This is a genomic window from Microbacterium sp. STRO-2N, from assembly GCF_057747775.1.
Genome location: NZ_CM173223.1, coordinates 1,919,467 through 2,032,436 on the forward strand (window position 1 = coordinate 1,919,467; position 112,970 = coordinate 2,032,436).

The 112,970-nt window shown below is 70.4% G+C and carries 108 protein-coding genes and 5 tRNA genes (2 of these 113 only partly in view); 33 read left to right on the plus strand and 80 right to left on the minus strand.

Going from position 1 to position 112,970, the window contains the following annotated elements:
* Positions 1 to 1,301, minus strand: partial view of an aminodeoxychorismate synthase component I gene (gene pabB / locus AC3ANN_RS08935; RefSeq protein WP_488340621.1) — the 5' portion only. 1 nt of this gene lie to the left of the window's left edge; the window shows 1,301 of its 1,302 coding nt (coding positions 1-1,301); it begins with the start codon at positions 1,299 to 1,301; the stop codon is cut by the window's left edge — 2 of its three bases fall inside, at positions 1 to 2.
* A gap of 41 nt (positions 1,302 to 1,342) precedes the next feature.
* Here pabB and AC3ANN_RS08940 point away from each other — a divergent pair, with 41 nt between their 5' ends.
* Genes AC3ANN_RS08940 through AC3ANN_RS08955 form a run of 4 tightly spaced genes read left to right on the plus strand, consistent with a single transcriptional unit; the run spans position 1,343 to position 4,710 of the window.
* Positions 1,343 to 2,020 (plus strand): DedA family protein, encoded by a 678-nt coding sequence (locus tag AC3ANN_RS08940; protein WP_488340622.1) that lies wholly within the window; start codon positions 1,343 to 1,345, stop codon positions 2,018 to 2,020.
* 5 nt (positions 2,021 to 2,025) lie between these two features.
* Positions 2,026 to 3,066 carry an App1 family protein phosphatidate phosphatase gene (locus AC3ANN_RS08945; protein ID WP_488340623.1) on the plus strand — a complete coding sequence of 347 codons (1,041 nt, stop codon included), beginning with the start codon at positions 2,026 to 2,028 and terminating at the stop codon, positions 3,064 to 3,066.
* A 38-nt stretch (positions 3,067 to 3,104) separates the two neighbouring features.
* The gene (locus AC3ANN_RS08950) at positions 3,105 to 3,818 is read left to right on the plus strand and encodes an SOS response-associated peptidase (protein WP_488340624.1); all 714 of its coding nucleotides are present in this window, start codon (positions 3,105 to 3,107) and stop codon (positions 3,816 to 3,818) included.
* Positions 3,819 to 3,840: 22 nt separating this feature from the next.
* Entirely contained in the window at positions 3,841 to 4,710 is an 870-nt protein-coding gene (locus AC3ANN_RS08955; protein WP_488340625.1) for a 3-methyladenine DNA glycosylase, read from the plus strand.
* A gap of 1 nt (position 4,711) precedes the next feature.
* On the opposite strand, the gene AC3ANN_RS08960 is transcribed toward AC3ANN_RS08955, so the two are convergent.
* The 15 genes from AC3ANN_RS08960 to rplU form a co-directional block, all read right to left on the minus strand.
* Positions 4,712 to 5,908, minus strand: coding sequence for a glycoside hydrolase family 3 N-terminal domain-containing protein (locus tag AC3ANN_RS08960; RefSeq protein WP_488340626.1), 1,197 nt, complete (start codon positions 5,906 to 5,908; stop codon positions 4,712 to 4,714).
* A 31-nt stretch (positions 5,909 to 5,939) separates the two neighbouring features.
* The gene (locus tag AC3ANN_RS08965) at positions 5,940 to 7,619 is read right to left on the minus strand and encodes an acyl-CoA dehydrogenase family protein (RefSeq protein WP_488340627.1); all 1,680 of its coding nucleotides are present in this window, start codon (positions 7,617 to 7,619) and stop codon (positions 5,940 to 5,942) included.
* A gap of 16 nt (positions 7,620 to 7,635) precedes the next feature.
* A complete protein-coding gene (locus AC3ANN_RS08970; RefSeq protein WP_488340628.1) occupies positions 7,636 to 8,748 on the minus strand; it encodes a PQQ-dependent sugar dehydrogenase in 1,113 nt (370 codons plus the stop codon).
* A 41-nt stretch (positions 8,749 to 8,789) separates the two neighbouring features.
* A complete protein-coding gene (locus AC3ANN_RS08975; protein WP_488340629.1) occupies positions 8,790 to 9,266 on the minus strand; it encodes a VOC family protein in 477 nt (158 codons plus the stop codon).
* A gap of 62 nt (positions 9,267 to 9,328) precedes the next feature.
* Entirely contained in the window at positions 9,329 to 10,105 is a 777-nt protein-coding gene (locus AC3ANN_RS08980; protein WP_488340630.1) for a hypothetical protein, read from the minus strand.
* Between the two features lie 119 nt (positions 10,106 to 10,224).
* A tRNA-Ala gene (locus AC3ANN_RS08985) sits at positions 10,225 to 10,300 on the minus strand.
* Positions 10,301 to 10,371: 71 nt separating this feature from the next.
* Positions 10,372 to 10,749: a ribosome silencing factor gene (gene rsfS / locus AC3ANN_RS08990; RefSeq protein ID WP_488340631.1), complete on the minus strand. Its 378-nt coding sequence runs from the start codon at positions 10,747 to 10,749 to the stop codon at positions 10,372 to 10,374.
* Positions 10,749 to 11,969, minus strand: coding sequence for a hypothetical protein (locus tag AC3ANN_RS08995; RefSeq protein WP_488340632.1), 1,221 nt, complete (start codon positions 11,967 to 11,969; stop codon positions 10,749 to 10,751). Before AC3ANN_RS08995 ends, rsfS begins: the two co-directional genes overlap by 1 nt.
* A complete protein-coding gene (gene nadD / locus AC3ANN_RS09000) occupies positions 11,966 to 12,562 on the minus strand; it encodes a nicotinate-nucleotide adenylyltransferase (protein ID WP_488340633.1) in 597 nt (198 codons plus the stop codon). The genes AC3ANN_RS08995 and nadD overlap by 4 nt, the downstream gene beginning before the upstream one ends.
* A 9-nt stretch (positions 12,563 to 12,571) precedes the next feature.
* Positions 12,572 to 12,796 (minus strand): hypothetical protein, encoded by a 225-nt coding sequence (locus AC3ANN_RS09005; protein WP_488340634.1) that lies wholly within the window; start codon positions 12,794 to 12,796, stop codon positions 12,572 to 12,574.
* A 54-nt stretch (positions 12,797 to 12,850) separates the two neighbouring features.
* The gene (locus tag AC3ANN_RS09010; protein WP_488340635.1) at positions 12,851 to 14,110 is read right to left on the minus strand and encodes a glutamate-5-semialdehyde dehydrogenase; all 1,260 of its coding nucleotides are present in this window, start codon (positions 14,108 to 14,110) and stop codon (positions 12,851 to 12,853) included.
* Positions 14,110 to 14,949, minus strand: a complete 840-nt coding sequence (gene proB / locus AC3ANN_RS09015) for a glutamate 5-kinase (protein WP_488340636.1) — start codon at positions 14,947 to 14,949, stop codon at positions 14,110 to 14,112. The genes AC3ANN_RS09010 and proB overlap by 1 nt, the downstream gene beginning before the upstream one ends.
* Complete coding sequence (gene obgE / locus AC3ANN_RS09020) at positions 14,946 to 16,451, minus strand: GTPase ObgE (protein ID WP_488340637.1); 1,506 nt, start codon at positions 16,449 to 16,451, stop codon at positions 14,946 to 14,948. Before obgE ends, proB begins: the two co-directional genes overlap by 4 nt.
* Positions 16,452 to 16,551: 100 nt before the next feature.
* Positions 16,552 to 16,809 (minus strand): 50S ribosomal protein L27, encoded by a 258-nt coding sequence (rpmA, locus tag AC3ANN_RS09025; RefSeq protein WP_488340638.1) that lies wholly within the window; start codon positions 16,807 to 16,809, stop codon positions 16,552 to 16,554.
* Between the two features lie 33 nt (positions 16,810 to 16,842).
* Positions 16,843 to 17,151 carry a 50S ribosomal protein L21 gene (gene rplU, locus AC3ANN_RS09030; RefSeq protein ID WP_109211193.1) on the minus strand — a complete coding sequence of 103 codons (309 nt, stop codon included), beginning with the start codon at positions 17,149 to 17,151 and terminating at the stop codon, positions 16,843 to 16,845.
* Between the two features lie 155 nt (positions 17,152 to 17,306).
* On the opposite strand from rplU, the gene AC3ANN_RS09035 reads away from it, so the two are divergent.
* Positions 17,307 to 17,579 carry a DUF4031 domain-containing protein gene (locus AC3ANN_RS09035; RefSeq protein ID WP_488340639.1) on the plus strand — a complete coding sequence of 91 codons (273 nt, stop codon included), beginning with the start codon at positions 17,307 to 17,309 and terminating at the stop codon, positions 17,577 to 17,579.
* 22 nt (positions 17,580 to 17,601) lie between these two features.
* Here AC3ANN_RS09035 and AC3ANN_RS09040 read toward each other — a convergent pair whose 3' ends face one another.
* Positions 17,602 to 19,977 carry an Rne/Rng family ribonuclease gene (locus AC3ANN_RS09040; RefSeq protein ID WP_488340640.1) on the minus strand — a complete coding sequence of 792 codons (2,376 nt, stop codon included), beginning with the start codon at positions 19,975 to 19,977 and terminating at the stop codon, positions 17,602 to 17,604.
* Positions 19,978 to 20,303: 326 nt separating this feature from the next.
* Here AC3ANN_RS09040 and AC3ANN_RS09045 point away from each other — a divergent pair, with 326 nt between their 5' ends.
* Entirely contained in the window at positions 20,304 to 20,927 is a 624-nt protein-coding gene (locus tag AC3ANN_RS09045; RefSeq protein WP_488340641.1) for a vitamin K epoxide reductase family protein, read from the plus strand.
* A gap of 15 nt (positions 20,928 to 20,942) precedes the next feature.
* Here the strand turns inward: AC3ANN_RS09045 and ndk are convergent, their stop codons facing one another.
* The 4 genes from ndk to ileS are packed head-to-tail and all read right to left on the minus strand — an operon-like array spanning position 20,943 to position 26,520.
* Positions 20,943 to 21,359, minus strand: coding sequence for a nucleoside-diphosphate kinase (gene ndk / locus AC3ANN_RS09050; RefSeq protein ID WP_488340642.1), 417 nt, complete (start codon positions 21,357 to 21,359; stop codon positions 20,943 to 20,945).
* A 21-nt stretch (positions 21,360 to 21,380) separates the two neighbouring features.
* Complete coding sequence (locus AC3ANN_RS09055; protein WP_488340643.1) at positions 21,381 to 21,791, minus strand: DUF4233 domain-containing protein; 411 nt, start codon at positions 21,789 to 21,791, stop codon at positions 21,381 to 21,383.
* On the minus strand, positions 21,779 to 23,137 hold the full coding sequence (locus AC3ANN_RS09060; RefSeq protein WP_488340644.1) for a bifunctional folylpolyglutamate synthase/dihydrofolate synthase: 1,359 nt from the start codon (positions 23,135 to 23,137) through the stop codon (positions 21,779 to 21,781). Before AC3ANN_RS09060 ends, AC3ANN_RS09055 begins: the two co-directional genes overlap by 13 nt.
* A complete protein-coding gene (gene ileS, locus AC3ANN_RS09065) occupies positions 23,134 to 26,520 on the minus strand; it encodes an isoleucine--tRNA ligase (RefSeq protein ID WP_488340645.1) in 3,387 nt (1,128 codons plus the stop codon). Before ileS ends, AC3ANN_RS09060 begins: the two co-directional genes overlap by 4 nt.
* A gap of 308 nt (positions 26,521 to 26,828) precedes the next feature.
* Here ileS and AC3ANN_RS09070 point away from each other — a divergent pair, with 308 nt between their 5' ends.
* Positions 26,829 to 28,169: an MFS transporter gene (locus AC3ANN_RS09070; RefSeq protein ID WP_488340646.1), complete on the plus strand. Its 1,341-nt coding sequence runs from the start codon at positions 26,829 to 26,831 to the stop codon at positions 28,167 to 28,169.
* Between the two features lie 242 nt (positions 28,170 to 28,411).
* Positions 28,412 to 28,954: a GNAT family N-acetyltransferase gene (locus AC3ANN_RS09075; protein ID WP_488340647.1), complete on the plus strand. Its 543-nt coding sequence runs from the start codon at positions 28,412 to 28,414 to the stop codon at positions 28,952 to 28,954.
* A 3-nt stretch (positions 28,955 to 28,957) separates the two neighbouring features.
* Here AC3ANN_RS09075 and AC3ANN_RS09080 read toward each other — a convergent pair whose 3' ends face one another.
* Positions 28,958 to 29,788, minus strand: a complete 831-nt coding sequence (locus AC3ANN_RS09080) for an endonuclease domain-containing protein (protein ID WP_488340648.1) — start codon at positions 29,786 to 29,788, stop codon at positions 28,958 to 28,960.
* Positions 29,789 to 30,173: 385 nt separating this feature from the next.
* Between AC3ANN_RS09080 and valS the strand changes: the two genes are divergently transcribed.
* Together valS and AC3ANN_RS09090 are read left to right on the plus strand one after the other, a co-directional pair.
* Positions 30,174 to 32,756 (plus strand): valine--tRNA ligase, encoded by a 2,583-nt coding sequence (gene valS / locus AC3ANN_RS09085; RefSeq protein ID WP_488340649.1) that lies wholly within the window; start codon positions 30,174 to 30,176, stop codon positions 32,754 to 32,756.
* A gap of 1 nt (position 32,757) precedes the next feature.
* Positions 32,758 to 33,012, plus strand: a complete 255-nt coding sequence (locus AC3ANN_RS09090; RefSeq protein WP_488340650.1) for a hypothetical protein — start codon at positions 32,758 to 32,760, stop codon at positions 33,010 to 33,012.
* A gap of 24 nt (positions 33,013 to 33,036) precedes the next feature.
* On the opposite strand, the gene AC3ANN_RS09095 is transcribed toward AC3ANN_RS09090, so the two are convergent.
* Genes AC3ANN_RS09095 through AC3ANN_RS09105 form a run of 3 tightly spaced genes read right to left on the minus strand, consistent with a single transcriptional unit; the run spans position 33,037 to position 35,242 of the window.
* Entirely contained in the window at positions 33,037 to 34,383 is a 1,347-nt protein-coding gene (locus AC3ANN_RS09095; RefSeq protein WP_488340651.1) for an MFS transporter, read from the minus strand.
* Positions 34,380 to 34,619 carry a hypothetical protein gene (locus tag AC3ANN_RS09100; protein WP_488340652.1) on the minus strand — a complete coding sequence of 80 codons (240 nt, stop codon included), beginning with the start codon at positions 34,617 to 34,619 and terminating at the stop codon, positions 34,380 to 34,382. Before AC3ANN_RS09100 ends, AC3ANN_RS09095 begins: the two co-directional genes overlap by 4 nt.
* Entirely contained in the window at positions 34,616 to 35,242 is a 627-nt protein-coding gene (locus AC3ANN_RS09105; protein ID WP_488340653.1) for an ArsR/SmtB family transcription factor, read from the minus strand. The genes AC3ANN_RS09100 and AC3ANN_RS09105 overlap by 4 nt, the downstream gene beginning before the upstream one ends.
* A gap of 107 nt (positions 35,243 to 35,349) precedes the next feature.
* Between AC3ANN_RS09105 and AC3ANN_RS09110 the strand changes: the two genes are divergently transcribed.
* Entirely contained in the window at positions 35,350 to 37,401 is a 2,052-nt protein-coding gene (locus AC3ANN_RS09110) for a M3 family metallopeptidase (protein WP_488340654.1), read from the plus strand.
* Positions 37,402 to 37,404: 3 nt separating this feature from the next.
* Here the strand turns inward: AC3ANN_RS09110 and AC3ANN_RS09115 are convergent, their stop codons facing one another.
* From AC3ANN_RS09115 to AC3ANN_RS09160, 10 genes are all read right to left on the minus strand, one after another.
* On the minus strand, positions 37,405 to 38,478 hold the full coding sequence (locus AC3ANN_RS09115; protein ID WP_488340655.1) for an alpha/beta fold hydrolase: 1,074 nt from the start codon (positions 38,476 to 38,478) through the stop codon (positions 37,405 to 37,407).
* An 80-nt stretch (positions 38,479 to 38,558) separates the two neighbouring features.
* The gene (locus AC3ANN_RS09120) at positions 38,559 to 39,683 is read right to left on the minus strand and encodes a class I SAM-dependent methyltransferase (RefSeq protein WP_488340656.1); all 1,125 of its coding nucleotides are present in this window, start codon (positions 39,681 to 39,683) and stop codon (positions 38,559 to 38,561) included.
* A 135-nt stretch (positions 39,684 to 39,818) separates the two neighbouring features.
* Entirely contained in the window at positions 39,819 to 40,631 is an 813-nt protein-coding gene (locus AC3ANN_RS09125; RefSeq protein ID WP_488340657.1) for a hypothetical protein, read from the minus strand.
* A gap of 85 nt (positions 40,632 to 40,716) precedes the next feature.
* The gene (locus AC3ANN_RS09130) at positions 40,717 to 41,835 is read right to left on the minus strand and encodes an epoxide hydrolase family protein (protein ID WP_488340658.1); all 1,119 of its coding nucleotides are present in this window, start codon (positions 41,833 to 41,835) and stop codon (positions 40,717 to 40,719) included.
* A gap of 37 nt (positions 41,836 to 41,872) precedes the next feature.
* Complete coding sequence (clpX, locus tag AC3ANN_RS09135; protein WP_488340659.1) at positions 41,873 to 43,141, minus strand: ATP-dependent Clp protease ATP-binding subunit ClpX; 1,269 nt, start codon at positions 43,139 to 43,141, stop codon at positions 41,873 to 41,875.
* A gap of 210 nt (positions 43,142 to 43,351) precedes the next feature.
* Positions 43,352 to 44,026, minus strand: coding sequence for an ATP-dependent Clp protease proteolytic subunit (locus AC3ANN_RS09140; RefSeq protein ID WP_488340660.1), 675 nt, complete (start codon positions 44,024 to 44,026; stop codon positions 43,352 to 43,354).
* A gap of 32 nt (positions 44,027 to 44,058) precedes the next feature.
* The gene (locus AC3ANN_RS09145) at positions 44,059 to 44,643 is read right to left on the minus strand and encodes an ATP-dependent Clp protease proteolytic subunit (RefSeq protein ID WP_488340661.1); all 585 of its coding nucleotides are present in this window, start codon (positions 44,641 to 44,643) and stop codon (positions 44,059 to 44,061) included.
* Positions 44,644 to 44,722: 79 nt separating this feature from the next.
* Positions 44,723 to 45,211, minus strand: coding sequence for a tetratricopeptide repeat protein (locus AC3ANN_RS09150; RefSeq protein WP_488340662.1), 489 nt, complete (start codon positions 45,209 to 45,211; stop codon positions 44,723 to 44,725).
* 73 nt (positions 45,212 to 45,284) lie between these two features.
* On the minus strand, positions 45,285 to 46,733 hold the full coding sequence (gene tig / locus AC3ANN_RS09155) for a trigger factor (RefSeq protein ID WP_488340663.1): 1,449 nt from the start codon (positions 46,731 to 46,733) through the stop codon (positions 45,285 to 45,287).
* Positions 46,734 to 46,814: 81 nt separating this feature from the next.
* A tRNA-Pro gene (locus tag AC3ANN_RS09160) sits at positions 46,815 to 46,888 on the minus strand.
* Between the two features lie 153 nt (positions 46,889 to 47,041).
* On the opposite strand from AC3ANN_RS09160, the gene AC3ANN_RS09165 reads away from it, so the two are divergent.
* Positions 47,042 to 47,115: transfer RNA gene (locus AC3ANN_RS09165), tRNA-Gly, on the plus strand.
* 128 nt (positions 47,116 to 47,243) lie between these two features.
* The gene (locus AC3ANN_RS09170) at positions 47,244 to 48,146 is read left to right on the plus strand and encodes an alpha/beta fold hydrolase (RefSeq protein WP_488340664.1); all 903 of its coding nucleotides are present in this window, start codon (positions 47,244 to 47,246) and stop codon (positions 48,144 to 48,146) included.
* A 24-nt stretch (positions 48,147 to 48,170) separates the two neighbouring features.
* On the opposite strand, the gene AC3ANN_RS09175 is transcribed toward AC3ANN_RS09170, so the two are convergent.
* The 3 genes from AC3ANN_RS09175 to AC3ANN_RS09185 are packed head-to-tail and all read right to left on the minus strand — an operon-like array spanning position 48,171 to position 51,222.
* Positions 48,171 to 48,533, minus strand: a complete 363-nt coding sequence (locus AC3ANN_RS09175) for an A1S_2505 family phage non-structural protein (protein ID WP_488340665.1) — start codon at positions 48,531 to 48,533, stop codon at positions 48,171 to 48,173.
* 5 nt (positions 48,534 to 48,538) lie between these two features.
* A complete protein-coding gene (locus AC3ANN_RS09180) occupies positions 48,539 to 49,078 on the minus strand; it encodes a gamma carbonic anhydrase family protein (RefSeq protein WP_488340666.1) in 540 nt (179 codons plus the stop codon).
* On the minus strand, positions 49,075 to 51,222 hold the full coding sequence (locus tag AC3ANN_RS09185) for an acyltransferase family protein (RefSeq protein WP_488340667.1): 2,148 nt from the start codon (positions 51,220 to 51,222) through the stop codon (positions 49,075 to 49,077). Before AC3ANN_RS09185 ends, AC3ANN_RS09180 begins: the two co-directional genes overlap by 4 nt.
* Before the next feature lie 167 nt (positions 51,223 to 51,389).
* Between AC3ANN_RS09185 and AC3ANN_RS09190 the strand changes: the two genes are divergently transcribed.
* Positions 51,390 to 51,875 carry a Dps family protein gene (locus AC3ANN_RS09190; RefSeq protein WP_488340668.1) on the plus strand — a complete coding sequence of 162 codons (486 nt, stop codon included), beginning with the start codon at positions 51,390 to 51,392 and terminating at the stop codon, positions 51,873 to 51,875.
* A 56-nt stretch (positions 51,876 to 51,931) separates the two neighbouring features.
* Here AC3ANN_RS09190 and AC3ANN_RS09195 read toward each other — a convergent pair whose 3' ends face one another.
* The 8 genes from AC3ANN_RS09195 to AC3ANN_RS09230 all read right to left on the minus strand — a co-directional run bounded on the left by AC3ANN_RS09195 (position 51,932) and on the right by AC3ANN_RS09230 (position 60,750).
* Positions 51,932 to 52,600, minus strand: coding sequence for a response regulator transcription factor (locus AC3ANN_RS09195; RefSeq protein WP_488340669.1), 669 nt, complete (start codon positions 52,598 to 52,600; stop codon positions 51,932 to 51,934).
* Positions 52,601 to 52,620: 20 nt separating this feature from the next.
* Positions 52,621 to 54,033: a sensor histidine kinase gene (locus AC3ANN_RS09200; RefSeq protein WP_488340670.1), complete on the minus strand. Its 1,413-nt coding sequence runs from the start codon at positions 54,031 to 54,033 to the stop codon at positions 52,621 to 52,623.
* Positions 54,014 to 55,582, minus strand: a complete 1,569-nt coding sequence (locus tag AC3ANN_RS09205) for a multicopper oxidase family protein (protein ID WP_488340671.1) — start codon at positions 55,580 to 55,582, stop codon at positions 54,014 to 54,016. The genes AC3ANN_RS09200 and AC3ANN_RS09205 overlap by 20 nt, the downstream gene beginning before the upstream one ends.
* 87 nt (positions 55,583 to 55,669) lie before the next feature.
* A complete protein-coding gene (locus AC3ANN_RS09210; RefSeq protein WP_488340672.1) occupies positions 55,670 to 57,175 on the minus strand; it encodes an amidohydrolase in 1,506 nt (501 codons plus the stop codon).
* The gene (locus AC3ANN_RS09215; protein ID WP_488340673.1) at positions 57,172 to 57,813 is read right to left on the minus strand and encodes an FMN-binding negative transcriptional regulator; all 642 of its coding nucleotides are present in this window, start codon (positions 57,811 to 57,813) and stop codon (positions 57,172 to 57,174) included. Before AC3ANN_RS09215 ends, AC3ANN_RS09210 begins: the two co-directional genes overlap by 4 nt.
* A gap of 121 nt (positions 57,814 to 57,934) precedes the next feature.
* On the minus strand, positions 57,935 to 58,933 hold the full coding sequence (locus tag AC3ANN_RS09220) for an Fpg/Nei family DNA glycosylase (RefSeq protein WP_488340674.1): 999 nt from the start codon (positions 58,931 to 58,933) through the stop codon (positions 57,935 to 57,937).
* A 2-nt stretch (positions 58,934 to 58,935) separates the two neighbouring features.
* Entirely contained in the window at positions 58,936 to 59,484 is a 549-nt protein-coding gene (locus tag AC3ANN_RS09225; protein ID WP_488340675.1) for a ribose-5-phosphate isomerase, read from the minus strand.
* 66 nt (positions 59,485 to 59,550) lie between these two features.
* On the minus strand, positions 59,551 to 60,750 hold the full coding sequence (locus AC3ANN_RS09230; protein ID WP_488340676.1) for a ferrochelatase: 1,200 nt from the start codon (positions 60,748 to 60,750) through the stop codon (positions 59,551 to 59,553).
* A 184-nt stretch (positions 60,751 to 60,934) separates the two neighbouring features.
* Here AC3ANN_RS09230 and pepN point away from each other — a divergent pair, with 184 nt between their 5' ends.
* The 4 genes from pepN (at position 60,935) to AC3ANN_RS09250 (ending at position 66,913) form a co-directional block, all read left to right on the plus strand.
* The gene (gene pepN / locus AC3ANN_RS09235; RefSeq protein WP_488340807.1) at positions 60,935 to 63,481 is read left to right on the plus strand and encodes an aminopeptidase N; all 2,547 of its coding nucleotides are present in this window, start codon (positions 60,935 to 60,937) and stop codon (positions 63,479 to 63,481) included.
* 66 nt (positions 63,482 to 63,547) lie between these two features.
* Positions 63,548 to 64,660: a mechanosensitive ion channel family protein gene (locus AC3ANN_RS09240; protein ID WP_488340677.1), complete on the plus strand. Its 1,113-nt coding sequence runs from the start codon at positions 63,548 to 63,550 to the stop codon at positions 64,658 to 64,660.
* 50 nt (positions 64,661 to 64,710) lie between these two features.
* Positions 64,711 to 65,205: a globin gene (locus tag AC3ANN_RS09245; RefSeq protein WP_488340808.1), complete on the plus strand. Its 495-nt coding sequence runs from the start codon at positions 64,711 to 64,713 to the stop codon at positions 65,203 to 65,205.
* A gap of 43 nt (positions 65,206 to 65,248) precedes the next feature.
* Positions 65,249 to 66,913, plus strand: a complete 1,665-nt coding sequence (locus AC3ANN_RS09250; RefSeq protein ID WP_488340678.1) for an FAD-binding dehydrogenase — start codon at positions 65,249 to 65,251, stop codon at positions 66,911 to 66,913.
* A gap of 112 nt (positions 66,914 to 67,025) precedes the next feature.
* Here AC3ANN_RS09250 and AC3ANN_RS09255 read toward each other — a convergent pair whose 3' ends face one another.
* On the minus strand, positions 67,026 to 67,703 hold the full coding sequence (locus tag AC3ANN_RS09255; RefSeq protein ID WP_488340679.1) for a DUF8185 domain-containing protein: 678 nt from the start codon (positions 67,701 to 67,703) through the stop codon (positions 67,026 to 67,028).
* 102 nt (positions 67,704 to 67,805) lie between these two features.
* On the opposite strand from AC3ANN_RS09255, the gene AC3ANN_RS09260 reads away from it, so the two are divergent.
* Entirely contained in the window at positions 67,806 to 68,666 is an 861-nt protein-coding gene (locus AC3ANN_RS09260) for an acyl-CoA thioesterase (RefSeq protein WP_488340809.1), read from the plus strand.
* A 6-nt stretch (positions 68,667 to 68,672) separates the two neighbouring features.
* Here AC3ANN_RS09260 and AC3ANN_RS09265 read toward each other — a convergent pair whose 3' ends face one another.
* The 4 genes from AC3ANN_RS09265 to AC3ANN_RS09280 all read right to left on the minus strand — a co-directional run bounded on the left by AC3ANN_RS09265 (position 68,673) and on the right by AC3ANN_RS09280 (position 72,093).
* The gene (locus AC3ANN_RS09265; protein ID WP_488340680.1) at positions 68,673 to 69,194 is read right to left on the minus strand and encodes an acyl-CoA thioesterase; all 522 of its coding nucleotides are present in this window, start codon (positions 69,192 to 69,194) and stop codon (positions 68,673 to 68,675) included.
* Complete coding sequence (ettA, locus tag AC3ANN_RS09270) at positions 69,187 to 70,866, minus strand: energy-dependent translational throttle protein EttA (RefSeq protein ID WP_488340681.1); 1,680 nt, start codon at positions 70,864 to 70,866, stop codon at positions 69,187 to 69,189. The genes AC3ANN_RS09265 and ettA overlap by 8 nt, the downstream gene beginning before the upstream one ends.
* A gap of 109 nt (positions 70,867 to 70,975) precedes the next feature.
* Entirely contained in the window at positions 70,976 to 71,506 is a 531-nt protein-coding gene (locus AC3ANN_RS09275; RefSeq protein ID WP_488340682.1) for a DUF6993 domain-containing protein, read from the minus strand.
* Between the two features lie 44 nt (positions 71,507 to 71,550).
* The gene (locus AC3ANN_RS09280) at positions 71,551 to 72,093 is read right to left on the minus strand and encodes a single-stranded DNA-binding protein (RefSeq protein ID WP_488340683.1); all 543 of its coding nucleotides are present in this window, start codon (positions 72,091 to 72,093) and stop codon (positions 71,551 to 71,553) included.
* A 224-nt stretch (positions 72,094 to 72,317) separates the two neighbouring features.
* Here AC3ANN_RS09280 and AC3ANN_RS09285 point away from each other — a divergent pair, with 224 nt between their 5' ends.
* Positions 72,318 to 72,581 (plus strand): hypothetical protein, encoded by a 264-nt coding sequence (locus tag AC3ANN_RS09285; protein WP_488340684.1) that lies wholly within the window; start codon positions 72,318 to 72,320, stop codon positions 72,579 to 72,581.
* 7 nt (positions 72,582 to 72,588) lie between these two features.
* Here the strand turns inward: AC3ANN_RS09285 and yczR are convergent, their stop codons facing one another.
* On the minus strand, positions 72,589 to 74,013 hold the full coding sequence (yczR, locus tag AC3ANN_RS09290) for a MocR-like transcription factor YczR (protein ID WP_488340685.1): 1,425 nt from the start codon (positions 74,011 to 74,013) through the stop codon (positions 72,589 to 72,591).
* A 62-nt stretch (positions 74,014 to 74,075) separates the two neighbouring features.
* Between yczR and yczE the strand changes: the two genes are divergently transcribed.
* Complete coding sequence (gene yczE, locus AC3ANN_RS09295) at positions 74,076 to 74,705, plus strand: membrane protein YczE (RefSeq protein ID WP_488340686.1); 630 nt, start codon at positions 74,076 to 74,078, stop codon at positions 74,703 to 74,705.
* Between the two features lie 69 nt (positions 74,706 to 74,774).
* On the opposite strand, the gene AC3ANN_RS09300 is transcribed toward yczE, so the two are convergent.
* The gene (locus tag AC3ANN_RS09300) at positions 74,775 to 74,987 is read right to left on the minus strand and encodes a methyltransferase (RefSeq protein WP_488340687.1); all 213 of its coding nucleotides are present in this window, start codon (positions 74,985 to 74,987) and stop codon (positions 74,775 to 74,777) included.
* A 107-nt stretch (positions 74,988 to 75,094) separates the two neighbouring features.
* Here AC3ANN_RS09300 and AC3ANN_RS09305 point away from each other — a divergent pair.
* The 6 genes from AC3ANN_RS09305 (at position 75,095) to AC3ANN_RS09330 (ending at position 77,159) form a co-directional block, all read left to right on the plus strand.
* Positions 75,095 to 75,167, plus strand: a tRNA-Arg gene (locus tag AC3ANN_RS09305).
* 59 nt (positions 75,168 to 75,226) lie between these two features.
* Positions 75,227 to 75,853: an oligoribonuclease gene (orn, locus tag AC3ANN_RS09310; protein ID WP_488340688.1), complete on the plus strand. Its 627-nt coding sequence runs from the start codon at positions 75,227 to 75,229 to the stop codon at positions 75,851 to 75,853.
* A 37-nt stretch (positions 75,854 to 75,890) separates the two neighbouring features.
* Positions 75,891 to 75,966: transfer RNA gene (locus AC3ANN_RS09315), tRNA-His, on the plus strand.
* A gap of 64 nt (positions 75,967 to 76,030) precedes the next feature.
* A complete protein-coding gene (locus tag AC3ANN_RS09320; protein WP_488340689.1) occupies positions 76,031 to 76,372 on the plus strand; it encodes a metallopeptidase family protein in 342 nt (113 codons plus the stop codon).
* Positions 76,372 to 76,671, plus strand: coding sequence for an ATP-dependent Clp protease adapter ClpS (gene clpS, locus AC3ANN_RS09325; RefSeq protein ID WP_488340690.1), 300 nt, complete (start codon positions 76,372 to 76,374; stop codon positions 76,669 to 76,671). The genes AC3ANN_RS09320 and clpS overlap by 1 nt, the downstream gene beginning before the upstream one ends.
* The gene (locus tag AC3ANN_RS09330) at positions 76,668 to 77,159 is read left to right on the plus strand and encodes a DUF2017 family protein (RefSeq protein WP_488340691.1); all 492 of its coding nucleotides are present in this window, start codon (positions 76,668 to 76,670) and stop codon (positions 77,157 to 77,159) included. Before clpS ends, AC3ANN_RS09330 begins: the two co-directional genes overlap by 4 nt.
* Before the next feature lie 40 nt (positions 77,160 to 77,199).
* On the opposite strand, the gene AC3ANN_RS09335 is transcribed toward AC3ANN_RS09330, so the two are convergent.
* The 6 genes from AC3ANN_RS09335 to gatC are packed head-to-tail and all read right to left on the minus strand — an operon-like array spanning position 77,200 to position 82,830.
* A complete protein-coding gene (locus AC3ANN_RS09335) occupies positions 77,200 to 77,793 on the minus strand; it encodes a nucleoside/nucleotide kinase family protein (protein ID WP_488340692.1) in 594 nt (197 codons plus the stop codon).
* Positions 77,768 to 78,088 carry a hypothetical protein gene (locus AC3ANN_RS09340; RefSeq protein ID WP_488340693.1) on the minus strand — a complete coding sequence of 107 codons (321 nt, stop codon included), beginning with the start codon at positions 78,086 to 78,088 and terminating at the stop codon, positions 77,768 to 77,770. Before AC3ANN_RS09340 ends, AC3ANN_RS09335 begins: the two co-directional genes overlap by 26 nt.
* A gap of 53 nt (positions 78,089 to 78,141) precedes the next feature.
* A complete protein-coding gene (dinB, locus tag AC3ANN_RS09345; RefSeq protein WP_488340694.1) occupies positions 78,142 to 79,407 on the minus strand; it encodes a DNA polymerase IV in 1,266 nt (421 codons plus the stop codon).
* Positions 79,408 to 79,456: 49 nt separating this feature from the next.
* Entirely contained in the window at positions 79,457 to 80,986 is a 1,530-nt protein-coding gene (gene gatB / locus AC3ANN_RS09350) for an Asp-tRNA(Asn)/Glu-tRNA(Gln) amidotransferase subunit GatB (RefSeq protein ID WP_488340695.1), read from the minus strand.
* Positions 80,986 to 82,521: an Asp-tRNA(Asn)/Glu-tRNA(Gln) amidotransferase subunit GatA gene (gene gatA, locus AC3ANN_RS09355; RefSeq protein ID WP_488340696.1), complete on the minus strand. Its 1,536-nt coding sequence runs from the start codon at positions 82,519 to 82,521 to the stop codon at positions 80,986 to 80,988. Before gatA ends, gatB begins: the two co-directional genes overlap by 1 nt.
* Positions 82,522 to 82,530: 9 nt before the next feature.
* Complete coding sequence (gene gatC, locus AC3ANN_RS09360) at positions 82,531 to 82,830, minus strand: Asp-tRNA(Asn)/Glu-tRNA(Gln) amidotransferase subunit GatC (RefSeq protein ID WP_488340697.1); 300 nt, start codon at positions 82,828 to 82,830, stop codon at positions 82,531 to 82,533.
* Positions 82,831 to 82,889: 59 nt separating this feature from the next.
* Here gatC and AC3ANN_RS09365 point away from each other — a divergent pair, with 59 nt between their 5' ends.
* Entirely contained in the window at positions 82,890 to 84,590 is a 1,701-nt protein-coding gene (locus AC3ANN_RS09365; protein WP_488340698.1) for a long-chain-fatty-acid--CoA ligase, read from the plus strand.
* Positions 84,591 to 84,597: 7 nt separating this feature from the next.
* Here AC3ANN_RS09365 and AC3ANN_RS09370 read toward each other — a convergent pair whose 3' ends face one another.
* Genes AC3ANN_RS09370 through AC3ANN_RS09385 form a run of 4 tightly spaced genes read right to left on the minus strand, consistent with a single transcriptional unit; the run spans position 84,598 to position 89,589 of the window.
* Positions 84,598 to 84,906 (minus strand): YciI family protein, encoded by a 309-nt coding sequence (locus AC3ANN_RS09370; RefSeq protein WP_488340699.1) that lies wholly within the window; start codon positions 84,904 to 84,906, stop codon positions 84,598 to 84,600.
* A 7-nt stretch (positions 84,907 to 84,913) separates the two neighbouring features.
* Positions 84,914 to 87,256, minus strand: a complete 2,343-nt coding sequence (ligA, locus tag AC3ANN_RS09375; RefSeq protein ID WP_488340700.1) for an NAD-dependent DNA ligase LigA — start codon at positions 87,254 to 87,256, stop codon at positions 84,914 to 84,916.
* A gap of 41 nt (positions 87,257 to 87,297) precedes the next feature.
* On the minus strand, positions 87,298 to 88,395 hold the full coding sequence (mnmA, locus tag AC3ANN_RS09380; RefSeq protein ID WP_488340701.1) for a tRNA 2-thiouridine(34) synthase MnmA: 1,098 nt from the start codon (positions 88,393 to 88,395) through the stop codon (positions 87,298 to 87,300).
* Between the two features lie 9 nt (positions 88,396 to 88,404).
* Positions 88,405 to 89,589, minus strand: coding sequence for a cysteine desulfurase family protein (locus AC3ANN_RS09385; protein ID WP_488340702.1), 1,185 nt, complete (start codon positions 89,587 to 89,589; stop codon positions 88,405 to 88,407).
* Positions 89,590 to 89,693: 104 nt separating this feature from the next.
* On the opposite strand from AC3ANN_RS09385, the gene glgX reads away from it, so the two are divergent.
* Genes glgX through glgB form a run of 3 tightly spaced genes read left to right on the plus strand, consistent with a single transcriptional unit; the run spans position 89,694 to position 96,098 of the window.
* Positions 89,694 to 91,781, plus strand: a complete 2,088-nt coding sequence (gene glgX, locus AC3ANN_RS09390; RefSeq protein ID WP_488340703.1) for a glycogen debranching protein GlgX — start codon at positions 89,694 to 89,696, stop codon at positions 91,779 to 91,781.
* Positions 91,782 to 91,839: 58 nt separating this feature from the next.
* Positions 91,840 to 93,924 (plus strand): maltotransferase domain-containing protein, encoded by a 2,085-nt coding sequence (locus tag AC3ANN_RS09395; RefSeq protein WP_488340704.1) that lies wholly within the window; start codon positions 91,840 to 91,842, stop codon positions 93,922 to 93,924.
* Positions 93,921 to 96,098 carry a 1,4-alpha-glucan branching protein GlgB gene (gene glgB / locus AC3ANN_RS09400; protein WP_488340705.1) on the plus strand — a complete coding sequence of 726 codons (2,178 nt, stop codon included), beginning with the start codon at positions 93,921 to 93,923 and terminating at the stop codon, positions 96,096 to 96,098. The genes AC3ANN_RS09395 and glgB overlap by 4 nt, the downstream gene beginning before the upstream one ends.
* 25 nt (positions 96,099 to 96,123) lie before the next feature.
* Here the strand turns inward: glgB and AC3ANN_RS09405 are convergent, their stop codons facing one another.
* The gene (locus AC3ANN_RS09405) at positions 96,124 to 97,065 is read right to left on the minus strand and encodes a tetratricopeptide repeat protein (protein WP_488340706.1); all 942 of its coding nucleotides are present in this window, start codon (positions 97,063 to 97,065) and stop codon (positions 96,124 to 96,126) included.
* Complete coding sequence (locus AC3ANN_RS09410; RefSeq protein ID WP_488340707.1) at positions 97,062 to 98,927, minus strand: DUF8094 domain-containing protein; 1,866 nt, start codon at positions 98,925 to 98,927, stop codon at positions 97,062 to 97,064. Before AC3ANN_RS09410 ends, AC3ANN_RS09405 begins: the two co-directional genes overlap by 4 nt.
* 177 nt (positions 98,928 to 99,104) lie before the next feature.
* Here AC3ANN_RS09410 and AC3ANN_RS09415 point away from each other — a divergent pair, with 177 nt between their 5' ends.
* Positions 99,105 to 100,178, plus strand: a complete 1,074-nt coding sequence (locus AC3ANN_RS09415) for an AI-2E family transporter (RefSeq protein ID WP_488340708.1) — start codon at positions 99,105 to 99,107, stop codon at positions 100,176 to 100,178.
* Between the two features lies 1 nt (position 100,179).
* On the opposite strand, the gene AC3ANN_RS09420 is transcribed toward AC3ANN_RS09415, so the two are convergent.
* The 9 genes from AC3ANN_RS09420 to rpsB all read right to left on the minus strand — a co-directional run bounded on the left by AC3ANN_RS09420 (position 100,180) and on the right by rpsB (position 106,950).
* Complete coding sequence (locus AC3ANN_RS09420; RefSeq protein ID WP_488340709.1) at positions 100,180 to 100,908, minus strand: alpha/beta hydrolase; 729 nt, start codon at positions 100,906 to 100,908, stop codon at positions 100,180 to 100,182.
* Position 100,909: 1 nt separating this feature from the next.
* On the minus strand, positions 100,910 to 101,194 hold the full coding sequence (locus tag AC3ANN_RS09425) for a hypothetical protein (protein WP_488340710.1): 285 nt from the start codon (positions 101,192 to 101,194) through the stop codon (positions 100,910 to 100,912).
* 3 nt (positions 101,195 to 101,197) lie between these two features.
* The gene (locus AC3ANN_RS09430; RefSeq protein WP_488340711.1) at positions 101,198 to 101,947 is read right to left on the minus strand and encodes an aggregation-promoting factor C-terminal-like domain-containing protein; all 750 of its coding nucleotides are present in this window, start codon (positions 101,945 to 101,947) and stop codon (positions 101,198 to 101,200) included.
* A gap of 57 nt (positions 101,948 to 102,004) precedes the next feature.
* Positions 102,005 to 102,568 carry a DivIVA domain-containing protein gene (locus AC3ANN_RS09435; RefSeq protein ID WP_488340712.1) on the minus strand — a complete coding sequence of 188 codons (564 nt, stop codon included), beginning with the start codon at positions 102,566 to 102,568 and terminating at the stop codon, positions 102,005 to 102,007.
* Complete coding sequence (locus AC3ANN_RS09440) at positions 102,565 to 103,611, minus strand: phosphatidate cytidylyltransferase (protein ID WP_488340713.1); 1,047 nt, start codon at positions 103,609 to 103,611, stop codon at positions 102,565 to 102,567. Before AC3ANN_RS09440 ends, AC3ANN_RS09435 begins: the two co-directional genes overlap by 4 nt.
* Positions 103,612 to 103,620: 9 nt before the next feature.
* The gene (gene frr, locus AC3ANN_RS09445) at positions 103,621 to 104,175 is read right to left on the minus strand and encodes a ribosome recycling factor (protein WP_488340714.1); all 555 of its coding nucleotides are present in this window, start codon (positions 104,173 to 104,175) and stop codon (positions 103,621 to 103,623) included.
* Between the two features lie 51 nt (positions 104,176 to 104,226).
* Positions 104,227 to 104,946 (minus strand): UMP kinase, encoded by a 720-nt coding sequence (pyrH, locus tag AC3ANN_RS09450; RefSeq protein ID WP_488340715.1) that lies wholly within the window; start codon positions 104,944 to 104,946, stop codon positions 104,227 to 104,229.
* 82 nt (positions 104,947 to 105,028) lie between these two features.
* Positions 105,029 to 105,856: a translation elongation factor Ts gene (gene tsf / locus AC3ANN_RS09455; protein WP_488340716.1), complete on the minus strand. Its 828-nt coding sequence runs from the start codon at positions 105,854 to 105,856 to the stop codon at positions 105,029 to 105,031.
* Positions 105,857 to 105,948: 92 nt separating this feature from the next.
* Entirely contained in the window at positions 105,949 to 106,950 is a 1,002-nt protein-coding gene (rpsB, locus tag AC3ANN_RS09460; RefSeq protein ID WP_488340717.1) for a 30S ribosomal protein S2, read from the minus strand.
* Between the two features lie 299 nt (positions 106,951 to 107,249).
* Here rpsB and AC3ANN_RS09465 point away from each other — a divergent pair, with 299 nt between their 5' ends.
* Entirely contained in the window at positions 107,250 to 107,804 is a 555-nt protein-coding gene (locus tag AC3ANN_RS09465) for a murein hydrolase activator EnvC family protein (protein ID WP_488340718.1), read from the plus strand.
* A gap of 6 nt (positions 107,805 to 107,810) precedes the next feature.
* Here the strand turns inward: AC3ANN_RS09465 and AC3ANN_RS09470 are convergent, their stop codons facing one another.
* The 6 genes from AC3ANN_RS09470 to rnhB all read right to left on the minus strand — a co-directional run.
* The gene (locus AC3ANN_RS09470; protein ID WP_488340719.1) at positions 107,811 to 108,716 is read right to left on the minus strand and encodes a tyrosine recombinase XerC; all 906 of its coding nucleotides are present in this window, start codon (positions 108,714 to 108,716) and stop codon (positions 107,811 to 107,813) included.
* Positions 108,717 to 108,791: 75 nt separating this feature from the next.
* A complete protein-coding gene (dprA, locus tag AC3ANN_RS09475) occupies positions 108,792 to 109,988 on the minus strand; it encodes a DNA-processing protein DprA (RefSeq protein ID WP_488340720.1) in 1,197 nt (398 codons plus the stop codon).
* On the minus strand, positions 109,985 to 111,508 hold the full coding sequence (locus tag AC3ANN_RS09480) for a YifB family Mg chelatase-like AAA ATPase (protein ID WP_488340721.1): 1,524 nt from the start codon (positions 111,506 to 111,508) through the stop codon (positions 109,985 to 109,987). The genes dprA and AC3ANN_RS09480 overlap by 4 nt, the downstream gene beginning before the upstream one ends.
* Entirely contained in the window at positions 111,505 to 111,873 is a 369-nt protein-coding gene (locus AC3ANN_RS09485; protein WP_488340722.1) for a YraN family protein, read from the minus strand. Before AC3ANN_RS09485 ends, AC3ANN_RS09480 begins: the two co-directional genes overlap by 4 nt.
* 123 nt (positions 111,874 to 111,996) lie before the next feature.
* Positions 111,997 to 112,320 carry a DUF2469 family protein gene (locus AC3ANN_RS09490; RefSeq protein WP_488340723.1) on the minus strand — a complete coding sequence of 108 codons (324 nt, stop codon included), beginning with the start codon at positions 112,318 to 112,320 and terminating at the stop codon, positions 111,997 to 111,999.
* 66 nt (positions 112,321 to 112,386) lie between these two features.
* Positions 112,387 to 112,970 carry the 3' portion of a ribonuclease HII gene (gene rnhB, locus AC3ANN_RS09495; RefSeq protein WP_488340724.1) on the minus strand. 76 nt of this gene lie beyond the right edge of the window, so 584 of the gene's 660 nt are visible here — the last part of the coding sequence; the start codon falls outside the window, past its right edge; its stop codon occupies positions 112,387 to 112,389.

Below are 112,970 nucleotides of genomic sequence, written 5' to 3' on the forward strand. Positions count from 1 at the left end.
CACCAACCCGGCGGCAGCGCGGCGCCGAGGGCGGCCAGCGGTCCGCGCGCCTTGACGCCCACTTCGGCGACCTCGGCGGCGGCATCCGATCGCCAGGTGATGCCTCCGCCGGCGCCGACGTACGCGCCGTCGGGGTTCGTGACGATCGAGCGGATCACCATCGCGAGGTCGAGTGCGCCATCGTCGCCGACCCAGCCGAAGCAGCCCGAGAACACGCCTCGCGGGGCGCGTTCGAGCGTGTGGAGGATCGTCATGGCCGACAGCTTCGGAGCGCCCGTCATCGACCCGGCGGGGAACGCCGCTCCGAGCAGGTCGTCGAGGGGCGTGCCGGGCAGCAGGTCGCCCGAGACGGTGCTCACGAGCTGGTGCACCGCGGGGTACGACTCGACCTCGAGCAGCGCATCCACTCCGACCGAGCCGGGAACGCACACGCGCGACAGATCGTTGCGCATCAGGTCGACGATCATGACGTTCTCGGCGCGCTCCTTCTCGCTGGAGCGCAGCTCGGCGGCCAGCGCGGCATCCGTCGCCGCATCGACGCCGCGCGGCCGCGTCCCCTTGATCGGCCTGGTGCACACGACCTGATCGGCGACCTCGAGGAACCGCTCGGGGCTCGCGCTGATCAACGCGGCCGCGCCCGACCGGACGAAACCGCCGTGATGGGCGGGGGTGGCGTTCCGCAGCCGGTGATACGCCTCGAGGGGCTCGACGGCCCCGTCGACCTCGAAGCGCGTCGTGAGGCACAGCTGGTATGCGTCGCCCTCGCGGATCGCGTCCCGGCACCGCTCGATGAGCGCCGCGTACGCCTCCGGCGAGTGGCGCGCCCGCGCGCGTCGTGCGGCCGGTGCCGCAGGGGGGACGGATGCCGCAGCATCCGCCGCCGACACCTCGGCCGCGAGGCGCTCGGCGTCGCCGCCCGGCGCCAGCGCCCAGACCCGCTGCCTCGCGTGGTCGAACGCGACGAGCCGGCCCACGCGCAGCCACAGCTCGCGCGGAACGTCGTCGGTGTCGCGCTCGGACGGCGCTCCCGCCCGCGCGGCGGCGTCGTCGTAGCCGATCCATCCGACCCAGCCGCCCCGGAAGCGGCCCCCCTCATCGTCCACCGCGGCGCCGGCGCACACCGTCGCGCGCACGCGCGCCGGATCGTCGGGCACTCCCGCGCCGACCCAGCTCCAGCCGTCGTTCGCGCGGGGCCCCGCATCCAGCCAGAACGAATGGTCCTCGTCCGCGAACGACGACGCGAAGACGGATGCCGGATCCGTCCACCGCGGGATCTCCACGGCGATGAACGGCTCCGACATGTTCTCAGGCTAGACGGCGCACCGCCCTCTAGGCTCGTGGCGTGAACGAGTTCCTGACGTGGCTGCTCGACGCCGTCCAGAGCGTCGACCCGGTCATCAGGACCCTTCTCGCCGGGCTCGCCATCCTGCTCGAGACGAGCGTGCTCGTCGGGCTCGTCGTCCCGGGCGACACCGTGGTGATCGTCGCGGGCACCGCCGTCTCGTCGCCGTTGGAGGGCGTGCTGCTCGGCGTCGTCGTGGTGATCGGCGCCCTCGTGGGCGAGAGCATCGGGTTCTGGCTCGGCCACCTCATCGGCCCGCGCATCCAGCACTCACGGCTCGGACGCCGCATCGGCGAGGAGAACTGGCAGCGCTCGGAGCGGTATCTGCGGCGCCGCGGGGGCCCTGCGATCTTCATCTCCCGCTTCCTCCCCGTGCTGCACTCGCTGGTGCCGCTCACGGTGGGCATGAGCGGCTACCCGTACCGCCGCTTCCTGGCGTGGACGATCCCGGCGTGCATCGTGTGGTCGACGCTGTACATCACCGTGGCGGCCGTCGCCGCGGGCACCTACCGCGAGCTCGCCGACCAGCTGCACTACGCCGGCTACGTCTTCGTGGGCGTGATCGTGCTCTTCCTCGTCCTCGTGTTCGTCGGCAAGAAGATCATCGAGCGCGTGGAGCGCAAGCACCTCGACCACGAGCGCCCCGGCGAGGCTCCGGTGGTCGACGTGGAAGACTGAGAAGGATGCCCGAAACACCCCTCCCCTCCGCGCGCGCCAAGGTCCTCTGGCTCGCACGTCTGGAGTACCGGTTCCACTCCTGGCGCGAACGCCGCGCCCGTCGGCGCGGTCAGAAGCCGACGGTGACGCCGTTCCCCGGGTACGCGGGGCCGGACTGGGTACGCGTGCTCGGACGCGTCATGATCGTGCCGCCGGTCAAGCGCACAGAGACGGGCGAATACGCCAGTGTGCGCGGCTGGCGCAGCTTCGTCGCGGTGCCGATCGGGTACGCGCAGGTGACGGTGACGATCGCCGGCATCGAGCACGAGGTGGTCGCGGACCGCGGTGGTGTCATCGACACGCGCCTGCCGGCTCGGCTGGAGCCCGGCTGGCAGACCTTCACGATGTCGGTCGAGGGCGGGGAACCCATCGAGACACGAGCGTTCGTGGTCGGCCCCGACGTCGAGTTCGGCATCGTGTCCGACGTCGACGACACCGTGATGGTGACCTCGCTCCCGCGTCCGCTGCTGGCGGCGTGGAACTCCTTCGTGGTCGACGAGCACGCGCGCCAGCCGGTGCCCGGCATGGCGGTGCTGCTGGAGCGCGTGGTGCGGGATCACCCCGGCGCACCGCTGATCTACCTGTCGACAGGGGCGTGGAACATCGCGCCGACCCTCATGCGATTCCTGCGACGGCACGTGTTCCCGCCGGGAGCGCTGCTCCTCACCGACTGGGGACCCACGCACGACCGCTGGTTCCGCAGCGGCAAGACGCACAAGCTGTCGAACCTCCGCCGGCTCGCGCAGGAGTTCCCGCACGTGCGGTGGCTGCTCATCGGCGACGACGGCCAGCACGATGACGAGATCTACACCAGGTTCACCGACGAGCATCCGCAGAACGTCGTGGCCGTCGCGATCCGGCGCCTGTCCCCCACCGAGGCGGTGCTCGCCGGCGGCCGGACGGCGGTCAACGACCATGCCGCCGCTGCCGTGCCGTGGGTGAGCGACATCGACGGCGCCGGCCTGCTCGAGCGGCTCGAGGACGTGGGGGTCCTGTCGGCCGGCTGATCGCAGCCGACGTCGGCGCCCACGCGTAGGCTGGCCGCATGTGCGGACGATTCGTCGTGGCCAGTGCCGGATCCGACCTCGTGGGCGTGCTCCGCGTCGACGTCGAGGGCGACGACCTGCCCGAGCCCTCGTACAACGTCGCGCCGACCGATCGAGCGGCGATCGTGATCGACTCTGCCAAGACGGAGCCTCCCACGCGGCGCCTCGAGGCGGCACGATGGGGTCTGATCCCGGGGTGGGCCAAGGATCCCAAGATCGGTGCGCGCGCCTTCAACGCGCGCGCCGAGGAGCTCGAGGACAAGCCGATGTTCCGCACGGCGCTCGAGAAGCGGCGGGCCGTGGTGCCGACATCCGGGTACTACGAATGGAAGACGGAGGGCGGCGTCAAGGTTCCGCACTACATCCACCCGGCCGACGGCGAGCCGCTGTTCCTCGCGGGCCTCTACGAGTGGTGGCGTGACAAGACCAAGGGCGACGACGATCCCGAGCGGTGGCTGCTGAGCTTCACGATCCTCACGCGCGACGCGATCGGCAACCTCGGCTCGATCCACGACCGTATGCCGCTCTTCCTCGACGCGGATCACGCCGATGCGTGGCTCGACCCCACGACCGACAACGTCAGGGACGTCCTCGACGCCGCGATCGACGCGGCGCCGGCGCTCGCCGACACGCTCGAGAACCATGTCGTGTCGAAGGCGGTCGGCAATGTGCGCAACAACTCCCCCGAGCTCATCGAGCCTGCCGAGGACTGATCGTCGCGCGTATCCTCGTACGGTGACGCTCACCGCCGCCCCCGTCGTGCTCTCACGGGACGAGTGGCGCGCGCGCGAATCGGCCCACGCCGACCGGGCCGACGCGCTCACACGCGCACACCGGGAGCGGGCTTCCCGGCGCGAGGCGCATCCGGTCGAGGACTTCCTCTTCACGTACTACTCGTACAAGCCGGCCGTCCTCAGGCGCTGGCACCCGGGCGAGAGCATCGAGTTGACGGATGCCGCGACCGCTCCTCGCGCGCAGTGGCGGTGGTACCGCTCCGGCGCGACAGCGGGGTCGATCGTCGTCGACGGCGACGCGTTCCGCGCGGAGCGCGGGGCGCTCCTGGCGAACATCGCGACGATCCTGCGCGCGACCCACGGACGGGCACCGGGATTCGGATGCTTCGGCCTGCACGAGTGGGCGATGGTGTACCGCCGGCGCGAGCACCGGCATCCGGTCCCGCTCCGGCTCGGACAGGCCGGCACCGACGCCGTGGTCGAAGCGCACGAGCTGCGGTGCACCCACTACGACGCGTTCCGCTTCTTCACGCCCGAGGCAGCGCCGCGCAACCGCGTCGCACCGACTCGCGACGATCAGCACCTGCGCGAGCAGCCGGGCTGCCTCCACGCAGGCATGGACCTGTACAAGTGGGCAGTCAAGCTCGGTCCGCTCGTCCCGGGCGAGGTTCTCCTCGAGACGTTCGAACTTGCCCGCGACGTGCGCGAGCTCGATATGCGCGCGTCGCCGTACGATCTCTCGGCATGGGGGTATGCGCCGGTGCGGATCGAGGAGCCGGACGGCAAGGCCGAGTACGTGCGGGCGCAGCGCGCGTTCACGGCACGCGGCCAACAGCTGCGCGCTCGGCTTCTCGCCACGATCGCCGGCTGACTCAGCCGGCGGGCTCGCACGTCGCGCATGGCACGAGGCCGCGTCCCTCCGCTGCCAGGGCGAGGCGCAGCGCCATGACCCGTTCGGCGGCCTCCTGCAGGCGTTCGGGCGGAAGCGAGCCCGCTGTGGCGGCCGCGGCGATGCCATCCGCGGTGCGCGGCGCCGTCTCGGGGGTGGATCCCACGACCGTGAGCACCATGTCGTTGCCGGCGGCGACGGATGCCACGGCATTCGCCACCGGGTCGGCATACTGCGGGAGTCGTGAGCCCTGCAGCATGCCGAGATCGTCGGTGATCGCCACCCCGTCGAATCCGAGGTCGTCACGCGCGATGCGATGCCACTCGACCGACAGGCTCGCAGGCGCCGCGTCCACGGCGGTATAGGCGAGGTGCCCGAACATGAGCAATGGCGCCCCGGCCTCGATTCCCGCGGCGAAGGGCATCGCGTCGGCCGAGCGCCACTCATCGAGAGACATCGCCGTCGCCGGGATCGACGAATGCGAGTCGCCCGGCGCCGCACCGTGGCCGGGAAAGTGCTTGAGCGTGGACGCAGCGGTGAGCCCCTCGCCGCGGACGGCGGCAGCGACGCGCTCCGCGGCCGAAGCCGGAGTGGTCCCGAGCGCGCGGCGGTAGATGAACGACGACGAGTCGGAGGTCTCGTCCGCGACGACGCCGAAGTTCACCCCGATGCCCGCGCGGCGCACGAGGGCTGCGCGTCCGGCGAACGCGTCTTCGGACGCCTCGGGCGGCGCGTCCTTGAGGGTGCGCGCGGACGGGAACCCGTCCCATGGCAGGCGTGACACATCGCCGCCCTCCTGATCGATCGCGATGAGCGGCGGGCGGGCGGGGTCGATCGTGAGGGCCGCCGTCAGCGCGCGAAGACTCGCCTCGTCGCCCGGGATGTTCGCCCCCATCAGGATGAAGCCGCCGATCCCGGTGGCCTCCATGTACGAGCGCAGGGCCGCGGCATCCGTCGTCGGAATGTGGCCCATGACGATGCTGGCTGCCTGCTCCTGCACCGACATCGCCGACACGGCCTCTCGGGCTGCGACTGCGAGCCCGTCCGCTTCCGCGGGCTGCACCACGATCTCGGGCGCCGGGGCGTCGGAGTCCGTCGCCTGCGCTGCCGGATGCGCCGCGACGCCGATCGCGAAAGCCACGCCGGCCGCGGCGCCGGCGATCCGCAGTGCCGTCCTCACGCCGCCAGCCTACGCGGGCATGATCGCCGCGTCAGTGGCGCGCGACGATCGCCGCGGCATCCGTACCGGCCGGGAGCACGCCGTACTGCGCACCGCGGTCCTCGCCGAGGCGGGCGGCGATGAACGCCTCGGCATCGCGCGCGGGCGCATGACGCAGCATGAGGGATGCCTGGAACGCGAGTGCCAGGCTCTCGCTGAGCCGTCGGGCCTCGGACTGAGCGTCGGCGGCCTCGGCGCCTGCGAGCCTGCGCAGCAGCCCGAGGGTGCGCTCGACGTGAGAGTCCAGCACGGGCGAGGCGCCGCGCGTCGTGAGGAGCTCGTCGGCGAAGGCCTCACCGGACTCGGCGTCGCGGGTCAGCGCACGCAGCACGTCGAGGGCGATGACGTTGCCCGAGCCCTCCCAGATCGCCATCACGGGCTGCTCGCGGTACCGCCGTGCGAGGGGGAACGCCTCGGTGTAGCCGTTGCCGCCGAGGCACTCCATCGCCTCGTACGCGTGGTGAGGGCCGCGCTTGCACACCCAGTACTTCGACACTGGGGTCGCGAGCCGCCGCAGTGCCACATCGCGGTCGGAAGGGTCGGCCTCGAACAGCTGCGCGAGCCGGAGTCCCGCGAGCATCGCCGCTTCGTACTCCAGCGCGAGATCGGCGAGCACAGCGGTCATCGCCGGCTGATCGACGAGGAGCGCGCCGAACGCCTGACGGCCGCGCGCGTGCCACAGCGCCTCCGCGAGCGACTGCCGCATGCCCGCGGCGGTGCCCAGGACGCAGTCGAGGCGGGTGCGCTGCACCATCTCGATGATCGTCCGCACCCCGCGTCCGGGCTCGCCGAGCACGAAGCCGACGGTGCCGTCGAACTCGACCTCTGCCGACGCGTTCGACCGGTTGCCGAGCTTGTCCTTCAGCCGCTGGATGCGGAACACGTTGCGCACGCCGTGCGGCAGCACGCGAGGCACGAACAGGCACGACAGTCCCTCGTCGGTTGATCCGCGGCGGGTGTGGGCGAGCACGAGGAACGCGTCCGACATCGGGGCCGAGCAGAACCACTTGTGTCCGGTGATCTGGTATGCGTGGCCACCCATCGACTCGCCGACGGTGGTCCCGGCGCGCACGTCCGATCCGCCCTGCTTCTCGGTCATGGCCATGCCGACCAGCGCGCTGCGCTTCTCATCGCCCGGAAGCAGGCGCGGGTCGTAGTCGCGCGAGAACAGGCGGGGCAGCCACTCACCGGCGACCCACGGCGAGCCCTCGATCGACGCCACCGCCGCGTGCGTCATCGAGATCGGGCACGCGTGACCCGGCTCCACCTGGGCGAACAGCATGAACATCGCGGCCCGTGCGGTGTGCGCGCCATCGCGGGGCTCCGCCCACGCCGACGTGTGCGCGCCGCGTGCGATCGCCTCGCCGATGACACGGTGGTACGACGGGTCGTACTCGACCTCATCGAGCCGGAAGCCCCAGCGATCGTGGGCGTGCGCGACCGGTGTGTTCACGTTGGCGAGGTGCGCGTCGCGCTGGAACGACGCGGAGCCCACGAGTCCGCCCGCTTCGCGCAGGCCTTCGTCCGCCCAACCCGCCCCGAAGGAGCCGACCGCCGACCGCAGGACGCCGTTCCCGGAGTATTCGTCGACATCCACGCGCCACGGCGGCTGGTTCTCGACGTAGTGCGTCGCGGCGCCGATGACGCGCTGACCACGTGCGAATGCCGTCATGCGTCTCACCGTAGCGTCAGCCGGCAGGCACGACCGCCACCCGCAACAGCAGGTCGTCCTCAGGGCGGGGGCTGCCCCGACCGTCGGTGTTGTTGGTGAGCACCCACAGCGATCCGTCGCCGACCGCGACGACATCCCTCAACCGGCCCTGTTCGCCGGTGAGCGACGCGACGGGCACCCCCACGAGGGCGCCGTCGCGGGTGTCCACCGCCCACAGCCGCTCGCCGCGCAGCCCGGCGAGGAAGACGGTGCCGCCGAGCGCGGCGATGCCACTCGGGCTCGCCTCATCAGTCGTCCACGCGACGATCGGATCGACGAGCCCTTCGGCGCCGGCGACGCCTTCCACCACCGGCCAGCCGTAGTTCGCACCCGGTTCGATGAGGTTGAGCTCGTCCCACGCGTCCTGCCCGAATTCGCTCGCCCACATCCGGCCGTCCGAGGTCCACGCGATCCCCTGCACGTTGCGGTGCCCCATCGACCAGACCGCGTTGTCCCACGGATTCCCCGGTGCCGGCTCGCCCGTCGGCGTGAGCCGGAGGATCTTGCCGCCGAGCGCGCCCACATCCTGCGCGGCGTCGCGCCGCTGGGCGTCGCCCGTCGTCACGTAGAGGAAGCCGTCGGGGCCGAACGCGAGACGGCCGCCGTCGTGAGTGCTCGCACGCGGGATGCCGTCGATCACGACCTCGGGAGCGCCGAGCTCGAACGATCCGGGTGCGCCGAGCAGCGGCATCCGCACGACGCGGTTGTCGTCCTGAGCGCCGAAGTACGCGTAGAGCAGCGTCTGGCCCCCGCTCGTGTGCAGCGCGAGCCCGTGGAGGCCCGACTCGCCTCCCGCCACGACGCCGTCCACGACGCCGACGTCGCGGAGCGCCCCGTCGGGGCCGAGTTCGCGGATGAGGCCGTCGTCGCGCTGCGAGATGAGCGCCCCTCCCCCCTCGAGCGGCACGATCGACCACGGTGCGGCGAGCCCCGTCGCGAGTGTCGTGACCTGTCCCGCGCGCCACCAGCCGTCCGCGTCGGCGGATGAGGACGGCGCGGCGGATCCCTGCCCGACCGTCGGGTCCGCGGCGGAGGGCACGGGACCGGGCGAGGGCGGACTGCATGCGGATGCCGCGAGCAGCGTCGCCACCAGGCACACCGCCGCGACGACACGGAGCGCGCCGCGCCGCATCATCCGCCCGCGGCCGCGGCCTCGAGAGCCGCGATGTCGATGCGGCGCATGCGCAGCATCGCCTGCACGGACCGGTGTGCGACCTCCTGGTCGGGGTGGCGGATGAGCTCCATGAGCCGATCCGGGATGATCTGCCACGACAGGCCCCAGCGGTCCTTGAGCCACCCGCAGGGCTGCTCCTCGCCGCCGTCGGCTGTCAACGCGTCCCAGTATCTGTCGACTTCCGCCTGGTCGCTGCACGAGACGTACAGCGAGACCGCCTCGGTGAACGGGAACTGCGGGCCCGCGTCCATGCCGAAGAAGTCTCGCCCACCGAGACGGAAGTGCACGTGCATGACCTTTCCGCCCATTCCCGGCACTTCGTCGGGATAGCGCCGCAGCGAGACGATCCGAGAGTCGGGGATGAGCTCCGTGTAGAACGCGACGGCTTGCTCGGCCGCGTCGTCGAACCAGAGGAACGGGGTCACGGCTGTCATGCGTTCACCCTGTCTCACGGCATCCGTCGACGCAATGGGCTGCCGCCGATGCGGCCGGTGGCTCAGACGGCTGGCGGGCGGAAGTAGTCCGAGCCGACCTCGGGCGCCATCGTGAGCGCCAGCCACCCGGGTCGCGTCGCACGAGCCCGCTCCGCGGTCGCCGCGTCGACCTTGTCGCGTTCGAGGAGACGCTGGATGGCCACGTTGCGCTGGGCGAGGATCCGTTCCAGCACCTGCGGGTCTACTTCGCTGATGCTCTGGTCCACGTTGTCGTGCGGGTTCTGCGGCCCGCCCTTGATGACGTTTCCGCGGAGGAACAGCACTGTGGAGACGAGCACGTCGACGAAGATGACGGTGAGCCAGATCCACGACTCCGCCGTGAGCAGCGGGGCCCCGACGGTGAGCGCGATGAGCGCGGTCGAGACCCCCGGAATCACATGCATCAGCGTGTTCGTCCGCTGCGCCGACCGGGCGACGGCGCGCGGACGTCGATGCGCCTGGAACCGGCTCCACGCCACGACGGGTAGGCCGAGGAGGGTGAGGATGCCGACGAACGCGAGGGGAAAGTCGAAGGCGCTGCCGCCGATCGCCCATCGGAGCATCGCCACTGCGCCGATGAGGGGCCCGGCGAGGAGGAACAGGTAGGCGAGCCCTTGCAGGCAGCTGCCGGCAGTGATGCGGGGGCGTTCCGCCGACACAGCCTCTTTCGGAGCGAGCCGCGCGAGAGCGCTCTGGACGTAGGGAGCGTCAGCGAAACCGCGCAGCTCCAAACGCCACCAGTCGACAGCTCCCCATGCGGTCGATCCGTCGACCAAGGGGCTCAAGTCCTTCTCGGGCACGGGATCCATCCTCTGGTGACGCGCATGCGCCTCCACGACACGAGGCGCGTGATCCGCGCGCACCCAAGCTATTGGGTCGGCCGGAGAAAACGAAAACCCCCGGAAGACGGGGGTTCCATTGGTGGACCTGAGGGGACTCGAACCCCTGACCCCCTGCATGCCATGCAGGTGCGCTACCAGCTGCGCCACAGGCCCGGATGCCGTCCCGCGAAGCGCGGGGCAACTCGTCTAGCTTACAACATCTCGCGCGATGCTCCGAACCACGGTCACTCTTCCGCGGCGTGCGCGGGAAGGCTGATCGGCACGACCGGGCAGTCCTTCCAGAGGCGCTCGAGGCCGTAGTACACGCGCTCCTGCTCATGGAAGACGTGGACGACCAGGTCGCCGAAGTCGATCAGCACCCAGCGCGACTCCTCGCGGCCTTCGCGCCGCAGGCGCTTGTGACCGGCTTCGAGCAGCTTGTCCTCGATCTCGTCCGCGATGGCGGCGACGTTGCGCTCGCTGCGACCCGTCACGAGCAGGAAGATGTCGACGAGCGGGAGGGGTCCCGACACGTCGAGGGCGACGAGATCCTCGCCGCCCTTCGCGTCCGCCGCGATCGCGGCGATCTGAAGCATGTCGTGGGACTCCGCGGTCGCGGTCATCAAAGCGCTCCTGTCGCGAACGCGAGGATCAGCACGCCCACGAGCGCGATCGCGAGGACGCCGGCGGTGATCGCGAGCGACATCATGAGCCGACTGCCCTTCTCGGGAGTCGGGGGCTTGATGACCTCGCCGGGCATCTTGACCGTGCTCACCGCGGCGCTCGCGGCGATCGGCGTCGGCGACGAGTGCGACGGCAGCTCGCCGTCGACCAGGGTCGCGTCGATCTCCTTGCCGTCGGCCGTGCCCTTCGCGTGGCCGGTGGAGCCGAGGCCCTCGGGGAGGTTGAACGTCCCCGTCACCAGCACCTCGCCGGTGGCGGTGACGGGACCGACGAGCGGCGACACCTCAGGGGCCTGCGACACAATGAGCGCGTTCGGCACCGAGATGGCCCCGGTGGAGCGCGACAGCAGCTGATCGAAGGAAGCCGGCAGTTCGGGCGCCGCGACAGGAGCGGAGGGTGCCGGGTCGCTGCCGAGCAGGCCTGCGCCGAGCAGCGGGCTGACGACCGCCTTGGGCTGGTCACGCTTCTCCTCCGCGGGTGTGCCGGCGACGCCTGTGCCGAACACGTCTCGGATCGAGGCGTCGTCGGTCTGCTCCGGGGTTCCGGCTGCGGCCGGCTGCGGAACGGGCGTCGCCCCGGCCTCGGTGGGCGCGGGCTGAGGGGCGGCCTCGACGGGGCTAGCCCAGATCGAAGAGTCGGCCGGTTCCCCCGCTTCAGGCGCCTCGCCCTGCGTGCGCGGCAGGCCGAAGAGGCTGTCCACGCCGCTGTCGGTGCTCACAGGGGCGTCCGCGTCCTCGGAGACCGCGAACGGCGAACGCTGCGGCTCGGCGGCCGGCGCCGGGGCTGCCGGCGCGGCGAATGACGGGACGGAGCCGGACGCCGCGGCGTGTGCCGCGACGACCTCGGGGGTGATGACCGGAACGGATGCGGTCCGGATCTTCTCCTGCTGACGCGCCTGGCGACGGGTCAGCGGGGAGACGCCGAGGTCGACGGCGGAGTCCGCCACGGGCGGCGGCGGGATCACGGGCGGCTCCGCAGGGCGCGGGAGCGGCGCCGCGCTCGCCGGCACCGAGGGTGCAGGCTCGTCTGGCGCAGGGGCGGGCGCCGCGTCCTCCGACGGCGGCGTGGCCGTGATGACCGGCGTGGCGCCGGTGTTGCGGATCTCGCGCATCTGCTTGCGCGTGAGGGGTGGCGTTGCCGGGTGCTCGGGTGTACTCATTCCTTGCTCCGGTAGAGGTGATGCTTCGCAATGTATTGGACGACCCCGTCGGGAACGAGGTACCACACCGGGTGTCCTCGTCTCACCCGGTCACGGCAATCCGTGGACGAGATGGCGAGGGCGGGGATCTCGAGCTGGCTGACGTCGTCGCTGGGCAGTCCGTCGGTGTTCAGGACATGCCCGGGGCGTGACACCGCGACGAAGTGGGCGAGGTCCCATAACTCATCATGGTCTCTCCAACTGAGAATTTGCGCTATGGCGTCGGCGCCGGTGATGAAGAACAGCTCCGCATCAGGGCGCAGCGCCTTCAGATCGCGGAGCGTGTCGATGGTGTAGGTCGGTCCTGACCGGTCGATGTCGACGCGGCTCACTGTGAAGCGGGGGTTGGATGCCGTGGCGATCACGGTCATCAGATAGCGGTGCTCGCTCGGCGAGACCTCCTCCTTCTGCCACGGCCGTCCGGTGGGGACGAACACGACTTCGTCGAGCTCGAACCACTGCGCCACCTCACTGGCGGCGACCAGGTGACCGTGATGGATGGGATCGAACGTCCCACCCATGACCCCGATTCGCGGGGCTGCCGTCACCGACATGCAGTCGGCCTAGTGGCCGTGCCCCGCTCGCTGGACGTCGTTCGCGTGCGCCTTGGCGTAGGCGTCGGCCTTGCGCGAGTGGCGGTTGGCGACGTTGCGGTACGACAGCGTCACGAGCGCCAGGCCTGCGAACACCACCATCGCCACGATGCCGTACCCCACGGTCTCGAGTGCGACGTTGCCGTGGTGCTCGGTCTCTTCGGCAGCGAGGGCGATGATCGTGGCGAGTGTCATTCGGGCTCCGTTCGGGTCCGCCTCAAGAGGCGCAGGACTGATCCAGTTTATGCCTCATGCGCGGACTTGTCCGGCACCGCGCGCGAGCCACTTCGAGCTCGTGAGCTCGGCGAGGCCCATCGGACCGCGCGCGTGCAGCTTCTGCGTCGAGATGCCGACCTCGGCGCCGAACCCGAACTCGCCGCCGTCGGTGAAGCGAGTCGACGTGTTGGCCATCACCACCGCCGAGTCCACCTCGGCGAGGAAGCGCGCTTCGCTGGCGGCATCCTGCGTCACGATCGACTCGGTGTGGTGGGTGGAATAGCGGCGGATGTGCGCGAGGGCGTCATCGAGGTCGTCGACCACCCGCATGGCGAGGTCCAGGCTGAGGTACTCGGTCGCCCAGTCGTCATCGGTCGCCGCGGCGACGTCCACCGCGAGCTCCTGCACCGTCGCGTCGCCGTGGACGGTGACGCCCTTCTCCTGCAGCGCCGCGACGACCGGTCCGACGAGCCGCTTGGCGGCGCCGCGGTGGACGAGGACGGTCTCGACGGCGTTGCACACGCTGGGACGCTGCACCTTGGCGTTGACGACGATGTCGCGGGCCCACTCGAGGGGGGCGGTCTCATCGAGCACGATGTGGACGACGCCGGCACCGGTCTCGATGACGGGCACCGAGGACTCCGTCACGACCGTCTCGATGAGCTGGGCGCTGCCGCGCGGAACGAGCACATCCACGATGCCGCGCGCGTGCATCAGCTCGCGCGCGCCCTCGCGGCCGAACTCGTCGACCGTCTGGATCGCCTCGGGGTCGATGCCGCGCGCGGCGAGGGCGTCGCGCATCGCGCCCACGAGGGCGGCGTTGGTGTGCTCGGCGGCGGTTCCGCCGCGGAGCACCACCGCGTTGCCGGACCGCAGCGCGAGGGCCGCGATGTCGACGGTCACGTTCGGACGTGCCTCGTAGATCGAGCCGACCAGGCCGAACGGCACCGCGACCTTGGTCAGCGACACGCCGTTGGCGAGCGTGCGCTCGTCGAGGACGCGCCCCACCGGGTCGGGCAGGGCGGCGATCTCGCGCACCGCGGCCGCCAGCGCCGCGACGCGCGGCTCGTCCAGGCGCAGCCGATCCTGAAGCGCCTCCGACAGGCCGGTCTCGCGTCCGCGCTGCAGGTCCTCCGCGTTCGCCGCGACGATCTCGGGCGCGGCGGCCTCGATGGCGTCGGCGATGGCCAGTAGCGCGTCGCGCTTGGCCTCGTCGCCGAGGAGACCGATCGTGCGCGCCGCCTCCTTGGCGAGCAGCATCCGTTCCCGTGCCGTCGTGGCGGTCATCGTCATCAGCCCAGCCTATCGACGGCGGTGCGCACGGGCCCCGTCGCGGGCGCAGCGGCGGGCTCGGGGTTCGGCTGGAACCACGTGCCGATCTCGGCTCCCGTCAGGGCGTCGCCCACGCGGTCGGCGCTCGTGACGAGGACGCCGATACCGGATGCCGCGGCCAGGCGCGCCGCCGACACCTTGGTCGCTGCTCCCCCGGTGCCGACGCTGTTGACGACGACCGAGCCGAATTCGAACCCGTGCAGGTCGTCGCCGTACCCGACACGCGGGATCGGGAGCGCGCCGGGCTCGTCCGGCGGACGCGTGTAGAGGCACTCGATGTCGCTCAGCAGCACCAGTGCGTCGGCTCCGATCAACTGCGCGACGAGGGCCGCGAGGCGGTCGTTGTCACCGAAGCGGATCTCATGAGTGGCGACCGTGTCGTTCTCGTTGACGATCGGCAGGATGCGAAGCCCCAGCAGCCGCTCCATGGCGCGGCGCGCGTTCGAGCGGTGCGTCGCGTTCTCGAGGTCCCCCGCGGTCAGGAGCACCTGACCCGCGACGATCCGGAATGGTCGCAGCGCCTGCTGGTAGCGGTAGATCAGGACGTTCTGGCCCACCGCCGCGGCCGCCTGCTGCGTCGCGAGGTCGCTCGGGCGCTCGTCGAGCAGGAGGAACGGCATGCCCGTCGCGATCGCACCCGACGACACGAGCACGACCTCGGTCCCGCGTGCGTGGGCCGCCGCCAGGGCGTCGACGAGCGGGCCGATCTTGTGCGCGTTGTCGCCGCTGATCGAGGACGATCCGACCTTGACGACGACGCGACGCGCGTTCGGGATGTCGGCGCGTTCGGCTGCGCTCACTCGCCCTCCTCGTCCTGCGAGACCCTCGCGATCCGCTCGGCCTCGAGCTGTGCGCGGGCCTCGGCCTTGGCATCCATCCGCTCGTGGTACTGCTCGCGGCGCTCATTGCTCGTGCGCCGTCCGCCCTCGTACAGACGCGGGTCGGTGCCGCGCGGCGCGGTCATGAGCTCCGCGGCGGACGAGATCGCGGGCTGCCAGTCGAACACGACGCCGTCGCCCTCGCCGATGACGACGGTCGCGCCCGGCGTCGCGCCGGCGCGGTACAGCTCGGTCTCGACGCCGAGGCGCTCGAGGCGATCGGCGAGGTAGCCGACGGCCTCGTCGTTCTGGAAGTCGGTCTGATGCACCCAGCGCACCGGCTTGTCGCCCAGGATGCGGTAGATGTTCCCGTACGTCCCGCCCTCGACCCGCACCGAGAACTCCTTGTCGGAGCCCTTGGGCCGGATCACGATGCGCTCGGGCGCGGGCGCTGCGGCCAGCTCCGCACGATGCGCAGCGACGATCTCGCCGAGCGCGAACGTCAGCTGGCGGAGACCCTCGTGGCTCACGGTGGAGATCTCGAAGACGCGGTAGCCGCGCGCCTCCAGATCCGGCCGCACGAGGTCGGCGAGATCCTTCGCCTCGGGAACGTCGACCTTGTTGAGTGCGATGACCTGCGGACGCTCCAACAGTGGCGTCTGCCCCTCGGGGACCGGGTAGGCGGCGAGCTCGGCGAGGATCACGTCGAGGTCGCTCAGCGGGTCGCGGCCAGGCTCGAGGGTCGCGCAGTCGAGCACGTGCACGAGCGCCGTGCAGCGCTCGACGTGACGGAGGAACTCGAGGCCGAGTCCCTTGCCTTCGCTCGCACCCTCGATGAGCCCCGGCACATCGGCGATCGTGTAGCGCACGTCCCCGGCCTGGACGACCCCGAGGTTCGGGTGCAGCGTGGTGAAGGGGTAGTCCGCGATCTTCGGACGCGCAGCCGACACGGCCGCGATCAGGCTGGACTTGCCCGCTGACGGGAAGCCCACGAGCGCGACATCCGCGACCGTCTTGAGCTCGAGGACGACATCGCCCTCCCACCCCGGGACGCCGAGCAGCGCGAAGCCGGGCGCCTTGCGCTTGGGATTGGCGAGGGCCGCATTGCCGAGACCACCCTGCCCGCCCGGCGCGACGACGAAGCGCATGCCGGGCTCGATCATGTCGACGAGCGTCTCGCCCGAGGCATCCTTCACCACGGTGCCGACGGGCACCGGGAGCTCGAGCGACTCCCCCGCGGCGCCGGAGCGGTTGTCGCCCATCCCGAAGCCGCCGTTGCCCGCGGAGCGGTGCGGCGAGTGGTGGTACGACAGCAGCGTGGTGACCTGCGGATCGGCGACCAGCACGACGTCGCCGCCGTGCCCGCCGTTGCCGCCGTCAGGGCCTGCGAGGGGCTTGAACTTCTCCCGGCGCACCGAGACGCAGCCGTTGCCGCCCTTCCCCGCGCGCAGGTGCAGCGTCACGCGATCGACGAACGTGACCATGCGTCCCCCTCAGGTGTGGTGTCTCCCCGGTTCGGGGAGGGATAAAGGGAAAGGGCGAGCCGAAGCCCGCCCCCTCCTGGAAGTCTGCGTCCTGCGTGGATTACTCCGCCGCCGCCACGATGTTGACGACCTTGCGGCCGCCCTTCTGACCGAACTGGACCGCACCGGCGGCCAGCGCGAACAGCGTGTCGTCGCCACCGCGGCCGACGTTGGCGCCGGGGTGGAAGTGGGTGCCGCGCTGACGGACGAGGATCTCGCCGGCGTTGACAGCCTGACCGCCGAAGCGCTTCACGCCGAGGCGCTGCGCGTTGGAGTCACGACCGTTGCGGGTGGAGCTTGCGCCCTTCTTGTGTGCCATCTCTGCGTCTCTTCTCTGCCTGCTCGGGCGGACTTACTTGATGCCGGTGACCTTGACGCGCGTGAGGTCCTGACGGTGCCCCTGGCGCTTCTTGTAGCCGGTCTTGTTCTTGAACTTCTGGATCACGATCTTCGGGCCGCGCTCCTCGCCGAGGACCTCGGCCGTGACCGTGACCTTCGCGAGCTTGTCGGCGTCGGTGGTGACGGTGTCGCCGTCCACGAAGAGCACCGCCGGGAGCTCGATCTTGTCGCCGACCTTGGCCGCCTGACGATCGAGGACGACGATCGTGCCGACCTCGACCTTCTCCTGCCGGCCACCGGCGCGCACAACTGCGTAAACCACTTCACACCTGTTTCTTCTGGGAGCGCACGCGCTCGGGATGTCACGAAAGACGTGGCGCGGATTTCTCGACGCACCAAAGGACAACTTTACCAGATGCGCGAACCGACCGCGAAAGCGGACGACCGGTGTCGCGGCATCCTGCGTAGGATCGGCACGTGGCGATCCTGATCGACGACGCGTTGTGGCCCGCCCATGGCCGCCGGTGGGCGCACCTGGTGAGCGATTCCGATCTCGCGGAGCTCCACGAGTTCGCCGCGGCCAACGGCATCCCGCGCCGCGGATTCGACCTCGACCACTACGACGTCCCCGAGGACGCGCACGCGCGCCTCGTCGCCGCGGGCGCGCAGCACGTCAGCGGTCACGAGCTGGTGCGCCGGCTCATCGCGTCGGGCCTTCGCGTGACCGCACGCGAGCGCCGCGGGCGGTGAGGCAACCCGCGGCGCTGCCGCGTCAGTCCTCGGTCGGAGCGTGCGGAACGGGCGTGCCCGTCAGCGCCGCCGTCGTCACGCGTCGGCGCGACCGCCCCTGGCCGGGAGCCTTCGGCTCGGGAAGCGCCTGGAGCACCGAGTCGAGCAGCATGTCCTTCTCGGTCTTGGGTGCCTTGGCGGACGCGTCCTGGCGCTTCTTGCGCTTCTTCGGACGCTCCGCCGCGCGCGCCTCCTCGACGGCGGCGGTCGCCGCGGGGGCGGGCGCCTCGTCGTTGTGATGGATGGTGGATGCCGCGATCTGCGCGAGCGCGGACTTCACGCCCTCGGTGATCACGTGCGTGCCGTTGGAGCCGCCGTTCTGCGCCTGCGGGGCGCCGCCGCGCGAACGGCGACCGGACGACGGCGCCGGAGCAGCGCTGCGGTGCTTGACGACGGGGTCGTGGTGCACGATGAGCCCACGCCCAGCGCACACCTCGCACGGCTCGCTGAAGGTCTCGAGAAGGCCCAGGCCCAGCTTCTTGCGGGTCATCTGCACGAGTCCGAGCGAGGTCACCTCGGCGACCTGGTGCTTGGTCCGGTCGCGGCTCAGGCACTCCACCAGGCGGCGCAGGACGAGGTCGCGGTTGGACTCGAGAACCATGTCGATGAAGTCGACCACGATGATCCCGCCGATGTCGCGCAGGCGCAGCTGGCGCACGATCTCCTCGGCGGCCTCGAGGTTGTTCTTCGTCACCGTCTCCTCGAGGTTGCCGCCCGAGCCCACGAACTTGCCGGTGTTGACGTCGACGACGGTCATCGCCTCGGTGCGGTCGATCACGAGCGAGCCACCGGAGGGCAGCCAGACCTTGCGGTCGAGCGCCTTCTCGATCTGCTCGGTCACGCGGAACTCGTCGAAGGGGTCGTGCTCGCCCTCGAAGCGCTCGACGCGCTCCAGCAGATCGGGAGCCACCGATTCGAGGTACTTCGTGATCGTGTGGTGTGCGTCATCGCCCTGGATGAGCATCTTCGAGAAGTCCTCGTTGAAGACGTCGCGCACGATCTTGACGAGAAGGTCGGGCTCGGAGTGCAGGAGCGCCGGCGCCTGGATCGACTCGATCTGCTTGCTGATGTGCTCCCACTGGTTCGTGAGGCGCTGCACGTCGCGCGTCAGCTGGTCCTCGGTGGCGCCCTCGGCGGCGGTGCGTACGATGACGCCCGACGACTCGGGGAGGACTTCCTTGAGGATCTTCTTGAGGCGCGCACGTTCGGTGTCGGGCAGCTTGCGCGAGATGCCGTTCATGGCGCCGCCCGGCACGTACACGAGGTAACGGCCAGGGAGCGAGATCTGGCTCGTGAGACGGGCGCCCTTGTGCCCGACGGGATCCTTCGTGACCTGCACGAGCACGCGGTCGCCGGTCTTGAGCGCGAGCTCGATGCGGCGCGGCTGGTTGCCGGTCTCGACGGCGTCCCAGTCCACCTCGCCCGAGTAGAGAACGGCGTTGCGGCCGCGCCCGATGTCGACGAAGGCGGCCTCCATGCTCGGCAGCACGTTCTGCACGCGGCCGAGGTACACGTTGCCGATCAGCGAGGCGTCCTGGCTGCGGGCGACGTAGTGCTCGACGAGCACGTTGTCTTCGAGCACCGCGATCTGGATGCGGCCGTTGCGCGATCGCACGATCATGACGCGGTCGACGGCCTCACGCCGTGCGAGGAACTCCGCCTCGGTGACGACGGCTCGACGGCGGCCGGCCTCTCGGCCGTCACGGCGGCGCTGCTTCTTCGCCTCGAGGCGCGTGGAGCCCTTGATGCGCTGCGGCTCGGTGATGAGCTCGACGGCGCGCTGGCGCGGCTGCGCCGGCTCGGAACCGGATGCCTCGTCCTTGGCATCGCCGCCGCGTCGGCGGTTGCGGCGGCGCGAGGTCGACGACGGCGCCGGCTCTGCCTCGGGCTCGCGCTCCGGGCGGTCGGGCAGAGGTGCGATCTCGGGCGCGTAGAAGTGCAGCTGCGTCGACACGGCCGACACGAACACCTCTGGCAGCAGCCCCAGGCTGACGGCGGTCACGGGTCCGGACTCGGTCGCCGGCTCCTCCGCGGGTGCGGCGCTGTCCGCCGCCTCCAGGTCCGCCGCGTCCTCAGCCGGAGCATCCGACGCCGGGCTCTCGACAGCAGCCTCCGCCGGAGCATCCGACGGGACCGGCTCAGCGGTGTCCGTCTCGACATCCGGCGCCGCCGGTGCCGGTGCATCGGACTCGGTCACCTGCGTCGAGGCGATCGTGTCGTCCAGCTCGACCGCCGGTGCCTCGGAGGCGTCGACGCCGTCCTGCTCCCCGGCGGATTCCGTGGGGTCGGCGGGCTCGAAGGCTAGCGGAGCCTCCGGTTCGGTCTGCGGGTCGAATTCTGCATCGTTTCCATCTGCCATCACTGGCGTACTCCCTGCCGGAGCGACACCGCGCGTCGCCCGGCGAAATCTCGTGCGGCGCCGCACCTGCGGTGCCGCGAACTCACTCGGTCTGCAGCGCCATCCAGCTCTCAGCGGATGCCTGCGCTGTCAAGGGCGTTCGTCGCCCTGAAGTCTTCGGTGATGCTCGTCGCGGCGCGGCCGCGCGTCATCGACCCCCATTATCGCACTTCCCCGGCCCGATTGCCCATTCACGGCGCGCCCGCGCGCCCACACGTCCGCGCAAGGCGTCACCGCAGGCTCAGTCAGAGGCATCCGTTCAGCGCTCGGATGCCATAATCCGAGGCATGCCCGAGCAGCAGACCCACACCCGTCCGACGGCACTCGCCGTGTGGCTCGTCATCGCTGGAGTCATCGGATGGTGGGCGGCGTTCTCGCTCACGCTGGAGAAGTTCGAGGCTCTCGCAGATCCGGATGCCATCGCCTCCTGCGACTTCAGCGTGCTCGTCCAGTGCAGCGCGAACCTCGACTCGTGGCAGGGCAGTGTGTTCGGCTTCCCGAACCCGCTCCTCGGTATCGCCGGGTGGATCGTGCCGATCGTGGTCGGCATGGCCATCCTCGCTCGCGCACGATTCGCCCGCTGGTTCTGGTGGGGCTTCTGGGCGGGGATCGCCTTCGCGTTCGGCTTCGTGGTGTGGCTCATCGGGCAGAGCATCTACGCGCCGAATCTCCACACGCTGTGCCCCTGGTGCATGACGACCTGGGCCGTCACGATCCCCACCTTCTACGCGGTGTCGCTCCACGTGGTGCGCGCCGGGCTGATCCCCGCTGGCGCCGGCGTCCGACGAGCGGCGGACAGGCTGATGTCGTGGGTCCCGCTCGCGGCGATCGTGAGCTACGCGATCATCCTTCTGCTGGCGCAGCTGGAGCTGAACGCGATCGTGAACATCTGGCAGACCCTGTTCGGGTGACCCGACCGCTGCGGGTCAGCCGAACCAGATCTCGAGCTCGCGCGCCGCGGATTCCGGGCTGTCGGATCCGTGCACGAGGTTCTGCTGGACCTTCAGACCCCAGTCGCGACCGAAGTCGCCGCGGATCGTGCCGGGCGCAGCGGTGGTCGGATCCGTCGTGCCCGCGAGCGAGCGGAATCCCTCGATCACGCGGTTGCCGGCAAGACGGATCGCGACGGACGGACCGGACATCATGAACTCGAGCAGCGGCTCGTAGAAGGGCTTGCCCTCGTGCTCGGCGTAGTGGCGCTCGAGCGTCGCGCGGTCGGGCTCCGCGAGACGGATGTCGACGAGCGCGTAGCCCTTCGCCTCGATGCGCGCGAGGATCGCGCCCGTCAGTCCGCGGGCGACGCCGTCGGGCTTGACGAGGACGAGGGTCTCTTCGGTGGCCATGCAGATTCTCCGTTCGCCGGTTCAGGCAGGTTCGGGGGGATCGGCCGCGAGCTGCGCGTTGCGACGGTCGATCGCGGCCCCCTTGATGGTCGCATACGCGTACATGCCGCCGAAAATGAGAGCGACGAGCGCGAACGTCGGGACGAGGAATGCACCCAGCGCCACGACGGCCTGCAGCGCCCAGCCGAGCGCGATCCCCCACCGGTAGCGCGTGAAGCGCGTGGTGACGATCATCAGGACCGCCAGGGTCGATCCCGCGACGATCCCCCACCACGGAGCGATCGGCTCGGGCAGCGCCTTGAGTCCGTACACGACGAGGCCGCCGAGGAACGCGACGAGGGACTCGAAGCCGAGCACGATGGTGGCGAGCGACTCCGCCGCACCTCGACGACGACGCACGGGCGACGACGACTCCTCGGTCACGACCGCCACCCGCTCTTCCATTCCTCGTCCGCCGACAGCACGAGTGCCTCACCGGCGAGCACGACCGAACCCGCGATCACGACGGCGCGTCGATCGGATGCCGCAGCCCACGCGCGCGCGGCGTCGGCGGCATCCGCGAGACCTTCATGCACCGTGACCGGCACACCTCGAGCTTCCGCGAGGTCGGCCAGCGCGTCGGCCTCGTTCGCCCGATCGGACTCGGGCGCGGTCGCGAACACGTGCGCGGCGATCGGTGCGAGCGCCGACACGATCCCGTCGGCGTCCTTGTCGGAGAGGATGCCGAGCACGACGCCCCACTCGTCGAAGTCGAACGACTCCCGCAGCGCCGAGACGAGCGCCTGAGCCCCGTGGGGGTTGTGCGCGGCGTCCACGACGACGGTGGGACTCGCGCCCACGAGCTGCAGGCGCCCGGGCGACGTCGCGGCCCCGAGTCCTTCGGCGAGCACGTCGCCCGCGATGGGCTGTGACCCGCCGCCCACCAGGGACTCCACGGCAGCGATCGCGAGGGCGGCGTTGAAGCCCTGGTGCGCCCCGTACAGCGGGAGGTATTCCTCCTCGTAAGTGCCGGCGAGGCCGCGCACCGTGATCTGCTGGCCGCCGACAGCCAGGCGCTGCTCCGCCAGCGCGAAGCCCTCGCCTTCGAACGCGATGGTCGCCCCATGCGCCGCGGCGGCCTCTCGCAGCACCGCCTCGACGGCGGCATCCTGCCGTGCCGACACCACGGCGGCGCCGTCCTTGATGATGCCCGCCTTCACCGACGCGATCTCGGCGACCGTGTCGCCGAGCCGGTCGGCGTGGTCGAGCGCCACAGGCGCGAACACGGCGACATCGCCGTCGGCGGTGTTGGTCGAATCCCACGAGCCGCCCATGCCGACCTCGAGCACGAGCACGTCGATCGGGGCGTCGGCGAACGCCACGAAGGCCAGCACCGTGAGCAGCTCGAAGAAGGTCAGCGGTGCATCGCCCGCGGATTCGAGCTCCGCGTCGACGATGCCGACGAACGGCTCGATCTCGTCCCACGCGTCGGCGACGGCGGCATCGGCGATCGGCTCACCGTCGACCATGATGCGCTCGGTGAACCGCTCGAGGTGGGGGCTCGTGAACAGGCCGGTCCGCAGACCGTGCGCCCGCACGAGACTCTCGATGATGCGGCTCGTCGACGTCTTGCCGTTCGTGCCGGTCACGTGCACGACGCGGTACGTCTTCTGCGGGTCGTCGAGGAGCTCGAGCACACGCCGGGTGCGCTCGACGCGGGGCTGCACCCAGCGCTCCCCCTGCCGCTGCAGCAGCGCCTCGTAGACCGCATCCGCTCGCCGGCGGTCTTTGTCGCTCACGCGGATGCCTCCATCTTCGTGACGGCCACCGTGAACGCGCCGCGGTTGGCGTAGGTGCCCGCGACGAACTCGGCGACGTGGTCGGGCACCGGTTCGGCAGGACGGCTGCCGCGAGGTCCGTAGAGCGCGTGCTCGACGGCCAGGGTCTCGCCGGCCACGTCGGCGGCCTCGAACGCGGATTCGACCGCGACGCGGTCGTCGACGTCGTCGAACGCGAGCTGCAGACGGATGCGGTCGCTGACGTCGAAGGCCGCGGCCTTGCGCGTGTCCTGCACGGCGCGGATGACGTCGCGCGCGAGCCCCTCGGCCTCCAGATCGGGGGTCGTCGTCGTGTCGAGCAGCACGAAGCCGCCGTCGCCGACCAGCGAGATGGCCGTGCCCTCCTCGACTCCCCCGGCCTCGAGCGTCAGGTCGTATTCCCCGTGCTCGAGAGCGATGCCGTCGACGACGACCACGCCGTCGCGCTCCTCCCATACGCCCGCCTTGGCTCCGGCGATGACGTGCTGCACCTGCTTGCCCAGGCGCGGGCCCGCGGCGCGGGCGTTCACCGTGAGGCGCTTGCTGATGCCGTAGCGCTCGGCGAGCCCGTCGCCGAGTTCGACCAGCTCGACCTCCTTGACGTTGAGCTCGTCGCGCAGGATCCCGTCGAACTGCGCGAGGGATGCGGCATCCGTCACCGCGACGGTGAGCTTCGGAAGCGGCAGGCGCACGCGCTTGCCCTCCTTCTTGCGCAGCGCGTTGGCGACGCTCGAGACCTCGCGCACGGCGTCCATCGCGGAGCGGATGTCGGCGGCCTCCGGGAACGCGTCGGCGTCCGGCCAGTCCTCCAGGTGCACGCTGCGCCCGCCGGTGAGCCCCTGCCACACCTTCTCGGCGACCAGCGGGATCAGGGGTGCGGCGACGCGCGTGAGCGTCTCGAGCACCGTGTAGAGCGTGTCGAAGGCCTCGGTGCTCTTCGGGTCGTCGGTCACCCCGACCCAGAACCGGTCGCGCGATCGGCGGATGTACCAGTTCGTGAGCGCCTCGGCGAACTCGCGGAGCTTCGCCGCCGCGAGCGTCGAGTCGAGCCCTTCGAGATCGGTCGCGACGTCGCGCACGAGGTCGCCGGTGAGCGCGAGGATGTAGCGGTCCAACACGTCCGTCGAGTCCGTGCGCCACGACGCCTGGTAGCCCTCGCCGTCCGGGCCCCCGGCTGCGTTCGCGTAGGTCGCGAAGAAGTACCACGCGTTCCACAGCGGCAGCAGGAACTCGCGCACGCCGGCGCGGATGCCCTCCTCGGTCACGACCAGGTTGCCGCCACGGAGCACCGAGCTCGACATCAGGAACCACCGCATCGCGTCGGAGCCGTCGCGATCGAAGACCTCGCTGACGTCGGGGTAGTTCTGCAGCGACTTCGACATCTTCTGCCCGTCGCTTCCGAGCACGATGCCGTGACACGACACCCCGGTGAACGCGGGCCGGTCGAACAGCGCGGTCGACAGCACGTGCATGACGTAGAACCAGCCGCGCGTCTGCCCGATGTACTCGACGATGAAGTCGGCGGGCGAGTGCGCGTCGAACCACTCCTGGTTCTCGAACGGATAGTGTACCTGCGCGTACGGCATGGATCCCGAGTCGAACCACACGTCGAACACGTCCTCGATGCGGCGCATCGTCGACTGCCCGGTCGGGTCGTCGGGGTTCGGACGCGTGAGGTCGTCGATGTAGGGACGGTGCAGGTCCACCTCGCCCTCGGCGTTGCGCGGCAGTCGGCCGAAGTCGCGCTCGAGCTCTTCGAGCGACCCGTACACGTCGATGCGCGGGTGCTCGGGATCATCGCTCTTCCACACCGGGATCGGCGAGCCCCAGTAACGGTTGCGGCTGATCGACCAGTCCCGCGCGCCCTCGAGCCACTTGCCGAACTGGCCGTGCTTGACGTTTTCGGGCACCCACGTGATCTGCTCGTTGTTCGCGAGCAGGCCGTCCTTGATGTCGGTCACCCGCACGAACCAGCTCGACACGGCGCGGTAGATGAGCGGGTTGCGGCAGCGCCAGCAGTGCGGGTACGAGTGCTCGTAGCTCGCCTCGCGCAGCAGACGCCCGTCCTGGCGCAGCTTGCGGATCAGCGGCCGGTTCGCGTCCATCCACAGCTCGCCGGCGACGTCGGTCACCTGGGGCAGGAACCGCCCGCCGTCGTCGAGGCTCATGATGAGCGGGATGCCCGCGGCCTCGGTCACGCGCTGGTCGTCCTCACCGAACGCCGGGGCCTGGTGGACGATGCCGGTGCCGTCGGCGGTGGTGACGTAGTCGTCGGTGAGGATGCGCCAGGCGTTCCCGGTCCCCCAGGCCTCGGCATCCGCGTAGTAGTCGAACAGTCGGTCGTACGAGACGTCCTGCAGCTCGCGACCGACCAGGGTCTGCACGACGGCCTCGCGCGCCGCCTCGGGCGAGTCGTATCCGAGGTCCTTCGCATAGCCCCCGACGAGCTCTTCAGCCAGGAGGTAGCGGTGAGCGTACGCCTCTTCGGGGTCGTCGGCCGAGCCGTCGGGCGCGTGATGCACGTCGGCCGCACCGTTCGGGCCGCCCGGCACCACGACGTAGCGGATGTCGGGGCCCACGGCCAAGGCGAAGTTGGTCGGCAGCGTCCACGGCGTCGTCGTCCACGCGAGCGCCCGCACACCGGTGAGGCCGAGCGACTCTGCCTTCGCGCCGACGAGCGGGAACGTGACCGTCACCGACGGGTCCTGCCGCATCTTGTAGACGTCGTCGTCCATGCGCAGCTCGTGCGCCGACAGCGGCGTCTCGTCGCGCCAGCAGTACGGCAGCACGCGATACCCCTCGTACGCGAGCCCCTTGTCGTGGAGCGTCTTGAACGCCCACAGCACCGACTCCATGTACGAGACGTCGAGCGTCTTGTAGCCGCGCTCGAAGTCGACCCACCGCGCCTGGCGCGTGACGTAGTCCTCCCACTCGCGCGTGTAGGCGAGCACCGACTCGCGCGCCTTGGCGTTGAACGCCGCGACGCCCATCGCTTCGATCTCGCTCTTCTCCGTGATTCCGAGCTGCTTCATCGCCTCGAGCTCGGCAGGCAGCCCGTGGGTGTCCCACCCGAAGACGCGGTCGACCTTCTTTCCGCGCATGGTCTGGAAGCGCGGGAAGAGGTCCTTGGCGTAGCCGGTCAGCAGGTGGCCGTAGTGCGGCAGCCCGTTGGCGAACGGCGGGCCGTCGTAGAACACCCACTCCTCGGCGCCGTCGCGCTGCTCGATCGACGCGCGGAAGGTCTGGTCGGCCACCCAGAACGCGAGCGTCTCCTGCTCGATGTCGGGGAAGCGAGGGCTGGGGACGACGGCGGCGGGCGCCGGGTCGGCGGCCGGCCCGAAGGCGGAGGGGCGGGGGTAGGTCATCATCTCTCGCAGGTGCTCGCTCGGTGCTTCCTGCCGGGACGACCGGTCCGGATGCTCCAGACAGACCGCGGTACCACCCTGCATTGACGGAGGCCTGACCTCAGGCATCCGTCCCCTCTCACTGCGGCTGTGACGGGCCTGCCCCGCTCGGTTCTAGTGGGGACTCCGCGCGAGCGGCGTCCCGTTCTTCCGAGGGCTCCCCGGTGATGGCCGGATCGACGCCTGTCCGTCGATTCTACCGGCCCCGCACAAGAGGGAATGCCGGAGGCGTGCCGGAGGTTTCTGGACTCGTGCCAAGATTGACCTCCGTGACCGCAGCATCCGCACCCGACACCGCCGCCGCACTCGAGGCCGCCCCGACGCGCCGCGTCGCGTGGGCGTCCATGGTCGGCACCTCCCTGGAGTCGTTCGACTTCTACCTGTTCGCGTACTTCTCGGCCTTCTTCGTCGGGCCGCTCTTCTTCGACCCGCTGGGCGAGTTCGGCGCCACGAGCGCGGCGTTCCTCACGATCGCCCTCGCCTTCGTCGTGCGACCGATCGGCGCGCTGCTGTTCGGCTTCATGGGCGACCGCCTCGGACGACGAGCCACCCTGCTGTGGACCGTCGGCATCATGGGCGTCGCGACCGGCCTCATCGGTCTCCTGCCCACATATGCGCAGGCGGGCTGGCTCGGCGCGATCCTGCTGATCGTGCTGCGCATCGTGCAGGGCCTGTCGCTCGGCGGCGAGTGGGGCGGCTCGATCCTCATCGCGACCGAACACTCCGGTCCGGTCAAGCGCGCGTTCTACGCGGCGATCCCGCAGCTCGGCTCTCCGGTCGGGTCGATCCTGTCGGCGACCGTCTTCATCGTCATGACGCTCGTGCTTCCGGCCGAGGCGATCGCCGCCTGGGGCTGGCGCATCCCGTTCCTGCTCGCGATCCCGCTGCTGCTGGTGTCGCTGTACCTGCGGTGGTCGATCTCCGAGACCCCGGTGTTCCAGGGAGTCGTCGCCGAGGGTCGCCGCGACCGCGTCCCCTTCGTGACGATGTTCGCGCGGCGCCCCGGCGCCATGGCGATCGCGATCGGCGCCGCCCTGCTGGGCATCGGGTCGTACTCGCTGATGAACACGTACACGGTCAACTACGGCGTCGAGCAGCTGGGCTTCAGCTTCCAGGACCTCCTCGTCGCGACGACCATCGGCGGCCTCCTGCAGCTCGTGACCATCCCGCTCTTCGGCGCATGGGCGAACCGCATCGGCTCGGCCCGGGTGGTGCTGTGGGGTGCGCTCGGCACGCTCCTCATCACGTTCCCGATGTACTTCCTGCTGCAGTTCGCGACGTTCCCGATCCTCGTCGGGACGATGATCATCGGCGGCATCCTTCCGACGATGGCGTGGGCGGCACTCGGCGGCCTGATGAACGACCTGTTCCCCGACAACTTCCGCTACTCGGCGCTGTCGTTCGCCTACGCGCTGGCCGCCACGATCAGCGGCTTCGTGCCGTACGTCACGCTCAGCCTCGGCGAGGCGACGGGCTACGCCTGGTGGCACCCGGGCGTCATCCTCGCGGTGATGTCGGCGGTCACGCTGGTCGCAGCGTGGCGGGCCGCGCGACGCGCACCCGAGCCCGAGCTCGCCACCGCGCCCGAGACCGCGACCGCGCTCGTCTGAGACGTGGCGGATGCCGCGGCCCGCGGCATCCGTCACGATCTCGGCGGCATCCGGCATCCCGTCTCCTGCGCTCATGCCGCGGCACACCGGTTCACGCGCACTTGCGGCTCGCGGCGGCCGTCCTCCGCTCGCCGGAGGAGGACCGACCCAGGGAGGACGCAGCCGCCGATTGGCGTCCTCCCATGCTCGATTCGCCTCCGCCGAGCGGAGAGCCAGCGAGAGGTGGCTGAGAGGATGGGCTGATGATCCTGCGGACAAGCCGGCTCGAGCTGCGTGAACTCGAGGACGACGACCTCACGGCGCTGCACGCTGTTCTGGGAGATCCCGTGGCGATGCGCGCCTATGAGCACGGATTCTCGCTCGACGAGTCGCGCGACTGGCTGCAGCGACAGCAGCGTCGGTACCAGGTCGACGGGTTCGGGCTGTGGGCAGTCGTGCTGCGTGAGACCGGCGAGGTCATCGGCGACTGCGGCATCACGCGCCAGAAGGTCGAAGACGACGAGGTGATCGAGGTCGGCTATCACCTCAGGCGCACGTTCTGGCACAACGGGTTCGCCGTCGAGTCAGCAGGCGCATCCGTGCGCTGGGCCTTCGAACACCTCGACATCGACGACGCGTATGCGAAGGTCCGCGACACGAACCTCGCGTCGATGAACGTAGCGATCCGGCTCGGCATGACCGTGCGGCGGCGGTTCGTCACGCACTATTCAGGAATCGACATGCCGCACTACGCCTTCGCCGTCTCCCGCGCGGCCTGGGCGAGGCATCCCCGCGGGGAAAGCTGACGATCACGCAACCAAGTGCAGTCCCTGGGCAACGGCGCGCATGATGAGGCCCTGTACGCTCGGCCAGTCGTCCACGATCTGGTCGTAACCGACACGGATCACGTGATATCCGCGAAGCATCAACTCGGCGTCATGCCGGTTGTCCTCGGTGCGCTGCGCGCCGACGTGCGTCCCACCGTCGATCTGCAGCACCAGTCGATCGCCGATGAGGAAGTCGACGCGGTGACCGTGGATCCACGCCTGAGCGAGTATCGGCAGGCGCATCCACTCCAGCCGTGGGACGACCAACGTCTCGAGGCCGGAATCAGCGAAAGGTCGGGCCGCACTCAGAATCTCGCGCGCGCCTGAAGAAAGCGGCATCTTGCCGAGCACCAGCCGGTCCGCGAGCCCCTTTCGGAGCGCCGACTCCCACACCACGAGTGCTCGCTCGTATGGCTGGCAGGCAGCGACGAGCGCCAGGACGTTCTCGACGGGATCGACGAGGACATCGGGTGGACGAGCAACGAGTGGCCGCGCCCGGTGCACGGTCGTGTCTTTCCAATGCGCGATCCGCCCTGCATGCGCTCCGGCCGCGACATGAGTTCCGAGCCCCTGATCCAGCACCCAGAGCCCGAGCCGGCGTGCCCCCGTCACGCAAGACAGCACGACTCCGGCGGTGGCCGCCCACACGAGCATGGGGTCGGCATCCGTCGCCGCCACCCAACGGCGCCGCACCCGAACGAGCACTCCTGAAGTCACTGCTTTTTCGATGAGGTGAGCCTTGACCCCGTCGCGCACGAGGGTTGCGCTCGGAACGACCCCGCCTCGTCGGCGCACAATGTCAGCGACGTCCATCCATCCAGCGTGAAGCACCGGACTCGACCGTCGACCTGTTTCGCGTCGAACTGTGGACCTGGCGCAGCCGGGCCCCGTCGGGGAGGAGGGGATGGACGACTCCGTGGCACCGAGATGCAGGAAGGGCCCACCTTCTCGACCTGTCCCGTTCCGTGTCCTCCGCTGCACGGAGGACGATCGGCCTATGGAGGACGAGCTGCGCCCGGTTCGCCCTCCATTCCCCGATCCTCCTCCGGCGATCGGAGGGCACGACGACGGTGACGGATGCCGCGGGCCGCGGCATCCGCCACGATCCCGGCGGCATCCGAGCCCGGGATAGAATCGATCGGCATCCCACACTCAGGCACGCTCACACGGTGCCGCACATATCGATCGAGGAGACCCGATGGCCGACGCGCTCATTCCCGACAAGCCCGCCCTGGAAGGCCTCGAGTCCAAGTGGGATGACGCGTGGAAGGCGCAGGGGACGTACGCGTTCGACCGCGCCCGCGCCGCCGAGGTCGGCCGCACCCGCATCTTCTCAGTCGACACTCCCCCGCCGACCGCCTCGGGAAGCCTGCACATCGGTCACGTCTTCTCGTTCACGCACACCGATCTCAAGGTGCGTTTCGAGCGCATGCGCGGCAAGACCGTGTTCTATCCGATGGGCTGGGACGACAACGGCCTGCCCACCGAGCGCCGCGTGCAGAACTACTACGGTGTGCGGTGCGACCCTTCGCTCCCGTACGACCCGGACTTCACTGCGCCGTTCGAGGGCGGCGACAACAAGTCGAGCCGCGCCGCCGACCAGGTCCCGATCAGCCGCCGCAACTTCATCGAGTTGTGCGAGAAGCTGACCGTCGAGGACGAGAAGCACTTCGAGGCGCTCTTCCGGCAGCTCGGCCTCAGCGTCGACTGGGCGCAGACCTACCGGACCATCTCGGACGACACGATCCGCACCAGCCAGCTCGCGTTCCTGCGCAATCTCGAGCGCGGCGAGGCGTACCAGGACCTCGCGCCGACCATGTGGGACATCGACTTCCGCACCGCGATCGCGCAGGCCGAGCTCGAGGAGCGTGAGCAGCCCGCGGCGTTCCACCGCGTGGCGTTCCATCGCACCGACGGCGCCGGCGACGTGCACATCGAGACCACGCGCCCCGAGCTCCTCGCGGCGTGCGTGGCGCTCGTGGCGCACCCCGACGACGAGCGGTACCAGCCCCTGTTCGGCACCACGGTGCGCACGCCCCTGTTCGACGTCGAGGTCCCCGTCCTCGCGCATCCCCTCGCGCAGCCCGACAAGGGGTCGGGCATCGCCATGATCTGCACGTTCGGCGACGTCACCGACATCGTGTGGTGGCGCGAGCTGCAGCTTCCGAACCGCACCATCCTCGGGCTCGACGGCCGCGTGCTGCCCGACACGCCGGAGGCGATCGTGACGGATGCCGGCAAGGCGGCGTATGCGGAACTCGCGGGCAAGACCGTCTTCAGCGCCAAGAAGCGCGTCGTCGAGCTGCTCCAGGAGTCGGGCGAGCTCATCGGCGACCCGAAGCCGTTCTCACACGTCGTGAAGTTCTACGAGAAGGGCGATCGCCCGATGGAGATCGTCTCGACGCGCCAATGGTACGTCCGCAACGGCGCGCGCGACGAGTCGCTGCGCGAGAAGCTGATCGCTCTCGGCGCGCAGATGTCGTGGCACCCCGACTTCATGCGCGTCCGGTTCGAGAACTGGACGAACGGCCTCACCGGGGACTGGCTCGTGTCTCGCCAGCGGTTCTTCGGCGTGCCGATCCCCGTGTGGTACGCGCTCGACGAGAACGGCGAGCGGGACTACGACCGCGTGCTCACCCCCGATCCCGCATCGCTGCCGGTCGATCCGTCGACCGATGTGCCGCCCGGGTACACCGCCGACCAGCGCGGCGTGCCGGGCGGATTCGACGGAGAGAACGACATCTTCGACACGTGGGCGACGTCCTCCCTCACGCCGCAGCTCGCCGGCGGGTGGGAGCGCGACCCGGAGTTGTGGGACCTCGTCGCACCGTTCGACCTGCGCCCGCAGGGCCAGGACATCATCCGCACGTGGCTCTTCTCGACGCTGCTGCGCAGCGCGCTCGAGGACGACCGCGCGCCGTGGACGGATGCCGCCATCTCGGGCTTCATCGTCGACCCCGACCGCAAGAAGATGTCGAAGTCGAAGGGCAACGTCGTCACGCCGGCCGACATCCTCGCCCAGCACGGGTCCGACGCGGTGCGGTATTGGGCGGCCTCGAGCCGTCTGGGCACCGACGCCGCCTTCGATCCGCAGAACCCGACCCAGATCAAGATCGGCCGTCGTCTCGCGATCAAGGTGCTCAACGCCGCGAAGTTCGTGCTGTCGTTCCCGGTGCCAGAAGGCGCCGAGATCACGCACGCCCTCGACGCGTCCATGCTCGCGAGCCTGCACTCGGTGGTGCGCGAGGCGACGAAGGCGTTCGAGAACTACGACCACGCGCGCGCCCTCGAAGTCACCGAGTCGTTCTTCTGGACCTTCTGCGACGACTACCTCGAGCTCGTCAAGGAGCGCGCCTACAACCAGACCGACGTCGGGCAGGCCTCTGCGGCGCTGGCGCTGCGGCTCGCACTGTCGGCCCTGCTGCGGCTTCTGGCGCCGGTCCTGGCGTTCGCGACCGAAGAGGCGTGGTCGTGGTTCAACGACGGCTCGGTCCACACCGCCGAATGGCCCGTCGCTCCCGAAGAGGAATCCGGCGACCCGGCCGTGCTCACGGCGGTGAGCCAGGCGCTCATCGGCGTGCGCCGTGCGAAGACCGAGGCGAAGGCGTCCCAGAAGACCCCCGTCGCGTCGCTCACGATCGCCGGCCCCGCCGCGACACTCGATGCGATCCGTCTCGCCGAAGGCGACCTCAAGGCCGTCGGGCGCATCGCCGAGATCCGCTACGCGGAGGCCGACGCCCTCGCGGTGACCGACATCGTGCTCACCCACCAGGAGGCCTGACATGCAGCTCGGAACGCGCTGGACCTCGGGCGACGAGCCGCCGAAGGCGGTGCCCGAGGCCCTGCGCCGCGGCATCCGTCGCGTCGATGAGGCCATCCCCGACGACGACCTCGGACAGCCGCGCCCGCGGTGGACGCTCACGTGGCTCGAGGGCCGCCCGATCGCGGAACTCGACACCGGCGTGATCGTGTCGCTCGATGCGGAGGGCGAGGCCGTCGTCCGCCACGACGACGAAAGCGGGTTCGGCGGTCACTGAGGCGACCGCCGAACCGGGTATCGCTCAGGCGTGGGCCGCGTCGACCTCGGCGCCGGCGTTGCGGGTGCCCACGACGAGGAGCCGCGCGCCGAGGATCGTCGCGACGATGATGAAGATGCCGGCCGCGACGAACGGCAGCCGGAGCGAGCTCTGAGCGACCCAACCGCCGAGGACGGTCGCAATGGGGAACATCCCCCATGTGAGTGTGCGGATGATGCCGAGGACGCGGCCGAACAGTCGCGCCGGCACGATCTGCTGCCGCAGGGCTCCCCACGGCACGTTCCACACCGAGATCGAGAACGCCCCGAAGGCGTAGGCGATGCTCGCTGAGAACACCTCGGGCGCGAGGCCGGTCAGGCCGAGCCCCAGGGCGGCGCCCACGTTCGCTCCGAGCATGACGCGGCCGCGGCCGAACCGCTCCACGAGCCGCGGTGCGACGAGCGAGCCGAGCAGCGCCCCGACGCCGATGCCGGCGGTCACGAAGCCGATCGCGTACTCCTTCACGCCGAGGTCGTCGAGGAAGTACAGGAGCGTCGCGGCCTGGGCGAACGACAGGGCGCTGCCCACGAGCGACGTGTACAGGGTCATCGCGCGAAGGTACTTGTGGTGCCACAGGTACGAGAGCGCGTCGCGCGCCGACGTGTTCGACGAGGCCTGCGGTGCGGGGACGGGCTCCGCCACCGCGCCGGCGGCGACGTCCGGGGCGTCGGCGTCGGGCACTCGTGCCTCGTCACGCAGCGGTCGCGCAGCGGCGACCGGAAGCAGCAGTGCGAGCACGATCGGGATGAGGTAGCCCGCCGAGCCGATCCACAGTGGCAGCGCGAGCGAGATCGCGAAGAGCACCCCGGCGATGGGCTGTGCGACGAACATGTCGATCGTGATCTGGGCAGCCTGCATGCGACCGTTCGCCCGGTCCAGCTGAGGACGCTTCACAACCCCCGGGATCACTGCGTTGGTCGCGTTGTCGAAGAGGGTCTCGCCGAGCCCGAAGACGAGTGTGCCGACGAACAGCGCCCACAGCTCGAGCCCCCCGGTCGCCGTGAGGATCGCCAGCCACAGCGCCACGCCGAAGCGCAGGACGTTCGCGACCGCCATGATGAGCCGGCGGTCGAAGCGATCCACGATCATGCCGGCGGGAAGTCCGAACAGCAGCCACGGCACGAAGGCCAGCGCGGTGATCACCGAGATCGCGAGCGGGTCCCGGGTCAGGGTCGTCGCGATCAGCGGAACGGCCGTGCGCCCGATGCCGTCGGCGAGGTTGCTGAATGCAGCGGCGGTCCACAGCTTGCCGAAGTCGCGCCCGAGCGGGTCCCTGCGTGCGCGCCCTGTCGGTGCGTCGGTCGCCGCCGCGGTGTCGACTCCCCTGCTCATCGCGGGAGGAGCCCGATCGCGCCGTGCGCTTCGGCGTCGCGCCGACGCTCGGCCGCCGCCGCCTGAGCCGTCAGGACACGTCGGGATCCGTCGCCGGCACGCCTTTCGAGCCGTGCGACCACGAAGGAGTCGATGGTGGATGTCGCACGCAGCAGCGTACGGTCGAAGCGAGTGGCACGGGCTGCAAGAGCGGGAGCCACGATGAACAGCGGGTGCTGCGCGGTCGCGGTGGTCATGTCCTGTCTCCTAGTTGTGGCAGCGGGAAGAGGTCGGCCCGGATCGTGACGGGCCGGACGCCCTCGCCGGTCTGATTGCGGTAGTTGTCCACGGCGTCGTCGATCAGCGCCATGATCTTGCGGGCGAGCTCCTTGCTCTGCTCGGGAGTGAGGCGCGCGGTCGCCGTCGAGATCATGCTCGCGTCCTGCCACTCCGCGTCTTCAGCGGTGAGTCCGCGCTCGGAGAACTCGAGCAGCTGCTCCTGTCGCTGCCTCAGGAACTCGCTCATGACGAGCTGGGTCGCCGCGCGCCCTGCCGGCGTCTTGATCGCCTCGGGGTTGGAGAACGACACGCCGCCGACCGGTCGTTCCCACCAGCGCTCGCGCCCGGAGCCGCGGTCGGCGACCTCCTGGATCAGATCGTGCTTGGCGAGTGCGCGCAGGTGATAGCTCGTCGAGCCGGAGGACTCTCCGAGCCGCTCGGCCAGAGAGCTCGCTGTCTGCGCGCCGTACTGGCTGAGGATGTCGTAGATCTTCACGCGCAGCGGGTGAGCCAGCGCCCGAAGCGCCCCGACGTCGAGGATGCGGTCCTGACGCCCTTCACGCCCAGAAGCAGCCGCATCTGCGAGGGTCTCGTCTGACATACCCCGACGCTATCGCATGCAAAGGGTTCTTTGCAAGCACTTCTTTGCAAGTATGTGTTTGCAAAGGTTCGTCGGCAGCGCACGACTCCCGCGGCTAGGCTTGCCCCATGCCGACCGAGAATCCGCTCCTCTCCCCCAGCACCCTGCCCTACGGGCTTCCCGACTACCCGACGATCCGCCCCGAGCATTACCTTCCGGCGTTCGAGGCAGCCTTCGACGCCCACCGGCGCGAGATCCAGAACATCACCCGGGTGCGCTCGATGCCGACCTTCGAGAACACGATGGTTCCGCTGGAAGAGAGCGGCAAGCTGCTGGGCGATGTCGCCCGCACGTTCTACACCGTGTCCTCGGCCGACGCGACCCCCGAGATCCAGGAGATCGAAGAGGCTCTCGCTCCCCTGATGTCCGCTCATCAGGACTCCATCCAGCTGGATTCGGCCCTGTTCTGGCGCATCAGGACGCTCCACGAGCAGCTCGACGATCTCGACCTCACGCCCGAGCAGCGGTACCTCGTCGAGCGCCATCACACCGAGATGTCGCATGCCGGCGCCGGCCTCGACGACGACGCGAAGGCGCGCCTCACGGAGCTCAATCAGCGACTGTCGACCCTCACGACCCAGTTCGAGAAGAACCTCCTGGCCGACACGAACGACCTGGCCGTGGTGTTCGACGATGTGACGGAGCTCGACGGGCTCAGCGAGGGCGAGATCTCCGCGGCCGCACAGGCCGCCGCCGACCGCGGCCTGGACGGCAAGTGGGTCGTCACGCTGACCCTCTTCACGGGGCATCCGTACCTCTCGACCCTCACCGATCGCACGTCGCGTGCGCGCCTTCTTCACGCCTCCCGATCGCGCGGATCCCGCGGCAACGACCACGACAACCGCGCCACGCTGCTCGAGATCGTGCGCCTGCGCGCCGAGCGCGCCGCGCTGTTGGGCTACGACTCCCACGCCGCCTACATCACCTCGGACGAGACCGCGGGGTCGCCCGAGGCCGTGCACAACCTGTTGCGGCGTCTCGCCGTGCCCGCGGCGCGCAACGCACGGCGCGAGCAGGAGAAGCTGCAGGCGATCATCGACGCCAAACCCTCGCCGTTCCCCCTCGAGGCGCACGACTGGGCCTTCTACACCGAGAAGGTGCGCGCCGCCGAATACGATCTCGACCGTTCCGCGCTCCGCCCGTGGTTCGAGGCCGAGCGCGTGCTCCGCGATGGCGTGTTCCGCGCCGCCACCGAGCTGTACGGCATCACGTTCCAGGAGCGGACTGAGCTGCCCGCCTACCATCCCGACGCACGCGTGTTCGAGGTGTTCGACGCCGACGGCTCCGCGCTCGGCCTCTTCATCCTCGACCTGTACACGCGCGACACGAAGCGCGGCGGCGCATGGATGAACTCGATCGTGCTGCAGTCGCGACTGCGCGGCACGTCGCCGGTCGTGGTCAACAACCTCAACGTTCCCAAGCCCGCCCCGGGCCGTCCGACACTCCTCACGCTCGACGAGGTGACGACGCTCTTCCACGAGTTCGGCCACGCGCTGCACGGCCTCTTCGCAACGGTCACCTACCCCCATTTCGCCGGCACCAACGTCTATCGCGACTTCGTCGAGTTCCCGAGCCAGGTCAACGAGATGTGGATCTACTGGCCCGAGATCCTCGCGTCCTACGCCCGTCACATCGACACCGGAGAGCCGCTTCCGGCCGAGGTGGTCGACAAGCTCCATGCGTCGGAGGTCTTCAACGAGGGCTTCGCCACGAGCGAGTACCTCGCCGCCGCGTGGCTCGACCAGGCGTGGCACTCGCTCTCGGTGGACGAGGCGGCGGGCGATCTCGACGTCGCCGGGTTCGAGGCATCCGCCCTCGCCGACATCGGTCTCGACAACCCCGCCGTGCCCACTCGCTATTCGTCGACGTACTTCGCGCACGTCTTCTCGGGCGGCTACAGCGCCGGCTACTACTCGTATATCTGGAGCGAGGTGCTCGACGCCGACACCGTGGAGTGGTTCCGCGAGAACGGCGGGCTGCGTCGCGAGAACGGCGACCGCTTCCGGGAGAGGCTGCTCGGCGTGGGCGGATCGAAGGATCCGCTGGAGGCCTACCGCGATTTCCGCGGGCAGGATGCCGACATCCAGCCGCTGCTGGAGCGCCGAGGGCTCGCGGGCTGAGTCTCAGCCGGCGTTCGCAACGGCCCATGCCGCCGCGGCGGCGCGCGACGGCACACCAAGCTTGGTGCGCGCGTTGGCGACGTGCCGATGGACGGTGTGGACGCTGAGGAACAGCTCGGCGGCGATCTGGGCGTCGGTCCTGCCCTGCGCGACGAGGAGCAGAACCTCATGCTCGCGCGGCGAGATCGGCGATGCGGGTCGTGGGCCCCGATTCGTCGCGCCGGTCTCGGCTCTCCCGGACTCGAGCCGAACGCGCGCCTCATCCACCCCATCGAACGCCATCGCGCGACGCAGGAACGCCCCGGCATCGCCGTGCCACGGATGATGCGCGTCGCCATCGAGCACCTCCAGGTGGGCGCCCGGGATCGCCTGTGCGGTCGCGACGCCGAGTGAGAGCCGAATGGCGCGATCGCCGCGCCGGTGCAGGACGAGCGTCGGGGAGCGAACCGAAGCGGCCGATTCCCGTGCATCGAACCGGTACACGGCGCGGAGGGCGGCGGCAGCGGCGTGCGACGTCGCCGAGGATCGCTGGTGAGCGATGTACGCGCGCCGCTGAGCGGGCGTCGCGCCCGGGTAGAAGATGTCCGACATCACGCGCGAACTCACGCCCCAGCTGCGGCGGACCAGCTCCACGAGAGCCTCGCGGTCCTCCGGACCCGCGATCGACGATCCGTCGAGGTAGGAGCCGGCGAGCACCAGCCGACGCACGCGCTCGGGATAGCGGGCGGCGAACTCGACCGCGACCGGGCAGCCTGACGACCCGGCCATGAACGTGACCTCCTCCACTCCGGCGGCATCGAGCACCGCAGCCACGGCGTCCACGTGCGGCGCGAGCGAATCGGGCGTCTCGCCGCGTGAGCGCGACAGTCCGCTGCCCGGCGGGTCCATACGGATCACCCGCCGGTGGCGGGCCATCTCGCTCACGAACGCCTGGAACGGCGGGTACTCCCAGTCCCGGACCAGATGGCTCATCCACCACCCGCCGATGAGCACGGGCGCGCCGGCGCCGAGCTCCGACCAGGCGACATCATCGGTGCCCGACCACGCGTAGCGAACGTCGACGGACGTGGACTCCACGAGTTCAGTATGGACGACGACCCGCGCCGCGTGGTGCGGCGCGGGTCGTGCGACGATGTGCCGTCGTTGCGTCTCGGTGTTCACCGGTCGAGCCGGTAGAACGACCACGTGGGGTGCTCCACCGCGAGGCGCGTCGTGCTCGCGAGGCCCGCCTGGCGGCTCCACTGGGCAACCGTGGGTGCGCGCAGCACCGTCCCGTGGGCGTGACCGGCTCCCTCGGCGAGCGTGGCCGGCAGGCAGTGCAGCACGCTGAACGCCGAGAACATCCGGTCCAGCGGCCCGGCAGGAGCCGTGAACTCGTCCTCGACCTTCACGTCGCCGATGAGGATGGCACCGCCTGGCTCGAGGAGATCCGCCGCCACCGAGAGCGCCCGCTGCGGGGCGTTCATATCGTGCAGGGCGAGGAAGACCGTGACCAGGGTGACGCGACCTGCGGCCGCGCCGGCGAGTGCCGCCTGGTCGCCGGCGTCCGCCAGCACGAAGTCGACCCGCTCCGCGATCCCCGAATCCGCGGCGTTTGCGCGCGCCTCGGTGATCGACGCGTCGTCGAGGTCCACCCCGACGACGCGCGCGTTCGGGAATCGTCGTGCCAGAGCGATCGTCGACCAGCCCGTGCCGCAACCGAGGTCGAGGATCGTGCCGCCCTCGTCGAGCCGCGCTGAGATGTCGGGCAATTGCTCCATCCACAGTGGCAGAGCGTGCGTGTATCCGGGGCGGTACGTGTACTCGAGGCCGTGGCGCATGGCGCTGCCGAACTCGGCGAAGGTCACACCCTCGCCGCGCACGTATCCCTCGCTCACGCGGTCGAACGTCGCGCTGACGCCCGCGAACATCGTGGCCAGGCCGGCCCCGTGAAGCGGATGCGAGGAGTCCAGCAGCACCGGGCGATAGGCGGCCGGGAGCTCATAGGTGCGGTCTTCGCCGTCCGCCGCGGTCAGGATGCCGGCGATGGCCTGCTGGTCGAGCCACTCGCGCAGCTGGCGCTCACCGAGGCCAGTGGCACGCGCGAGCTCGGCTGCCGTCGCAGCGCCGTGGGCATCGAGTGCGGCGTAGAGTCCGAGCCGGTGACCGAGCTCGATCGTGAGCAGCTCCAGCGCGGACGGCAGCGATTCGAGCAGACGTTGGGTCAGCGCTGCACCGACCTCCGCGTCGAGTTCGACGCCCTCTTCTTCTGCGGCGACGGTGGCGTCGACGATGGTGGACATGGGTTCTCTCCTTCAGTGGGACGGGCTGGTGCGCCCGTGTCGTGGACAGTTCACCCGTGATGCCGTCCCCGCCGCATCGGCAGGACCGGCCATCGAGTCGCGGTGCGGATGGCCGGAACCGGCCATCCACGAGGCTCACACGAGGTGACGGAAGAAGCGCACCATCTGCTGGTGCTTGACGGCGATCCAGGTCGAGTCGGCCCGGGCGACCTGCACACCGGCGGCGTCGACGATCGCCACGGAGGTCTCGTGCCTCCGACCGTGATGCGCTCGCGTCCACGAATACACCACGAGAGGCTCCCCCACGAAGGGGCGCCGCTCGACTCGCGCGGTCATGGTGCCGAGCACGCACATGACCCGTTCTCGCAGCGCGGCCGCAGGAAAGCTCGGGCAGTCCATCGCCGCCCACACTGCCGGGTAATCCGCGATGCCGGCGTGTGCGTACTGCGCGCCGACGACCCAGGGTGCGGCCAGAATCTCGGGGCGACCGGGCACGGGCCCGGGCGTCACATGCATGCCGTCGGCGCGAGCCGGGCCGCAGACGACGCAATCCGAGAGCGCGTGGCGCACACCGATGAGCGGATGAGCGCCGCGCGCTCGCCTCGCGTCCTCGAATGTCGGCGGAGGCGGGTCGACCGCTGCGACCAGCGTTCCCGGTCGCGCCTCGGCGACGAGGATCCCCTTGTCGTGCACGACGACGCTGCCCGAGGAGAAGTCCGAGACTTCCAGGGGCACGCCCAGGCGGATGGGCCGGCGCAGCACGACCGTCACGGTGTCGGAGTCGACGCGTGTCGCGATCGTGCCGGCGGCGAAGCCTCCGTTCGCCGAACGACGAGGTCCGTTGAGGTGACGATCGATCTGCAGCGGGCCGGGTCTCACGGCGAAAGGCAGCCCGATCGGTCCGGGGATGGCGTGAGCTGTGCTGTCGTACGTGGCTGGTGATGACATGGCATCAGCGAACCCGACCGGGCGCGCGCCCGGCATCGCACCGACGGGCCATCCGGATGGCCCGATCGGGCCATCCGAGGGCTGCTCAAAGTGCGCCGACCTCCGAGGCCAACGCCCGCGCCCGCTTCGCCATGACGGCCGGTACCTCTGCGACCGTGAAATGGCCGCCCTCTTCGAGGCGCTCGAACGTGCGGAGGTCGAGGTAGAAACGGCGCGCGAGCGATTCAGGGTAGTCCCACTCGTGGCGCTGGATATGGACGGATGCCGGAACCTCGACGGGCGGCATCGCGTCGGGCTGATCGGCGCCCTCGTAGTAGGGACGGAACGATGTGCCGATGGACTGCGTCGTCCAGTAGATCATCGCCTCGGTGAGCAGCCGGTCGCGCGACATCCGCGTCTCGATGCGACGCGGGTCGTCGCCGGGCGTGTCGCTCCATTCGACGAGCTTCTCGACGAGCCAGGCGAGCAGACCTGCGGGCGAGTCGTTGAGGGCCGCCGCGAGCGTGTCGGGACGCGTCGCCTGGACGTGCCCGTACGCGCCGTTCGCCCCACCCCACTCGTCGAGCCGGGTGAAGAACTCCGCCTCGTCCGGTGCGTCGAGGTGCTCGCGTTCGGCGCGCGACGGGAAGTGGGAGTGCGTCACGAGAACGCCTGCCACGGACTCGGGATACGAGGCCGCGATCAGGTCGTTGACATTGGCCGAGACATCCTCGCCGTACGTGAAGTACCGCTCGTAGCCGAGAACATCCGTCATGAGGCGGTGCATCGTCTCGGCCAGGCGCACCTCGGTCATGGGGCCGTCGGCGTAGGGCGACGAATACGCGAACCCGGGGAAGCTCGGCACGACGACGTGGAAGTCGGGGACGAGGTCGGCGAAGTCGAGCTGCAGCGCGAACGTGTGCGGCCAGCCGTGCATCACGAGCAGCGCGGGTGCGTCCGCACGGGCGGCGCGCCGGTGCACGAAGTGCACCGTGGCGTCGCCGATGTCGGCGAGGAACTGCGGATGCTCGTTCAGCCAGCGTTCGCGGGCCCGCCAGTCCCAGTCACGCCAGGTGTCGACCAGCTCGGCGAGGTACCCGGCGGTCATGCCTGACGTCGGACGCCGCGGCGAGTCCGCGAGTGGGCGGAACCGATCGAGCCGCTCGTACAGGTCGGCCAGCTCGTCGTCGCCAACGTGGATGGAGAAGGGCCGCAGCGTGGTCATCCGGCGAGGCTACCGCCGGCCTCCGACACCGCGCGGGTCAGGCGCTCTTGCGCTTCTCGCGGAGGATGAGCGTCGGCGCCGCGCCCTCCTCGACCGCCGCGCGCGTCACGATCACCTTGTCGACGTCATCCGTCGACGGGATCTCGAACATGATCGGCCCGAGCACGTCCTCGAGGATCGCGCGGAGACCGCGAGCACCCGTCTTGCGCGCCACGGCGAGGTCGGCGATCGCCTCAAGCGCCTCGAGGTCGAACTCGAGCGTGACGCCGTCGAGCTCGAACATGCGGTGGTACTGCTTGACCAGCGCGTTCTTCGGCTCGGTGAGGATCTCCATGAGGGCCTCGCGATCGAGCGGTGAGACCGACGCCACCACCGGCAGCCGGCCGATGAACTCGGGGATGAGGCCGAACTTGTGGAGATCCTCGGGCTGCACCTCGCTGAAGAGGCTGAGGTCGTCGCCCTTGTTGTGCAGCGGAGCGCCGAACCCGACGCCGTGCTTTCCGACGCGGGACGAGATGATGTCTTCGAGGCCGGCGAACGCCCCGGCCACGATGAACAGCACGTTGGTCGTGTCGATCTGGATGAACTCCTGGTGCGGGTGCTTGCGGCCGCCCTGCGGAGGAACGGAGGCGACCGTGCCCTCGAGGATCTTCAGCAGCGCCTGCTGCACGCCCTCGCCCGACACGTCGCGCGTGATCGACGGGTTCTCGGCCTTGCGGGCGATCTTGTCGACCTCGTCGATGTAGATGATGCCGGTCTCGGCGCGCTTGGTGTCGAAGTCCGCCGCCTGCAGGAGCTTCAGAAGGATGTTCTCGACATCCTCCCCGACGTATCCCGCCTCCGTGAGGGCGGTGGCATCGGCGACGGCGAACGGCACGTTCAAGCGCTTGGCCAGCGTCTGGGCGAGGTAGGTCTTGCCGCAGCCGGTCGGGCCGAGCAGCAGGATGTTGCTCTTGGCGATCTCGATCTCGTCGGCGCGCTGCTCGGCGGACTGGATCGTGCCATGGGCACGGACGCGCTTGTAGTGGTTGTAGACGGCGACCGAGAGCGCGCGCTTGGCGTCGTTCTGCCCGACGACGTACTCCTCGAGGAAGGCGTAGATCTCGCGCGGCTTGGGAAGGTCGAAGTCGGCGACGACGCCCGACGAGGACTCGGCCATGCGCTCTTCGATGATCTCGTTGCACAGCTCGACGCACTCGTCGCAGATGTACACGCCGGGACCGGCGATCAGCTGCTGGACCTGCTTCTGGCTCTTGCCGCAGAAGGAGCACTTGAACAGGTCGGCGCTCTCACCGATGCGTGCCATGAGGCTCCTCCTCGTCACGACGGAGGTCTTCCCCCGTGCTGTCCTCCGAGCCTAACCGCTGCCGACGACAAGGGGTGGGATTGCGACGCACGTTGTGGACGCGTACGCCGTGAGCAGAACGCGCGGCAACGACGACGCCCCGCCGCCCGGGAATCGGGCGACGGGGCGTCGCGGGAACGGTCTTCGGGCAGGAGGCCCGGAAGGCTCGCGCTACTTCGTCAGCGCCTGCTGGCCGCGCTTGCGCGTCGTCAGGACCTGGTCGACGAGACCGTACGACACGGCCTCCTCCGCCGACAGGATCTTGTCGCGATCGATGTCCTTGTTGACCTCTTCCTTGGTCTTGTTCGAGTGCTTCGCCAGCGTCTCCTCGAGCCACGTGCGCATGCGCATGATCTCGGCCGCCTGGATCTCGATGTCGGAGGCCTGACCGTGACCGGCCTCGCCCATCGCGGGCTGGTGGATCAGGATGCGGGCGTTCGGCAGCGCCAGGCGCTTGCCGGGAGCGCCGGCCGCGAGCAGCACGGCAGCCGCGGACGCCGCCTGACCGAGCACGACGGTCTGGATCTGCGGCGACACGTACTGCATGGTGTCGTAGATCGCCGTCATCGCCGTGAACGAGCCGCCGGGCGAGTTGATGTACATGATGATGTCGCGGTCGGGGTCCTGGGACTCGAGCACGAGCAGCTGTGCCATCACGTCATCGGCCGACGCGTCGTCGACCTGCACGCCGAGGAAGATCACGCGGTCCTCGAACAGCTTGTTGTAGGGGTCCTGGCGCTTGTAGCCATAGGCGGTGCGCTCTTCGAACTGGGGAAGGATGTAGCGGCTGCCGGGCATCTGCAGCGCGTGGGGTGACGCGGCCGGGCCGAAGGTGGGGGTCTGCATTCGGGTTCTCTCTCTTTCGCCTTCGGGTGCCGTCAGTTCGCCGTGCCGCCGCCGCCCACGACGTCGGTCGCGGACTCGCGGATGTGGTCGACGAAGCCGTACTCGAGCGCCTCTTCCGCCGAGAACCAGCGGTCACGGTCGCCGTCGGCGTTGATCTGCTCGACGGACTTGCCGGTCTGCGCCGCGGTGATCTCTGCGAGGCGCTTCTTCATGTCGAGGATGAGCTGAGCCTGCGTCTGGATGTCGCTCGCGGTGCCGCCGAAGCCGCCGTGCGGCTGGTGCAGCAGTACGCGGGCGTTGGGCGTGATGTAGCGCTTGCCCTTGGTGCCCGCCGTCAGCAGCAGCTGGCCCATAGACGCGGCCATGCCGATGCCGACCGTCACGATGTCGTTGGGCACGAACTGCATGGTGTCGTAGATCGCCATGCCTGCCGTGATCGAGCCGCCGGGTGAGTTGATGTACAGGTAGATGTCCTTCTGCGAGTCCTCCGCCGCGAGGAGGAGGATCTTCGCGCAGATCTCGTTGGCGTTGTCGTCGCGCACCTCCGACCCGAGCCAGATGATGCGGTCCTTCAGCAGCCTGTCGAAGACGCTCGTCGCGACAAGTGGTTCGGCCATGTGTGCTCCTGTTTCCTTGGGTCGCCATCGAATCTACCGGGGTGCCACGAGCGACCCGCCCGTGTTCGCCCTGGGCAGATCAGGCGTCGTCGCCGTGCAGTTCCGCCGCGTACGACGCCACCGAGCGGCGGTAGCGCGACAGGTGCGGCGCGAGTGCCGAGAGGGCGACGGATGCCGCCTCCCGCGCGTCCCCGGCCGAGACCAGGCTCAGCGCCAGGAAGGCCGCGGCCTCGTCGCGCAGCGGCGACTCGGGCTGACGGTCGAGCTCCGCCCGCAGCATCCGTATCGCCTCGTCGGCGCGATCCAGGTTGCGCAGCGTGCTCGCCAGCTGGATGACCGCCTGCGGCCGGTGCTCGTCGTCCAGTCCCGCTTCGAGCGCGGCGCGGTAGAGCGGCTCGGCCTCGGTCTCTCGCCCCGCCGCATCGCGCGCGCCGGCGCGCTCGAACATCGCCCTCGCGTCGAACGGGCGCTCAGCCGCCAGCCGATCGATGAGTGCGATCCGATCGTCGTCGCTCACGGTCTCGTCGTCCCAGACCGCCGTCACCCGGGTGTCCCACTCGTCGGTCACGTCTCTCCTCGATGACGGAGGGGACGGATGCCGCGGCATCCGTCCCCTCACGATGTCTTGCGTCGCGCGGCGCTCACTCGGCGTCGGCGTCGGCCTTCTTGGTGCTCTTCTTGGCCGGTGCCTTCTTGGCCGGAGCCTTCTTGGCGGGCTTCTCCTCGGCCTCGATCACGGCGTCGGCGTCGGCCGCGGCATCCGCGATCTCCTGCGCCTCCTCGACGACCTCCTCCTCGGCGGCCGCCTCGTCCTCGACGGCGACGAAGCCGGTGAGGTCGACGGGGTTGCCGTTGGTGTCGACGACGGTGACCTTGCCGAGTGCGACCGCGAGGGCCTTGTTGCGCGCGACCTCTCCGATGACGGCGGGCAGCTGGTTGCCCTCCTGCAGCGCGTTGACGAAGTCCTGCGGAGCCATGCCGTACTGTGCGGCCGACTGCACGAGGTACTGCGTGAGCTCGTCCTGCGAGACCTGGACGTTCACCTGCTCGGCGATCTTGTCGAGGAGCATCTGCGTCTTGAACTGCTTCTCGCTGGCCTCCGCGACCTCGGCGCGGTGCACGTCGTCCTCGAGGCGGCCTTCGCCCTCGAGGTGGTTGTGCACCTCGTCCTCGATGAGCTGCGGCGGGACGGGGATCTCGACCTGCTCGAGCAGCGTCTCGATGAGCTTGTCGCGGGCCGCCGAGCCCTGCGTGAACACCGACTGCTGGCCGACGCGCTCCTTGAGGCTGTCGCGCAGCTCGGCGATGGTGTCGAACTCGCTGGCGATCTGCGCGAAGTCGTCGTCGGCCTCGGGCAGCTCGCGCTCCTTGACGGCCTTGACCGTGACCGCGACCTCGGCCTCTTCGCCGGCGTGGTCGCCGCCGACGAGCTTCGAGCGGAACGTCGTCTCCTCACCGGCGGTGAGCGACTCGATGGCCTCGTCGATGCCCTCGAGCAGCTCGCCCGAACCGACCTCGTACGACACGCCCTCGGCGCGGTCGATCTCGGTGCCCTCGATCGTCGCGACGAGGTCGAGCTCGACGAAGTCGCCGGTCGCGGCGGGGCGGTCGACCGTCACCAGCGTCCCGAAGCGGCTGCGCAGGCGGTCGAGCTCCTCGTCGATCGCGGCCTCGTCGACCTCGACGGCCTCGACCTCGACGGTCGTGCCCTCGAAGGCGGGAAGCTCGAAGTCGGGACGCACGTCCACCTCGACCTCGACCTCGAGGTCGCCCGAGAAGTCCTTCTCGTTCGGCCACTCGGTGACCTCGGCCGACGGACGACCGAGCACGCGGAGCTCGTTCGCGGCGACGGCGTCGCGGTAGAAGCCGTCCAGGCCCTCGCTCACGGCGTGCTCGAGCACCGCGACGCGGCCGATGCGCTGGTCGATGATCGGCGCCGGAACCTTGCCCTTGCGGAAGCCGGGGATCTGCACGTCCTGAGCGATGTGCTCGTACGCGTGCTTGATGCTGGGCTTCAGCTCTTCGGGGCTGACCGTGATGTGCAGCTTCACCCGGGTCGGGCTGAGCTTCTCGACGGTGCTGTTCACCATGCCTGTTCGTTCTCCTCTATCGGACCGCGCGCGGGCGCGGCTGGGTCAAGTCTGGCTTCCGGAATTCTGAGGGCCGTGATGTCGGGGCGACAGGATTTGAACCTGCGGCCTCCCGCTCCCAAAGCGGGCGCTCTACCAAGCTGAGCTACGCCCCGGGCGGGTTCGCACGCGTGCGCGCGCCTTTCGGCCCCGAGAAGTCTAGCCGACGCGCCGGGGCGGCGCCTGCGCGGCACCTCCCGGCGGCTCCGCCGGTTCGAGCCTGCACCGCTTCGTGGCATAGAATGACGGATGCCGCGGCTCGCCGCTGCGGGGATGTAGCTCAATGGCAGAGCCTCAGTCTTCCAAACTGATGGTGCGGGTTCGATTCCCGTCATCCCCTCCACTGCCCGCCTGGACCGACCGGAGGTCGCACCAGGCGGGCATTCGCATTCACGCGATCCGCGCTATGGGTTCGGCGCTCCACAGGGCCAGACTGGGTGTCGGCACCGACCTTCGTCCCCAGGAGCCGTCATGAGCACGCCGACCTCACCGTCAGGACCCGCCAGACCGCGCAAGCTTCCGCGGCGCGCGGCATCGAGCCTCGCCGAGAAGTGGACGACCATCGACGGTGTCGATGTCTTCTATCGTGAGTCGCCCAACCCGCCGAAGGACGCACGCGTGATGGCGCACGTGCATGGCTTCGGGCTCTCGGGCCGCTACCTGCTGCCGACAGCCGAGCGGCTGTCGAACGAGTTCCACACGTTCGTGCCCGACCTTCCGGGGTTCGGGCGAAGCGGCAAGCGCAGGGACATGCTCGACATCCCAGACCTGGCGCGGGCGGCCCGTGACTTCCTCGACGATCGCGGCGTCGAGAAGGCGACTCTCGTGGGCAACTCGATGGGGTGTCCGGTGATCATCGAGTTCGCGCACACCTATCCTGAGCGGATCGATCGCGCCGTGCTGGTGTCGCCGGCCGGCGGCGTGCACAACCAGCCACTGCGCCGCGCGATCGGCCAGCTTGCCGCGGACGCTCCGCGCGAGCCCACGCGGATGGCGGGCGTGGCCGTGCCCGACTACGTGCGGTTCGGCGTGCCCAGCACGGTGCGCATGTTCCGTGCGTTGACGCAGTATCCGTCGCTGCAGCGGCTGCTCGAGATGCAGATCCCGACGCTCGTCGTGCTGGGCGCGCGTGACCCGCTGCTGCCGCACGCGCACCGCGTGGACGAAATCGCCAGCCAGACCGACAGCCACGTGCTGGTGGTGCTGCTGGACGGCGCCGCGCACGCGATCAACTTCAGCCATCCCGGTCAGCTCGCGCACGTCATCCGTCTGTTCATGGACGACCAGCCGATCGTCAACGACCCCACGTGGCCTGGGCACGTGCGACTGTTCGAGGTGCACCGAGGAAAGCACCACCCCTCGCCGAAGGGCTGAGCCTCAGTGCCGAAGGGCTGAGCCTCAGTCCGATTCGAGGACGCGCACGAAGGATTCGGGCAGCACCACGTTCTCGGGCGCGCCGGCGAAGAACCGCGCGACCTGCTCGGGCGTGTACCCGGCGATGCCGCAGCCGACCTCCGTCACGAGGAATCGCAGCTCGGGGTGCTCGCGGGCGAACTCCACGAACCGGGCAGCCTGCTCGGCGAAGACTTCCAGGCCCGACATCGTGTCGATGCCGTACGACTGGCCCTGCAACCCCTCGGACTGTCCCCACACCGCCCCGAACCGCTCGTGGGCGAAGCGTGCCGCTCCCCCGCCGTGCGCACCGCTCGCGTTCGATCCGAAGACGAACACCTCGTCCGGTCCCAGCTGCTCGATGCGCATGGCCATCAGTCCCCGGCGCCCGCCGAGGTGTGCTCCCGGACGTGCGCGAGGTAATGCTCGGCGTTGCGCAGCAGTCCCGCGCGCTCCTCTTCGGTGAGCGATCGGCGGACCTTGCCGGGGACGCCGGCGACGAGCGACCCGTCGGGGATCTCAGCCCCCTCGAGCACGACCGCGCCGCCTGCGACGAGGCATCCCGAGCCGATCCTCGCACCGTTGAGCACGACCGCGCCCATGCCGATGAGCGAGCCGTCGCCGATCGTGCAGCCGTGCACGACCGCGTTGTGCCCGATCGAGACGTTCTCGCCGATCACGACGGGCCTGCCGGCGTCCACGTGCACCGAGACGTTGTCCTGAACGTTGCTGTTCGCGCCGACCGTGATCGTGTCGCCGTCGGCGCGCAGCACGGCGTTGTACCAGACGCTCGCTCCGGCTTCGAGCGTCACTCCCCCGACGATGCGCGCGCCCGCCGCGACGAAGGCCGTCTCGTGGAGCTCGGGCGTGCGGCCCGCGGCGGACAGGATCGAGGCCTGGGCTGCGACGGTCATGGTGCGACCCTACTCGCGAGCGCCGACTCGATGGCTTCGGTGTACCACGGGGCGAGGGTGTCTGCGAAGGTCACCGTGAGGTGGTCCTGGTCGCGGTACACGTTCGCCCCGCCCACCACGGGCTCGCACACCTCGGCGCCGCAGAACACGTCCGTGAAGTCGAGCAGCGTGACGCCGTCGAGACCGGATGCCGCATCCCGCAGCGGGTCGTCCGCGACGAGCACGTCAGACCTCGGTGCATCGCATTCGGCGATGTCGCGCGTGCGCAGGCACTTGTTCGGGTCGGTCTCCCACACCGGGTTGTCGACCACGGTGATCACGGGGATGCCGCGGTCCAGCACCGTCGACCAGGCGTCCCGGTAGCCGGAGACCGCGGCGTCATGGGTCGACGGATAGCCGGCCGAGGAGTACGGGGTCGTCGCGATGGCCGCGGTGAAGACGGCATCGAGGTCGGCGTCGTCGATGGCGGACTGCACGCGCTCGCGCCACTCCGTGCAGGCGGCGCCGAATGCTCCCGGCGTCGCGAGCGGGGTCGTGTTCCACGGGCACGCGCCCTTGAACCACGTCACGAGCTGCCAGCCGTTCTCGTCCGCCATGCGCTCGAACGTCGAGAGAAGCTGATACGCGTGGCTGTCGCCGATCAACGCGACGCGCGGAGCGTCGGGATCGTCCGAGCCGAAGGTGCACGAGACCGGTCGCGCGTCGGTCAGCTGCACGAAGCACTGCTCGTCGCTCGGCCGGTCGATGCCGGCGAACCCCGGTGCGGGCAAGATCGTGCCCTCGAAGTCGGCGTCGGCGCACGACGCGTCGAGAACGGATGCCGCGCCGAAGCACTCCGGCGGATCCTGCTGCAGCTGGGCGATGTCGCGCGTGCCCTGGTTGTACAGCGGCGCGTTGACCAGCCACGCGGTCCCGGCGACGAGCGCGACGACGATCATCGCGGCGAGCGAGGACCACAGCGTGACACGCGCGGGGCGCGACGTGAGCACCTTCCAGCCGCGCACAGGGTCCTCGACGAACCGCTTGGTGAGCCACGCGAGGACGAAGCAGAGCACCAGCAGCGCGACGCGGTGGTAGATGGTCAGGCCCCAGAACGGCACCGAAGGCGCGATGATGATGAGCGGCCAATGCCACAGGTAGAGCGAGTAGGAGATGTCGCCGACGAACTGCGCGGGTCGCAGTGACAGGATCCGCGTCGGGTACCACCAGCGGTCGGTGTTGGACGCCGCGATCACCGCGGCCGCTCCGAGCGTCGGAAGGATCGCGTTGTAGCCCGGGAACGGCGTCTGCCCGTCGTACGTGAAGATCACGAAGACGAGCACGAGGATTCCGCCCCACCCGAGCACGAAGCTGCCGATCGCGTTGCGCACGCGCAGCAGCGGGATGAGGGCGACCAGCGCGCCCACGCCGAACTGCCACATCCGGCCGAACGTCACGAAGTACGCGGGAGCAGGGTCGGTGATCGTGAACACGATGCAGAACGCGAGCGACGCGACCGACACCGCCCCCAGCGCGACGATGACCGCCCGGCGCCGGCTGCCGCGCAGCCACTTCACCGCGACCCACGCGGCCAGCAGCATGATGAGCGGCCACATCACGTAGAACTGCTCTTCGAGCGACAGCGACCAGTAGTGCTGCACGGTGGTCGGATCGCCGGCGTGGTTCAGGTAGTCCGCCGAGTTGAGCGCGAGGTACCAGTTCTCGACGTAGAACGTCGACGCGAGGATCTCGCGCACCTCGTTGGGCAGAGCAGACGTGGGCATGAGGTACGGAGACATCACGACGACGGCGCAGAACAGCAGCACCAGGAGGGATGCCGGCAGCAGGCGCCGCGCGCGGCGCGCCCAGAACTGCCCCAGGCGGACGGTTCCGGTCGCGGTGAGCTCGCGCATGAGATGCGCCGTGATCAGGAACCCCGAAATCACGAAGAAGATGTCGACGCCGATGTAGCCGCCGGTCACGCGGCCCGGCCAGAAGTGGTAGAGCACGACGCTCAGCACCGCGATGGCGCGAAGGCCCTGCACGTGCGGGATGAACCGCGACGGCTCAGCGTGCTCGGGCGACCGATCGCTCGGCTCACGGGTCACGGTCTGGGAGGGCACGCGCAGATGCTGCGGTCCGAGGTCGTGGTCGGCGGAAGGCACGAATCGACGTTAGCCGGTGTTGCGCCCGGCTCCCGCACCCGTCGCGGGAAAGCCCTGTTTAGCCCAGCCTTCTCTTGCTTGCGGAATGTCGCCGGGTGAGTAGCGTTGCACGTGACGGAGGGCGAACGCCGATCGAGGCGAACCCTCCCACGATGGAGGCGAGAGACATGACGAAGACCAACACCATCCCCGCGACCGCAGCGAATCCCGACGTGGCCGCTGCCACCGCACAGTTCCTCACCCCCGTAGTCCTGGGCCTGCAGGCCCTGGCTGTCAACGGCAAGCAGGCGCACTGGAACGTGCGCGGCGCGAACTTCATCGCGATCCACGAGCTGCTCGACTCGGTGGTCGCCCACGCACAGGACGGCGCCGACCAGGCCGCGGAGCGCATCGTCGCCCTGGGCCTGCCGATCGACGCCCGCGTGAGCACCGTCGCAGGCAAGACCGCGGCCACGAGCGTGCCCGCCGGCTTCACGCAGTGGGACGCACTGATCCGCAACGTCATCACCGACATGGACGCCGTCATCGCGGACGTCCAGGCCGCGATCGACGGCCTGGACGAGTTCGACCTCACGAGCCAGGACATCGCGATCGGCATCAAGGAGTCGCTCGAGAAGGACCGCTGGTTCCTCTTCGCGCACCTCGCCGAGTGACGCGCGGCTGATCCAGACGCAGAGGGCCCCCGGCGACTCGCCGGGGGCCCTCTGCGTCACGGGTGCTGCAGGAACGCCAGCACGGCGAGCACGCGACGATGCTCGGTGCCGGACTCCTCGAGCCCGAGCTTCGAGAAGATCGCGCTGATGTTCTTCTCGACCGCGCCGACGCCGATGAAGAGTCGTTCGGCGATGCTGGCGTTGCTGCGACCCTCGGCCATCAGTGTCAGCACGTCGCGCTCGCGGGGCGTCAGTGTCGACAGCGGGTCGGGCCGTGCCGACAGGAGCCCCTGCACGACGAGCGGGTCGAGGACCGTGCCTCGCTCACGGACGCGCCGCACGGCATCCGTGAATTCGTCGAGAGAGGTGACGCGGTCCTTCAGCAGGTATCCGACGCCGCCCTCCCCGCCTGCGAGCAGTTCGCGGGCGTACACGCCCTCGACGTACTGGCTGAGCACCAGGATCCCGACGTTCGGGAGCGCCGCCCGCACCGCGAGGGCGGCCCGGATGCCCTCGTCGCGGAACGCCGGCGGAAGGCGGACGTCGAGGATGGCGACATCCGCCGCCGCGGTCCGGACGCGCGCGACGACGTCATCCGCGTCGCCCCACGCACCGGCGGTGACGTAACCCGCCTCGTCGAACAGCCTGATCAGCCCCTCGCGCAGCAGAACGGAGTCCTCGAAGAGGACGACGCGAAGGGGTCCGGATTCGCTTGCCGCAGCCACCCCCTCAGGATACGGATCGCTCACACCGCACCTGCCATGAGGGGAATGTGCGCACCGACGGAAGTCGGCCCGCCGAGCGGGCTCGTGACCACGAGCATGCCGCGCAGCCCGGCGACGCGCTCGCGCAGTCCCTCGAGCCCGTGCCCGACCGTGATCGCCGCGCCCCCGCGTCCGTTGTCGACCACCCACACGTCGAGGTGCGTCGGGGCACCGCTGGGCGCACGACGCAGCGAGGCCTTGAGCGTGACGCCGCTCGCGCCGGAGTGCTTGACCGCGTTGGTCATCAGCTCGGCGACCACGAAGTACACCGTGCGCGCGATCTCCTGGCTCACGGCGCGATCGATCGACGGATCGACGTCGACCTGCACCGACAGCGGAGACGTCGTCGCGAGGGCGTCCAGCGCCGCGGCGAGGCCGCGGTCCTGCAGCAGCGGCGGGGCGACGCCGCTCGAGAGCGCCCGCAGCTCGTCCAGCGCGGCCTTCGCGTGCCCCCGCGCCTCGCGGGCGAGCTCCGTGGCGGCCTCCGCGTCGCCGGACTGCGCGCGGCGCTCGAGGGCTGCCAGGTCCATCTGCAGGCGCACCAGCCGTTGCTGCGGGCCGTCGTGGATGTCGCGCTCGAGCCGGCGCAGCGCCACGTCCTCGGCATGCACCGCGGCGCCGCGAGCGGCCGCTTCGGCGCGCACCTCGGCGGCGAGGCGGTCGGAGGTCCAGCGGCCGAGCATGGCCTGCCCGATCGCGTGGTGCGCTCGCGCGAGTCCGCCGAGCACCCACGGCATCGTGAAAGTGAAGAGGATGCCGGCCACGAAGTACAGCACCACCTCGACGGCCCAGCTCGACCAGCCGCCGAACAGCCACGGCACCGCGTCCGCGACGTAGTGACCCCACTCGCCCCCGGAGCCGTCACGCTCCCAGTTGCGCGGGAGGAACAGTCCCCAGAACCAGTACGTGAGCCCGCCGAGCCCGACGCTCAGCCAGACAGTCGTCAGGGCGAACGTGACGGTGCTCACGATCGGCGTGACGATCATGCCGTGGACCAGGTACGACCAGTAGTGGGCGTTGCGCACGGGGCGCGTGAGCGTCATCCAGAAGCCGGTGGCGTCGGGCTTGTCGCGGTTCCATTCCGGCTCGGCGATCGCGGGCAGGCCCGTGACGAGCAGCAGGAACCGGTCCGCGACGCCGAACCCTCGGGCGACGAACAGCGAGCCGACCAGAAGCGGGAGCCCGATCACCAGGACGAGCAGCCCCACGCTCGTCCAGAACAGCGACGCAAGGATGCTGACCGAGAGCATCGCCAGGGCGAAGACGACGATCAGATACAGCGCGCTGCCGGGCGTGTGTCGCCACCACCGTCCGTAGGAGGCCCAGAAGCCGCCCGTCGCAACCTGCGTGGCCGGTGCCGCGCCGGGAGCGGTGTCAGTGGTCGTGGTGGTCATCGGAGTCTCCCTCGGGACGCTTCAGTTCGGGCTGCTGGCCCGGTTCGACGACCAGGAACTGTCCCATCATGCCCTGGTCCTCATGCCACAGCAGGTGGCAGTGGTACATGTACGGCGTGGCCGGGTCGGCGTAGTCCTCGAACCGCACCAGGATCCGGTATTCGCGGTTCCACTCGAGCGCGATCGTGTCCTTCAGCCCGGCCAGCCGCGCCGGCGGCGGCGATCCGTCCACCGACAGGACGCGGAACTGCGTGTCGTGGACGTGGAACGAGTGCGGCAGCGGGTTCTCGTTGCGCACCGTCCACACCTCGCTGGTGTCGACGGTGGCCGTGAAGTCGGCGCGCCCCAGGTCCATCTGCCGGTCGTTGATGTTGTGCCCCGACATGACGAACGTGCGCTCGGTGACGGCATCCGTCTCGCCCACCGCGGGCAGTGATGCCAGCTTGGCCGGCACCTCCGGCGATGCGGTGAGGGTCTCCGCGGCCCGCAGCTCGAGCACATCGAAGCTCGCAGAGCCGGCGTGCAGAGCGGGGTCGGGCGCGTTCGATCGCAGCGCCACGCGCTCACCGGGCTCGACCGTCACGACGATCTCGGCCCGCTCGCCAGGCGAGAGGGGCACGCTCGTCGAGGCGACCGGCGCCTCGAGGACTCCTCCGTCGGTCGCGACCAGGTCGAACCCACGGCCGTCGGCGAACGCGAAGTCGTACATGCGTGCGCTCGACCCGTTCAGCAGCCGGAGACGGACCCGCTCGGTGGTGACGTCGAGGTAAGGCGCCACCGTCCCGTTGACGAGGATCGTGTCGCCGAGCACGCCGTCGAACTGCATGCCGATGCTGCCCGCGAACGAGCCGTCGGCGTTGAACGAGCGGTCCTGCACGATCACCGGGACGTCATCGACGCCGTACTCGCGCGGCAGGGCGAGAGCCGACTCCTCCTCGTCGCGCAGCAGGAACATGCCCGCAAGACCCGCATCGACCTGCTCCCGTGTGCGGCCGTGCAGGTGGGGGTGGTACCAGAGCGTGGCCGCCGGCTGGTCCATCTGCCACTCCGGCTGCCACGTCGCACCGGCGGCGATCGGCGTGTGCGGGCCGCCGTCCATCTCCGCCGGAAGGTGCATGCCGTGCCAGTGCACCGTCGTGGAGGCATCGAGGTGGTTCGCGACGTCGACCCTCACGCGCTCGCCGCGCTCTGCGACCAGTGTCGGTCCGAGGTACGACCCGTTGTAGCCGAGGGTCGGCGTGGGGCGTCCGTCGACGAACGTGGTCGAGGCCTCGTCTGCGGTCAGCTCGAACACGCGCACGCCGTCCTCGACGCGCGACGGCGCGAGCGGCGGCACGGCGAGCGGTCTGATGAAATCGACCGCTCCGGCGGCCGGAGGCGTCGCACGCGCGGAATTGCTCGCGAACCAGACGCCGCCGGCGGCGACGACCGCCACGACGAGGACCAGCGGGATGACGATGAGCGTCACGAGCAGGCCGCGTCGACGGCGGCGCGGTGGCGCGGCATCGGCCGCCGGCGGGGCGGGCGGAACGGGCACAGCGGAAGTCATGCCTCCAGCCTCGCGACGGACGCCGCGCCGCGGCATCCGACGCCCTCCCGAACCGGTACGGGGGCAGACCCCCGTCGGCGGGAGGGTCTACACGACGTGAGTCAGGCGGCCGCCGAGCAGCGTGGCAGAGACGCGCATCGCTCGAAGCTGCGCGGCATCGGCCGCGAGCGGGTCGTGCTCGCACACGGCGAGGTCGGCGATGTCACCCGGCTCGGTGCGCGCGGGAGCCGCCGTGCCGCCTCGCGTCGAGGCGGCGAGAGCGGTCGCGGCTTCGACACGTTCGTGCGGCTGCCACGGCTCGCGTCCGTCGCGGGTGCGGAAGACGGCGGAGGCCATCGCCGCCCACGGGTCGAGTGGCGACACCGGCGCGTCGGAGCCGAAGAAGAGCGCGGCGCCGGAGTCGGCCAGCGCCCGCAGCGGGTACGGCTGCGCGGTCTGGTCGCGCCAGATGCTGTCGGTGAGGTCGCGGTCGTCGATCGCGTGCTCGGGCTGCACGCTCGCGCCGACGCCCAGCCGTGCGAAGCGCGGGATGTCGGCATGCGCGACCAGCTGCGCGTGCTCGATCGTGCCCCAGGCGCCCGTCGCAGCGAAGGCGTCCAGCGCATGAGAGTTCGCCACGTCGCCGATGGCGTGGATCGCCGACGCGATGCCCGCGCCGGTCGCGCGCGTCATCAGGTCCACCAGGTTCGCCAGATCCACCGTGATCAGACCATGGTTGTGCGTGTCGCCGGAGTACGGGTGCGAGCACGCGGCCGTCCGAGTCCCCAGCGAGCCGTCGGTGATGACCTTGAGCGGTCCGACGCGGACGAGATCGGAATCGGATCCTCGCGCGCGGTCCCCCGTCTGCAGCCCCTCCGCGATCGCGCGGTCGAGGAATTCGGGGTAGATCCCGAACGACACGCGCAGCGCATCGAACCCCGCGGCGAGGCGTCGCATCCACGCGTCCTCGTTCCACGCCATGTCGAGATCGACGAGGCCCACGACGCCGCGTGCGGCCGCCTCCTGGGCCATGCGCGCGACGAGCGGGTCAGCCGTCGCCGGATCGACCGCGTTGAGGCGGCGTGAGATCTCGAACGCGGGCTCTTCGCGGAGTATGCCGACGCCATCCGGTTCGAATCCCTCGCGTCGCAGCGCCGCCGAGTTGAGCCACACGCTGTGCACATCGGCGTTGATCAGATACGTCGGGATGCCGCGGGTGGCGGCGTCGAGCACCTCCAGGGTCGGATCGTCCGGCCAGAGCGCGTCGCGGAAGCCCGTGCCCACCCGTCGGCCGTCGGGCAGCATCGCGGCGTCCGCCATGATCGCCGCCGCGTGCGCCGCGGACGTGGCGGCCCCGAGCGGCTCGCGCTGCGCCGCGAGCGCCCACTGCACGACGTGCACGTGGTGGTCCCACAGGCCGGGGATCACCCACCCGCCGCCGGCATCGAGCACGGCGCCGCGTCGCGGCAGCGCGCCCGCCGGGGCGATGTCGGTCACGATGCCATCGGCGAGGTGGATGTCGACGGGCTCGGCGCCGAACGGATCGGTGCGCTCCGATCCGGTGAGTCGTGCATCGGCGATGACCGAAGGCTCGTCGCCGCGCGCGAGCCTCACCGTGCCGCCCGGCGGTTGTCGAAGTCGCGTCGCATCTCACCGGCCAGTCGCGGGTCGGCGTAGGGACCGCCTCCCGCCTCGAGCTCGGCGATCACGGTCTCGACGACCTCGTCGGGGCGGTTCTGGCTCAGCTTGCGCTTGGCCACGACCCTGGTCGGCGTGAGTCGGAACCCCGCAGTCCCCCGCTCGAGGCGTCGGACGAAGTCGGGATCGTTCGGCGGCTCCCACATCAGTCGCGGCTGCGGCATCCCGCTCTCGAACCGCTCGACGAGCCGCTCGAGCACCCGGAGGTTCTCCTCGGGAGCGAGGATCTCGGGGATGCCGGAGAGATGGGCGGACACGAAGTTCCAGGTCGGCACGCTCGCGGTGTCGCCGTACCAGCCGGGCGAGATGTACCCGTGCGGCCCCTGCACGACCACGAGCAGCTCGCGCTCGCCGAGCCCGTGGATCAGGTCGTCGGGCTTGCCGACGTGGCCGACGATCGTGAGGTCGTCGCGATCGGCGTCCAGCAGCACGGCGTAGTGCGACGCGACGAGCCCCTCGTCGGTGGAGCTCACGATCGTGACCCACGGGTTCTGCTCGATGAGCCGGCGGATCTCTCCGACGTCGGTCATCGCGAAGCTCGGATTCTGACGCATGCGTCCAGCCTAGGAGGACCCCTGCATGCGCCGGCCCCCGCAGCCTCGCCGAGACTTCACGATTGTCACTGAATCGAGCGGATTCGATGACATTCGTGAAGTTTCGGCGCCCGGGAACACGTCAGGCCTGGCAGCTCGGGCACCAGTACAGCTTCCGGCCGGCGGCTTCCTCGACCACGATCGCGGTGCCGCACACGCGGCATGGCAGGCCGGCCCGGTGGTAGACCCAGTGGCGATCGTCTCGGCTCGCCATCGCCTTGCGGTACGCCTCGGGGTCGAGGTCGTCCATCGTCATCATCTGCCCGGTCTCGACGCCGATCGCGAGCAGCCGCACCCAGTCGCGCCAGAGGCCGCGCACGACGTCCTCCGGCACCTCACGACCCGGGGTGTGGGGGTTCTGCCGCGCCCGGTAGAGCAGTTCGGCACGATAGACGTTGCCGATGCCGCTCACCACGTTCTGATCCATCAGGAGCAGCCCGATCGGCGTCGGCTTGCGCCGGACGACAGCGGTGAAGCGCTCCTCCCCCTCGGCGACGTCGTCGACGAGCGGATCCGGACCGAGCTTCGCGATCGTCGCGGCGACCTCGTCCGGCGTCTGCAGCTCGCACGCCGTCGGACCTCGGAGGTCGGCGCACGTCGCCTCCGTCATCAGCCGCAGGCGCACCTGTCCGACGACCGGCGGCGGCCACTCGTCGCCCTCGTCGGCAAGGCCCGTCGTCTGCTCCGACATGCGCACGTGCACGCGTGTACGGCGAGGCGCTCCGATCGAGGTGAGCGAGTTCTCGCCCGCCCCATCGAGTATCGGCTCACCGAGCTCGGTGCCGCGCTGGTTCGTCTGCCCCATGCGTCCGTTCGCCGACGCGATCGTCGGGTCGACGAGGATCTCGCCCGCGAAGTCCCAGGCTCCGTACATGCCGAGATGGATGCGCAGCCAGAGGTCATCGTCGAACTCGAGGAACATCTGCTTGCCGACCGCGCGCACCGCGGACGCCGTGCGGCCGCTGAGCACCGCGGCGCCCTCGGCGAAGCGCCCCTGGGGGCTCGAGGCCGTCACGGACCGGCCGACGAAGTTGCGGTCGAACTGGCGCGCGATCCGGTGGACGGAGTGGCCCTCGGGCACGCTCAGCCGGCTTCGGGGTCGAACGAGCTGTCGTCGGCGGCGAGCACGTCGGGCTCGCCCGCACCGGTCGCGCGAGGGTCCGGCTGGAGCGTGCCGTCCTGCTCGTACGCGGCGAGCTGCGCGATGCGTCGCGCGTGGCGCTCCTCGCCCGAGAACGGGGTCTCGATGAAGCGGTCGATGAACGCGGTGGCCTCTTCGAAGGTGTGCTGGCGCGCGCCGATCGCGATCACGTTCGCGTCGTTGTGCTCGCGCGCGAGCTCGGCCGTCGCAATGCTCCACACGAGTGCGGCGCGGACGCCCAGCACCTTGTTCGCGGCGATCTGCTCACCGTTGCCCGATCCGCCGAACACGACGCCGAGCGTCTCGATGCCGGCTTCCTGGTCGCGCACCACGGCCTCCGCCGCGCGGATGCAGAACGCCGGGTAGTCGTCGAGCGGGTCGTACTCGAGGGGACCGTGGTCGACGACCTCGTGACCGGCGGCGGCCAGGTGATGCTGCAGCTGCGTCGAGAACTCGAGGCCGGCGTGATCGGTCGCGATGTGGATGCGCATGGCTCAATCCTAGGGAAGCGGGAGCGGGCGATGACGCGTGAAGAGTGGACTGCTGTGGCGCACCGCTCAGGGCGCGATGCCGGCGGCCGCGGGCTTGAACCCCGCACGCACGTTCTCGCAGCAGGCGGGACGGCACACGTCGAACCACGGCCCGAGTCCGGTGGCGTGCGGGCGCTCCCCCGCGGGCGTCCCGTTCAGCCGCTCCTCGACCAGGTCGACCAGGCCCGCGACGAATGCCGGGTCGACGCCCGGGGTCGGTGTGCGCACGGCGCGCAGTCCCGCCTCGGCGGCGGCATCCATCGCCTCCGTATCGAGGTCCCACAGCACTTCCATGTGATCGCTCATGAAGCCGAGTGGCACGATCGCCACCGCCTGCACGCCCGCAGCGGGGAGCTCGGCGATGACGTCGTTGACGTCGGGCTCGAGCCAGGGCTGGCTGGGCGGACCCGACCGCGACTGGTAGACGAGGTCCCACGCCACGCGCTCCGCCCCGGGCACCTCGGCGGCGACGGCCGCCATGACGACCTCGGCGACGGCGAGGTGCTGTGCCGCGTACGCTCCGCCGTCCCCGAACTCCCTGTGCAGGTCGTCGCCCTCACGGGGACCGGAGCGCTGCGCGTCGGCGGTGGGGATGCTGTGCGTCGAGAAGAGCACGCGCACCGCCTCCGGCACCGTTCCCTCGGCGAGAAAGCCCGCGACCGCGTCGCGGACGCCGTCGACGAACGGCTGCACGAACCCCGGGTGGTCGAAGAACTGGCGCACCTTGTCGATCGTGACCGTGCCCGCCAGCCCCGTATCGGTGAGCACCCGAGCGAAGTCCTCGCGATACTGCCGGCAGCTGGAGAACGACGAGTAGGCGCTCGTCGCGAGGGCCAGGAGGTTCGTGTCGCCGGCGGCCGCGGCATCCGTCACCGCGTCCTCGAGGTACGGGGACCAGTTGCGGTTGCCCCAGTACACCGGCAGGTCGATGCCACGGCGCGCCAGCTCGGCCTCGAGCGCCGCCTTGAGCGCGCGATTCTGCGCGTTGATCGGACTCACGCCGCCGAAGTGCCGGTAATGGTGGGCGACCTCTTCGAGACGCTCATCGGGGATGCCGCGCCCACGCGTGACGTTGCGCAGGAACGGGATGACGTCGTCCTGCCCCTCGGGACCTCCGAAGCCCGCGAGAAGGAGGGCGTCGTACGCGACCGGCTCCTCGACGAACGGGTCGCCGGATGCCGCAGCCGCCGACGCGAACGGGACCACATGCTGCTCGGGAGAACTCACGCCTCCATCCTGACACCGCGCGCCGTCGCGTTCGTCCACAGGATCGGGCCCGAAGGGGTCGGCTGGCATAGGCTGGGACGGTTGTCACCGGCGCCAGCAGCGCTTGTGGCGGCCGCCGGATCGAGCGTCCGCGACGTGGGCGCATCCAGACCATCCGTCATCCTCACCCATGGGAGCCACAGCAGTGCCTGGAGAGAACCTCACCCGCATCGAGGCGCAGGAGCGCCGCGGCATCGTCGACACGCAGTCCTACGAGGTCGCGCTCGACCTCACGAAGGGCGCCGAGATCTTCGGCTCCCGCACCGTCGTGCGTTTCACCGCCGCCCCGGGGGCCTCGACCTTCATCGATCTCATCGCGCGGGAGGTGCGCGAGATCACCCTCAACGGCCGCTCGCTCGATCCCGCCTCGGTCTTCGCGGACTCGCGCATCGCGCTCGAGGGGCTCGCCGCCGAGAACGAGCTCGTGGTCGACGCGGACTGCCTGTACACAAACACGGGCGAGGGTCTTCATCGCTTCGTCGACCCCGTCGACGACGAGGTCTACCTCTACTCGCAGTTCGAGGTGCCCGACTCGCGCCGCATGTTCGCGGTCTTCGAGCAGCCCGACCTGAAGGCGACGTTCCAGTTCACGGTGACGGCTCCCGAGCCGTGGAAGGTGATCTCGAACTCGCCCACGCCCGAGCCGAAGAAGCACGGCGACGGTTCCGCCACATGGCGCTTCGAGCCGACGCCGCGCATCTCGTCGTACATCACCGCGCTCATCGCCGGCCCGTACGAGGCCACCTTCTCGGAGCTCACGAGCTCGTCCGGCCGCGTCATCCCGCTGGGCGTCTACGGCCGCAAGAGCCTCTGGCAGCACCTCGACGCGGACTACATCTTCGACAAGACCCGCCAGGGCTTCGCGTACTTCGAGGAGAAGTTCGACTACGCGTATCCGTTCGCGAAGTACGACCAGCTCTTCGTGCCCGAGTTCAACGCTGGCGCGATGGAGAACGCCGGCGCGGTCACCTTCACCGAGACCTACGTCTTCCGCTCGAAGGTGACGGATGCCGTCAAGGAGCGCCGCGTCGTCACGATCCTGCACGAGCTCGCGCACATGTGGTTCGGCGACCTCGTGACCATGAAGTGGTGGAACGATCTGTGGCTCAACGAGTCGTTCGCCGAGTGGGCGTCGACGATCGCCACGGCCGAGGCCACCGAGTGGACCGAGGCGTGGACCACGTTCAACGCGATGGAGAAGACCTGGGCGTACCGCCAGGACCAGCTCCCCTCGACCCACCCGGTCGTCGCCACGATCAACGACCTCGAAGACGTCCAGGTCAACTTCGACGGCATCACGTACGCCAAGGGCGGCTCGGTGCTCAAGCAGCTCGCCGCGTGGGTGGGCGTCGAGGCCTTCTTCGCCGGCGTCGCGGCGTACTTCAAGAAGCACGAGTGGTCGAACACCGAGCTGAGCGACCTCCTCGCCGAGCTCGAGACGACGAGCGGACGCGAGCTGTCGACGTGGTCGAAGAAGTGGCTCGAGACCGCGGGCGTCAACACCCTCTCCCCCGAGATCGTCACGGACAGCGACGGGACCATCACGCGCTTCGCGATCGTGCAGACGGCTCCCGCCGATTACCCGACGATCCGCCCGCACCGTCTGGGCGTCGGCTTCTACGAGCTCGAGGGCGACGCCCTCGTGCGCGTGCACCATATCGAGCTCGACGTGGACGGCGACCTCACCGAGGTTCCCGAGCTCAAGGGCCGCAAGCGACCCGCCCTCGTGCTCCTCAACGACGACGACCTCGCGTACGCGAAGATCCGCCTCGACGACCGTTCGCTGCAGACCGCGATCGACCACCTCGGCAAGATCAGCGACCCGCTCGCCCGCTCGCTCGTGTGGGGCGCCGCGTGGGACCAGACGCGCGACGCCGAGGCCTCGGCGTCCGACTACGTCGACCTCGTGCTGCGCAACATCGGCGCCGAGTCCGAGTCGACCACGGTACGCACCACCCTTGCCCAGCTGCAGCTGGCCGCGAACTCGTACGTCGCTCCCGAGAAGCGCGACGCGACGCGCGAGAAGGTCGCCGACGCGCTGTGGCAGCTCGCCGGCTCCGCCGAGGCCGGCAGCGACAGCCAGCTGCAGTTCGTGACGGCGTTCGCCTCGGCGGCCTCCACCTCGTCACAGTGGGAGAAGGTCCGCCAAGTCCGCGACGGGGAGGCGACCTTCGAGGGCCTGGAGATCGACACCGATCTGTCGTGGCAGCTGCTGGTATCGCTGGCTGCAGGCGGCGTCGTGGGCACCGCCGAGATCGACGCGGCGCTCGCCGCCGACAACACCGCGAAGGGCGGCGAGTTCGCCGCGCAGGCGAAGGCCGCACTGCCGACGGCCGAGGCCAAGGCCGCCGCGTGGGCTTCGCTCGTCGACAGCGACGACCTGCCGAACACGATCGTGCGCTCCGCCGCGGCCGGGTTCGTGCACCCGGCGAGCCGCGACCTGCTCGGCGACTATGTGCCCCGCTACTTCGACGCGCTGTTGCCGCTATGGGAGTCGCGCACGTACCAGATCGCGCAGTACCTCATCGTCGGCCTCTACCCGGCGCCGCTCGCCGACGTCGCGCTCCGCGTCGCCACGCGCGCGTGGCTCGAGGCGAACGCCGACGCAGCCCCGGCGCTGCGCCGGCTCGTCGCCGAGAACCTCGCCGGCGTCGAGCGCGCGCTCGCCGTCCAGGACCGCGACGCGCAGTAGGACCGCACGGATGTCTCGGCGCCGCACTCAGGCGGCGCCGAGGCACCCGTCATTAGGATCGTGACGATGATCAGCGTCCCCCTCGACACCATTCCCCCCGACGAACCCGTCGACGTCACGAGCGGCGAGTTCTGGGCCGGAGTCGGACAGTTCTTCGTCGAGGCAGGCTGGGATCTCGCGGCGATCGTCGGGATCATCGTCGGCGCCGTGGTGCTGGCGTGGATCCTGAAGTTCGTCATCCGTCGCGTCGTCAACCGGATCGTCAGCGGCGCGAAGTCGAAGGCCAAGGTCGACGACACGCAGGCCCTGGAGCGATCGCCCCTCGCCTCGGTGCGGCTCGTGCAGCGCACGCGCACGCTGGGCTCGATCCTGCACAACGTCGTCAACGTGACGATCGTCGTCATCGCGATCCTGCTCATCATCAACGTCATCGCCCCGACGGCGCTGGGCTCGCTCACTCTGCTGACCGCCGCCGTCGGCGCAGGCCTTGGCTTCGGTGCCCAGAACATCGTCAAGGACGTGCTGAACGGCATCTTCATCGTCGCCGAGGATCAGGTCGGCATCGGCGACGTCGTCGACCTCGGCCTCGCGACCGGCATCGTCGAGTACGTCAGCGTCCGCGTCACGCACGTGCGCGATGTCAACGGCACGCTCTGGTACGTGCGCAACGGCGAGATCACGCGCATCGGCAACCTCTCGCAGGGATGGTCGCGTGTCATCATCGACCTCTCGGTGGCCGTCGACTCCGACATCGACGAGGTCGAGCGGGCGATGCTCGACACCGCGAAGGCGCTGGCCAAGGACCCCAAGTGGCGCACGCGAATCCTCGAGCAGCCCGAGGTCTGGGGGCTGGAGTCCATCTCGGGCGACGCGCTCGTCATCCGCCTGGTCATGAAGACCCGCGCGAACGCGAAGGACGATGTCGCGCGCGAGCTGCGCATGCGCCTCAAGCGCACCATCGACGAGATGGGCATCACGCTCCCCGCCCTCTCCGCCGTCATGCCGACCGGCATCGAGGGCGCTCTGCGGGTCCGCGGGGCGAACCCGCCCAAGACCAAGCCGAACCCGGTTGCGCCTGTCGCCGAGCGCCCCGTCTGGAAGCCCAAGCGCCCGGGCAAGAAGTCGCCGTCGCCCGGCGGCGACACCGCCTCCGGATCGACCCCTGAGAGCACCTCATGAGCGACATGCCCACGCCTTCCGGCAGCGCCCCGCAATCCGACGCCGCGCCGATGAGCTTCTACGAGGAGGTCGGCGGACACGCGACCTTCGAGCGACTCGTCGACGCCTTCTATCGCGGCGTCGCCGACGACGAGGTGCTGCGGCCCATGTATCCGGAGGAGGACCTCGGGCCCGCGAAGGAGCGGCTCACGCTCTTCCTCGCCCAGTACTGGGGCGGACCCACGACATACAGCCAGGGGCGCGGTCACCCGCGCCTGCGCATGCGTCACGCGGCCTTCCACGTGAACCCCGATGCGCGCGACCGCTGGCTCGCGCACATGCGCGCCGCCGTCGACGAACTCGGCCTTCCCCCGCTGCACGAGGCGACGCTGTGGGACTATCTCCAGCGGGCGGCGTTCGCCATGGTGAACACGTTCGAGCCGAGCGGCATCGGCCCCGCCGCGGCCGGACGCGACGCCACCGCCGGCTCCCCGCAGTCCGGCGCACCTCGATCGTCGCTGCCCGTCACCGCGGCACCGCCACCCGAAACCGAACAGCCCCGCTGAGCTCGAACCCCGCCTGCCCCGCACCGCCGACGAAGGAGTCGACATGCCCCCCGCCGCTCACACCACCGACGTCCTCGTCATCGGCTGGGGCCTCGCCGGCCTCGTCGCGGCGAGCGAGGCGATCGCCGCAGGCAGGCGCGTCACGATCATCGATCAGGAGCCCCGGTCGAACCTCGGCGGACAGGCGTGGTGGTCGTTCGGCGGCCTGTTCTTCATCGACTCGCCCGAACAGCGACGGCTGGGCGTGCGCGACTCGCTCGAGCTGGCACGGCAGGACTGGTTCGGCAACGCCGGATTCGACCGTGACGACGACCTGTGGCCGCGTCGGTGGGCCGAGGCCTACCTGCAGTTCGCGCACGGCGAGAAGCGCTCCTGGCTGCGGCAGAAGGGGGTCAAGTTCTTCCCGATCGTCGGGTGGGCCGAGCGCGGCGGCTACACCGCCACCGGTCCCGGCAACTCGGTGCCCCGGTTCCACATCACCTGGGGAACCGGGCCGGGCCTTGTCGCACCGTTCCAGGCTGCGGTGGAGACGGGCGAAGCGGCGGGCCGCGTCATGATCCTCCCTCGCCACCGCGTCACGGCCCTGACGATGACGGACGGCGTGGTGACCGGCGCCGAGGGCGACATCCTCGCGCCGTCGGGCGCGGCACGCGGGCTGGCATCCTCGCGTGAGGTCGTCGACACTTTCGCCATCACGGCCGGCGCCACCATCGTCGCCTCCGGCGGCATCGGCGGGAACCACGACATGGTGCGGCAGTGGTGGCCCGAGCGCTTGGGTTCGGCTCCCGCGTCGATGGTCGCCGGCGTGCCCGCCTACGTCGACGGTTCGATGCAGAAGGTGAGCGAGGCCGCCGGTGCGCGGCTCATCAACGGCGATCGCATGTGGCACTACGTCGAAGGCATTCAGAACTGGGATCCGGTGTGGCCGAATCATGGCATCCGGATCCTCCCCGGTCCCTCGTCGGTGTGGCTCGACGCGACGGGCACGCGGCTGCCGGTGCCGCTGTTCCCCGGTTTCGACACGCTCGGCACGCTCGCGCACCTGCGCGCGACGGGACACGACCACTCGTGGTTCGTGCTGTCGCAGAAGATCATCGAGAAGGAGTTCACCCTCTCGGGCAGCGAGCAGAACCCCGACCTCACCGGCAAGGACGTGCGCCTGCTCGCGAAGTCGCGCCTCGGGAAGGGCGCCGCCGGCCCGGTGCAGGCGTTCATGGACCGGGGCGCCGACTTCGTCGTCCGCGACGACCTCGACGACCTGATCGCCGGCATGCAGGCGCTCCCTGGCGGGGAGGCGCTCGACGCCGAGCGGGTGCGATTCGAGATCGAGGCCCGCGATCGCGAGATGGACAACGACTTCACCAAGGATGCGCAGATCGCGATGCTGCGCTCGGCGAGGGCCTTCCGCGGTGACAAGCTGATCCGCACGGCGACCCCGCACCGCATCCTCGACCCCGCCGCGGGGCCGCTCATCGCCGTGAAGCTGCACGTGCTGACCCGAAAGTCGCTCGGCGGAATCGAGACCGACCTCTCGGCTCGCGCCCTGGGCGCGTCGGGCGAGCCGGTGCCCGGTCTGTACGCGGCCGGCGAGGCCAGCGGCTTCGGCGGCGGCGGCGTGCACGGGTACCGCGCACTGGAGGGGACATTCGTCGGGGGATGCTTGTTTTCCGGACGCGCGGCGGGCCGCGCGGCCGCTGCTGCGGTGTGATCCTCGAGCCCTCAGCACGCGCGGCGGGGCGCGGCCCTTGCCGCGGTGTGATCCTCGGCCCTCAGCACGCGCGGCGGGGCGCGCGGCCGCTGCCGCGGTGTGAACGCGCGGTTCAGCGCCCCGCGGAGCCTGTACGACGCACGGCGGTGAGGCCGACCGCCACGGGCCCACGCACGAGGACGTGGCCGCGCTGCAGGCTGACCCGGGTCCACGGGCCGCTGACGAACACGCGAGCGGACTCGCCGCCGCTGATGAACCCCATGCTGAGCGCCGCGAACGCGGCCCCGAGCGGAAGGCCGCCGAGCTCGTCGTCGGGTGCTCCCCACACGGCGGCGCGCACCGCGCGGACCGCATCTTCGCCGGCATCGGTCGGCACGGCGTCGGCAACGCGGACGATCCCGCCTTGCGCCTTGGCCGCAAGGGCCGACGCCTCGACATCGTCGCGCTGCGTCCATCCCGAACGGGGCGGCGTGATCCCCGCCCATGAGGGCGACAGCGCCGTCTCGGGCAGCAGGAGCGCTGCCGCGTCATCGGGTGCGGCGGAGAGGGCGGATGCCTCGACCACGAGGTCGCACACGAGCTCGGGATCGGCGGCGAGCGTGCGCATCGCGAGCACCGTCGGCGTCGAGTCGCCCAGCCCGCGCGGCGCAAGAGGCGCCGCGGTCATCGCCAGCACGCCGCCCGATGCCTGCAGCCGGATCCCCTCGTCGGTGAAACGGGCTGCGCGACCGGCGAAGGTGAGCGCGTCGGCGGCGGTGGCGGGATCGGCGAGCAGGAGGCGCGGGGACATCGCCCCTAAGCTACCAAGCGGAGCAACGGGCGGTCGCCGCCCCGGAGAGGAGCACCCGTGGAAGACGCCGAGCCGACCCTCGAGCAAGATCCGGTCGCCTCGATGCTCTCGGTGCTCGATCTGAGCGGCTCGGATGCACGCACGACAGAGGACATCTTCACCGGGGTGTCACACTCGATGCCCCTCGGCCGGGTGTACGGCGGGCAGGTGCTGGCGCAGTCCATCGTCGCCGCCGAACGCACCCTCCCGGATGATCGCATCGTGCACTCGATGCACGGGTACTTCCTGCGTCCCGGTGATTCGACGAAGGGCATCACGTTCGCGGTCGACCGCATCCACGACGGCCGCTCCTTCTCGACGCGCCGCACACAGGCCTTCCAGGAGGGTGTGCCGATCTTCTCGATGATCGCGTCGTTCCAGGACGAGGATCCGGGGGTGGATCATCAGGAGCCGATGCCCGAGGGGCTGCCGGGCCCCGACGAGCTTCCCGATGTGGAGTCGCACCTGAGCGGGGTCCACCCGATGTCGAAGCGGTTCTTCACCGACCGTCCCGTCGACGTGCGCCACGTCCCGTCGCCGATCTACACGGCGGTCGAGGGAGCCCGCGAGCCTCGGCAGGCGGTCTGGATGCGGGTGCGGCGCGCCATCCCCGACGACCCGGGCACGCATCGCGCGGCACTCGCGTACCTCAGCGACCTCACGATCCAGGAGTCCATCCTGCGGGCCCACGGGGTCTCGTGGGCGACGCCCGGACTCAAGGTGGCGAGTCTCGACCACGCGATGTGGTGGCATCGCTTCGGCCGCGTCGACGAGTGGATACTCTACGTGCAGGAGTCGCCGAGCGCGCGCGGCGGCCGGGGACTCGCGACCGGGCGGGTGTACTCGTCCGATGGTGCGCTGATGGCGACCGTCGCGCAGGAGATCATGGTGCGGGTGCCGGATGCCTCGGCACCGACTGGCTGACGAGCTTCAGCGCCGATGCGCGTAGACGAGGGGTTCGCCGAGGTACGGCGTCCAGGCGGCGCGCTCTTCGGCGGTCAGTCGCATCGGGCGGCCCGTCGCGGCATCCACTTTCACGACGACCGTCGTCGCGCGGGCGTAGAGCGTCTGCGTCGGTGACGCGGCCTCCGCCGGGCTGTACACCTCGTAGCAGACCTCGATGCTCGAGCCACCGAGCTTGCCGAACCACATCTGCACATCGAGGGGATGCCGCCCGTACGGCACCGGAGCGAAGTACTCGATCTCCTGGCGGGCGATGAGCGTCAGCACGCCGCTGTAGATGCTCGAATCGAGCACGGCGGTGTCGGGCGCGGGTTCTCCGGGGTCGGGCTCCCAGAAGGCCCGGACGCGCGCCTCTTCGAGCAGCTTGAGCATCGACGTGTTGTTGACGTGGTTGAACGCGTCGAGATCTCCCCAGCGGAGATGCACCGGGATGTGGAGGCGACGGCCGCGCCCTTCCGGCGCGGCCGTCGCCTCGTCGATCTCAGTCACGCGTGAGCTTGCGGTACGCGGTGCGGTGCGGGCGTGCGGCATCCGGTCCGAGACGCTCGATCTTGTTCGCCTCGTACGCCTCGAAGTTGCCCTCGAACCAGTACCACTTGTCGGGGTCCTCCTCGGTGCCTTCGTAGGCCAGGATGTGCGTCGCGATGCGGTCGAGGAACCACCGGTCGTGCGTGATCACGACGGCGCATCCCGGGAACTCGAGCAGTGCGTTCTCAAGCGACTGGAGGGTCTCGACGTCGAGGTCGTTGGTGGGCTCGTCGAGGAGCAGCAGGTTGCCGCCCTCCTTCAGCGTCAGCGCGAGGTTCAGGCGGTTGCGCTCACCGCCCGAGAGGACGCCCGCCTTCTTCTGCTGGTCCGGGCCCTTGAAGCCGAACTTCGACACGTACGCGCGCGAGGGGATCTCGGTCTTGCCGACGGTGATGATGTCGAGGCCGTCGGACACCACCTCCCACAGCGTCTTGTTCGGGTCGATGTTCGCGCGCGACTGGTCCACGTAGCTGATCTTCACGGTCTCGCCGATCTTCAGCTCACCGCCGTCGAGCGGCTCGAGGCCGACGATCGTCTTGAACAGCGTGGTCTTTCCCACACCGTTGGGGCCGATGACGCCGACGATTCCGTTCGGCGGCAGGCTGAACGTCAGCCCGTCGATGAGCGAGCGGCCGTCGAAGCCCTTCTGCAGCTTCTTGGCCTCGATCACGACGCTGCCCAGGCGCGGCCCCGGCGGGATCTGGATCTCTTCGAAGTCGAGCTTGCGGGTGCGCTCGGCCTCGGCAGCCATCTCCTCGTACCGCGCGAGGCGCGCCTTGGACTTCGCCTGGCGCCCCTTGGCGTTCGAGCGGACCCAGTCGAGCTCCTCGGCGAGGCGCTTGGCGAGCTTCGCGTCCTTCTTGCCCTGGATCGCGAGACGCTCGGCCTTCTTCTCGAGATACGTCGAGTAGTTCCCCTCGTAGCCGATCAGCCGGCCACGGTCGACCTCGGCGATCCATTCCGCGACGTTGTCGAGGAAGTACCGGTCGTGCGTGATCGCGATGACGGCGCCGGAGTACTTCTGCAGGTGCTGCTCGAGCCAGAGCACGCTCTCGGCGTCGAGGTGGTTCGTGGGCTCGTCGAGCAGGAGCAGGTCCGGCTTCTGCAGCAGCAGCTTCGTCAGCGCGACGCGGCGCTTCTCACCGCCAGAGAGCGGGCCGATCTGCGCATCGCCGGGCGGAGTGCGCAGGGCATCCATCGCCTGCTCGAGCTGCGAGTCGAGGTCCCAGGCGTCTGCGGCGTCGATCTCCTCCTGCAGCACGCCCATCTCGGCCAGCAGAGCGTCGAAGTCGGCGTCGGGATCGGCCATGAGGCCGGAGATCTCGTTGAAGCGGTCGACCTTCGCCTTGATCGCGATGCCGTCCTGGATGTTCTCCAGCACGGTCTTCGACTCGTCGAGCACGGGCTCCTGCATCAGGATGCCGACGGAGAATCCGGGGCTGAGCTTCGCCTCGCCGTTCGACGGGTGGTCGAGGCCCGCCATGATCTTGAGGATCGTCGACTTGCCGGCACCGTTGGGGCCGACCATGCCGATCTTCGCACCCGGCTGGAATGCCATCGTGACGTCGTCGAGGATCAGCTTCTCGCCGACCGCCTTGCGCGCTCGGACCATCTGGTAGATGTACTCAGCCATGCGGGTGTCAGTTCTCCTTGGGACTACAGAGGTCAGCGTCCCAGCCTACCGGCCGCCGGTGCGGGCTTGTCCGGGCATCGGATCGGCGCGGCCGCCCGCCGCCAGCGCGTCACCAGTCGATCGGGCGCGTCGCTCCCACGAGGCAGGTGCCCTCTGCCAGGACGGGAACCACGACGGCAACCGGATCCCCCGTCGCCGGACCGACCTGGCCGACGAGGCACTCCTCGCCCCATCGCACCGAGAACTGGATGCTCTCGGCCGGGTTCCCCACGGTCGAGCGGTCGTGCGTGACCTGCATCGCCGCCTTGTCGAACCCCGCAGCGGTCAACGCATCGACGTACGCCCGTCCCGCCGCTCGATCGTCGGACGCCCAGACCGCAGCGGTGACGGCGGCGAACAGCGGCAGGTTGTCTGCCGCCGTGCCCTCGGGCACCAGCGTCGGCTCGGGTGAGACGTCGCTCGTCGGGTCTCCGGTGGGGCCGTTCGGCTCGCTCGACTCGGACGCCGATCCGCTCGGGGTGCCCGTCGGATCGACCTCGGGCGGCGGCGTGCAGCCCGCGAGAGCGAACCCCAGGACCACGGCCAGCGCTGCTACGGCGAGCGTGCGCGGGCGCGAGCGAGGAGCCGAAGGTGGGGGCACGGGGAGAGTCTAGGGCGCGGATCCCGGAAGATCGCCGTCGCCCCTCAGAAGGGCGTGTCCGCATCCCCCGGCTGCCCCGACGCGGGGCCGTCCGCGCCGACGAGCGCGAGCTGCGGAGCATCGCCCTCGGCCGCCGTCGGCGCTGCTTCGGCGCTCTCCACGCCGGGCGCGGCCCATGCGTCGTCCGCCGCGGACGGCGACCACGAGGAGTCCGCGTCGGCGCGCGACGTCCTCTCGTCCCTCTCGAACGTCGTCGTGCCCCACAGCAGGTCGTGCCCGAGGGCTTCGGCGTCGATCTCGACCGAGATGCCCCGCCTGGTGCCGTTGTCCCACTCCCGCAGGCGCAGACGGCCGGTCAGGATGACGCGGTCTCCCTTGCTCAGCGAGTGGAAGGCGTGGTCCGCGAGACCCCGGAACGCCGACACCGTGTACCAGTTGGTGCTGGCGTCGGTCCACGCGCCGGTTGCCCGGTCGTAGCGGCGCTGCGTGCTCGCCACGCGGAACGTGGTGATCGCGATTCCGGCCGGCGTCCGCTTGAACTCCGGCGGCGTCGCCACGTTCCCGGTGATCGTGATGGTGTCGCTCATGTCGCATCCTCTCGTTGCATGACCGAGGACCGTCCCCGGTCCCGCCGGCGTCCCGTGCCCGAGGACGCCGGCGGTGAACCCACGATCGCGCCTCCGCGGAACGCGGAGGGACGCGCCGGCCCGATCTGGGGAAAATCCTGCGCGCACCGCCGATGGGGAGGAGCCGGTGCGACGCGGACGGGATGTCGGAAGCCGAAGATATCTTCGAATCGAGAGGAGTTCTCATGAACACGACGATCGAAGCACCACTCAACTCGGCGCCGATGCTGGCACGCGGCGCCGGCGTCCGGCTCGCCGACGCGGCGCCGTCGCTGTGGCGCGTCCTCGACAGGTCGGGTCGCGTCCTCGGTCACCTTCAAGCCATCGCCGTCCGCGGGGGTGTGAGGTTCCGTGCACGACGGTTCCACCCGGCGTCGGGCGCGTTCCGCGACCTCGGCGACTTCTGGAGTCCTGACGACGCCGTCGACTGCCTGCGCTTCGCCCGCTGAGCGCGGCTCAGACCAGGGCGCCGACGCGGTCGAGCAGGCCGCTCGGCGCCTCGGCGATCACGGTCCGCCAGACGTCGGCGAGCGCGCGCACCGCTCGGGTCAGCTCGTCGGGCGGCGCGGTGAACGGCACGCGCAGATGACGATCGTGACCGCCTTCGATCGAGAACCGCGGGCCGGCGCTGAGCAGGACCCCCCGGGATCGCGCCGCCAGCACCAGACTCGAGCTGAGCGGTGCGTCGAGCTCGAGCCAGAGCGAGACTCCCCCGTGCACATCCGGGACACCCCACTGCGGCAGCTCTTCGCGGACCACGCGCACGACCGCATCGCGACCCTCGCGCAGAAGATCCGATCGCTGCTCGAGAATCTCGGGGAATCTGTCGAGGAGCCGCGTGGCGACCGCCTGTTCGAACTCCGGCGTCCCCAGATCATGGGTCGGCCTCGCTGCGACGAGTCGCCTGATGAGATCCCCATCGGCACGCACCCAGCCGACCCGCAGTCCACCCCACACGGTCTTGCCGAGCGATCCGATGCGCACCACGGTGCCGGGCTCGGATCCCTCGAAACCCGACGCGAGCGGCGCGCGATCGATGTCGAGATCCGCAGTGGTCTCGTCGAGGACGATCACCGCGCCCGCGCGCTCGCCGGCGAGCAGCAGGGCGTCTCGCTCCGCGGCCGTCATGCTGCGCCCCGTCGGATTCTGGAAGTCCGGCATGAGGTAGGCCATGACGGGGAGCGTGCGCGCGGAGGCCTGCTCGGCGCGGTCCAGGTCCCAGCCCTCCCCTGTCGTCACCGGCACTCCGACCAGACGGGCGCCCGCGCGCCGGAGCGCGTCGACCGCGTGCGGGTATGTCGGCGTCTCCACGAGCACGCGATCGCCGCGTCCGATGAGCACCGATGCGATGAGATGGATGGCGCTCTGCGCGCCGGTGGTCACCAGCACCTCCCCCGGCTCCGTCGGGATGCCTCGCTGCGTGTAACGCTCGGCGATCGCTCGCCGCAGCTCGATCCGGCCGAGCACGTCGTACCCGACGCGGGCGACGAGCGCGGGTGCGGTACCGGCGACCTCCGTGATGACTCCCGCGAGACCGGGCCAGGCCGGGGGGCTGGCCTGCTGAAGGTCGACCATGCCCTCGAGCGCGGTCGCTCGCCCGGGTTCGCTTCTGCCCAGCGGCAGCGTCACGCTGCCGGATCCGCGGAGGCTCGAGATGTGCCCGGTCTCGCGCAGGCTCCGGTATGCCGCGGCGACCGTGCTGCGGCTCAGCTGCAGGGCCGTCGCCAGTTCGCGTTCCGCCGGAAGCGCCGTGCGCGGCGCCAGCCTGTTGTCGAGACACAGCAGGCGGATGCCGTCGGCGAGCGCCTCGTACGCCGGTTCACGCGTGCGCCACCCACCGAGCGCCGCCGCGAGGGCGCGCGCCGAGATCCGGGAGTCCATGAGGCCAGCGTAGTCACATTGGACCGCTCACTTCGAGCCAATCATGCGATTGGATGGTCCCTATGCCACGCCGTGTCGTTCAACTGCTGGTCGGGCTCTTCCTCTACGGCGCCGGATGCGCCCTGACCGTGGAGGCCGGCCTCGGCGTCGACCCGTGGACGGTGTTCGCGCAAGGCCTCTCGGTGCGCACCGGCATCGGCATCGGGTGGATCACCAACATCGTCGGGTTCTTCGTGCTGCTGCTCTGGATCCCGCTGCGGCAGAAGCCCGGAGTCGGCACGATCGCGAACATCCTGCTCGTGGGCACCAGCATGCAGCTCGTGCTGGGCGTCGTCCCCCCGGTCACCGGGGTCTTCGCCCAGGTGGCGGTGCTCCTCGCCGGCATCGTGGTCGTCGCCGTGGCGTCGGGGCTCTACATCGGCGCTCACTTCGGGCCCGGACCGCGGGACGGGCTCATGACGGGCATGCACGCGCGCCTCGGCTGGCCGATCTGGCTGTGCCGGGCCCTCGTCGAACTCTCCGTGCTCGCGATCGGATGGCTCCTCGGCGGCACCGTGGGCATCGGCACGGTGCTCTTCGCGGTGCTCATCGGCCCCCTCGTGCACCTGGCCCTCCCGCTCCTCGACACGCGCCGCGCACCGCGGACGACGGTCGCCGAGCCGGCTGCGGGATCCGCGCAGCCCGCAGCCTGACCGGCGAGCGCGCACACACCGTCGACGCGCGGGGCGGCATCCGTCGTCCGACGAGCGCCGCGGCGAGACTCAGTGCTCGCGGAACTGGGGCCAGTCGCTCCCCGGCGCCATCCGCGCGTGCAGTGCGCTCTTGGCGATCTCCATGGATGGATACGTGCCGGCGGACCGTTCCGCGCCCGCCATCGTCACGGTGTATCCGTCGTCGTCCTTGCGGATGCTTCCGACGACGCCGGACGTGCCGTAGGCGACCCAGAGCGCATGGTGCGTCTGCGTGGTGGTCATCGCGAACTCCTTTCGGGGCTTCCGCGTCCGACGCTACGCCGGGGCACGCCAGGGCGCCAGGGTCCGCGGCAGCCGCCGCCGACCCGGTAACCTGGGAGACCACCCTTCCCTCCGTAGCTCAGGGGACAGAGCGAGCGGCTTCTACCCGCAAGGTCGGGGGTTCGAATCCTCCCGGAGGGGCGACGGGCTCGGCGACACGGCCGAGCCCGCTGTCTGGGTCCGTCAATAGGATGGAGCACATGGTGGGGGCATCCGACAACGACCGACTGGTCTGGATCGACTGCGAGATGACAGGACTCGACCTCGCGGTCGACGAACTGGTCGAGATCGCGGTCGTGGTGACGGACTTCGAGCTGCGCCCCCTCGACCCCGGATTCCACATCGTGATCAAGCCGGACGCCTCGGCGCTCGAGCACATGAACGAGTTCGTCACGAACATGCATCGCCACTCGGGCCTGCTCGACGAGATCCCCCACGGCGTCAGCGTCGCCGACGCCGAGTTCCAGGTGCTCGAGTACATCCAGAGGTTCGTGCCCCTGGAGGGCAAGGCACCGCTGGCCGGGAACACCATCGGCACCGACCGCATGTTCCTCGCGAAGTACATGCCGCGTGTCGACCGCTGGCTGCACTATCGCAACGTCGACGTGTCGAGCATCAAGGAGCTGTCGCGACGCTGGTATCCGCGCGCGTACATCCACGCACCCGCCAAGGACGGCGGCCACCGCGCTCTCGCCGACATCCTCGAATCGATCCGCGAACTGGCGTACTACCGCCAGGCGGTCTTCGTCCCGGAGCCGGGTCCGACCAGCGACGGGGCGCGGGCGGTGGCGGCCTCCGTCGTGTCGTCGTTTGCCCCTGAGGTGTGAGAGAATCTTCTGGTTGCCCGCGCAGGCGGGAGACATGGTGGGTATAGCTCAGTTGGTAGAGCACCTGGTTGTGGTCCAGGGGGTCGCGGGTTCAAGTCCCGTTACTCACCCCAATCCCTTCGATCGGGGCGCACGGTGTGCGCCCCGATCGCGTCGGGGCGAGGCATCATGATGGAGATGGATGCCACGGCCTTCGAGCAGCTCGTGATCGACGAGCTCGACGCACTCCCCGACGACATGGTCGAGGGGCTCGACAACGTGGTCTTCGTCGTCGAGGATCGGCCCGAGGACGGCACCCTCGACCTGCTGGGCCTCTACGACGGCTGGGCGCTCACCGAGCGGGAGCGCTACGGGATCGGCGAGCTGCCTGATCGCATCATCGTGTACCGTGAGCCGCACCTCGCGGCCTGCGACGACGAGGACGCGCTTCGCGACGAGATCCACACCACGCTGGTCCACGAGATCGCCCACTTCTATGGGATCGACGACGACCGGCTCCACGAGCTGGGGTGGGCGTGATGGCGCCGATCGCCACCCCGCAGACCGACGAGCGCACCGCCCTCGCCGGCGACGTCGACCCGGATCGGCCCTGGCAGACCGTCGTGTGGGACGACCCCGTGAACCTGATGAGCTACGTGACACACGTGTTCCGCGAGTACTTCGGGCTCCCCCGCGCCGAGGCGGAGCGGCTCATGCTCGCCGTCCACAACGAAGGTCACGCGGTGGTCGCCGAAGGACCGCGCGAGAAGATGGAGATGCACGCACAGGCCATGCACGACTACGGACTCTGGGCCACAGTGCGGCGGGCCCCGCGATGACCGCACGCATCGTCGTCCTCGAACTCTCCCGCATCGAAGCCGCGCACCTGGCACGGCTCGTCGTGCAGTTCGGCGAGCTTCTCCAGGACTCGATCAGCGACAACGGCGATCCCGCCATCGCACGGCTGGTTCCGGCCGCGTACGACGACGAGACCGCGGCGCGCGAGTTCCGGCGCCTCACCGAGGCCGACCTCCTCGACCGGCGGCGTGACGATGCCGACCGTGTGCTCGCGTCGCTGGGTGACGTGGCGACGTTCCCCGACGATCTCGACGACCCCGCGCTCCTCGAGCAGGTCCAGCTCCGGCTCGATCCGTTGACGGCGCGAGCGTGGCTGCGGACGCTGGCCGCGATCCGGCTGGTGCTCGCCAGCCGCCTCGGCATCGAGGTCGCCGAGGACCACGACCCCGATGACCCGCGCTTCGGGATCTACGACTGGCTGGGGTACCGCCTCGACGGACTCGTGGCCGCTGTCGACGACGAAGCTTGAAGCCGCTCGGCCCGAGCCGCCGGCCGATCCAGGTGGCGGCTCACGGCACGGCGAACACGTGGGTGGCGAGCCGTGTGGGCTCGTCGTGCTGCACGTGGCTCTCCTCCTGCCGCGCCCATCGTTCCCAGTGCGGACGGTACGTCTCACCGTCGCGGGCGAGCGCGCGCCGTTTGCGCGACGCCGACGGGGACTCGAGCCACACGCGGATGTCGCCGAGGCTCGCGGTCGCCGGTGTCAGGATGCCGACGCCCTCCACGATCAACGGCAGCGCCGGGTCGACCGCATGAGCCTCGGCCGGGGCATCCGCCTCCCAGTCCCATCGCTGCCAGACCCCGATGAGCCCTCGGGCGTGCGGAACGAGGATCTGCTCCCGCGCGATGCCGACGCCCTGGTCGAGACCGTCCCACCCGGGGTAGATCGAGTCGAGCGCGACCGACTGGACTCTCCCCGCCAGCGGCCAGCGCGCGACGAGCGCCCGTGCGAGCGATGACTTGCCCGCGCCGCTGCGTCCGTCGATGAGGACGACGGGGTTGGATGCCGCGACCGCCGTCACCGCGCGGACGAGGTGCGCCACCGCGGCGTCGAGTGCCGTCGCGACCGGATCGGCGCTACTTCTTGAGGGCGCGGATGACACGGCTCAGCGCGCGGCCGGCGAAGAACACGAACGGCACGGCCACCGTGAGGAGGGCGACGATGTTCGGCTCGAAGCGCAGATCGTCGCCGCGGCGGATATAGGCCCCGATGGGGATCGCGTAGCCGCCGCCTCCTCCACCGCCGTTGCCCGCCTCGTCGGACCCGCCCCCGAACCCGGACCACGTCAGCGCGACCGGGATGAGCCGGACGCCGTCGACATCCTGCTGTTCGCCGTACGCGCTCTTGACGCCGAAGGCCGCCGACTGCTTGCCGAGTTCCAGTGCGATGTTGGGCATGCGTCAACGGTAGCGGGCACACGCTCGGCTGCACAGCCGTACGTCCCACAGGATCAGTCGGACTCCAGTCGGGGCGCCGGCGGATTCGACGGCAGGGTCCCTCCGCCGCGGGCCTTGCCGAGGAGCGTCGCGCGCGTCACGGCGCCGCGGCCGAACTTCGCCGCCGCGCCGTCCAGGGCATCCTCGACGCGCCGCCACTCCTCATCGTCATCCCACAGTCCGGGCGCCGCCGTGCCGCTCGGTCGCAGGCGCTCGGCGCGCACGCCGATCAAGCGCACCGGGAGCGCCCGGTCGACCGACGAGAACAACTCGTACGCGGCGTCGCCGATGCGCTGCCCGACCGCCGTGGGCTCCGGCAGCGTCTGGGAGCGCGAGATCGTCGTGAAGTCGGCGAACCGGACCTTGATGGCGATCGTCGCGGCCTCCCAGCCGCCGCCGCGAAGCCGCGCACCGACGCGGTCGGCGAGTCGTCGCAACTCGGAGCGCAGGATCGCGTCGTCGGCGATGTCGTCGTGGAACGTCTCCTCGTGCCCGATGCTCTTCTCGACGCGCCGCGTATCGACCTCGCGCGCGTCGATGCCGCGAGCGAGCTGCCAGATCTGCCCGCCCATCGCGTTGCCGAGAACGCGGTCGAGCACGGCGCGTGGCGTGTCGAGCACGTCCGCGATGGTGCGGATGCCGCGACCTTCGAGCGCCTCGGCGGCCTTCGGCCCGACTCCCCACAGCGCCCGCACCGATCGCGGGGCGAGGAACGCCGCAGTGTCGGCTTCGGGCACGACCAGCAGCCCGTCCGGCTTGCTGATGGTCGAGGCCATCTTCGCCACGTGCTTGGTGGCCGCGGCGCCGACGCTGCAGGTCAGCCCGGTCTCGTCGAGCACCCGCTGCCGCAGCATCCGCGCGATCTCGCCGGGGCTCCCCCACAGTCGTCGCGCGCCTCGCACGTCGAGGAACGCCTCGTCGATCGACAGCGGCTCGACGAGCGGCGTGATGTCGCGGAAGATGCGCATCACGCGAGACGACATCTCGAGATACCGGTCGAAATGCGGGAGCACCACGATCGCCGTGGGGCACAGCCGCAGCGCCTGCCCGACCGGCATCGCCGACCGGACGCCGAAACGACGAGCCTCGTACGACGCGCTCGAGACGACCGAGCGGCCGTCGGGCGCGCCGATGATGATCGGCTTGCCGCGCAGCGACGGGTCGTCGAGCTGCTCCACCGACGCGTAGAACGCGTCCATGTCGACATGGAGGATGCCGGCACCGGTGTCGTCGGCACCCTCGGGTGAGACGAGCCGGCCCGTTCCGTCCCCGCGCCCCATGGTCCTATTCTCGCGTGCCCCGCCGACACGGCGGCGCGCGTCACACCGGTCAGGACCCGGCGCGCTCCAGGATCAGCTCGCGCACGCGCGCGGCATCCGCCTGCCCCTTCATCGCCTTCATGACGGCGCCGATGATGGCGCCCGCTGCCTGCACCTTGCCGTCGCGGATCTTCTCCAGCACGTCGGGCTGCGACGCGAGGGCATCGTCGATGGCGGCGATGAGCGCGCCGTCGTCCGAGACGACGGCGAGCCCGCGCGCGTCGACGACCTCCTGCGGCGTTCCCTCGCCGGCGATGACGCCTTCCAGCACCTGGCGTGCGAGCTTGTCGGTGAGGGTGCCCCCGTCGACGAGACCCTGCAGCGCCGCGACGTCGGCGGGAGTCACGAGATCAGAGGCCTCGCGGCCCTCCGCGTTCGCGATCCTGCTGATCTCGCTCATCCACCACTTGCGGGCGGAAGCGGGCGATGCCCCGGCCGCGACGGTGGCCTCGATCTCGGCGAGGAGTCCCGCGTTGACGACGCCCTGGAACTCGATGTCGCCGAAGCCCCAATCCGCCTTCAGCCGACGTCGCCGGGCGGCCGGCGGCTCGGGAAGGGCGGCGCGCAGCTGCTCGATCAGCTCCGGCGCCGGCACGACGGGGAGCAGATCGGGCTCGGGGAAGTAGCGGTAGTCGTCGGCGTCCGACTTCGGGCGGCCGGGCGAGGTCGTGCCGGTGTCCTCGTGCCAATGACGTGTCTCCTGCGTGATGGTGCCGCCCGCCGCGAGGATCGCCGCCTGGCGCTGGATCTCGTAGCGTACGGCGCGCTCGACGGACCGCATCGAGTTGACGTTCTTCGTCTCGGTCCGGGTGCCGAGCGGTGCGGGCGGCTCACCCGCGGCGGCACGGGGGCGCAGCGAGACGTTCGCATCGCAGCGGAGGTTGCCGCGCTCCATGCGCGCGTCAGAGATCCCCAGCGACAGGACGATGTCGCGGATCGTCCGCACGTACGCCTTCGCCACGTCGGGAGCGCGGCGGTCCGTGTCGAAGATCGGCTTCGTGACGATCTCGACGAGCGGCACGCCCGCGCGGTTGTAGTCGACGAGCGAGTATTCCGCACCCTGGATCCGCCCGGTCGAGCCTCCGACGTGCGTCAGCTTGCCGGCATCCTCCTCCATGTGCGCTCGCTCGATCGGCACCACGACCACGGTGCCGTCGTCGAGCTCGACCTCGACCTCTCCCTCGAACGCGATGGGCTCGTCGTACTGCGAGATCTGGTAGTTCTTGCCGAGATCCGGGTAGAAGTAGTTCTTCCGCGCGAACCTGCTCGAGGGCGCGATGGAGCAGCCGAGCGCGAGACCCAGACTGATCGACGAGCGCACGGCGGTCTCGTTGACGACCGGGAGCGATCCGGGAAGACCCATGTCGACCGGAGCGACGAGGGTGTTCGGCGGAGCACCGTGGTTCGCCGAGTTGGCGGGATTGGCCGCCCCCGAGAACATCTTGGTCTCGGTGTTGAGCTCGACGTGCACCTCGAACCCGAGGACGGGCTCGAACAGCTCGAGCGCCTTGTCGAAGTCCATCAGCTTGTCCTTCGCCATCAGCGGGCGCCTCCGATCGAGCCGAGGGTCGAGTGGGTGAGCTCGGGCGCACGATCGAGGATCGGAGCGCCCCACGAGTCGACGAGGATCGCCTCGAGCGCCGCACCGACCCGGTACAGTCGCGCGTCCTCGCGCGCCGGCGCGAGGAACTGGATGCCGACCGGAAGCCCGTCCTCTGCCGCGACGCCCGAGGGGATCGAGATGCCCGGCACGCCGGCGAGGTTCGCCGGGATGGTGGTGACGTCGTTCAGGTACATCTGCAGGGGGTCGTCGATCTTCTCGCCCAGCTTGAACGCCGTGGTCGGCGCCGACGGCGTCGCGATGACGTCCACGCGGGCGAAGGCCTCATCGAAGTCACGCTGGATGAGTGTGCGCACCTTCTGCGCCGAGCCGTAATAGGCGTCGTAGTAGCCCGCGGACAGCGCGTACGTGCCGAGGATGATGCGGCGCTTGACCTCGTCGCCGAAGCCGGCGTCGCGCGTGGCGGCCATGACATCCTCGACGGTGCCTCCCGGCACGTTCACGCGGAGTCCGAAGCGCACCGAATCGAACTTCGCCAGGTTGCTGGATGCCTCGGCGGGAAGGATCAGGTAGTACGCGGCGACGCCGTACTCGAAGTGCGGAGCGCTGATCTCGACGATCTCCGCGCCCGCCGCCTCCATTGCGGCGAGGGCCGCACGGAAGGACTCCGACACCCCGGGCTGGAACCCGCTGTCGGGGAGTTCTCTGATGGCGCCGACCTTGAGGCCCTTGAGCACCTCGCCCGTCGCCCCCTCGCGGGCGGCCGCGGCGAACGACGGCCACTCGTGCACGAGCGAGGTCGAATCGTGCGGGTCGTGGCCGGCGATCACGTCGTGCAGCAGTCCCGAGTCGAGGACCGTCCGGGTCACCGGGCCGACCTGGTCGAGCGATGAGGCGAGGGCGATCGCGCCGTACCGGCTCACGCCGCCGTAGGTCGGCTTGACGCCGACGGTTCCCGTCACATGTGCGGGCTGGCGGATCGAGCCACCGGTGTCCGACCCGAGCGCGAGCGGCGCTTCGAAGGCGGCGACCGCAGCCGCCGAGCCTCCGCCCGAGCCGCCGGGGATGCGCTCCAGGTCCCACGGGTTGCGGGTCGGACCGTACGCGGAGTGCTCGGTCGACGAACCCATCGCGAACTCGTCCATGTTGGTCTTGCCCAGGGGCACCAGACCGGCCGCGCGACTGCGCGCGACCACGGTCGCGTCGTACGGCGACATGTAGCCCTCGAGGATGCGCGAGCCGCTCGTCGACGGCATGTCGGTCGTCACGAGGACGTCCTTGATCGCGAGGGGGACTCCGGCGACGGGGCCGAGGTCCTCGCCGGCGGCGCGACGGCGGTCGATGTCGGCGGCGACCTCGAGCGCGTGCTCGTTCACATGGAGGAACGCGTGGACGCCTCCGTCGACGGCCGCGATGCGGTCGAGGTGGGCCTGCGTGGCCTCGACGCTCGAGACCTCGCCAGCGGCGAGCCTGTCTGCGAGCGCGGACGCGCTCAGCTTCGTCAGATCGGTCACGAAAGCCCCTTACTGCTCTTCGCCGAGGATCGCGGTCACGCGGAAACGCCCGTCCGCGGCATCCGGTGCGTTCTGGAGCACCTGCTCGAGCGTGAGCTGGTCGCCGACGACGTCCGAGCGGTAGATGTTCTCGAGGGCGATCGGATGGCTCGTCGCCGGCACATCGGGCGTGGCCACCTCCGACACCTTGGCGATGTTGTCGACGATCACATCGAGCTGCCCGGTCAGGCGCTCGACCTCCTCGTCGCTCAGCTGGATCCTGGCGAGCACACCGAGATGGCGCACGAGATCGGGGGTGATTTCAGACACCCCCCCAGCCTACCGGGGACGCGCCTGTGGCCCATGGCGTCCCGGCATAGGCTGATCGCGTGACGACCTACGACCCGCCGCGCCCCTGGATCGCCAGCTACGCCGAGGGGGTGCCGCAAGACCTGGAACCCGTCACCGGCTCCCTCGTCGACATCGTCGCGGCGTCCGCGCGCGACTATCCGGATGCCCCTGCCCTGCAGTTCTTCGGGCGCACCACGTCGTACCGTTCGCTTCACGAGCAGATCGAGCGCGCGGCCGCGGGGCTGCGGGACCTCGGTGTGAAAGCGGGCGATCCCGTCGCGATCGTGCTGCCGAACTGCCCGCAGCACATCGTCGCGTTCTACGCGATCCTGCGCCTGGGCGCGGTCGTGATCGAGCACAACCCGCTCTACACGGCGCGCGAGCTGCGCAAGCAGTTCGAGGACCACGGCGCGAAGCACGCGATCGTGTGGACGAAGGTCGCCAAGACGATCCAGGAGTTCCCGGCGGATCTCGCCGTCACCGCGCTCGTGTCGGTCGACATCACCAAGGCCATGCCGTTCGGCACGCGCCTCGCGCTGAAGCTGCCGATCGCGAAGGCACGCGAGGCGCGCGAGGCCCTGCACGCGCGTGTGAGCGGCACTGTGCCGTGGGAGGACGTCGTCGGCGCCACGCTGCTCCCGTCCTCGCATCCCACACCCGCCACCGACGATCTCGCGCTGATCCAGTACACCAGCGGCACCACCGGGACGCCGAAGGGCGCGTCGCTCACGCACCGCAACCTGCTCTCCAACGCTGCGCAGGCGCGGGCCTGGGTGCCCTCGATCGTGCGCGGCGACGGATGCGTCGTCTACGCCGTGCTGCCGATGTTCCACGCGTACGGCCTCACGCTGTGCCTGACCTTCGCGATGTCGATGGGCGCGCGCCTCGTGCTGTTCCCGCGCTTCGACCCCGACATGGTGCTCCAGGTGACCGAGAAGCACCCCGCGACGTTCCTCCCCCTCGTCCCGCCGATCGCCGACAGGCTGCTGAAGGCGGCGCAGGAGAAGGGCGTGTCGCTCGCCGGGACCGAGGTCGCGATCTCGGGTGCCATGGCGCTCCCCCACGACCTCGTGGTGCCCTTCGAGGCGGCCTCCGGCGGCTACCTGGTGGAGGGCTACGGTCTCAGCGAGTGCTCCCCCGTGCTCATGGCGAACCCCGTCGCCGACAACCGCGTGCCCGGGACCGTGGGGCTGCCGCTGCCCGGCACCGAGTGCCGTGTCGTCGACCCCGACGACCCCGCTACGGACGTGCCCCCGGGCGAGCGCGGTGAGCTCGTCGTTCGCGGGCCGCAGGTGTTCAGCGGGTACTACGGCAAGCCCGAAGCGACGGAGGCGGTGTTCGCCGACGGCTGGTTCCGCACCGGGGACATCGTCACGATCGACGACGCGGGATTCGTGCGGATCGTCGACCGCATCAAGGAGCTCATCATCACGGGAGGCTTCAATGTCGCGCCGACCGAGGTCGAGAGCGTGCTCCGGCAGCACCCGCAGGTCGAGGACGCCGCCGTCGTCGGGCTCCCGAACGAGCATTCCGGCGAAGAGGTCGTCGCGGCGATCGTCGTCGCCCCGGGCGAGGAGATCGACGTCGAGGACGTCCGCGAGTTCGCACGCGGCATCCTGACGCCGTACAAGCTGCCGCGCCGCGTGTTCGTCGTCGACGAGCTGCCGAAGTCGCTGATCGGCAAGGTGCTGCGCCGTCAGGTGCGGGACCGTCTGCTGACGCTCACCACCGGGGAGTAGCGGCGGCTCAGCCTCCGAGGCCGTCGCGGGCGACCGCGACCGCGTAGGGATGCAGCGTGGCGGTGAAGACTCCGCGCGCGACGCCGGGATCGGCATCCATCACCGACTGGGCGGCGTTCTCGTCGGCGGCTTCGAAGATCGTGATCCCGAAGGTGTCGTGCTCCTCCTGCGTGCGCCCCGCGAGGATCAGGATGCCGCGATCGCGCAGGCCGACGAGATACTCGAAGTGCGCGGCCACGATGTCGCGCTCCTCCGGCGTCGGCGCGGAGACCATCCCGGGTCGCGTCGGCACGATGCGGTACAGCCACTCGGTCATGCCGTGATCACCCTTCCCCCGGGACGAGCGCGTCCAGAGCCGCGGGGCCCTCGGTCACGAGGATGTGGAACTGCGCCGCGTCGAGGATGCGAAGGCCGAGCTCCTCGGCCTTGGCGAGCTTCGATCCGGCGCCAGGCCCTGCTGCGACGAAGTCGGTCTTCTTCGAGACGCTCGATGCCGCCTTGCCGCCGGCGTTGATGATCGCCTCCTGCGCGCCCTCGCGCGTGTAGCCGTCCAGCGAGCCGGTGGCGACGACGGTGAGCCCGTCGAGCACGCCGCCGCCCGCGGCGGCGGCCCCGGGACCTGGATGCCCCGGCGTCGCGAGCTGGGCGCCTGCGGCCTGCCACCGCTCGACGATCTCGCGGTGCCAGTCGATCTCGAACCAATCCCGCAGCGAGTCGGCGATGATCCCGCCGACACCCTCGACGCCGGCGAGCTCGTCGCGGCTCGCCGCGCGGATCGCCTCGACGGATCCGAACCACTGTGCGAGCGCCCGGGCCGCGACAGGGCCGACATGGCGGATGTTGAGAGCCACCAGGAACCGCCACAGCTCCTTCGTCTTGGCGCGCTCGAGCTGGTCGAGCAGGGTGAGCGCCTGGGCCGACGGCTGCGGGCCGGTCAGTCCGGCCTTCTTCTCGGCGGCGCTGGGGTTGCGGCGGAACGGCGCACGGCGCACCGGCTCGCCCGTCTTCTCGTCGACGCGCGGCTCGCCCGTCTCGGCGTCGCGCACGACGACCTCGATCGGCACGAGCTGCTCGATCGTGAGGTCGAACAGCGCCGCCTCGGTCTCGAGCGGCGGCGTCTCGGGAACCGACGGCTGGGTGAGCGCGGCGGCCGTGACCTCGCCGAGCGCCTCGATGTCGAGGGCCCCGCGCGAGCCGATGTGCTCGACGCGGCCGCGCACCTGAGCGGGGCACGCGCGCGTATTGGGGCAGCGCAGGTCGATGTCGCCCTCCTTGGCGGGCGCGAGCGGCGAGCCGCACTCGGGGCAGGCTTCGGGCATCACGAACTCGCGCTCGGTGCCATCACGGAGCTCCACGACCGGACCGAGGATCTCGGGGATCACGTCGCCGGCCTTGCGGAGCACCACCGTGTCGCCGATCAGCACGCCCTTGGCACGCACCACGTCCTGGTTGTGGAGCGTCGCCTGGCGCACGACCGAGCCCGCCACGCGCGCGGGCGCCATGACCGCGAACGGCGTCGCGCGGCCCGTGCGCCCCACCGACACGACGATGTCGAGGAGCTTCGTGTTCACCTGCTCAGGCGGGTATTTGTACGCGATCGCCCACCGCGGTGCGCGGCTCGTGGCACCGAGCTCGTCGTGAAGATCGAGCTCGTCGACCTTCACCACGACGCCGTCGATCTCGTGCTCGACGGCGTGACGGTGCTCGCCGTAGTACTCGACGAACTCGAGCACGCCCTCGATGTCATCGGCCGTGCGGAAGTAGGGGCTCGTGGGCAGGCCCCATTCGGCCAGCAGCGCGTAGATCTCGCTCTGCGACGACACCGGCGGGCGACTCCACGCACCGATCCCGTGGACGAACAGCCGCAGCGAATCGAGTCGTGCCTGACCGGCCTCGCGTTCGAGCCCGTCCTTCTTGTCGAGCTGCTGGCGCAGTCCTCCCGAGGCTGCGTTGCGCGGGTTCGCGAACGCCGGGAAGCGGCGCTCGGCGCTCACGCGCGCCTTCGCCTCGTCGAATCCGCGGTTGCGGGCACGGGCGTCCGCGACCGCACGGTCGCGCATGTCGGCCTGCAGCGCGTTGAGTCCCTCGAACGCCTTGACCGGAATGAACACCTCGCCGCGGACCTCGACGAGGTCGGGGTGCCCCGTGCCGGCGAGCCGCTGCGGGATGCCCGACACCCGGACCGCGTTCATCGTGACGTCTTCGCCGATCCGCCCGTCGCCGCGCGTGGCGGCCGAGGTGAGGACGCCGCGCTCGTACCGCAGACTGATGGCGAGGCCGTCGATCTTCAGCTCGGTGAGCCACCGGACGTCGCGCCCGGCCGCGGACTTCGTCTTCACGCACCATTCGCGGAGCTCCTCGGCGCTGAACACGTTGTCGAGGCTGAGCATGCGCTCGGCGTGCTCCACGGGCGCGAACATCGAGCTCTCGGCCGCGCCCACCGTCTGGGTCGGCGAGTCCTGTCCCTGCAGCTCGGGGTGCAGCCGTTCCAGCTCTTCGAGCCGGTGCATCCAGCCGTCGTAGGTCGCGTCGTCGACGATCTCGGCGTTGCGGCCGTAGTAAGCGTCGCGGGCGTCGAGGATGCGCTCGGTCAGCTGCGCGGCCTCCGCACGCGCCGCCTCCAAGCCGGGGTCGTCGGGCAGGGCCACGTCTGCGTCATCCGTCACCCCGCCAGTCTAGGAGCGGCCCCCGACGCCTGCGCGAGCGATCAGGCGCCGACCGGCACCGCCGACACCGTGCGGTCGATCGTGAACTGGCCGACCACTCGCGTGCCGTCGTAGAGCACGGCGGTCTGGCCGGGCGCGACGCCGTCGAACGGCGTCTCGGGCACCACCGCGAGCACCCCGTCCGCGAGTTCGGCGCGGGCCGGCACCGGGTCGGCGTGGGCGCGGATCTGCACGTGGCAGGCGAACTGCGTCGCGTCGGGCGCGCGCCCGGCCCACGAGTACCGCTCCCCCGCGATCTCGGCCGTCGCGAGCGCCTCCTTGGGGCCGACGACGACGGTGTTCGAGACCGGCCGCACCTCGAGCACGAAGCGGGGCTTCCCGTCGGCGGCGGGGACGCCCAGCTGGAGGCCGCGCCGCTGGCCGACCGTGAACGCGTGGGCTCCCTCGTGCGAGCCGACGACGGCGCCGGTGCGGTCCACGATCTCACCGCGCTCGGCGCCGACCTTGTCGGCCAGCCAGCCGCGCGTGTCCCCGTCCGGGATGAAGCAGATGTCGTGGCTGTCGGGCTTGTGGGCGACGGTGAGCCCGCGGGCCTCGGCCTCGGCGCGGACGACGGCCTTGGACGGCGTCGAGCCAAGCGGGAAGTAGGTGTGAGCGAGCTGCTCGGCGTTGAGCACCCCGAGGACATAGGACTGGTCCTTGGCCGCATCCGACGCGCGGTGCAGCTCCCGTCCTTCGGGCCCGTCGACGAGCATCGCGTAATGGCCGGTGCACACGGCGTCGAATCCCAGCTCGATGGCGCGCTCGAGAAGCGCCGCGAACTTGATCTTCTCGTTGCAGCGCATGCACGGATTCGGCGTGCGCCCGGCGCGGTACTCGGCGACGAAGTCGTCGATCACGTCGTCGCGGAAGCGCTCCGAGAAGTCCCACACGTAGAAGGGGATGCCGAGGCGGTCGGCCGCGCGGCGCGCATCCATGGCGTCCTCGATCGTGCAGCAGCCGCGGCTGCCGGTGCGCAGGGTGCCGCCGGCGCGGGAGAGCGCGAGGTGCACGCCGACGACGTCGTGTCCGGCGTCGACCGCGCGCGCCGCAGCCACGGCGGAGTCGACGCCACCGCTCATGGCCGCAAGGATACGCATGGGTCCAGTCTACGAACCGACGGCTGAGCGGGCGCCGGACGCCGCTCGCGCCCGTTCGACGACGCCCGGAAGCACCGAGAGCACCGCGTCGACGTCGGTCTCGCCGGTGGTGCGACCCAGCGTGAAGCGCAGCACCTGGCGGGCCTCGGCATCCGTCCGCCCCATGGCGAGCACGACGTGAGACGGCTCGGGCACGCCCGCCTGGCACGCCGACCCCGTCGACACCGCCACGCCCTCACGATCGAGCAGGAAGAGCAGCGTCTCGCCCCATGCTCCGGGGAAGAGCACATGCGCGTTGCCCGGCACGCGGACGACGGGGTCGCCCAGCAGCTCGGCACCGGGGACCGACTCGAGGATGCCGCGCACGAGGCGGTTGCGCAGCGTTGAGAGCCGTGCCGCCTCCGTCTCGCGCTCGGCCGCCGCGAGCTCGGCGGCGACGGCGAAGGCGGCCGCCCCCGCGACGTCCTGCGTGCCCGCGCGAAGGCGCCGCTGCTGACCTCCGCCGTGAATGAGGGCCGAGAGCTGGGCCTCGCGTGCGACCGCGAGCGCGCCCACGCCCGCCGGTCCCCCGATCTTGTGCGCCGAGACGCTCAGGGCGACCAGTCCCGCGCGCCCGTGCGCCTCGCCGCGCCAGCCGCGGAAAGACACCGGCACATGCCCGAACGCCGCTACGGCGTCCAGGTGGAGCGGAACCTTGGCATCCGAAGCCACGGCCGCCAGGGCAGCCGCGTCGTTCAGCGTGCCGACCTCGTTGCTCGCGACGAGCGCCGTCGCCAGCGCCGCTCCCTGAAGGGCGGCGGCGAAGGCGTCGACACCGATCCGGCCGACGTCGTCAAGACCCGCTGCGCGCACGTGCGCGCCCTGCTCCGCGAGCCACGCGACGGCATCGAGCGTCGCGTGGTGCTCGCCGTCCGGCAGGACGACGGCGTCGGCATCCGTCGCCCGGCCCCACCACAGTCCCTTGACGGCGAGGTTGACCGCCTCGGTCCCGCCCGAGGTGAACACCACCTCGATCGGGTCGCAGTCGAGGGTCGCGGCGAGGTGCTCGCGGGCATCCTCCAGCACACGTCGCGCCTGCTGACCCGGCCCGTGGATGGACGAGGCGTTCCCGACGCTCTCGGCCGCCTCCAGCCACGCGTCCCGCGCCTCCGGGCGCAGCGGCGTCGTCGCCGCGTGATCGAGATACACCGTCACCCCGACCTCCCTCGCACACGTACCGCTGATGCGCCCGGGTTCCGGGATCTCCGGAACCGAGTCCCGTAACGCCCGTGACTCACGCCATGGTTATGGTAGTCCGCATGTCCCGTCCGGAGTCCCACACCGCGACCCTCCTCGCCGCCGGCCTGCTCCGCCCCGAGCTCGACCGTCTCGGGGTCGTGCTCGGCGACCACGGCGCGACGCTGCGGGTGTGGTCGTCCGCCGCGGACTCGGTCGAGCTCGTCGTGTTCGACGACACCGACCTGGACTGGATCACCGACACGGTGCCGCTGTCCGACGTGGGCGGAGGGGTGTGGGAGCTCGAGACCCCGCTGCTGCGGCCGGGCACCCGGTATGCCATCCGGGTCGACGGACCGCACGGGCCGGGCAACACGTTCAACCGCGGCACGCTCCTCGTCGAGCCGTACACGCGCGGTCTGGTGCGCAGCGGGTACGACGGCTGGCGGTCGGTCGTCGTGGACGGCTCGTTCGACTGGGGCGGCGTCAGCAAGCCCGCTGTCCCGATGGACCGGACCGTGCTGTACGAGGGCCATCTCAAGGGCCTCTCGAAGCGGCATCCCGACGTTCCCGGCGCGCTGCGCGGCACGTACGCCGGGCTCGCGCACCCGGCGATGGTGCAGCACTTCCTCGACCTCGGCGTCACCAGCATCGAGTTGCTGCCGATCCACGCGTTCACGACCGAGCCCCGCCTGCTGCAGCACGGGCTCGCCAACTACTGGGGCTACAACAGCGTCAACTTCTTCACCCCGCACGCCGCGTACGCCACGGAAGAGGCACAGCGACAAGGCCCCGAGGCGGTGCTGCGCGAGTTCAAGGGCATGGTGCGGCTGCTGCACGAGGCGGGGCTCGAGGTCATCCTCGACGTCGTCTACAACCACACCTCCGAAGAAGGCATCGGCGGCCCGCGGTCGAGCCTGCGCGGTATCGACAACCGCGCCTACTACCGCCAGGACGACGACGGCGTCTACATCGACGTCACGGGCTGCGGCAACTCGGTGAACACGGCGACGGATGCCGCGGCCCGCCTCGTGCTCGACTCGCTGCGCTACTGGGCCGAGGAGGTGCAGATCGACGGCTTCCGGTTCGATCTCGCGGCGACACTCGGCCGCGACGCGAATCACACCTTCACGCCCGACCACCCGCTGCTGCGCGCGATCGTCGAGGATCCGGCGCTCGCCGGGGTCAAGAAGATCGCCGAGCCGTGGGACGTCGGCATGGGCGGATGGCAGACCGGCAACTTCGGCGAGGGCTGGACGGAGTGGAACGACCGCTACCGCGACCGGGTCCGCAACTTCTGGCTGAGCGACGTGGACTACGCACGCCGCGCCTCGACATCGCCGGTCGGCATCGGCGGCTTCGCGACGCGCCTCGCGGGGTCCGCGAACACGTTCAGCGCCGAGCGAGGGCCGCTCGCCGGCATCAACTTCATCACGGCCCACGACGGGTTCACGCTGCACGACCTGGTCAGCTACGAGGTCAAGCACAATCTCGGCAACGGCGAGCACAACCGCGACGGCGCCGACACCAACCGCTCGTTCAACCACGGCGCCGAAGGCCCCACCGACGATGAGGGGATCCTGGCGACGCGGCGCAAGGCCATGCGGAACCTGCTGGGCACCCTGATCCTGTCGGCCGGAGTGCCGATGCTCGCAGCCGGCGACGAGTTCGCCCGCTCGCAGCGCGGCAACAACAACGCCTACTGCCACGACTCGCCGCTCACGTGGCTGTCGTGGGAGCACGCACCCTGGCAGCTCGACCTGTACGCGCACGTGCGCCGCCTGCTGGCGCTGCGCCGCGAGAACCCGGCGCTGCGCCCCAGCCGCTTCGCGCGTCTCGGCGAACACACGCCCTCGGCATCCGTCATGGAATGGTACGACGAGCACGGCGAGACGATGTCGATCGAACGATGGAACGACGCGGCGCACCGCACCCTCCAGTACGTCGCCGCCTCGACCCCCGAGATCGAGGAGTTCAATCGGGTCCTTCTCGTGATCCACGGCACGGAGCGGCCCGCCGAGGTGACACTGCCGGAGGTCGAGGGCGTCACCCGCTTCGTGTCGCTCTGGTCGAGCGAGGACGAGACCCCGCGCACCGGCAGCGACAGCCACGCTCCGGGCGACGTCGTCCGCCTCTCGGGGACGGCGATGCATCTGTTCCGCGCCGAATGAGCCGGAGCCGCCCGTGGCGTCGCTGTCGCCCTGCGCGGCGTCGCGATAGGTTCGAGACGTGGTGACGACGACGCGCTCGACGCGCTCCCGCCCGTGGCGAAGCGCCTCGGCCATCCCTGTCCGAGCGGCCGGGCCCTGGCAGCCCGAACGCAACACCGTCACGCCGCGGCTGCCGCTCGCGAAGCCCTCCCCGAGCGTGCCGTGGGGCCAGTACCGTCCGAAGGCGTTCGAAGGAGAGGTCGTCCCGTTCCGCGTGACGGCGTTCCGCGAGGGTCACGATCGCATCGGCGTGCAGCTGCGCCTCTTTTCTCCGTCCGGCGACGAGTCGCTGCACCGCCTCGCGGCGCTCGACGACGGGTTCGACCGTTGGCGGACCGAGGTCGCCCTTCTCGAGCAGGGCGTGTGGCGCTTCCGATTCGAGTCGTTCGCGGACGACTTCGCGACGTGGGAGCACGCGGCATCGCTCAAGATCGCGGCGGGGGTGGATGCCGCGCTCATGCGCGAGCTCGGAGCGACGCTGTTCGATCGGGCCGGCGCCGAGAAGTCCCGTCCGACCGGTCAGCGGCGCGCCCTGGCCGACGCGGCTCAGCGGCTGCGCGACGCCGCCGTCGACGACGTCGAGGCGCTCGCGACGGTTGAGGACCCGGCGATCGCCGGGTACTTCCGCGAACGGCCGCTGATGTCGCTGGTCACGACCGGGCCGGATCTCGAGCTGCTGGTCGAGCGTGAGCGCGCGGGCGTCGGGGCGTGGTACGAGTTCTTCCCCCGCTCCGAAGGCGCGAAGCGCCTTAAGGACGGCACGGTCAAGAGCGGCACGTTCCGCACCGCCCTGAAGCGCCTGCCGGGTGTCGCGGCGATGGGCTTCGACGTGCTCTACCTCCCGCCGATCCATCCCATCGGCACACAGAACCGCAAGGGACGCAACAACACGCTCGACCCGCAGCCGAGCGACCCGGGGTCGCCGTGGGCGATCGGCTCCGCCGCGGGCGGGCACGACACGGTGCACCCCGACCTGGGCACGCTCTCCGACTTCCGCGCCTTCGTCCGCGCCGCGCGCGACGAGGGGATCGAGGTGGCGCTCGACCTCGCGCTGCAGGCCGCACCCGACCACCCGTGGGTCGCCGCGCACCCGGAGTGGTTCACGACGCTCCCCGACGGGTCGATCGCCTACGCCGAGAACCCGCCCAAGAAGTACCAGGACATCTACCCGGTCAACTTCGACAACGACCCCGACGGGATCCGGGCCGAGGTGCTGCGCGTCGTGCGGCACTGGATCGCCCAGGGCGTCAGGATCTTCCGCGTCGACAACCCGCACACCAAGCCCCTCCAGTTCTGGGAGTGGCTGATCCGCGAGGTGAACGCGACCGATCCGGACGTCGTGTTCCTCGCCGAGGCCTTCACGCGGCCGGCCCCGCTGCAGTCGCTCGCGGCGGCCGGGTTCCAGCAGAGCTACACGTACTTCACGTGGCGCAACACCAAGGCCGAGTTGGAGGAGTTCCTGTCGGGACTCGCGCACGACACGGCGGACTTCCTGCGACCGAATCTCTTCGTGAACACGCCCGACATCCTGACGGAGTACCTGCAGTTCGGGGGGCGACCGGCATATCGCATCCGCGCGGCGATCGCGGCGACCGCGGCGCCGACCTACGGTGTGTACGCGGGCTACGAACTCTACGAGAACGTCGCGCGTCCGGGGTCGGAAGAGAACATCGACAACGAGAAGTACGAGTACAAGCTGCGCGACTGGGCCCGCGCCGAAGAGCACGGCGACTCGCTCGCGCCCTACCTCGCCCGGCTGAACGAGATCCGCCGCGCACACCCGGCGCTGCGTCAGCTGCGCAACCTCTCGATCCACTGGAGCGACGACGACGCGATCCTCGTGTACTCGAAGCACCTCGACGCCGCGCTGTCACCCGACGGTCGGGCCGACACCATCATCGTGGTGGTGAACACCGACCCGCATTCGGTGCGGCAGACCATGGTGCATCTCGACACACGCGTGTGGGGCGTTGAGCCCGGTGAGCCGTACGAGGTCGAGGATCTCGCCACCGGTTCCCGTTGGACATGGTCCGATCACAACTTCGTGATGCTCGACGCGTTCACCGAGCCGGTGCACATCCTGCACGTGAAGGAGCAGCCATGACGGACGCAGACCAGGTGCTCGACGCCGTCGCGACGGGCTCTCACCACGACCCGCACGCCGTGCTCGGCATCCACCCCGGCAGCGACGGCGAGGGCGCGACCGTCTGGACCGTCCGGGCTCGCCGGCCTCTCGCACGCAGCGTCACCGCCGTCTTCGACGACGGCACACGCGTGCCGCTGGAGCATGTGCGCTCCGGGATCTGGGAGGGCACGCGCGCCGGGGCGCTGCGCGCGTACCAGCTCGTCGCGACCTACCCCGAAGGCCCCGACCACGTCGCGGATGACCCTTACCGCCACACGCCGACGGTCGGCGAGCTCGATCTCCACCTCATCGGCGAAGGCCGCCACGAGGAGCTGTGGCGCGTGCTCGGGGCGCACGTGCGCGAGCACGGCGGGACGCCCGGCACCGCGTTCGCGGTGTGGGCGCCGAACGCGCGCGCGGTGCGCGTCGTCGGCGACTTCAACGACTGGGACGGCCAGTCGCACGCGATGCGCTCGATGGGCGGAAGCGGCGTGTGGGAGCTGTTCGTGCCGGGAGTGGGCGCCGGTACGACGTACAAGTTCGAACTGCTCAGCCGTCGTGGCGAATGGGTGCTCAAGGCGGACCCGATGGCGCGGTTCGCCGAGGTCCCGCCGGCGACGGCGTCGGTCGTCGTGGAGTCCTCGTACACCTGGCGGGACGCGGCCTGGATGGCCGAGCGCTCCCGCTCGACCCCCGTCTCGCGCCCGATGTCGGTGTACGAGCTTCACCTCGGCTCGTGGCGGCAGGGCCTGAGCTATCGCGAGGCCGCTGAACCGCTCGTCGAGTACGTCACCGCCCAGGGGTTCACGCACGTCGAGTTCCTTCCGCTCGCCGAGCACCCCTTCGGCGGATCATGGGGCTACCAGGTCACCGGCTACTACGCCCCGACGAGCCGCTTCGGGCACCCCGACGACCTGCGATACCTCATCGACCGGCTGCATCAGGCCGGCATCGGCGTGATCATGGACTGGGTCCCGGGACACTTCCCGAAGGACGCCTTCGCCCTGGCCAGGTTCGACGGCGAGCCGCTCTACGAGCACGGCGACCCGCGACGCGGCGAGCATCGCGACTGGGGGACGTACATCTTCGACTACGGCCGAAGCGAAGTGAGGAACTTCCTCGTCGCGAACGCGCTCTACTGGTTCGAGGAGTTCCACGTGGACGGCCTGCGCGTGGATGCGGTCGCCTCGATGCTCTACCTCGACTACTCGCGCGAGGACGGAGAGTGGGCGCCGAACATCCACGGCGGCCGCGAGAACCTGGAGGCGATCCACTTCCTGCAGGAGGTCAACGCGACCGCCTACAAGCGCTACCCGGGCATCGCGATGATCGCCGAGGAGTCGACCAGCTTCCCCGGCGTGACCGCCCCCACGAACCATGCCGGGCTCGGCTTCGGGTTCAAGTGGAACATGGGCTGGATGAACGACTCGCTGCAGTACATCAAGCGCGACCCCTTGTACCGCTCCCACCATGAGGGCGAGCTGTCGTTCTCGTTCGTGTACGCCTTCAGCGAGAACTACGTGCTGCCGATCAGCCACGACGAGGTCGTGCACGGCAAGGGCAGCCTCTTCTCCCGCATGCCCGGCGACCACTGGCAGAAGCTCGCAAACATGCGGGCCTTCCTCGCGTACATGTGGGGTCACCCCGGCAAGCAGCTGCTGTTCATGGGCCAGGAGTTCGGCCAGCTCTCGGAATGGTCCGAGGCGCGCTCCCTCGACTGGTGGCTGCTCGATCAGCCCGCCCACGCGCAGCTCCACGGGTTCGTCGCATCGCTCAACCGTGTGTACCGCGAGCATTCCGCATTGTGGGCGCGAGACACCGACGGTGCGGCGTTCACGCGCCTGGGCGCACCATCGTGGAACCCGAACGTCGTGGCGTTCGTGCGGCGGGACTGGCACGGCAACGCCGTCGTCGTCGTCGCGAACTTCTCGGGCTCACCGATCATCGCGTACGAGCTGGACCTCCCCGAGCGCGGCGTATGGCACGAGATCCTCAACAGCGACGCGCTCGAGTACGGCGGTTCGGGCGTCGGCAACATGGGCGTGGTCCACGCGGGCGACGGCGGGCGTGCGTCGGTCGTGCTGCCGCCGCTGGGAGTGCTGTGGCTGCGCCACGATCCCGAGGCCCACATCCCGTCGCCCACGCGAGGCTGAGCGGACGCGCCTCAGCGGAGCCGCGTCAGAACAGCAGCGAAGCGAGACGACCGCGCGCCGCGATGACACGCGGATCGGCGTCGCCCACGAGCGCGAAGAGCTCGAGCAGCCGCTCGCGCACCGGCGCGCGCTCGTCCGTCGGAAGCTGGGCGAACAGATCGAGCAGGCGCCCGAACGCGTCTTCGACATGACCGCCGGCGAGGTCCAGGTCCGCCACCGTGAACTGAGCAGCGACATCCGAGGGCGCGGCCGCAGCCGCCGCGCGGGCCTCCTGCAGATCCACGCCTTGCACGCGGTCGAGCAGGCGGACCTGCCCGAGGCCGGCCTTGGCCTCGGCATCGCGCGGGTTCTCGGCGAGAGCCTTCTCGTACGCCGCGATCGCGCGTGCGTAATCGCCGGACTCGATCGCCTCGAAGGCCTCCGCGTGCAGCGGCGGCAGGGGCGGCTCGGCCGGGGGCTCGGGTGCGGCCTCCCCGTCTACCGCGGCTGAGCCGGTCACGCCGTTCTGCGCCGCCAGCTGCAGCAGCTGGGCGAAGACCTCGCGCACCTGCTGTTCGGGGACCGCGCCGGTGAACAGCGGCACCGGCTGGCCGCCGACGAGCGCCACCACCATCGGGATCGACTGGGCGCGGAAGGCCTGCGACAGCTGCGGGTTGGCGTCGACATCGACCTTGGCGAGCACGAGGCGTCCGCCGAGCTCGGTCACCACGCGCTCCAGCACCGGGCTGAGCTGCTTGCACGGTCCGCACCACTCGGCCCACAGGTCGACGACCACAGGAACGGTGCGCGACAGCTCGAGCACCTGCGCGAACGTCTCGTCGGTCACGTCCATCACGAGGGACGGCACGGCGACGCCGGAACCGGCATCCGGCGCCTCCGTCCCGGGCGCAGGGGCGGCCGGACGATTGCGCAGCGTGGACAGATCGACCGCGCCGCGCAGGGCGGCACCGAGAGTCGGATCGCTCACTTGATCACCTTCGCGTCGAGGATGTCGGAGGAGTAGGCGAGCAACCGGATCTTCTCGCTCGACCCCGGGCCGGGGACGTAGAAGAACACCTGGTCGCTGAAGGTCGTGACGAAGCCGGTCGCCGACTGGTCGGCCCCGGACAGCGTCTTCACGGTGGGGCTCTTATCGAGCTTGATGACGGCGTCGGGGTTGGTCGGCTTGACGGTGTCGAGCTCGTGGATGTTCACCGCGACGATCGCGCCGCTCTCGACCGTCTGCAAAGCGAAGGGCGGTTCCGTTCCCGGAGTCGAGGAGAACTCGAGGCTGCCCGTCGTGGCACCCGTCACATTGAAGTCATCGAGCCGTCGCTGGCGGTCGGCGACGATGCTCGCACGCAGTTGATCGGTCTCGGCGTCGAACAGCGCGGCGAACTCGCTCTGGTCGCCGTTGTTGATGACGTCGCTGTAGGCTGCCGCGACCTGGTCGGGCGGCAGCAGGAGGAACGGCGAGTCCGGCTCGACCTGCGGTGCGCCGATGTAGGCCGGCGCGAGCGCCGGCAGCGACGTGGACGCCTCGAGGCTCCCGATGTACGACAGCTTGTAGTCCGACCAGACATCGTGCTGGGTCATCACCATGATGCTCGACGTCTTCGACGCGTCGTCGTCGGCGACCGCGATGACCGACCTCGGCCAGCCGTCCCGCGCTTCGGGGAGGATGATCTCGAGCGGCTTCGCCACGATCGGCGCCGGCACCTGGTAATCGGCGATCGCCGCACGCAGCTTGTAGTTCGTGTCGCGCGCCGCCAGCGCAGCGCCCTCGAGTCGCGTCTCGGCCAGGTCGCCGTCGAGCGCGGCGTCAGCCTGGGCGACCGTCTCGGCGATGCGGGACAGGATGCGCTCTGCCTGAGCCTTCGTCACGGCGGGTGCGTGCTGCCCCTCCGGAGCGATGACGGTCTCGGTCGGCGTCGGAGTCGGCGTCGAGCCGAGCTGTGGCCAGGCGTCGGCGGAGCACCCGGCGAACAGCAGCGCCGACACGGCGACCGCGGGCACCACCGCGAACGCGCGGCGCCCGGTGGTCACGGCACGGCGCGTCGGTGCACCGGAGCTGATGACCCCCTTGCCGGGATCGTCGATCGCGATGTCGATGGGCTCGGTCACAGGCACCGGCAGGCCCTTGCGACGGGGACCGCGCGAGCGCCGAGCATGACGGATGCCGAGGATGTACAGGAACACGCCCACGGCCATCAGGATGCCGCCGCCGACGACCAGCGGGCCGGCCCACGGCGTCGACGTCTGCAGCGGCCACGTCACGCTGACGGTCTCGGGGGCGGGCGCCGTCCCGTCAGCCGCCACGAGCACGCTCATCTCGTCGGGAAGCTGGAGGGGTGCGATGAGGATGTCGCTCTGCTGGAACTCGTCGAGCCACAGGTCGGAGCCCACGGGGCTGCGACCGGGCTCGGCCAGGGGATCGGCGCCCGCCTCGGGTGCGGCATCCGTCACACCTTCGGTCGGCGCCACGACGCTGCCATCGGGAGCGACCTCGCCCTCGACGGGGTCCGCGACCTCGGGCTCGACCAGTGTCGTCTCGACGGTGCTCCCGTCCAGCGTCACGTGGTTGTACTCGGAGTCCGCGAGCCACGCCTGCATGTCGGCGGTACGGCCGTACGACGCGAAGATCTCACCCTCGCCCTGCGCACGCAGGGTCTGGGTGCCGGGGAGCTGATTGAGCACCGCGCCGTCGATGAGGAGGAACGGTGCCTCTTCCTCGACGGAGATCGCGGCGGTCTCGGTCTTGGGTCCCTGGAAGATCGTCCGCTGGGCCAAGCCCGCACCGATCATCACGGTGGCCAGCACGAATGCCGCCACGGCCCACACGAAACGCACGAATTTCACCTTTCCCGGGGCGTGCAGGCAGCACGCGCCCTTCGATTCGACATTTCAGACTAGCGAACACGACCTGAAAGGGGCCCGGGAGGGACCATTCCCGGGGCTGAACGCCGATCATGACTATTCTGACGGAGCACGCACACACCGGCAGCGCGCCGGTGGGAGAGGGATGTCGTGAAGCTGCACAATCCGTTCCGCACGGCTCTGCTGGCAACCCTGGGCGTGGGTCTGGGCCTTCTCCTCATCGGCAGCATCCAGAACCTGCAGACGATCCTGCTCTACGTCGGCACCGCACTCTTCCTCTCGCTCGGCCTCGATCCGATCGTGGCGTGGCTCGAGCGTCGCAAGCTTCCCCGCTGGGCGGCCGTGCTGGTGACGATCCTCGCCGTGCTCGCGGCCTTCGCCGGCATCGTGCTGATGATCGTGCCGATCATCGTGCAGCAGATCGGGCAGCTCGTCGCGGCGATCCAGGAGCTGTACGACGACGGGATGTTCGCCGACCCCGTCGGCGACATCCAGGCGTGGCTCCACACCGTCTTCCCCGCGCTGAACGTCGACCAGGCGTGGACGTACATCGAGGACTGGTACAACTCGCTCGACGTCGGCCAGATCGGCGGCGAGATCGGCGGCAGCATCATCGCCATCATCGGCGCCATCGTCGCCGGATTCGCGGGCGCGTTCATCGTGCTGATCCTCACGATCTACTTCACGGCCTCGACGCCGAGCCTCAAGCGCGCGGTGTACCAGCTCGTCCCCGCGTCCAAGCGCGCGCGCTTCATGGACCTCGGCGAGCAGATCACCGACTCGGTCGGGTACTACGTCATCGGGCAGGTCAGCCTCGGCGTCATCAACGGCGTGCTGAGCGCGATCTTCCTCTCCATCATCGACGCGCCGTTCCCCGCGGTGCTCGCGGTGATCGCGTTCTTCTTCTCGCTCATCCCGCTCGTGGGTACCCTCACCGGATCGACGATCATCGTGCTGACGTGCCTCATCCCGGGGCTCGGCTCCCCCACGACGGCCCTCATCGCCGCCATCTACTACCTGATCTACATGCAGATCGAGGCGTACATCATCTCGCCCCGCATCATGGGGCGCGCCGTATCGGTGCCCGGCGCCGTGGTCGTGATCGCGGCGCTCGCGGGCGGCTCGCTGCTCGGGCTGCTGGGCGCGCTCGTCGCGATCCCGGTGGCCGCGAGCATCCTCATCATCTACCGCCAGGTCGTCATCCCGCGGCAGAACGAGAGATAGGTCACGCCTCGGCGACCACGGGACCTTCCCACTCGGTCGCCAGCGGCAGCGCGTCGGGGTTGACGGCCGCGACGATCTCGGTGAGGACGCGGCGCGTCTGGTTCTCGCCCACCCAGAGGTGCTTGCCACCCTCGACCGGAATGAGCACGGCCTCCGGCACGCTCGCGAAGCGCTCGGCCGCGGCATCCGGTCGCAGGTAGTCGTCGAACTCCGGCACCAGCACGATCAGGCGACGAGGGTCCCCTGCCCACGCCGCGACCTCGGCTTCGGTCGCGCGATGCAGCGGCGGTGACAGCAGCACGGCTCCCTCGACAGGATGATCGCGCCCGTACTTCAGCGCGAGCTCGGTGCCGAACGACCAGCCGACGAGCCACGGGCGCGGCAGGCCGCGTTCCCGCACGAGATCCATCGCGGCTGCGACGTCGAACGCCTCCGCACGCCCTCCGTCGAACGCGCCCTCACTGGTCCCCCGGGGTGATGTCGTCCCCCGGGTGTTGAAACGAAGCACGGCGAGGTCTGCCAGCGCCGGCAGCCGGCCTGCCGCCTTGCGGATGATGTGCGAGTCCATGAAGCCGCCGGCGGTGGGGAGCGGATGCAGCGTGACCAGCGTCGCCACCGGGTCTCGCGTCTCGGGCAGGGCCAGCTCGCCCACCAGCGTCAGCCCGTCGAGCGTCGAGAGCTCCACGTCCTCCCGGCGCGCCGGCAGCAGCATCGGTCCGCGGATCTCCATGTCAGGCCACCTTCCAGCAGTGCTCATGCCAATGGCGGCGGGCGGCCAGGTCGGCGGCATCTCCGAGCACGCCGTCCGCTCGCCACGCCACGAGGTGCGCGACGCCGGCCTCGATCTGGTTGCCGCACCCGGGGCAGACGTAGCTCTTCACGGCCTGGGCTCCCGACACCGGCTGCACCGTCCACGCGACGCCCCGGCGCACCTCGGTGCGCTTCCAGCCCGCCAGGAGGCGCTCGAACGAGTCGTCGCCGCGTGGATCAGGACGGCGGCGGTGGGACCGCGGCATGGCTCAGTACCAGCCGACTCGCTGCGAGTGATCCCAGGCACCGCACGGCGTGCCGTAGCGACCCCCGATGTAGCCGAGGCCCCACGTGATCTGGGTCGCGGGATTGGTCTCCCAGTCGGCGCCGGCCGTGGCCATCTTCGACCCCGGGAGCGACTGCGGGATGCCGTACGCACCGCTCGACGCGTTGTACGCGTTCACACGCCAGCCGGACTCCTTGTTCCACAGCGCCACGAGGCACGCGAACTGGTCGTCGCCCCAGCCGCGAGCGAGCACCATGTCGTACGCGATCGCCTGGGCGGACCCCGGATCCGGCGTCACGAACGGCGGACGCCAACCCCCGCTCTTGGAACCCGTCGCCTCGGGTTGCACGGTGGGCGTGGGCTTCGGCTTGACGAACACCGAATAGCTGCCGCGCCCCAGATCGTCAGCCTCGACGGGACCGGCGGCAGGGTCGCCGGCGATCGACTGCACGTCGCCGAGCGAACTGGCGTACAACGAGACGGCCACGGGTTCGTCGGCGCTCGCCTGCGTCATCGCGAGCCCGGCCGGCCCGATGTAGGCCGCTGCGAAGCCGACCGCGGCGAACGCCGCGAAGACCCCCATCACTCCGCGCCGCCGCGACCAGCGCGGCGCGCGCTGAGCGGGACGAACAGCCGTGGCGGTACGGGCCGGAGAGCTGCCGGGTGCCGGTCGAGTCGACACGTCCTGACGGCGCGAACGCCGTGTCGGGGTCAGCTCGGTTCCGGAAGTCACAGTGCCCCGATTCTAGCCATGCCCCCGCGTCGCTTCCATCCGACAGCCCAGTGCCCGTCACTTGACGGCGAGCATGATCTCCACGACGGCGTCCAGCACCGCATCCACCTGCGCCTCGCGGTAGCCGCCGCGCTGCATGCGGAACGCGACCGCACGCACCTGTTCGACGGTGAGCGCGTCACCGGTCTCGAGGTAGCGCGACACCTTGTCGGACACCAGGTCGACCTCGTCGACCCGGTACCCGTAGCGCAGCGCCGACACACGGTCGAACCGCTGCTTGCGCGGCCGTGAGAGCCGGTCGAGCACCTCCTGCGCCATCTCGCGGGTATGCCCCACCCAGGCCTGCACACCGACCTGCGCCACCGCCGTGCTGCGCTCACGCGCCGCGAAGGCGTCTTCGATGCGTCCGAGCGCGGCGTCGACCGACGCGATCGAATAGCCGTGCTTGACGAGCGGGAACGCGGCCTGACGGATGTCGGCCGACGTCATCGCCGAGTCGCCGGTCTCGAACGCGGTACGGGCGCGGGCGAGCAGGTCGTCGACCGCCGCCTTGTCGTAGCCCTTCTCGCGACCGCGCGTCTCAGGGAAGGATGCACGGGGTGCGGCTTCGGATGCCGTCATGATGCCACCAAGGGTGTGAAGAGGTAGTAGAAGGTCAGCGCTGCGACGGTGGACGGCAGGATCGAGTCGAGCCGGTCCAGCACACCGCCGTGGCCGGGCAGCCACGAGCTCATGTCCTTGATGCCGAGATCGCGCTTGATCATCGATTCTCCCAGGTCTCCGGCCGTGGCCGTGGCGAGGATCCCGATGCCGAGCACCCCGCCCATCCACCAGTCGAGCCCGAGCATGAACATCCCCACGAGGACTCCGGCGAGCACGGCGGCGATCGCGGCGCCCGCGAACCCCTCCCACGTCTTGTTCGGGCTGATGCGCGGAGCCATCCGATGTCGGCCGAAGCTGATCCCGGCGACATAGGCGCCCGTGTCGACGGCGACCGCGACGATGATGAATGCGAGCACCCACCACTCGCCGCCGTCTCGGCTGAGCAGGACGATGCACAGGCTCGCCAGGAAGACGACGTAGAGCTGGAGGAAGGCCGCGATCAGCACATCGCCGAGCACGAGACCGTACGTGCGGCCATCGCCCGAGGCCATCTGCGCGACCAGGCGCCAGACCACGACGATCGCCAGCGCGACGAAGAGCACGACCCACAGCATCCACGTGGTCACGAAGTACGCGGCCACCAGGACGATCGCCCCGGCCACCAGCTGCGGGACGACGTCGACCCTGCGGCCCGCCGTCGCGAGGGCGCGCGCGAACTCGAAGACCGCGAGCAGCACGGCCGCGAGGGCGAACACGAGGAACGCCCACTTCACGAAGATGAGCGATCCCACCAGCACCGCGCCGATCGCAAGGGCGATCAGGATCGCGAGGATGAGGTTGCGGCCGGTGCGCGCCTTGATGCGCTCGTTCGCCTCGTCGAACTCGGCACGCGCGTGGGCGACCTGATTCTCGAACTCGCTCCGCGCGGCGCGCAGGTGCGATTGGAAGGCCGGCGAGGAATCCACCGGTTCCCAGTCGCGACGGTGGGCGCTGCGGCGCGACGACGGCACGCCTCCGTCCTCGCCGTCGGGCCCCGGTCCGCCGGATGCGTCGTCGGTCATCGCCTGACCTCAGACCTCGAGGAGCTCGGCCTCTTTGCGCTTGAGCGCCTCGTCGATGGCGTCGACGTGCGCGCGCGTGAGAGCCTCGAGCTCCTTCTCGGCGCGGGCGAGCTCGTCCTCCCCGACCTCGCCCTTGAGCGCGTCGATGTCGTCCTTGGACTTGCGACGGATGCCGCGCACGTGCACCTTCGCGTCCTCGCCCTTGCCGCGCACCAGCTTGACGTACTCCTTGCGACGCTCCTCGGTGAGCTCGGGCATCGTCACGCGGACGATGCTGCCGTCGTTCGTCGGGTTCGCGCCGAGGTTCGGCAGGTCGCGGATCGCCTGTTCGATCGCCTTCAGCGCCGACTTGTCATACGGCGTGACGATGAGCGTGCGAGCCTCGGGGTTGTTGATCGACGCGAGCTGCGCGAGCGGCGTCGGGGTGCCGTAGTAGTCGACGAGGATCTTCTGGAACAGCTGCGGGTTCGCCCGCCCGGTGCGCACGGTCGCGAAGTCCTCCTTCGCAGCCTCGACGGCGCGGTCCATGCGCGCTCCGGCATCGGCCAAGACGTCCGCGATCACAGTGTCTCCTTCGCGTAGATGGGCGTGGCAAGTCTACTGGGGGCGATGCCCTCAGGCTGTGACGAGCGTGCCGATGGATTCGCCGAGGAGGGCTCTGGTCACATTGCCTGCCGGCTCCATGCCGAACACCCGCATGTCCATCCTGTTGTCCATGCACAGGCTGAACGCCGTCGAGTCGACCACCTTGAGACCGCGCTGCAGCGCGTCGAGGTACGTGATGCGATCGATGCGGGTGGCCGAGGCATCCTTCTTCGGATCCGCCGTGTACACCCCGTCGACGCCGTTCTTGGCGACCAGGACCTCCTGCGCGTCGATCTCGAGGGCGCGCTGCGCGGCCACCGTGTCGGTCGAGAAATAGGGCAGGCCGGCGCCCGCGCCGAAGATGACGACGCGGCCCTTCTCCATGTGACGCTCGGCACGCCGCGGGATGTACGGCTCCGCGACCTGGGTCATCGAGATCGCCGACTGCACGCGGGTCGCGGCTCCGGCCTGTTCGAGGAAGTCCTGCAGGGCGAGCGCGTTCATGACGGTGCCCAGCATGCCCATGTAGTCCGCGCGTCCGCGGTCCATGCCGCGCTGGCTCAGCTCGGCGCCGCGGAAGAAGTTGCCCCCGCCGACCACCACCGCGATCTCCACCCGGTCGACTGCGGCCGCGATCTCGCGCGCGATCTGGCCGACCACATCGGGGTTGACCCCCAGCTGTCCCCCGCCGAACGCCTCGCCCGACAGCTTCAGGAGGACGCGGCGGCGTCCGGTGTTCTCATTGATCACGACGATCCTCTCGTTGACGACAAACTACCGAAGGGCATGAGAAAAGGCCCGCACCGTGAGTGGTGCGGGCCTTCCCGTGGTGTTACGCGCCGACCTTGAAGCGGGCGAAGCCCGTCAGGGTCAGGCCCGCGTCCTTGGCGACCTGCGCGACGGACAGCTTGTTGTCCTTGGCGTAGTCCTGGTCGAGCAGGGCCACCTGCTTGAAGAACGCGTTGACGCGGCCCTCGACGATCTTGGGGAGTGCAGCCTCCGGCTTGCCCTCGTTGCGCGAGATCTCGGTGACGATCTCGCGCTCCTTCTCGACCTCGGCCTCGGGGACCTCGTCGCGCGAGAGGTAGGTCGGGTTGGCGAACGAGATGTGCTGCGCGAGGCTGCGGGCCGTCTCGGCGTCGTCGCCCGAGTAGGCGAGGACGACGCCGACCTGCGGCGGCAGGTCCTTGCTGGTCTTGTGCAGGTAGATCTCGAAGCTGTCGCCCGAGAGTGTGCGCACGCGACGGAGCTCGACCTTCTCGCCGATGATCGCGGCCTCGTCCGAGATGAGCTCGGCGACCGTCTGGTCGCCTGCGGGCGCGGCGAGCGCAGCCTCGGCGGAGTCCGCGCCGGCCGCGGCGGCCGCGTCGAGCACCTTGTCGGCCAGGGCGATGAAGCGCTCGTTCTTGGCGACGAAGTCGGTCTCGGTGTTCAGCTCGATGAGCGTGACCTTGCCGTCGTGCTCCTTGGCGGCGACCAGGCCCTCGCTCGTGGAGCGGTCGGCGCGCTTGGCGTTGCCCTTCGCGCCCTTCAGGCGCAGGATCTCGACGGCCTTCTCGAGGTCGCCGTCGGCCTCCTCGAGCGCCTTCTTCGTGTCGACCATGCCCGTGCCGAGCTGCTCACGCAGTGTCTTGATGTCGGCGATCGTGAAGTTTGCCATGAGTGGCGGCTCCTTGATTGTGATGAGTTCTGGGATGCCTCGACGGGGCCGCGTCGCGACCCCGTCGAGGCGTTGCTGTGGAGGAGACCCGATTACTTGTCGGCGTCCGACGCCTCGGCGGCGTCGGTGACGCCCTCGTCGGCGACGGCGACCTCAGCGGCGTCCGCCGCGGCCTCTGCGTCGACGGCGGAAGCCTCGGCCTCGGCCTCGGCGACCGCGGTCGCCGTCTCGCCCGCGGCGTCGGCGATCGCCTCGTCGTGCGCGGCGGCACCGGCGGCGTCGGCCTCGGTCGCGGTGGCGGCCTGCGAGACCGCGGCGTCACCGGTGGTCGCGGCGCCCTGCTCGAGCAGCTCACGCTCCCAGTCGGCCAGGGGCTCGGCGTCGGCGGCCTCGTCGGTCGGCTGGTGACGCTGGATGAGGCCCTCGGCGGCGGCGTCGGCGATGATGCGGGTGAGCAGGCTCACCGAGCGGATCGCGTCGTCGTTGCCGGGGATCGGGTACTGGAACTCGTCGGGGTCGGCGTTGGTGTCGAGGATGCCGATCACCGGGATGCCGAGCTTCGAGGCCTCGTCGATCGCGAGGTGCTCGCGCTTGGCGTCGACCACCCAGATCGCCGACGGCGTCTTCTGGAGGTTGCGGATGCCGCCGAGCGACTTGTGGAGCTTGTCGAGCTCGCGCTTCTTGAGCAGGAGCTCCTTCTTGGTGAAGCCGCTCGCCGCCGGGTCGTCGAAGTTGAGCTCCTCGAGCTCCTTCATGCGCGCGAGGCGCTTGGACACCGTCGAGAAGTTAGTGAGCAGGCCGCCGAGCCAGCGCTGGTTGACGTAGGGCTGGCCGACGCGCGTCGCCTGCTCGGCGATGACTTCCTGGGCCTGCTTCTTGGTGCCGACGAAGAGGACGGTGCCGCCGTGCGCGACGGTCTCCTTGACGAACTCGTACGCCTTGTCGATGTACGTCAGCGACTGCTGCAGGTCGATGATGTGGATGCCGCTGCGCTCCGTGAGGATGAAGCGCTTGACCTTCGGGTTCCACCGACGGGTCTGGTGTCCGAAGTGGACGCCGCTGTCGAGCAGCTGGCGAATGGTGACGACGGCCATGGCCGTTCTCCTGTTCCGGCGCGTGCGCGCCTGTTCCGGTTGTTCCTGCCGGCGGGTTGCCGGCGAGCCTGGTGCCCGGCGCACGCCCGCCTCTCGTGCGAAGCCGGACGAGAGGACCGATGGGAGTGGATGCCGCGCTGCGACTGCAGCGCTATGGGCACGCGGAGTCACCCCGACCAGCGGGGTGCAGGGTCCAGTGTATCAGCCGCGCCTCCTCCCCCGCGCCTCGCGGAGCGGGGTTGTCCACGGATCCACGGGCGGCGCCGTCCGCGCGCGCGGGGCTGGACGAACCTCGGAGGATGACATACGCGCACGCGGCTCGACGGCGGCGTCGGCGACGAGCGACGGCCTTCGGCGCGATGCTCGCGGCATCCCTCCTGCTGCCAGGCGTCCCGGCGTACGCCGGCGGTGTGCCGATCCCCGCCGTCGCGCAGCCGGACCTCGCCGGCATGGGGTGGGTCTGGCCGGTGCGCGAGTTCCGGATCGAGCGTCCGTTCGTGGCTCCCGCGCACGAATACGGTCCCGGCCACCGCGGCATCGACGTGCGGACTCTCGCGTCGGCGGACGTGAGGGCGCCGGCCGCGGGGATCGTCGCCTTCTCGGGGCAGGTCGCAGGGCGCGGCATCCTCACCATCGATCACGGCGGCGGGCTCGTGACGACTCTCGAGCCGATCGAGTCCCCGCTGATCGCGGGCGAGGCCGTCGAGAGGGGTGCGACCGTCGGGACCGTCGCACGGGGCGGGCATGCCGTGCCCGGAGCGCTGCATTTCGGCGTTCGGCTGGATGGCGAGTACGTCAACCCGATGCTGCTCCTGGGCGGCGTCCCCCGCGCGATCCTGCTCCCCTGCTGCTGAGTCGTCTCACGCCCGGGGATGCGCGAGGCGGTAGGCGGCCGCAAGTCTCTCGCTCGAGATGTGCGTGTAGATCTGCGTCGTACCGAGGCTCGCGTGACCGAGGATCTCCTGCACGGCGCGAAGGTCTGCGCCGCCGTCGAGCAGGTGCGTCGCCGCCGAGTGGCGGAGGGCATGAGGTCCGACGGTTCCGCCCAGCTCGGGACCGAGTTCCCGCGAAACCAGGTCGTACACCGCGCGCGTGCCGATGCGGGCACCGCGCGCACCGAGGAAGACCGCGCGCCCCGGGCCGTTCCCTGGCGCACGGGCGGCGAGCACGGGGCGTCCGCGGACGAGGTATGCGTCGATCGCCCGCAGCGCCGGACTTCCGAAGGGAATCACGCGCTCCTTGGACCCCTTGCCCGTCACACGGGCGGTGCGTCGGTCGCGATCGAGGTCGTCGAGGTCGAGACCGCAGAGCTCCGACACGCGGACGGCCGCGCCGTAGAGCAGCTCGAGGATCGCGTGGTCGCGCAGCGCGATCGGCTCACCCTCGGCCGCCGCGGTCTCCAGCCGGGCCAGCACGGAGGCGAGCGCGTCGGCGGTGGCCACCTGCGGAAGAGTGCGGCCGCGCTTGGGCGCGACCAGGCGCAGGCTCGGGTCGGCGGCCACGAGCCCGCTCTCCACCGCCCACGCGAAGAACCCTCGCACCGCGGCGGTGCGGCGTGCGATCGTCGCCCGGCTGTCGCCGCGCTGCACGGCCTGCCACAGCCAGTCGCGCAGGTGCTCGAGGTCGATCTCCTCGAGGTCGGCTCCCCCGCATGCGACCGAAAGCCCGGCCAGGTCGGATCGGTAGGCGCGCACTGTCGCCGGCGACAGTCGCCGGACGTCGGCCAAGTGCCCCGCATAGGCGGCGGCCGCGTCGTCGATCCTCATCGCTCCAGCATGCGCCGCGACGGGGCTCGCGTCACCACGACTCTCCGTCGAACCTGGACGCCGCGCCTCGTCGGCTCACACCGAGGTGGTCGCCAGCCTCCATTCGCCCGACGCCGAGTCGGCCGTGCCTTCCAGACGGAGGAGCCCCAGGACCGACTCGACCTCGTCCACGGCCATGCCGGCACGGCGTGCGATGTCGTCCGGAGCCCGCCACACACGGGTGCTGAGGGCGTCGCGCACCCGCGTCGCGTCGTCGGTCGTGGGAGCGCCGTCCTGCCTCGCGGTGGCGGCGGCGACTCCCGCCTCCAGGCCGATCAGCTCCCGGACGTCCTGGCCGCTCGTGATGCACTGGGCACCCCACTCGCGCAGAAGCCGATGACACCCCGCCGACGCCGCCGACGTCACAGGCCCCGGGACAGCGCCCAGCGCTCGTGAGAGCGCTGCGGCGTGCCCGGCGGTGTTGAGCGATCCGCTCCGCCACCCGGCTTCGACGACGACGGTCGCGTCCGTGGTCGCGGCGATGAGCCTGTTGCGCTGGAGGAAGCGCCATTTGGTCGGTGCCGAGCCGCACGGCACCTCGCTCACGACGGCGCCCGCGCGAGCGATGTCATCGATCAGCTGCGTGTGCCCCGCCGGGTACGCGCGGTCCGCACCACCCGCCAGCAGCGCGACGGTGAGGCCGCCGACGTTGAGCGCGGCCCGGTGCGCGGCGCCGTCGATGCCGTACGCGCCGCCCGAGACGATGGGGATGCCGCTGCCCGCGAGATCGGCGGCGAGCTCCACGGCGACGTGATCGCCGTACCTCGTGGCGGCGCGGGCGCCGACCAGTGCGACGGACGGCCGGAGCGCGACGAGCGCAGAGGTGCGTCCGCGCACCCACAGGCACATCGGCGCGTGGGGCCCGAGATCGTCGAGCTGGACGGGCCAGTCGGCGTCGTGACGGGTGACGAGTGAGACTCCGCGCGCGGCCGCGATCCGCACGCCGTCGCTCACGGCCTGCGCCGACAGTCGCGGCGTCCAGCGCTTCCGGGCGTCGGAGACCTCCTTCGGCGTGAGGTCGGCCGGTCGTTCGCCGGCCAGGAACGTGCTCAGGCCGTGAGCCGCCCCGTGAACCGCGACGATGCGACCGGCGACGGAGTCGCCGGGTTCGACGAGGTGCGACCACACGACAGTGGCGAATCGCTCCACGACGGCGAGGTCGTCGTCCGATGGCCGCGCCAGCGGTCCGAGCGCCGTGCGCGCCGCTCGAGGCGAGAGGTCGATCGCGGTCACAGGGCGATTCCCTTCTTGAGGTAGAGCGCGCGTCCGATGTGATCCGGGCCGAGCTGTCCGCGTCCGTCGAGGTCCGCCAGCGACCACGCGACTCGGAGCACGCGATCGTAGCCGCGCAGCGTGAGGGCGCCGCGGTGGAGCGCGGCATCGAGGGGTCGCCGCGCCACCGGCGGCGGGGCGGCGGGTCCTTCCCGCAGCCATGTGCCCGGAACGTCGGCGTTCACGCGCCACGGCGTGCCGTCGAGCCTGCGAGCGGCGCGGGCTCGACCCTCGGCGACGCGTTCGCGAGCCACGGCCGTCGTCGTGACCGGTGCCGCATCCCGCTGAGCGACCGACACGCGTGACAGCGTGAGCTCGATGTCCATGCGGTCGAGCAGGGGGCCGGAGAGACGGCCGAGGTAGCGCCGGATGGCGGCAGGAGGGCAGGTGCATGTGCCGCCGCGGATTCCGTAATCACCGCAGGGACAGGGGTTCGTGGCGAGCACGAGCTGGAACCGCGCCGGGTACTGCGCGCTCGAGCCCGCCCGGTGGATGGTGATGGATCCGGTCTCGAGGGGCTGGCGGAGCGCATCCAGCGCGCTCGCCTGGAACTCCCCCGCCTCGTCGAGGAACAGGACGCCCTCGCTGGCGCGCGCGATCGCGCCGGGCCGCAGCACGCGCGAGCCCCCACCGACGAGAGCCGCGACGCTCGCGCTGTGGTGGGGCGCCTCGAAGGGCGGCGTCCGCGAGAGCTCCAGGACCCGCGCGCCCGACAGACTGCGGATCGACGCGCTCACGAGCGCGGCCTGATCGTCGAGCGCGGGGAGGATGCCGGGCAGCCGGCGCGCGAGCATCGTCTTGCCGGCCCCCGGCGGACCGCACATCAGCAGGTGATGGCCGCCCGCAGCGGCCACGATGAGCGCTTCGACCGCTTCGCGCTGACCGATGACGTCCGCGAGGTCGAGGGCGCCGGCCGGCGGCTCCCCCTCGTCGGGCAGGGCGACGGGCTCGTCGTCGGGGACCTCCACCTCGCCGCCGTGCCATGCGATGACCTGCGCGAGGTTGGTCGCGGCCAGCACCTCGACGCCGTCGACGAGCGCCGCCTCCGGGCCGTTGGCGTGCGGCACCACGACGCGTCGGTGTCCGGCGCGGCGCGCCGCGACGACGGCTGGCAGGATGCCGGGGATCGGGCGCAGCCGCCCGTCGAGCCCCAGCTCGCCGAGGTGCACCGTCCGCGCGACCGACGCGGGATCCATCCCCGTCTCCGTCGCGAGCGATGCGATCGCGATGCCGACGTCGAAGCCCGAGCCCTGCTTCGGCAGGCTCGCGGGCGACAGGTTCACGGTCAGGCGCCGGCGCGGCAGCGGCGCGGCGCTGTTTGCGCACGCGTTGTGCACCCGCTGCACGGCTTCCGCCAGCGCCTTGTCGGGCAATCCGATGATGCGGAACTCCGGCGTCTGGTTCGACAGGTCGGCCTCGACCTCGACGCACTCCCCCTCGGCGCCGACGAGCGCGACCGCCCACGTGCGCGCGACGCTCACGGCACCTCCACGTCGACGAGATGCTCGAGCCGTGCGGTGCCCGGGTCGCGTCCGGTGAGACCGACCGCGTCGATCCGGAGGCGCCTCCCCTGGATCAGGTCGCGGTGCTCCGCCGCCCACGCCACGGCGAGCCGCCAGAGCCGTGCGCGCTTGCGCGCGTCGATCGCCTCGAACGGGTGCCCGAATCCCTCGTCGCGGCGGGTCTTGACCTCGACCACGACCACCGACGCCGCATCGGCCACGACCAGGTCGATCTCGCCCGCGCGGCATCGCCAGTTGCGGGCTAGCACTGTGAAGCCCAGGTGCTCGAGGTAGCGCGCCGCGCGGTCCTCGCCCGCACGCCCCAACACGTCTTTGTCTGCCATCCCGGCATCGTCGCGCGCGAGCGTATCCGGGCGGACGCCGTAACGCGGCATCCGTTCAGAACCCGGTGCAGAAGGCCGGAACGACCGAACTGTGGAGGAGGCGCCGACCGGCGCCAGGCCCGATCAGGTATCGAGCGAGAGCTCCTCGGGAAGGTGGAAGTCGCGGCGCGAGAGCTCTTCGACGTTGACGTCCTTGAAGGTGAGCACTCGCACGGCCTTGACGAAGCGGTCCGCGCGGTAGATGTCCCACACCCAGACGTCGGTCATCGAGATCTCGAAGTAGAAGTCGTGCTCGGTGTCCCGGCGCACGACGTTCACCTCGTTAGCGAGGTAGAACCGGCGTTCGGTCTCGATCACGTACTGGAACTGCGAGACGACGTCGCGGTACTCGCGGTACAGAGCGAGCTCGAGCTCACGGTCGTAGTCTTCGAACACGTCGTCGTCCATGGTGCCTCCATCCTACGGGCGCGGACGGATGCCGAGACCAGCGCGCGCGGCAGGCCCGGTCCGGCTTCAGAACAGCGTCGGCGCCTCGGCGATCGACCACGACGCGCGGTGGTGCCGGCTGATGCCGTGCTCACGGATCGCGTCGCGGTGGTCGGGGCTCGCGTACCCCTTGTTACGCGCCCAGTTGTACGCGGGCAGCTCGTCGTGGAGCTCCGTCATCAGCGCGTCGCGGGCGACCTTGGCGATGACGGACGCCGCCGAGGCGGACGCGCAGTCGCGATCGGCCTTGATGATCGGCCTCACGTCGAGCCCCCACGCCCCGGCGGGCGTGATGTAGTCGTAGTTGCCATCGAGGATCACGATGGCCTCCTCGGGCACGACGCCGTGCGCGCGGAGATCCGCCAGCGCGCGCACGGACGCGAGCCCGAGTGCGCGCATGATGCCGATCTCGTCGATCTCGGCCGAGCTCGCCCAGCCGACGGCGCTGGCGGCCACCCACGAGGCCGCGCGCGCCGCGACGTCCGCCCGCTTGGGCTCGGGTACGAGTTTGGAGTCGCGCAGTCCGGAGGGGACGCGCTTGCGGGATCGAGGGGCGTCGATCACCGCTGCGCCGACTGCCACCGGACCGGCGAGGGCCCCGCGTCCGACCT

Coding starts and splice junctions, on each gene's coding strand:
- AC3ANN_RS08945 (WP_488340623.1), top strand. CDS start 2,026: ATGCCCGAAACACCCCTCCCCTCCGCGCGCGCCAAGGTCCTCTGGCTC.
- AC3ANN_RS08950 (WP_488340624.1), top strand. CDS start 3,105: ATGTGCGGACGATTCGTCGTGGCCAGTGCCGGATCCGACCTCGTGGGC.
- AC3ANN_RS08965 (WP_488340627.1), bottom strand. CDS start 7,619: ATGACGGCATTCGCACGTGGTCAGCGCGTCATCGGCGCCGCGACGCAC.
- AC3ANN_RS08975 (WP_488340629.1), bottom strand. CDS start 9,266: ATGACAGCCGTGACCCCGTTCCTCTGGTTCGACGACGCGGCCGAGCAA.
- rsfS (WP_488340631.1), bottom strand. CDS start 10,749: ATGACCGCGACCGCGGAGTCCCACGACATGCTTCAGATCGCCGCGATC.
- AC3ANN_RS08995 (WP_488340632.1), bottom strand. CDS start 11,969: ATGAGTACACCCGAGCACCCGGCAACGCCACCCCTCACGCGCAAGCAG.
- nadD (WP_488340633.1), bottom strand. CDS start 12,562: ATGTCGGTGACGGCAGCCCCGCGAATCGGGGTCATGGGTGGGACGTTC.
- AC3ANN_RS09005 (WP_488340634.1), bottom strand. CDS start 12,796: ATGACACTCGCCACGATCATCGCCCTCGCTGCCGAAGAGACCGAGCAC.
- AC3ANN_RS09010 (WP_488340635.1), bottom strand. CDS start 14,110: ATGACGATGACCGCCACGACGGCACGGGAACGGATGCTGCTCGCCAAG.
- obgE (WP_488340637.1), bottom strand. CDS start 16,451: ATGGTCACGTTCGTCGATCGCGTGACGCTGCACCTGCGCGCGGGGAAG.
- rpmA (WP_488340638.1), bottom strand. CDS start 16,809: ATGGCACACAAGAAGGGCGCAAGCTCCACCCGCAACGGTCGTGACTCC.
- AC3ANN_RS09040 (WP_488340640.1), bottom strand. CDS start 19,977: ATGGCAGATGGAAACGATGCAGAATTCGACCCGCAGACCGAACCGGAG.
- AC3ANN_RS09045 (WP_488340641.1), top strand. CDS start 20,304: ATGCCCGAGCAGCAGACCCACACCCGTCCGACGGCACTCGCCGTGTGG.
- ndk (WP_488340642.1), bottom strand. CDS start 21,359: ATGGCCACCGAAGAGACCCTCGTCCTCGTCAAGCCCGACGGCGTCGCC.
- ileS (WP_488340645.1), bottom strand. CDS start 26,520: ATGACCTACCCCCGCCCCTCCGCCTTCGGGCCGGCCGCCGACCCGGCG.
- AC3ANN_RS09075 (WP_488340647.1), top strand. CDS start 28,412: ATGATCCTGCGGACAAGCCGGCTCGAGCTGCGTGAACTCGAGGACGAC.
- AC3ANN_RS09080 (WP_488340648.1), bottom strand. CDS start 29,788: ATGGACGTCGCTGACATTGTGCGCCGACGAGGCGGGGTCGTTCCGAGC.
- valS (WP_488340649.1), top strand. CDS start 30,174: ATGGCCGACGCGCTCATTCCCGACAAGCCCGCCCTGGAAGGCCTCGAG.
- AC3ANN_RS09090 (WP_488340650.1), top strand. CDS start 32,758: ATGCAGCTCGGAACGCGCTGGACCTCGGGCGACGAGCCGCCGAAGGCG.
- AC3ANN_RS09095 (WP_488340651.1), bottom strand. CDS start 34,383: ATGAGCAGGGGAGTCGACACCGCGGCGGCGACCGACGCACCGACAGGG.
- AC3ANN_RS09100 (WP_488340652.1), bottom strand. CDS start 34,619: ATGACCACCGCGACCGCGCAGCACCCGCTGTTCATCGTGGCTCCCGCT.
- AC3ANN_RS09105 (WP_488340653.1), bottom strand. CDS start 35,242: ATGTCAGACGAGACCCTCGCAGATGCGGCTGCTTCTGGGCGTGAAGGG.
- AC3ANN_RS09110 (WP_488340654.1), top strand. CDS start 35,350: ATGCCGACCGAGAATCCGCTCCTCTCCCCCAGCACCCTGCCCTACGGG.
- AC3ANN_RS09120 (WP_488340656.1), bottom strand. CDS start 39,683: ATGTCCACCATCGTCGACGCCACCGTCGCCGCAGAAGAAGAGGGCGTC.
- AC3ANN_RS09125 (WP_488340657.1), bottom strand. CDS start 40,631: ATGTCATCACCAGCCACGTACGACAGCACAGCTCACGCCATCCCCGGA.
- AC3ANN_RS09130 (WP_488340658.1), bottom strand. CDS start 41,835: ATGACCACGCTGCGGCCCTTCTCCATCCACGTTGGCGACGACGAGCTG.
- clpX (WP_488340659.1), bottom strand. CDS start 43,141: ATGGCACGCATCGGTGAGAGCGCCGACCTGTTCAAGTGCTCCTTCTGC.
- AC3ANN_RS09140 (WP_488340660.1), bottom strand. CDS start 44,026: ATGCAGACCCCCACCTTCGGCCCGGCCGCGTCACCCCACGCGCTGCAG.
- AC3ANN_RS09145 (WP_488340661.1), bottom strand. CDS start 44,643: ATGGCCGAACCACTTGTCGCGACGAGCGTCTTCGACAGGCTGCTGAAG.
- tig (WP_488340663.1), bottom strand. CDS start 46,733: ATGGTGAACAGCACCGTCGAGAAGCTCAGCCCGACCCGGGTGAAGCTG.
- AC3ANN_RS09170 (WP_488340664.1), top strand. CDS start 47,244: ATGAGCACGCCGACCTCACCGTCAGGACCCGCCAGACCGCGCAAGCTT.
- AC3ANN_RS09175 (WP_488340665.1), bottom strand. CDS start 48,533: ATGCGCATCGAGCAGCTGGGACCGGACGAGGTGTTCGTCTTCGGATCG.
- AC3ANN_RS09180 (WP_488340666.1), bottom strand. CDS start 49,078: ATGACCGTCGCAGCCCAGGCCTCGATCCTGTCCGCCGCGGGCCGCACG.
- AC3ANN_RS09190 (WP_488340668.1), top strand. CDS start 51,390: ATGACGAAGACCAACACCATCCCCGCGACCGCAGCGAATCCCGACGTG.
- AC3ANN_RS09200 (WP_488340670.1), bottom strand. CDS start 54,033: ATGACCACCACGACCACTGACACCGCTCCCGGCGCGGCACCGGCCACG.
- AC3ANN_RS09205 (WP_488340671.1), bottom strand. CDS start 55,582: ATGACTTCCGCTGTGCCCGTTCCGCCCGCCCCGCCGGCGGCCGATGCC.
- AC3ANN_RS09215 (WP_488340673.1), bottom strand. CDS start 57,813: ATGCGTCAGAATCCGAGCTTCGCGATGACCGACGTCGGAGAGATCCGC.
- AC3ANN_RS09225 (WP_488340675.1), bottom strand. CDS start 59,484: ATGCGCATCCACATCGCGACCGATCACGCCGGCCTCGAGTTCTCGACG.
- AC3ANN_RS09240 (WP_488340677.1), top strand. CDS start 63,548: ATGATCAGCGTCCCCCTCGACACCATTCCCCCCGACGAACCCGTCGAC.
- AC3ANN_RS09245 (WP_488340808.1), top strand. CDS start 64,711: ATGAGCTTCTACGAGGAGGTCGGCGGACACGCGACCTTCGAGCGACTC.
- AC3ANN_RS09250 (WP_488340678.1), top strand. CDS start 65,249: ATGCCCCCCGCCGCTCACACCACCGACGTCCTCGTCATCGGCTGGGGC.
- AC3ANN_RS09255 (WP_488340679.1), bottom strand. CDS start 67,703: ATGTCCCCGCGCCTCCTGCTCGCCGATCCCGCCACCGCCGCCGACGCG.
- AC3ANN_RS09260 (WP_488340809.1), top strand. CDS start 67,806: ATGCTCTCGGTGCTCGATCTGAGCGGCTCGGATGCACGCACGACAGAG.
- ettA (WP_488340681.1), bottom strand. CDS start 70,866: ATGGCTGAGTACATCTACCAGATGGTCCGAGCGCGCAAGGCGGTCGGC.
- AC3ANN_RS09280 (WP_488340683.1), bottom strand. CDS start 72,093: ATGAGCGACACCATCACGATCACCGGGAACGTGGCGACGCCGCCGGAG.
- AC3ANN_RS09285 (WP_488340684.1), top strand. CDS start 72,318: ATGAACACGACGATCGAAGCACCACTCAACTCGGCGCCGATGCTGGCA.
- yczR (WP_488340685.1), bottom strand. CDS start 74,013: ATGGACTCCCGGATCTCGGCGCGCGCCCTCGCGGCGGCGCTCGGTGGG.
- yczE (WP_488340686.1), top strand. CDS start 74,076: ATGCCACGCCGTGTCGTTCAACTGCTGGTCGGGCTCTTCCTCTACGGC.
- AC3ANN_RS09300 (WP_488340687.1), bottom strand. CDS start 74,987: ATGACCACCACGCAGACGCACCATGCGCTCTGGGTCGCCTACGGCACG.
- orn (WP_488340688.1), top strand. CDS start 75,227: ATGGTGGGGGCATCCGACAACGACCGACTGGTCTGGATCGACTGCGAG.
- AC3ANN_RS09320 (WP_488340689.1), top strand. CDS start 76,031: ATGGATGCCACGGCCTTCGAGCAGCTCGTGATCGACGAGCTCGACGCA.
- clpS (WP_488340690.1), top strand. CDS start 76,372: ATGGCGCCGATCGCCACCCCGCAGACCGACGAGCGCACCGCCCTCGCC.
- AC3ANN_RS09330 (WP_488340691.1), top strand. CDS start 76,668: ATGACCGCACGCATCGTCGTCCTCGAACTCTCCCGCATCGAAGCCGCG.
- AC3ANN_RS09340 (WP_488340693.1), bottom strand. CDS start 78,088: ATGCCCAACATCGCACTGGAACTCGGCAAGCAGTCGGCGGCCTTCGGC.
- dinB (WP_488340694.1), bottom strand. CDS start 79,407: ATGGGGCGCGGGGACGGAACGGGCCGGCTCGTCTCACCCGAGGGTGCC.
- gatB (WP_488340695.1), bottom strand. CDS start 80,986: ATGGCGAAGGACAAGCTGATGGACTTCGACAAGGCGCTCGAGCTGTTC.
- AC3ANN_RS09370 (WP_488340699.1), bottom strand. CDS start 84,906: ATGACCGAGTGGCTGTACCGCATCGTGCCGACGCGACCCGGGATGGTC.
- mnmA (WP_488340701.1), bottom strand. CDS start 88,395: ATGCGTATCCTTGCGGCCATGAGCGGTGGCGTCGACTCCGCCGTGGCT.
- glgX (WP_488340703.1), top strand. CDS start 89,694: ATGTCCCGTCCGGAGTCCCACACCGCGACCCTCCTCGCCGCCGGCCTG.
- glgB (WP_488340705.1), top strand. CDS start 93,921: ATGACGGACGCAGACCAGGTGCTCGACGCCGTCGCGACGGGCTCTCAC.
- AC3ANN_RS09420 (WP_488340709.1), bottom strand. CDS start 100,908: ATGGAGATCCGCGGACCGATGCTGCTGCCGGCGCGCCGGGAGGACGTG.
- AC3ANN_RS09425 (WP_488340710.1), bottom strand. CDS start 101,194: ATGCCGCGGTCCCACCGCCGCCGTCCTGATCCACGCGGCGACGACTCG.
- AC3ANN_RS09435 (WP_488340712.1), bottom strand. CDS start 102,568: ATGACGGCATCCGAAGCCGCACCCCGTGCATCCTTCCCTGAGACGCGC.
- AC3ANN_RS09440 (WP_488340713.1), bottom strand. CDS start 103,611: ATGACCGACGACGCATCCGGCGGACCGGGGCCCGACGGCGAGGACGGA.
- tsf (WP_488340716.1), bottom strand. CDS start 105,856: ATGGCAAACTTCACGATCGCCGACATCAAGACACTGCGTGAGCAGCTC.
- rpsB (WP_488340717.1), bottom strand. CDS start 106,950: ATGGCCGTCGTCACCATTCGCCAGCTGCTCGACAGCGGCGTCCACTTC.
- AC3ANN_RS09465 (WP_488340718.1), top strand. CDS start 107,250: ATGACATACGCGCACGCGGCTCGACGGCGGCGTCGGCGACGAGCGACG.
- AC3ANN_RS09470 (WP_488340719.1), bottom strand. CDS start 108,716: ATGAGGATCGACGACGCGGCCGCCGCCTATGCGGGGCACTTGGCCGAC.
- AC3ANN_RS09485 (WP_488340722.1), bottom strand. CDS start 111,873: ATGGCAGACAAAGACGTGTTGGGGCGTGCGGGCGAGGACCGCGCGGCG.
- AC3ANN_RS09490 (WP_488340723.1), bottom strand. CDS start 112,320: ATGGACGACGACGTGTTCGAAGACTACGACCGTGAGCTCGAGCTCGCT.